A 115,343-nucleotide genomic window follows, 5' to 3' on the forward strand; every position below is an offset into this window, starting at 1 on the left:
ATACATAATGAGTAGGAGCAACATCGTTAGACCAAACAATGCCATAAATGCATGATTGATGACTGTCTCCATCGCTTGGTTAGAGCTGATGCGGGGAGCCAAAATGAGCGTAAGTTGCCCTTCGTCGTTATTCACTGCCTTCAAGATAGTTGCATCAACGCGTTGATAAGCAACTTCAGCCTGCATTTGGATTAACCTATTCAATGTCTCTATTTTAACATCGTCATGGACAGGATCTGGATTTGCTCTCATTATGGCTATTTCTTGCAAATCAGCACTCGTTGGACCCATCCACTGAATAGAAAGAATGTTTTGCTTTGGGGTTGGTAACTTCAATGAAGCATGATTGTTTCGCCATATTGTACTTCTCAGGTTATGTAATTTACCTTGATAATTTTTAAGGCTATCACTATTTTTAAGTAACTTTTCATTCGCAAACTCGCCACCTTGTAATGCTTCGTCCCAACAGTTGTCGCTACAGTGGCTTTTTGTTGCCTCTCGCCATAATACTGAAAACTCTTGTTTGAACGCTGAACAATCTGCAGCCAATGAATCTGTACTTCTAGTTGAGCTTCCTGTAGCTAATGTATTATCCGTTTTAACACCCTCACTCTTTGCATCAGTTGGGCAGTATTTCGCTAAATGATTAGCGATTTCCATTAAGCTCTTTACAGTAAATATCGCTAACTCACTTCGCCTATACATGACTAAATTATCGACTGAATACGACTTTTTTACTTCAAAAGCCAGCATCATCAACATGTAGTCTCCTTCTGAAACGTCGGGGGTATAATCTGGCTCATTGCTGATAAAATCTTTATACTCTTCGACCAACTCAGTATTAGGAACCACTTGAAAGTCTTCATCCGTCAACGCATATTTAAATACGTTGCAATAGAGAAGCGCATTATCTTTTGAAAAGCTATCTAAACACAAACGGGGGCGATTGATTAATAAATGATCGCCAACTTTTAAATCGCTCGATGCCCAATCTTGAAAGGTGTTAATTTGATAGGATGCGCTATTTTTAAGCATGGTAAAAGCGGCATCGCGCCATTCCAATTTTGTGTTGAAAGCGATGATTAAACTAGCGCAGAGTAATCCCACCGCAGCAGTAAGATATTGTGGTTTTCTTTTCGCAAAATCGCGTTCTGAAATTTCGTTTAAACCTATTCGCACAACGGTCGATTGATTCTGTTCAATTTCAAAGTATACATTTTTATTAATACTCACCGTATTTTGCCAATGGCTTGGCATCCAAGCCTTTTTTGTTTTCCCGTTTGGTTCAGTGAATGTCAGCCAAGTTTTTCGATCAGAGCTATCTAAAGACTCTATTTTGCCGAAATATCGCGTTATCACTATATTGCTAGGTTCATATTTTGGCTTTGTCTTTAAAAAAAGTATCAGTAGTGCAATAACAGTTACCGTAAGCAGAACTACTGGAGCAAGCCATACAGGTTCAATGGCAATATCAATCTTGCTGATGTACGCAAAAATACTCGTAGCCACTACTATAATTAGCGGTACGGAAAAATTGTAAAAGGGAGGTGATAGATACAAAACTTCTGTTTGGGTGGCGGGTCGTTCAGACTTTAACACGGTTTGAGGGACAGTGTGCGTTGCTGGCCCCATACATTGCTCTACAGGTTGTGTTGTGCTTGGCGCATATGCTTCCGCTCCCTTAGAGAAGAGTGATGGCGCACTTGCAAGAGTATTATTGATTTCATCGACAATATAGTAATCGTTAAGACGAAGGACTAGAATTGTCTCGGCAACCACAACGACTTCAGCAAGTTGATCCTCAGTATCAAGGAAGTATATCGCTTTATCGGATATTGCTACCGGATAATCAGCCAAAGCGAGGAATTTCGTTTTTCCCTCATCATCTGGAATTACATGCACCTCAAAAGGTTCAGTGATGTAATAAACCTCAGAATATCCGACATCAAAACCATATAACTCTGAGAGGGCGGAACGCTCTTCTTCAGAAAGGTTTGCATCACGCTTCACACTTAGCAACTTAGTCCGACGCTCTTTTAAGGCTGCTTCTTTATCACTACTACTATTGAATAGTGTATTGATTAAACTAAAAACAAGAAATATTTTTATTATGATGGCAAGTTCATACATGTAAATATAAAGTCCTTTTTATGTTGATCATTTGTTGTCTTTACAGTTTTCAACCAATGATAGAAGCAAATATGCAATTTCCGTGTTAATCAACATCCATAAAATTACCCAAGATATCTCAATCCTAATAGAAAAGTGATCACATCTACCTTTCATATAGCTCATGATAGGATGTAAATAATTCCACCAATAAATATAACCGTAGCGTTTTAACTCACGTTATAAAACATATTAGTCATCATTTGTAATTGATGAATTTGTTAATTTGGTTGGATGTGAAATTCTTCTGTTCGACATTATCAGAGCAAAATCAACGAAAGGCCATATAAAAAATGTCGCAATTAAGAGACGGATTGCGTAAAGTTTCATATCCTTTAATTGGTGCTTACTGCGGCTTTGTTTCTAAGTTCGAGTTCAATTAAAAACGCGCCTAGCATGGCTAATTGTAAGGTGATTAGCTTCGTTTCAGATATACCTAGCCTCGTAAGCCCATCCAATGTTTTGAGCATGGAGTAATTCTAGCCAACGTGGCCGTTGTCATTTCTTAATCTGGCAGAACATCACCGTCTCTGAAAGCGAACGGCTATGGTGGCCATACTTATTTTTCCTATAATTATTTGCACCATATAGCTGCTGGTGATCGACAGGTAAATTGCGAGGATGACCATGTTCCATAGAGTTGTCACTTGTCTCGCTGGAATTCACTGTTTGGCTCGTTTAATGAGAATCGCTTCGGAGCACAACTTAGTGTCATACACACTATCATCAGATATCTCTACGATTCTTTGTCGCGCCTGTTTGAACAAATTGGGGAGCACTTCACCGGGCTGACATTTGGGGCAATGACTTCAGACGCTCCGAGCTTCCCACCTAAATCTGGCCCTTTGTTACGAATGGGGTGCTGTTGCAAATATTAGACAAATTTCAAGTTTGTGCATTCCTTATTTAAGTTTTTTCTAAAAAGCATCATATGCAACTGTGTTTTCTTCGCTTTTATTAGAAATGCCTACGCAAATAGGGTTAATTACCGGCAGTTAACCGATATAAGGAATGAGAAGTGACTAGCATGGTGAGGAATTACAAGCAAATGGCTGTGTCATATTGCTTTATTACGCTTTGTATCTTGGCAATGAGCACTGGAGTTGGTGCTCAAGAACTAGAAGCAAAACAGGTATTAGCGGGTAAGTTGGTTATTCAGGTGCCAGCAGAGTTGCAAACAATGCCCAAAGAGTTGATTGAAATTAAGTTTCCAAATTCCAACCGACCCACTGATGTGTTGAGTGATTCGACAGGTGGTGTGACTCTTGCGTTTAATCATACTCAAAATGTTCTTTCGCCTAATCAAATCAGAGAAGCACATGGTGTCATCTCGAATATGTTTAAGAATAGGTATCCCTCAGCGACTTGGTTCAGAGATGAAGTCAGTCCCCTAAACGGTCAAGAGTTTATCATCATGGAGTTGATCACTCCGGCCATAGATACTCAAATTCACAACATCATTTATGCAACATCCATAGACAATAGGCTTTTGTTTGTCGCGTTTAATACAACGGTAGAGCAGTCTGAACAATGGTTACCGGTTGGCAAACAAATCATGGCCTCAATACAAGTGGCTAAGTCGTCATTGTTAGTGGAGTAGGGAAAGCATGGATGCAGCATTTAATGAGAAAACACCTAAAAGCGCATTTATTCTAAAGGTCGTTGTGTTGATATTTTGTGTAGTGGTTATCGGTCAGACGAGCGCAATCTACCTCCCCGCAATAAATGGAAAATTACCAAACTTATCTTCGCTCTTAGGAATAGTGGCTTGCTATATTGCACTGTTTAGTACGGGGGCTATGTTAATAAAGAGAAGTAAAGTTTGGTTCGGACTGCTTGGAATAATCGTTGGGGCTGTGGTTTTCTTTGGTGCTAGTTTTTTGGCAAGTTACGTTACCGCAAAAGATCGTGCTATCGATAGATCGGTGGTGGAAAGAAACAAAACTTTGCCAATGATGCTGGACGAATACACTCAACTGGATAAGATCTCGGTGAATCATGAGAGCAAAGGGTACAATTTGCACTTATCGCTGATTGAACACTCAAAACTGGACATTGATGTCGAGGTTTTGAATGAATTCTTTGACGTAGACATCAAACCCACTACCTGTTCAAATGAACAGTTAAGAATGCTTTTTGAGCTGGGCTATAGTATTAACTATCTCTATTTGGACAAAAACCAAGAACGTATTAACGACTATAATATTAGGCCAGAAGACTGTGGCATTTAAGAGTCTAAAATCTTGGGATTAAAAAGCGCGATAGAATAGAAAAGTCGCGCTTTATTTCGTTGGTTTATTCAATCTTGTCGACTGAAAGCGAGGGCTAGTAATTATCTCGCTTCATAATTCAACTGGATTTCATCATTTTGGCGGTGAAGCCAGTGTAGACGAACCCCCAACATAGCGGCCGCAGAAGATAAGCCGACGATGAATCCTATCCAGAAGCCTTGTGCCCCCATTGGTTCAACAATCCAATCGGTAAGACCAAGAACATAACCAGTAGGTAGACCAAGTAACCAATAGGCGATAAATGTTCGGTTGAAGATCGCTCGCATGTCTTTATAACCACGTAGCGCACCAGCGGCGATAACTTGTATCGCATCGGTACATTGATAAATAGCGGTAAAGATCAACAACTGCATCGCTAAGGTGATAACCACTCGGTTATCGGTATAGAGGAGAGCGATTTGCTCTCTCAGAATAACCGTCAGTAAAGCGGTAAACACTGCAGTTGAAAGACCAACTAAGATACCGACATGAGAAGCAATGCGAGCGCCTTCTGTCGATTTTTCACCAAGCATATGCCCAACACGGATACTGGTTGCTGCGCCAATACTCATAGGTAACATGAACACCAATGAAGAAAAGTTAATGGCAACTTGGTGTGCTGCAACGACAGTAGAACCCAATGGCGCAACCAACAAAGCGACGACCGCAAACAGAGTCACCTCGAAGAAAAGTGCGGCAGCGACCGGAAAGCCAAGTTTAAATAGCTTAACTTGCGCATTTAGCTGTGGTGGATGAAACGTAGTAAACAATTGAACCTGCCTTAGTCTATGTGACGTTGTCACATAAAACAGTAGCAACAAAAACATGATCCAATACACTATGGCTGTGGCGACGCCACAACCTACACCACCAAGGGCTGGCGCACCCAATTTACCGTAAACGAACATCCAGTTCAGTGGAATATTCAATAGTAAGCCAATGAAACCGATCACCATGGCAGGTTTTGTTAAAGACAAACCATCAGTCAAACTGCGCAGTGTTTGAAACAATAGAAAAGCAGGTACGGCAAACATCACAGCGTGTATATAACCAATGGTTTTGGTCGCCATTACCGCATCGACATTCATGTAACCGAGTATCCACTGAGTTTGAAACAATACGCCAATGATCGGGATACTGATCAATAGGGCCATAACCGCGCCTTGTTGAATTTCAAAAGGGACTTGCTCTCTTTTGCCTGCACCATTGAGCTGAGCGACAACAGGGACCAGTGCCATCAATAGCCCAATACCAAACAAAATAGAAGGCAGCCAGATACTTGCTGCGACAGAAACTGCAGCCATGTCCGTTGCACTGACGCCACCCGCCATCACGGTGTCCACAAAACCCATACCGGTTTGAGCAACAGATGCAATCAAAACTGGTGTGGCGAGCTTAATCAAATTAGAAGCTTCTTTTTTATAGCGATGCACGTTAACTCCAATGTTTAAGAAAAAGATAAATATGCTAAGCGTGCGAGGCACGTTGGGACGTTTTCGATCGGCAAAGACCACAAAAGTGGTTTATGAGGCGCTAAAAAACAGTAGTTGCACAACCTAAACTAAGGGGGCAGTATGGAAATCCGACGGTGCTTGGCGCTTAAGGCATATTCCACCGTGATAATAATGGAATCTCATATTTCAGGCTACAGAAAAGAAGGTAACTTAGATGTTTACAGGCATAGTACAAGGTACGGCAGAGGTTGTTATCATTGAGGCAAAAGAGTCATTTCAAACTCATACCATTCGCTTATGTGGTGAGATGCTTAGTGGCTTGGCCATTGGTGCTTCAGTGGCACACAATGGATGTTGTCTGACGGTGACAAAGATAGCAGATGATCTTGTCAGCTTTGATTTAATGCAAGCAACACTCAAGTTAACCAACTTAGGAACGCTTCGTGTTGGCGATCGAGTCAACATTGAGAGAGCGGCAAAGTTTGGGGATGAAATTGGTGGTCACTCAATGTCGGGCCACATCAGTACCACGGCAACGATCGATCAAATCATCGACACACCAAATAACCGCACCATTTGGTTCAAACTGCCTTACGATGATGCGATGAAATACATATTGGCGAAAGGCTACATAGGCGTAGATGGTTGCTCGTTAACGATTGGGGAAGTCGAAGCAGAGCGTTTTAGTGTGCATCTCATTCCAGAAACATTAAATCGAACTCTGTTTGGTCAGCGTAACGTTGGGGAAAGCGTGAATATCGAGTTTGATCCGCAAACCCAAGCGATTGTTGACACGGTTGAACGTGTACTTATGTCTAAAGGTGTCGTTGCTTAAGCGACACCAATCCACCAGCCAATATAACTAGAAGACTTGTTCGTCGTCGGCATCGACGATGAGATTAATGGTGTCGTGCAGTTCATCCACCATCATGTTTAAATGAATGGCATGACAACATGCAGGGCAATCATCATAAAACTCCTGGTCGCCATTGCTGGCGTCTAGAGTAATTCCGATTTTGTGGCCGCAGTGTGGGCACGCAAATTTCTTCTCAGTGTAGTTACGCATACATCTTATTCCTTACGTCTAACCTGTCTAACTTAGGGAGCTACGCTTTGGGTTTAGTGCTTCCTATACCACGACATACCAAGCTTGGGTGTTCGTTTTCATAGTAGGCAGAGAAGTTGCTATTTGGGCCGAATTAAGTACGAAACTTGACTATTAACTCAATATTGAAACGCTTTCTTAGAGTTGATAGTGATGTGCGTCGAAAATTGCATGGCGCACATCTGAAAACAACGTTAGTAGGAAAGGATTTTGTCGATCGATTTTTGTGCCTGCTCTAAATAGTGGCCGCCAAATTGGTTACAGTGATTGAGAATATGATAAAGATTGTAGATCTCTTTGCGCTGAGTATAACCGAAAGGAAGTGGTGCAATATCTTCGTAGCCACGATAAAACTCAGCGTTAAATCCACCAAAAAGTTCCGTCATCGCAATATCACATTCGCGGTCTCCCCAGTAACAGGCTGGGTCATAACAAATAGGCCCAAAGGCAGACAAAGCCACATTACCATGCCACAAATCGCCGTGAATGAGAGAGGGGCGGGGATTGTGGTTAAGTAACTGCCGAGCAACAACTTCAACAATCTCATCAATCACTCCGAATGTGACCCCTTTTTCTTTCAGCAGTTGCAATTGCCAGCCTATTCGTTGCTCTGAGAAAAAGGTAGACCACTTCTTATGCCACGCATTGGGTTGCAAAGTCGCACCTAAGTAGTTGTCTTGATCGCAGCCATACTCTTTCTGTTCTCCCCAAAGATGAAGATAAGCCAATTGTTGACCAAATTTATAGCTGTTCTCGGTATCTTCAAGGGGCTTTGTCGGGAGGAAATTAAGGATGATAAATGCGTTGGATTTGGTATTACCAATCAAAACCAACTCAGGTAGGGTGACGCTGTCGGTTTGGCGAAGCAAACGCAGGTTTTCGGCTTCAACTTGGAACTTGCTTAAAAAGTCTTTTGAGTTGATCTTAACGAAATAGCGCTGCTCACCATCGCTGATCATATAGCATTCATTGATGTCGCCACCAGACAAATGCACTTTTTCAACGATATCGTAGGAAAACATTAAGGTTTCAGAAAGCTGTTGAGAAATGGCCTGCCACATAGTCGTCCTCTCTTTTTGATAACCGCACATCTAATAGTTTAATTCATAACTCAATTTCGGATTTGGTTAACTGACAAACTTTTCAAACATTGTGATTATTTTGAATCGCGAATTAACACAACTGTGAATCGAGTCGCTTAGTCATCGCTAATTTAGTGGCTTCGGCACTAGAGCATTTATTATTCGACAAGTATCATTCAGTTTTTGATGTTGGTTCCAATAGTGGTATGAAAATCCTAATCTGTGACGATTCGGCAGTAGCCAGAAAATCAATCAGTCGTTCCATTGTGTGCGACAGAGCGATTCATCTAATCGAAGCTCGAGATGGCTACGAAGCTTTGCAGATCATGATGGAACAAAATATTGATCTTTTGTTTCTTGATCTGACGATGCCAATCATGGATGGATTCGAGTTACTCGCTTCACTTCCTGTCAGCCAACATCACACTGATGTCATTGTCATTTCAGGAGATGTTCAAGCCGAAGCGAAACAACGCTGTCTTGAGTTAGGTGCGTTCGCGTTTGTATCTAAACCGTTTTCTAAAAGAGAAATTGAACCGTTCTTTAGCCAATTCGGTTTGCAATACGCCGACCCACATTCAAAACCAGAACTTTCCGCTGATCCTAAACTCACATCATTTTCGAAATTCAAAGAGCTCACCAACATTGCACTTGGCAAAGGGGCCGCCATTATGGCAGATCACCTTAACGAGTTTATTCAACTGCCAGTACCGAATGTTGGTCCGCTGACCTATGGTGAACTCTATATGACCATGGTGGACGTGATTAAACGAGAGGGTGCCGTCGCGGTTTCACAACGTTTTGTCGGTGGTGGTATCCATGGCGAGGCGCTGGTTTGTTTATGGGGACGCGATATTGATGTGATTGGCCAAAAGTTGGGTTATCACCAAGACTTTACCACTCACAACGAGATCATCCTTAACGTCTCCAACTTGCTCGTTTCGTCTTTTTTGACCTCACTTGGTAGCCAACTCGACAAGCAATTTTCGTTACGACAGCCGGCCATTATCGATAGTTTTTCAGCCATAGGAGACAGCGAAAAAGAGTCTCAAGAGCTTTTTACTGTCGAATACACCTATTTTGCTGAATCACTGGATTTCGAATGTGAGGTTTTATTTCTCATTGATAAACCTTCCGTTGGTATTATCTACGAAATTATGGAGTCACTATGAACTCTGATCTCACGTTAAATATCGCCGATTTTCACTGGGTGACGCAGATACTCGATACTATGGACTCTGGACTGGTGGTGATTGACCGCTCTTACAACGTCTGTGTTTGGAACAGCTTCATGCAATCCTATAGTGGCGTTATGTCTCAGACAATCTTGGGTAAGAATCTCTTTGAGTTTTTTTCTGATTTACCTCGTACTTGGTTAGAAACTAAGGTCAATACCGCCGCAATATTGGAAACTCGCTCTTTCTCGAGTTGGGAAAACCGTCCTTATCTTTTCAAGTTTCATAACTTTTCACCTGTTTCCAATGGCAGTACCTACATGTATCAGGATATTGTCATTACACCATTGCGCTCACTGTGTGGTGACGTTAGCCATGTCGCCATTCAAATTAATGACGTTTCTGAAATTGCACGCAGTAAAACGCATTTGAAAGAAACCAACCACCATCTATCAGAAATCAGCCGTCGCGATGGCTTAACGGGCCTGTTTAACCGCGCCTTTTGGGAGCAGTCGCTCAAAGAAGAGTTTTCTCGGATGCAGTTTTTGGACACGCCGAGCTCTTTGGTCATTTTTGATATTGACCACTTTAAAAAAGTCAACGATACCTATGGGCATCACGCAGGTGATGAGGTAATACGTAGGACCGCATCTTTACTGAAGAAAACCGCGAGAAACAGTGATCTGTGTGGTCGATTTGGTGGCGAAGAGTTTACGGTTATGCTGCCTCATACCAGCGCTGATCAGGCGCGTTATTTTTCAGAGCGGTTACGAAAACGTATTGAGCAAGAAATTGTTTGCGTGGAAAAATTTGCGATTAATTACACCATCAGTTTGGGTGTCTGTGAATTTGATGCAAAATTCACCTCTCATACTGAGTGGCTAAAAGCGGCAGACAGTGCGTTATATCACTCAAAAGAAGGGGGCAGGAACCAAACGACCGTTCATGAAGAGTGATCTTTGTTCGCTTTTGGTGCAAAGTCCGCCATATAGTCAAATTCTGGCAATTATAATTGATTAAATGGATGAAATTTTCTCGACATGGCTTAGTATTAACAGAGAGAAAAAAGATGTAAGCTTACACAGTAAGTAAGCATTCAGACGGAGAAAAAGAGTGGTTGTTGAAACCGATGGATACTTAGCTCTTATTGAGCACCTTGCCTTAAATCTTGATGTATTCGCGTCTGACGTTGGCGATACGGGCACAGAAACCATTGAAGATGTGGTGACAGACATGATCGCCTCAAACATCATGGCGATTTTTGAACAGAACCCAGAGCTGCATTCTAGCGTTCGCTTTAAACTGTTAAAAGAAGCGGATTCAGTCGCAGAAGATCTAGGAGAAGTTCTGGCAGGGGTATGGCTCAAAAAAGCCACTAATGAACAGATCAACTTTTTAGATGAGTATATTGCTTTAGTAAAAAATCTGTTCGATACCGCTGTAGCAAAATACGACTAAGCCGTAATATTCGCTGATTTGTTTTTAGTCCGCACTATTCATAAGAAGGGTTACATTGTAACCCTTCTTATTTGCCAAAACTTACTCGCCCAATATGGATTATCCGTTCTCGAAATGATGACCCCTTTTGAAGTGGACGCGTGCATGAACTGCTGGTGGTTGAGATAGATCCCCACGTGATAATCGGATTTCGTTGTTTTGAAGAATAGTAGATCGCCTTGTTGCCTCTCTTCCCAACGTATCGGTTGGGAAGCATTAAACTGTGCCAAGGTCGTTCTTGGTAGCGCTCGTTGATAGGCGTAGAGAAACGCTTGTTGTACAAAAGCAGAGCAATCAATCCCTTCTTTAGTATTCCCACCAAACTGATAGGGCGTGCCATACCATTCGCCATAAAACGTTTTTAGCTCTCGGTTTTGTTCCCAAAGTGCTGCTGATGTCTCTGGCGCTTTCGGGCTTTGGCTACAACCACTTAGCAACACAAAAATGGATATGATAATGAATCGGTTAAATTGAGCCACTTGTCATCTCGCTGTCTTATATTTGTCACGTAAGCGTCACAGCCATCTCATAGACTCACCCCCAATCACATACTGATTTCTGTGAATGGATTTACTGGTTTGTCTATGTCTTTCAATAAACGCTACTCTTTGTCGCTGATCCAAATGATCAGTGGTTTATTCATTACTTTCCTTCTGTTTGTTGTTGCATTGTCGTCATCGAGTTACCGTGGTGTCAATCAAATCGGTGTACAGTTTGACACCTTATCAGAGCAAGCTCTCCCTTTAGCACTCAATAACGCCAAACTTACCCAAAGTATTCTCGAGCAAATAAAGTTACTCAATTACAGCTCAACGTTGGAAAGCGCAACAGAACTAGACGCGACGCGAGCTAGGATTGAACAGCTTAACGACACCATCGCTTTGTTGATCGCTCAAGTGACGGAAATGGGTGAGCGATTTGAACATGTTGTCACTAAAGACGAAAAAAAAAGCTTGCTTGAGAATGCCAGTCGCCTTCAACAACTGAGTTATCGAGTCATTGAGTCTCAAGTGCAGACGATCAGTGAGCAAGAGGATCTTGATAAAAGCATCTCCACCTTTCGCTATGGGCTAAGTTCAATTGGCCCTGAAATGACACGTATCAGCTCTTTTCTCGCCATCGACAATCCTGAGTCACAGGATGCCTCTAACCGCTTTAGTGCGGGTGCAAGTTCAATGGAAAGTACGTTCTTGATGTTGCTGATGCAACGTGATCTGGCGGGTGCAGAGAAAGAGTACCAAGAAATGAAAAACCGCATCGCCGGTATAGAATTAGCGTTTGACGACTTTAAAGATTGGCACCCAGATGTCATGGAGTTTACAAGTCTCACTGCGCCATACAACATCGTGCTGGATGGCTTCAGAGCGAATGGCTTACTTTCTTTAGTGATGGCCAGGGTAGAGCGCCAACAAGCTCAGCAGTTCGATATCCAACAAGCGACCATGTTGTCCAATAACACGCTTAATTTGCTCAATGACATCTCCACCTCTTCGATGGCACTTATCGACGATAGTGAACAGATTGTCCACCAAACGATCGAACGACTGGTCTCACTGCTTTTGATTGGCAGCGCGGTCGTTGCTATCGTCATTGTTATCGCTGGGATTCGTTTTCAAGCATGGGTCAACAGTGGCTTACGCAATACACTCGCTGGTTTGTCCGCAATGGCCGATAACGACTACCGAAATGACATTGTGTCAGCTGGGCCAAGAGAGCTGAAAGAAATCAGCATGAAACTTAATCAAGTGATCGCCTCGACACGATCATCGCTGAGTATCGTTACCAACAATTGTGAATCACTCTATCAAAGTGCAGAGACCAGCCATTACGCGGCTGAACACTCGAGTGCAAGTTTGGCCAATCAAAACGACTCCCTCGCCACCATTGCGACTACCGTCGCGCAGTTGGAAGCATCCATCGACAGCATTGCGCAAATGACGTCGGCATCAAGCAATGATGCAAACGAGGCGGCGCAAAGCACAACGCATGGTGTCGATGTGGTCGAAGAGAGTTTAGCACGATTGGAATCACTGCAATTGACGCTCAATGTTAACGAAGAAGCGATGAGTGAGCTTGATCTGCGTGTAGATGCGATACGCGAGATGGTCGACATGATCAGTGGTATTGCAGCCAATACTAACCTCCTTGCTCTGAATGCGGCGATTGAAGCTGCGAGAGCGGGCGAGCAGGGCAGAGGCTTTGCCGTAGTTGCCGATGAAGTCCGAAAACTTGCCAGTGATACTTCAAAGCAAACCAGTAATATTAGCGAAATGATCAGTGAACTGACGTTAGCGGCGGATAAGAGTCGCCATGCGGTTGAAGATTCGCGTAAAGGAATGTCACAAGCGCTGCTTTCAAGCGGTGAGGTTCGGTCTGCATTCTCTGATATCGCACGGGTAGTACAACAGATCCGAGCGAGAGTTGAACAAATTACCCATGCCACTCAAGAGCAGCAGAGAGCAACCGTCGATGTGACTCGTGCCATTGTCCATATCTCTGATCAAGGTGAGCAAACCCGCACACAATTGGAAGCGATGGTGGAGAGTTCGCACCAAGTATCGAGCATTGCCGCCAAACAACAAGAGATGCTGCATAGCTACCAACTTGCGTGACGTTCCACCGTACTCTAGTGGATTCAGAAATGGTTTCTAAACGGCTGGGTGAGCATCTTATCGAGCCGTTGTTCATTAGGATTGCGAATCTCTGGAATGCCAATAACAACGCCTTCATGACCCGCTTTAGGTTGTTCACGATACGTATGGAAACAGCGGTCCCAAATAGACAGGAAGAAGCCAAAATTGGAATGGGTTTCCTTCACTTCAATGGAGTGATGCACTCTGTGCATATCTGGAGTCACGATCCACTTTCTTAACCAATGATCAACGGTTAAAGGCAGCTTGGCGTTACTGTGGTTAAACATCGCACTTACATTGAGGATGATTTCAAACACCACCACCGCGAGAGGTGATACGCCAAGTAAGCTGACAAACGTTATTTTGATCACCATAGAGAGCAAGATCTCTATTGGATGAAAACGAGTTCCTGTCGTGACATCAATATCCAAATCAGCGTGGTGCATTCGATGTAATCGCCACAGCGGTTTTATGCGATGGAACAGCAAATGCTGGCAATAGATAATGAAATCCAACAGCAATACCGACAATAGGATATTGACGATGTCGCTCAAACCGAGCAGATGGAAAAGGCCGAATTGATGCTGCCGGGCCAAGATTGCCGCTTGGAAAGCGACAATAGGAAGCAGTAACGCAACTAAAACACTATTAAGCAGCACAAGCGAGAGATTGTTCAGCCAGCGAAACGAGCGTGAAACTGTCCATGGTTTACGCGGCCGTTTATTCTCCCACAATAAACACAGCAGCAAGGTTCCAACAAAAAATCCCATGCGGATAAGAGACGGATCGGTCATGGCGGTTTGGTTCATGGAATTTCCCTACCTGGTTATTGATACGGGTGACGGACACGACAAGCCAGTGAGAGCTTGTCGTGTGAGAGAACTGCCGATAAAATCGTGCACCCATTTCTATAATTGATACACTTCATGCGCATTCACGCTTTTCATCGGTTATATCAATACCGTCAGTCGATCTCAACAAAACCTTTTCACGCTCGTGGCTGCAACATCAAGCGGTGTGTCTATTGCCAAGTGGTTGAAACGCACTGCCTGTGCAAGTTCCAACCAAATATAGAGACCGATGTAGCCTGCATGTTGATTGTGTCGGACAACGAAGTGTTTAAACCGAGCAATACTGGGCGTCTGATTGCTGACACGGTAAAAGAAACCTATGTCTATCAATGGAATCGAACCGAGCCAGATCCCCATATGCTGGCACTCCTCAATGATGCCAATTATCGACCAGTGATAGTCTTTCCCGCAGACTATGTCGACGATGCTTCACGTCTGATTGATATTGCAAAAGTTAGTCAGCAAACCCAAGCGAATGGCGACAAAGTGAAATGGCTGTTTGTGTTTCTCGATGGCAGTTGGCGTGAAGCGAGAAAAATCTTCCGACGTTCTGAATTTTTACAGTCTCTTCCCGTACTGTCTGTTTCCCCTGAGCGTGTCTCGGAATATCTGATGCGCCGCTCAGAGAATGAACAGCATCTATCGACAGTGGAAGTGGCATCATTGGTGTTGCAGCAAGCTGGGCAGCAAGAGGCCGCAGATTGCCTACAAGCGTGGTTTCAAACATTCAGAGAAAGTTATCTGCTCAGCAAAAGTCGTGGAAAAGGTGATGTCTCTCGCCCGGCCTTGCAACATTTCATCACCCATTACAAAAGCGAGAGTTCACTCTAAGCTTTGCAATTCGGTTGCTGGCAACTTGCGCAAACAGAAGTCATGAAAAGATAAATCCTGCCTGTGTCACGGTTTGCAGGCGTAGAGATATGGATAATGGCGCTAGTTTTTATAATTTACGCTTATTTTAGGGGCTCATTTTTGGCTCCATGCAGCAATTTCAGGAGAGAAATTCATGTATTACGGCTTTGATGTTGGTGGCACTAAAATCGAATTTGGTGCGTTTAACGAAAAACTAGAGCGCGTGGCAACAGAGCGTGTTCCGACACCAACCGACGATTATCCGTTATTGTTAGAAACCATCGCAGGTCTTGTCGCAAAATATGACCAAGAGTTCGCTTGTGAAGGCAAAATTGGCCTTGGTTTACCAGGCATGGAAGACGCTGACGATGCAACGGTACTGACGGTTAACGTACCTGCGGCAAAAGGCAAGCCGTTACGTGCGGATCTGGAAGCCAAAATTGGTCGTAGCGTAAAAATTGAAAACGATGCGAACTGTTTTGCACTCTCTGAAGCATGGGATGAAGAATTGCAAGACGCGCCATCAGTGATGGGGTTGATCTTAGGTACGGGCTTTGGTGGCGGTTTGATCTACGAAGGCAAAGTCTTCTCAGGTCGCAATAACGTTGCTGGTGAGCTTGGTCACATGCGCTTGCCATTGGATGCATGGTTCCATTTAGGCGACAACGCGCCGCTGCTAGGTTGTGGCTGTGGTAAAAAAGGCTGTTTAGACAGTTACCTTTCTGGCCGTGGTTTTGAATTACTTTACGCGCATTACTACGGTGAAGAGAAGAAAGCCATCGACATCATCAAGGCCAACGCAGCAGGCGATGAGAAAGCTGCTGAGCATGTCGAACGTTTTATGGAACTTCTTGCGATCTGTTTTGGTAACATCTTCACCGCGAATGACCCACACGTTGTTGCTCTCGGTGGTGGCTTGTCGAACTTTGAACTGATTTATGAAGAGATGCCAAAGCGTGTGCCTAAGTATCTGCTTTCTGTCGCTAAGTGTCCTAAGATCATCAAAGCAAAACACGGCGATTCAGGCGGTGTACGTGGTGCAGCGTTCTTGAACATCAAAGGCTAATGCGCTGCAAAAAACCTTGATGAAAAAGGCTTGCATCATGCAAGCCTTTTCTTTTAGACCCATTCCATCACGGGAAATACGCAAGCAAAGCGAACTACTTATTCTTCTTACCTACGCCTAGGTTCTCTTTCTGTTTCATCGTGATCACGCCAAAGCCAAGCTTTTTAAAGTGATTGTCACGGTAGTTGCGCACGGCTTTCGTATCAGAAATCGCTTCAATTTGCTGTTCCATTTTCAGATAGTCGCGAATATCAATTCCTTCCGCTTCTGCAACCGCTTCATGAATATTACGGTGTTTTTCGTAAGAAAATGGCAAAGTTTTTTCAACACCTTTATAGGTGTAAATAATGGTACGAATCATGAAATCTCTCAAAATAAAAGGCCAGACGCGCTGACCTTGTATCTGTTTCTAACAACAACAGGGCTAGATTCTGCCTTGAAGTGGAATAATTGTCACGCTTTCTCCCGTTTTTACGCTATCCACCGCGGGAGAAATTTCAATCAAGCAGTTGGCTTCACTCATCGAACGCAAAATGCCAGAGCCTTGTTTCCCAGTCGTGCGAACGGTTAGGCGGCCAGTTTCATCCAATTCATAGACACCACGGCTAAACTCCGTGCGGCCTTGGCGAGAACGCAAATCTTCTTTGGCAATCGCACTGACTTTCAATGGCTTCCAGCCTAGCTCGCCTTGCATTTTACGTACCGCAGGCTCAACAAAGTTGATGAATGATACCATCACGGCAACAGGGTTGCCCGGCAGGCCAAAAAACGGTTTTTCATTGATCTGACCAAATGCTAATGGGCGCCCAGGACGCATATTGATGCGCCAGAAATCAATTTGTCCGAGCTTGTCGAGAGCCAGTTTGATGTAGTCGGCATCGCCAACGGACACGCCACCCGAAGTAATGACCACATCCGCTTGCTGCGCTGCGCTTTCTAGTGCGTCGATCATCGATTGCTCGTTGTCTTCTAGAATGCCGAAGTCCAAGATGTCACAGCCGAGCTTCTCAAGCATGCCCATAATGGTAAAACGGTTTGAATCGTAGATAGAGTTCGCTTTCTGTTCTGTACCAGGCGCTTGAACTTCGTCGCCGGTGGAGAAGACTGCCACTTTCAACTTACGTAATACATTGGCTTGTGCAAAACCAAGAGAAGCCATCATGCCCATTTCAGGTGAGGCGAGGCGAGTCCCTGCGGTAAACACGCTACTGCCGATGGTTAAGTCTTCACCCGCTTGGCGTACGTTTTGTCCGGCTTTGATGTTGGCACCATTGAAAGTGACCTTGTCACCGTCTTGATGCGCTTGCTCACGCATGACCACCGTATCTCCGTTGATGGGCGTTGGCGCACCGGTCATGATTTTGACCGCTTGCCCCAATTCTAACAGGTGTTCGTAGTGGTAACCGGCCAGCACTTCAGCCACGATCTGGTAACTTTCTCGCTGTAAGTCATCACTTCGAATGGCGTATCCATCCATCGCTGAGTTGGTGTATTGCGGTACATTCACCGGAGAAATCACGTCGTGAGCCAGCACGCGCCCATAGGTGTGTTGTATCGGGCACGATTCAATATCACCCACAGTAGAGACGAGGGAGAGAATTTTCTCTTGCCCTTGGGCAACAGAAAGAAACGCCGGAGAAAGCGTATCGCAACATGCGGCAGGTGCATTTTGCGTGGCCACTTGCTGATGTTGGTGAACATAATCGAGGACAAATTGGCAAATCGCATCCAGATCATTGATGTTGAGTTGGGGCAGTGCGCTTTCTAACGGGCCACTGTCTGAAGCGATGGCAATAATGTTCTCATCATTAGGGTACAACCACGGTTTTCCGACTTCTTCACGATGCAATTCGATTTTGGGAAACGCAATGTTCTTGCAGCCTTCGACCAAAATGACGTCAATCGTTTGCTGATCAAAGCGGCTAAGCAGGTAATCAAATTCCGATTCAGCCTCAGGGGTTTCTGTCATCAAGGCAAAACGATTTCTCGAAGCAATCAGCATTTGTGAGGCACCCGCTTTGCGTAAGCGGTAGCTGTCTTTACCTGGTTTATCGACGTCAAAATCATGATGAGCGTGTTTCAGTAACCCAATTCGCAGACCTGCTGCGGTCAATTTTGGCAACAAGGCTTCCAGTAGGGTGGTTTTTCCTGTGCCTGAATAAGCAGCAAAGCCAAGTAAAGGCAAAGTGATGGTGTTTCTCATGATTCTAGTTGTCCAAATTGGGTGAGTTCTTCAGGCGTGTTGAGGTTGACGAAACAGTCTGGAGAATCACTAAAATCCACATACTGTGTGTGACACTCTTTGTAGAGTAAGATGATTTTACGGTCACCGCGTTCTAAAAACGCCGTCAGTTTAGGCAAAACACGTTTGTGATACAGGGTAAAAACAGGTTGCTGATGATTGCCATCATGGGCAACCAAAATGTCGGTTTCATCCGTCACAGCACGACAAAAGCGCTCCACCAAGTCTTCATTGATACGGGGGCAGTCACAAGGAACAAAACCAACCCAATCGGTACTCGCGTGCAGTAATCCGGCATGAATGCCGCCCATAGGACCAGGGAAATTTTGAAAATGATCGCCAAACACGGGACCATATTGTTGGTAATCATCCTGATTGCGGTTGGCATTGATCAGAATGTTTGAAGTTTGCGGCGTTAGCCGGTCAATGACGTACTCAATCAACGGCTTATTATTTAAGGCGATTAAGCCTTTGTCTTTACCGCCCATTCGGCTAGCTTGGCCGCCAGCTAAAATAACCCAACTAGTGAGTGTTGGTTGTAGCATAGGTATTCTCTTGGGATAACTCTTTTGTAATGACATACAAGAGTGGCGACTCTACCAGAGTATTGTTTTTGATCCACCACTGTTTTTTACACAAATCGGTAAGCGCGTTGGTTTGATGGCTCGTGACCACAATGCTGGAACCTCTCGCTAATAAATCTTGCGCTAACACCACTAAACGCTCGATCGACTCTTGATCAACCGACGCGCTGGGTTCATCCATCAGCAAGATTGAAGGTTTTAGGATCCAAGCCCTGGCCATCGCAACCCGTTGACGCTCACCACCAGACAGCACAGACACATGCTCATCGGCTAAGGTTTCTAAGCCTACCATACGCAGCGCGTGAATCACTTCGGCTCGTTTCTCCTTTGTGCTGCCACCATCATATTTGATGCCGTAAAGGACATTTTCATAGACGGAACCATCAAAAAGATAAGGGGACTGATGAAGATAAACAACATCACGACGGCCCAATGAAGGAAACCAGTGGCGAAGCCAGCCATTATTTTGCGCACACACTTTACCGCTCGTCGGATGCACCAAACCAGCCAAGATCTTCAACAAGGTCGTTTTGCCTACACCATTGTCCCCCTTGAGGTAAATGGCATCGTTAGGGCCGATTTGAAGTTGAGGAATGTGAAACAGCACTCGCTCTTTAAAGCGCATGGAAAGATCTCGAGCGGTAATTTTAATCGTCATATCACTTCCTAAGTTCGCAAATAGCCTTTGCCACGCATACTCGACAGCAAAAAATTCAACACGAGTGCCAAGGTGAGCAGCACAATACCAAGCGCAACACCTTGAGCAAAGGCGCCCTTGTGGCTCTCCATTGAAATCGCGGTGGGGATGTTTCGCGTCAAACCCATAATGTTCCCACCAACCATCATTGAACAACCCACTTCGGTCACAATTCGAGAAAAACCGGTAATGGTGGCCGCCATAAGAGGAAAACGGGTTTCCCAAATCATCGTCCCACTTAATCTTGGCAGAGACACACCAAGGGTTAATGCGGTTTCTAACGCGCGGCGATCGCTCGATTGCAACGCGCCATACATCATCGAAACCAACACAGGAAAACAAATCAGCATTTGCCCGAGGATCATCGCTTTTTGGGTGAACAGCATCTGCCAGTCACCGAGCGGACCTGATCGCGAGAGGAACATGTAAAGCAGCAAACCAATCACCACCGTGGGTACCGATTGCAACGTGTTCACAAATGAAACCAACAGCCACTTGCCGCGAAAATTGGTGTAGGCGAGGAGAAAAGACAAAAAAGTCGCAGGCAACAGCACCAACAATATGGCAGTAAGAGAAACGCTAAAGGAGACCGCAACGATCTCCCATAGTTCTTTGTCTAAGCTAAACAGTAAGGCAAAAGCCTCTTGTGTTGTTTGCCAAAGGCTCATTGATGACTACTTCTGATCTGCATTTGCCACAAACAGTTGCTTGCCATTTAAGCGGAAGCTGTTGATCAGCTCTTGACCACGAGGATTGACCAACCAGTCACTGAATGCTTTGGCGCCCTGATAATTGATGCTCGGGTAGCGCTCTGGATTGACCAAAATCACTTGGTACGGGTTGAAGAGTTTTTGATCACCTTCGAACAGTACCGCAAGATCCAACTTGTTGTTGTAAGCCAGCCAAGTGCCACGGTCTGTTAACGTGTAACCTTGCATTTCTGACGCCATGTTCAGCGTTGGCCCCATACCTTGACCCACTGAGCGATAGCCGCCGAAGTTGGGTTCCATCTTGGTTTGAGCCCAAATACCCAGTTCTTTCTTGTGCGTACCCGAATCATCGCCACGTGAGATAAAGGTGACATTGTTGTCCGCGATGGCTTTAAACACCTCAAGTACGCTGTTGTCTTGAGCAACTTTCGCTGGATCTGCTTTTGGTCCCACGACGATAAAGTCGTTGTACATTAGCTTGCGAGGTAACACTCCGTAGCCTTTTTCGACAAAGGTCGCTTCGGCTTTCGGAGCATGCGTCATCACCAAATCCACATCGCCATTTTCACCCATTTTCAGTGATTTACCTGTCCCTGCGGCCAGCACATCCACTTTATAACCGGTGTCTTTTTCGAATTCAGGCAGTAGGTAATCAAGCAGGCCAGAGTGATAAGTACTGGTCGTGGTTGCCAAACGCACACGGTGAACATCATCGGCAGAGAAAGAGGAGAAACTCACCAGCGTAATCGACGTTGCCGCCAAAGTAAGAGCTACTTTGTTCATTGTATTTTTATTCCTTCAAATCATTCTTGGGCAAATAGGCCGTTGCAGTTAAGCACACTGACACACAAACCGCGTCACCACTCGGTCAAACCTCATCGGCTAGCGCTGTTGGATATCAGTTTGCAATTGCATATAGTCCTATTGCAAACAAGATGCCAACAAAACACCAGCACTAAATTGAGAAAATAAGCTTTATATCATGCAGTTAAACAGTCAATAGTTTGATGTGAGACAAAATGTCGCACATTTTATAAGGAGATTTAATGATTCATTGGTACACTATGTCCTATACGTCATTCTGTCTCGAGGAAAGTATGTCTATTCAATTGGATCCCAACTCCGTATCTCAATACCAAGCGTTTTCCGTGTTAGTCGTCGATGATGAAGTCGGCATGCAGGCCATTTTGAAAAAAGCGCTGGGTAAATGGTTTTCAAAAGTGGATGCGGTAGGCAGTATCGAACAGGCTGAAAAGCTCAGAGTGACCAACCATTACGACCTAATTGTTCTCGACATCAATTTGCCCGGGCGTTCGGGCATCGAATGGGAAGAAGCCTTCAATGATCCCGAGCGAAAAGCCGATGTCATCTTTATGACCGGATATGCCGATCTCGAAACCGCCATTACAGCGCTGAAACTGGGCGCGACGGATTTTATTCTTAAGCCGTTTAATCTCGATCAGATGCTGCAAGCGGTAAAACGCTGTATGGATCGTCGCCTTAATGCACGCATGCAATATGCGCTCAAACGAGATTATCAACGCAATCATATTTCTGAAATGGTTGGGAACTCCGACAAAACCCGCCAGCTAAAGCACATGGTTACACAGTTTGCCCCGTCAAAAGCGTGTGTGCTGATTGAAGGGGAGTCTGGCACTGGTAAAGAACTGGTGGCTCGTGGTGTTCATCTGGCCAGCGGTAGAACCGGTCCTTTTGTGCCATTAAACTGTGGCGCGATTGCTCCTGAACTGTTGGAAAGTGAGCTGTTTGGTCATACTTCCGGCGCGTTTACGGGGGCGAAAAAAGCACGTGAAGGGCTTTTCCGCGTTGCCATCGGCGGCACATTATTCCTCGATGAGATTGGTGAGATGCCACTGGCGATGCAATCGTCTTTGTTGCGAGTGCTAGAGCAACGCAGTATTCGCCCTGTTGGTAGTGAAAAAGAAATTCCAGTCGATGTACGCGTGGTCGCGGCAACCAATCGCGATTTACAGCAAGAAGTCGAAAAAGGGCGCTTTCGTAAAGATCTCTATTACCGACTCAACGTGCTGAAAATTGAAGTACCGCCGCTGCGAGAAAGAAAGGCCGATTTGCAAGAGTTGGTGCCATTCTTCACTAAACAGCTCTCAAGCGAGCTTGCTATGTCTGCCCCGCAATGGGCGCATGAAGACATCGAAGCCATGCATGATTACAGCTGGCCAGGTAACGTACGTGAGCTACGCAATCTGATTGAACGTTGTATTCTCCTTGGCAAACCACCAGCGCATTACTGGCGTGAACTGAATGGATCTATGAACCTGCCAAACGTTTCAATCACCGTTTCTCACAGTGCTGAAGTGCCAACTTTTAAAGAAGGGAAGAAAGAATTCACCGGTGTTGGCTACCCCAATGATTGGACATTAAAAGAGGTGGAAAAGGCCCATATCCAACAAGTGGTGCACTATTACGATGGCAATAAATCGGCGGCATCGCGTGATCTTGGCGTGGCACGCAAAACGTTGGAGCGCAAATACAAAGAGTGGGAAACCGAGGAAGCGGATTATGCAGAGTGATCAAACACTTTGGTCAACTTGGCGCTATCGCTTTAAAAGTATGGTGCGCTATCGGTTGCTGTTTCTAACCTCAGCGCCGATTTTCCTCACCTTGATTGCACTGATTGGCATCTCTGTCTATTGGTCGATCCATTACACTTGGAGCAGTGCACTGATTGATGTTTCTGAACGCCTTGGGGTTGCCAATAACAGCATTACGCTATTGCAACAGAAGCAGGCTAATTACGTTAAAGCCTTTGCTGAAAGCTATCAGTTTCGCACTCGTATCAATCAGCCAATGGATCAAGACGATCTTCAGCAATGGGTACATAAACAGAAAAAGCAATATCAGCTCGATTTTCTCGCTTTTCATCGTGTCGACACCATAGAGCAAAAATTTCGTTTTCTCGATTTAACCAAACGAGAATCCTTTTTTGATGTGTTGAGCGAAACGGAGTTACAACGTCTTGATCCAGACTTGGCCAAGCGCGCCGAAGTGCCGATTTTAAAAACGGGCAAAATTGAAACGCGTGGCCTCATCAGCCGCACTGTGATTCCAGTGTTTAACCAAAGTAATGATCTGATTGGTTTTCTAGATGGCGGGTTACTACTTAACAACAGCACCGTGCTCGTCGACCAAATCCGCGACTTGATTTACATCGGAGATGAGGATTCTCTCAGGCCGATCGGTACCGTGACGCTGTTTATGGAAGATCTCCGCGTCAGCACCAATGTACCACTAGACAGCGAAGATCAGATTGGCCGTGCGATCGGTACTCGGGTTTCTGGTGAAGTGCATAAATCGGTATTGCAGCAAGGAGAGCGTTGGGTTAATCGCGCCTTTGTGTATGACGCTTGGTATATCACCGCCTATCAACCCATTCGCGACCAATACAACAACACCATCGGCATGCTCTACACCGGCTATTTGATGTGGCCATTTGTTAAAGCGTATCTTACCAACATAGTGGAAATCAGCGTTATTACCTTAACCTTGCTGGTGGTCTCTGGGCTTTTGGTTTATAGAGGCTCGCGGGATCTTTTCCGTCCTATTGAACGCATTCATAAAGTGGTGAAATTGGTGCAACTGGGCAAAGACAAGCGGATTGGTGCGTTAGGGCTAGATGAAAACCACGAGCTGGCGCAATTGGCCAAACAGTTTGACAACATGCTCGATCTGCTCAAAACGCGTGAAGAGCAAATCAAACAAGCGGCCAATGAACTGGAGCAAAAAGTGTTGGATCGCACAGCCAGCCTCAATGAAAAAACCGAGCAGCTTGAGCACCACATTCGATTACTCAATCAAACTCGCGACAAACTGGTCGTCAATGAAAAGCTGGCGGCCTTGGGCGAGTTAACCGCGGGTATCGCCCATGAGATTAACAACCCAACCGCCGTGATACTGGGTAACGTCGAGTTGATTCGTTTTGAGCTCGGTGAAGATGCCGCGCGCGTAGAGGAAGAGATAGAAACGGTGATGGCGCAGATCGACCGAATTCGTAACATCACGCGAAGTTTGCTGCAATACAGCCGACAGGGCGGGGTGCAAGATGAGATCATTTGGCAGCATGTCAATCCTATCATCGAAGAGAGCATTACCTTGGTCAAAACTGGCTCTAAAAAACGCACCATCGAATTCGTTACTGAGCTCAATGCGCATACGTCCGTTGAAGTGAATCGCCATCAACTGTTACAGATTTTGGTTAACTTACAAATGAACGCCATCCATGCAATGAACGGTGAAGGGCGATTGAGCATCACCAGTGAAGATTGGTTGGAAGAAGGGGAAAGCGTGGGTGCGGTCATCCACATTGAAGATCAAGGTTGCGGCATTAAGCCCGAAAAACTGAGCCGAATATTTGACCCGTTTTACACCACCAAGCGTGATGGAACCGGCCTTGGTCTTTCTGTTAGCCAGAGTTTGCTTAGCCAATCAGGCGGGGAGATCAAAGTGCGTTCACAACTGGGGATTGGCAGCACGTTTAGCGTCTATCTCCCAAGAAAGAACGAAGCCAAACTGCGTGATACCTTGCTGATTCAATAATTGTGTGGATGAGCATAAAGAAAAAGCTCTGTCGTATCGACAGAGCTTTTTGCTTGAGGGGTTTTTGATGCTTGTTGAACACAGCTTATTGACCGCTGAATGCAATTCTCGGTGGTTTGATGCCGTGTTTCTTAAACTCTTTCATTACACGCAAAGTAATGTCGGATTCAAACAGTTTTTCATAAGCAGTATCCACCACGTAGGCTTTGCAGGTTAACTGGATAGCCAAATAGTTGTCCGTGATCGTCTGTTTCACCAGTACCACCACCGGTTTCGGCAGGTGGATGTAACGGCTAGACGAAGCCGCTTCCTGAATCAACTCACGCGCGAGCACAATATCTTCATCCATACCGACATAGAAGGGGATCACCACCTGCATGTCGAGTGCGCCATAGTTTCCACTGACCGTCACTTCATTGAGAAACTTGTTGTTCGGAATGGTAATGATGTCATCGGTCAGTGTTCTCATTCGCACAGAACGAAGGCCAATCGCGATGATGTCACCATAGTTGCCTTCGAACGTGACGCGGTCACCCACCTGAAACGGGCGATCAATCATCACCGTCAATCCGGCAATAAAAGACGCGGCCAAGTCTTTCAACGCAAAACCAACCGACACCGCCAACGTACCACCAATTAAGGCTAAGATATGGTCGTTGATGCGAAAGCTCATCATAAACACCACAAGGCCAGCGGTTAAGTAGATGAAGAACTGTAAGAACGATTGGGTTTTCTGCAACAGCATTCGATACTGCGCAAACTGGCCGCCAATGCTCTCTACCATTGAATTCATGAACTTCAACAGTAGCCAAGTAATGGCGATGATGATGACAGAGAAGAACACACCGCTCCAGCGGATCAAGCTGGCAAATTGCTGAATGTTTTCCATATTGGCGATTTCTTCCGTCGCGAAGGCCGGTGCCGAGATCAAAGCCGCGGCGAATAGCGCGTAGAGTTTCTTATTCATATTACTTCACCAGCAAATGTTGACGATCGAGAACGTTGGTAATGTAGCGGAACCAATGGTCCGAGACGCGAGCTTTATCCTCATTCCAAGCAATAAAGCCACGGCTTTCAAAGAAACGAAGTGTACCAATCACTTCAGCGATGCTGAGCTGAGTACACTCGGAGAGCTCTTCGGGAGAGGCCACTTCAAGCTGTACAATTGAACGTAACACCGCCAGCATCGGTTTAGGCATCTGCTCCAACTCTTTGGATTCCGGCGCATGGAACAAGCGCACCACGACACTATCAGACTCTTTATTGCGTCTTAACGACAAGCGGAAGAATCGCAGCGCCACTGTTGGGTTACCATCGGAGTAGTGCCACAAAATTCGGTAGAAGCCTTGTTTGGCTCGTTCTTCCTCAGAAGTCTCTTCTTGATCCCACTGCTTAGGCACCACAAGGCCATCAAAGCTCAGCGGATTTTCAATATCCTGATTTACGCGGCTATCGAGTAAGGCAGAGATCTGTTTTTCATTCCAACGAGGCAAAAAGGAGACCCAATCAAACAGCAGTCGCTCGCCACGAGCGCGATCGACAAAACGCCAGCTTGCTTTCTCAATCGCCATCACAACGCGGTGATTTTGTTTAGATCGGCGCAGCAGGTTCGTCAGCTTCATCAGTCCGGCTAAACCACCAACCATGGGCTTCACCAAACGTTGTGCGTTATCAACTGCGATGAGATACGGCGTTTCACTTTTACGCAAGAACGCTAAAATTTGCACTTCTGTCGACTCTTCTGCCAACCCTAATCCTGTCGCCAACTGTTTCAACAGCTCTGGGTAACCATCGTAAGGGCAGTTAAGGTAAAGCGGCGTGGCGTTTTTCACTTTGCCAAGTATTTTCTTCAATACCGATGTGGTACCCACACCACGCTCACCTGACAACACACAAATCGCGGGGCTATCGGTCAACAAATAGCGAGAGAGGTTTTGAATTTCGTCACTGGCGTAGTCAATCCACTCGCTGTCTTGCTGCGGAGGCAACACATATTGAAATGCCGCATCACCACGAATGCGCACCAGTGAGTCGTTGCCGTCTCGGTTGCTGGTTTGCTTAGCCACTTCGATACGGAAGAGGTAAGCCAGTGCCTGACTGAACATGGTGTAGTTTGAGAGAGTCGCAATAATGCGATGTTTAAAGTGATGGCTAATCAGCCATACCGCCGAGATTGCGGTTGCTGGAATATTGAGAATAAAGCTATCTTGGCGTTTGATTGCCCACTGTACCCAGACTGGACGCTCCGTGATGCGATCAACCACTTCAAACACTTTTTTACGCCACAGACGCAAAACGGATACAGTGACCAGAACGAACCAGAAGTACAGTGCGCTGTAGATCCAATAGTAAATGGTCCCTTTACCAAGAGTACGAACGGAGATTTGTAAAATCACGCCAGCAACAATCGCACTCCACACATAACGTCGAATCGTGGCAAGGCGAAGCGCCACCACGTCTTTACTGGAACTGCGGCTATTGCGATAAGCAAATTCAAGAATAAAGCTAATGGCGATGGAACCGCCTAAGATCCACCAAGTGAAGATCTCTAGATACACCAGATGTTGCAAACTCGGCAACTCGGCCAAAATACGCAAAGAAAGCGTAATCGCCACTAACCAAGCAATAGCGCGGTTTGCGCGGCTGAAGTACCAAATCAAACGCACCCAAAGAGTCGGCGCGTTGTTGTTATCAAGCTGGCTTTCACGAAACAACGTGATGATGCGTTTGCTGTTCGCCATCCACCACACCAACAGCAAGTACACGGCAAACACTTTCAACCCGGTCCAAATAACAGGCACTGGGGAAATAAAGGTATTTTTAATCAGAGCGCGAAAGCTTCTTATCTGAAAATGGACCAAATACTCGAGATTCAACTTCGTCAGTATCAGCTCTTGGCGAAACTGCGTCACGCCATAAGGGCCAAACCCCGTCAACTGCTCTTTGGTCGCGCTATCTGTCAATTGCAACAGCTTGGCCTTGCTACTGCCTAAGCTATTGAGGGTGAGGTATTGATTCTCTACCGTTTGCCAATGCTCAGCTGTCGGCGTTTGGCGATATTGCTCGAGCAAACGTTTGAAGGCGTCACCTTCAGACTTTTGCATGGCGATAACAGCGGTGAGCATTTGATTCACCTTCACCTGATCTTTGGCGCTCATAAAGAGCGGGTCAGGCAATCGGGCTAAATCAGACTCAACGCTGAGTGCTTGGGCGTTGATCTGAGGTGGTGTCTGTGCAGCATATTGCCATTGGGCAAAGGATGCAGGCGCAAACAGCAGGGTAAAACAAACGAATAGACGTAATATTTTTGGCATAAGTTGATCGTAATCTTTAGACATAACGAAGAGATTGTAGTCTCAAAAACTGTTCATAATTCAGACAAATAGAAATTTGCTGTGAAACTTTATCCATATTCACGTTTCAAATGTCAATGTTTTGTGATTTCAGTCATAAAAATCAAAGCTTGCACTCTGGGGCGTGAACAAGTAACGTTGCGCAGTTTTTTCTATTTGTTACTGACTCACTAAGGTAAAAGCTTTGATTTCTACAGCGAATATCACTCAACAATTTGGCGCTAAGCCACTGTTTGAAAACATCTCAGTTAAATTTGGCGAAGGCAATCGCTATGGTCTAATTGGGGCAAATGGTTGTGGTAAATCAACCTTTATGAAAATCCTCAGTGGTGAGCTTGAACCAACGAGTGGTAACGTCAGCTATGACCCAAATGAACGTGTTGCAAAACTGAATCAGGATCAGTTTGCTTACGAAGAGTTCACGGTTATCGACACCGTTATAATGGGTCACAAAGAACTGTGGAAAGTGAAGCAAGAGCGTGATCGTATTTACTCGCTGCCAGAAATGAGCGAAGAGGACGGCATGCGTGTTGCGGATCTTGAAGTCGAGTTCGCGGAAATGGATGGCTACATGGCAGAAGCGAAAGCGGGTGAGCTTCTTCTTGCTGTAGGTATTCCAATGGAACAGCATTACGGCCTAATGAGCAGCGTGGCGCCAGGTTGGAAACTGCGTGTGCTTCTAGCTCAGATTCTATTCGCCGACCCAGACATCATGCTGCTTGACGAACCAACCAACAACTTGGATATGGATACAATCCGTTGGTTGGAAGACACGCTAAACGCGCGTAACTGCACCATGATCATCATCTCGCACGACCGTCACTTCCTAAACTCTGTGTGTACCCACATGGCGGACTTGGATTACGGTGAGCTGCGTGTTTACCCAGGTAACTACGACGAGTACATGACCGCGGCGTCACAAGCTCGTGAGCGTCTACTCAGCGATAATGCGAAGAAGAAAGCGCAGATTGCTGAGCTACAAACCTTCGTAGCGCGTTTCTCTGCCAACGCATCAAAAGCAAAACAAGCGACCTCTCGTGCGAAGCAAATCGACAAGATCAAACTGGATGAAGTCAAAGCATCTAGCCGTCAAAACCCATTCATTCGTTTCGAACAGTCAAAAGAGCTGTTCCGTAACGCTTTGATTGTTGAAAACCTAAGCCAAGGTTTTGAAGATGACTTGTTCTCAGACTTCAACGCGATTTTTGAAGTGGGTGAGCGTGTTGCGATCATCGGTGAGAACGGTGTGGGTAAAACAACTCTTCTAAACACGCTGGCGGGTGTACTCGAGCCACGCACTGGTGAATTCAAATGGTCTGAGAACGCCAACATCGGCTACTACGCGCAAGACCACGCACATGAGTTTGCAGAAGACCTAAACCTAATGGAGTGGATGGGCCAATGGCGTCAAGAGGGCGACGACGAGCAAGTGGTTCGTGGTTTCCTAGGGCGTATGCTGTTTGGTCAAGACGACATCAAGAAGTCGGTAAAAGTCCTATCTGGTGGTGAGCAAGGTCGTATGCTGCTTGGTAAGCTTATGATGCACAAACCAAACATGCTGCTCATGGATGAACCAACCAACCACATGGACATGGAATCGATCGAATCGTTAAACAACGCGCTTGAGCAATACAAAGGCACATTGTTCTTCGTCTCGCACGATCGCGTATTCGTAGACTCACTGGCAACTCGCATCATTGAAATCCGTGATGGCAAAATCACCGACTTCAAAGGCACTTACTCTGAGTACCTAAAATCACGCGGTGTAGAAAGCTAATTTCGCGTTGCGTGCTTAAAAAGATCAAACAAAGAGCCTCACTGAGGCTCTTTTGCTTTTTCCACTACCTATCGTCACTCAGTCGATGACGGCAAGTAGGTTAGGGCGCTCAATACTTAAATTGGGCAACGATCTTTTCCAGCTTGTGGCTAACATCCGACACTTGTTCGCTGCATCGTACAGAGCCAGAGACGATCTCGTAGGTATCCCCCGCAAGCTGCGCAATTTGCGTAATATTGCGGTCAATTTCTGCTGATACCATTGATTGCTCTTCTGACGCGGTCGCAATCTGCGTGTTCATATCAAACATCTCGGTGATTTGAGTGCTGATGCCTTCAATCGCTTCGATCACATGGCGCGTATCCACATTCGTCGTCCGAGCTTGATCGACACTCTCTGCCATTTTGTTGACTGTTTGAGTGATGCCTTTCGTCAGTGCTTGTACGGTGGATTCAATTTGCAAGGTGGAATCATTGGTTAGGCGAGAGAGCTGACGAACTTCATCAGCGACCACAGCAAACCCTCGGCCACTTTCTCCAGCGCGCGCCGCTTCTATGGCGGCATTTAATGCCAACAGGTTGGTTTGCTCTGCAATGCCTTGAATGGCAGAGACAACGGCATTGATTTCGCGGCTTTGTGCTTCAAGTGCTTGGATCTGCGCTTGCGACTCTTCAATACTGATGGCTAACGTATCAATTCGCTTACCTGTCGCGTGGGTGAGTTGCAGTGCTTTATCGGCTTCGGTATTCACTCGTTGCGCATTTTGCGCAGCCGATTCAATATTGGCGGTGATCTCATTGGTCGTCATCACCAGTTCATTCACCGCTGTTGCAACAGACTCGGACTCTAACTTCTGCTGCTGCGCGTTTTGCATACTTTTCTGCGCTGCTTGCTCTGAGCTGCATGAATTCTCGCCAAGAACGCTCATCACGGACGCCAGCTGTTTGATGTTGTCATGTAGGTGGCTTATAAAGAGGTCAAATGAACGCGATAACTGCGCAAGCTCATCACTGCCTTTTGCATTCATTCGTACCGTCAAATCTCCGCTACCATTTGCGATGTCGTCCATCAAGAGGTTAATGGCTTTGATTCTCGAAAGAATACTACGGCCAATGACGTAGAGCAGTGACGACAACAGCGCAACGATCGCCACACCCATCCACTGTAAGTAGCTTCGAATATCCGCTGCAGTTTGCTCAACGCTTTGCTTAATGGTGGTTTGCAGATCGGTAATCGCCTGTTCGGTTTTGTGCACATTGCTACGCAACGCGCCTCTTAGACCTTCGTTTGCAGTTAAGCCAAGCGTTTCGATCGCGCTGACGTATCGAGATAAGGTGTTGGAATAATCGGTAAAAGCGGGAGACAAATCGGTTTCAAACTTGGCAAACTGGCGAAGCCCTTCGAGCAGCGCAACCTTGTATTCTTGCGTTGGTTCGGTGACAAAAGTGAAGTCGTGGTCAAGCAACTGCAAAAACTGCGCGGTAAGCTCTCCATCATTAGCACTGAGTACATTGGTTTTGAGCACGCTGCGTGCAGCAAATAGCTCACTTTGCAACGCGTCAATGCTTGCTAGCTGAGCGGCCAATTGATGAAACTGAGTTTGATACTGAGATAGAGTGGTTACAATTTGCTGACGTTGATCGTCAATAGCAATCGACTCACTGGCAAGAACGTCTGATAAGTGGTCAATGCGCTGTTGCAGTTGAGAATAGGTATTATCGAAACTCGTCAGGTATTTTTCGCTGCGACGAGCCAAATAATCTTTCTCGTGTCGGCGAAGCATCAACAGATCAATGGAACTGCTTAAGTTTTCTGTTGAGGCGTGCTCCAAAGAGGACAAATGCTTTGCGCTGTTGTTCTCATAAATCGCGTAGGCGGCAACGCCTAACAGCAAAGTCACATTGATGAGCAGCAGTTTGGCTCGGATAGAGAATGAAAAGAAAAAACGTTTTTGAACAGGTGATCCGGACATGGATACCTCCCATTTAGCCAGTGACGTAGTTAACCCATCTCCGCTTTTGTTTCATTTATGTTTCAAATTTATTGCAGAGAATACTCAACTAATAGCGCATGGGAGGCGTTTTGCAAGTAAGGCGATTTAACTCTCTTTACCTTTGACATCAAAAATGATGTTTTCACCACCAGTAAAGACTTGAAAGCGCAAGCCTTTTGCTCGTGCGATGGTGGTAATACCAAATTGACGTGCTAAATCTAAACCCATCTGCGTGACACCAGAGCGAGAGAGCAAAACAGGGATGCCCATTTGAGCCACTTTGATCACCATTTCTGAAGTGAGACGGCCTGTGGTATAGAAAATCTTATCCGCGCCCGATTCTTGGTTTAACCACATTTCACCGGCAAGCGTATCCACTGCGTTGTGACGGCCAACATCTTCGACAAACGAGCGAACTTCATCGCCTTTGCACACCGCACATCCGTGTACTGCACCTGCTTTTTTGTAGGTATCGTTGTAGTGGGTGAGCGCTTCTAAGGTCTTGTAAATATCCGACTGTTTAAGTGTCACTTGGGGCACTTGATAGTGCTCTAGTTGTTTCATCACGTTGCCATACATAGTGCCTTGCCCACACCCTGAGGTAACAGTTTTCTTTTTTAAAGCCTGTTCAATGTGTTCTACATTCTCTTTTGTCACTACCGCTGCGCTGTTGGTTTCCCAATCGATGATCACCGATTCAAGAGAATCAACTTCCGACAAGAAGCTTTGGTTCTTGAGATAGCCCAAAACGAGTGCTTCAGGTCTCGAGCCCAGTGTCATTAGCGTCACCACTTCTTTCCAGTTCAGAAGAACGGTTAAAGGGCGCTCACAAGCAATTTGCTTAATTAACTTCTCTCCATATTCATCGAATACTTCCACTTCAATGGTTTGCAAAGGGTTTTCACTGGTTTTAATAATGTTGGGTTTGACCACTTCTTTTTCCTGCTTGAATGGGTGATATCAAGAATCACCGAAGAAACACGTTTGCCAAAGGCGGGGGAACAAAATCAATTCAATAGCAATTACCGTTCCAATGTCATCTACCGTACGGCGTCTCACATCTAACACATGTTACATATGGAAACATTCGCTTTATAACCTTGGCTTAGAATTTGCTATTAAACGGCACAAAGCGACGCAACAAGTATGCACCAAGGCCTCGAATAGGACTAATGTATGTTTAAAGGCAAACGCATAGCAACATGATGGGTGGACCATGTCAAATTCAATAGACGCACAAAGTAATATAGAAAAAAATGAATACCTTTGGCCTATAGGCTGCAACCTCGTTGCCCATGAAATTGCCACTGGTATTTGGGTGACCACACAGTGGCAGTTAACGGGTTTTGAGTTAAAGCCAGAAAGCCACCATAGCCATGTCGTCACGCTTCAGTTGTTCCGTGACGAGCGAACCGACTACCGTTTTAACTTGAGTTCTCAAAACCCGAAACTCTTCGTTGTGCTTGAGAACGTAGAGGAAACGCCAAAGATCACAACCATCTCGGCATCACAATCGGTGGCTGGCCAGTATATGGATGGCGACTATTTAGTGCTTTCTTGTGAGATGCCATTGCCAATTCAGGCATGGATGGAAGCGTTTATCGGCCGTCATGGCGAGTTATTAGAAGAGCGCCGCAAGAAACGCAAAGGCGCGGGGCGGGCAAGTGGCAACTGATTTTTTCTCTCGCTGGTCCTCTCGTAAGTTAGCGGGAGATAGGCAAAAGCAGCCAAAACAAAGCGATGAAGATATCGCAGCGCACTCGTCGCTCACCGATGAGCAGAAAAACGCTGTCGAAGAAGACCGCGCATTACTCTCGAACCAGACAAGTGGCAAAAAAGAGGGTGCTGATGAGCAGACGGAGCAAGAACCTACTATTTCAGCGCTGTTGGCCAGTGAAGCGACGCAAGAAGTAAAAAAAGCGGCACTGCGTAAGCTTTTCCACAGTGAAGAGTTTAACGTGGTTGATAGGCTCAATGATTACGATCACGACTATAAGTCTTCTATTGGTGCTCTCGCACCCAATGTGGCGCAGACGTTAAGAGAATGGATGAAGCCAGTAGAGAAAGCGTTGACTGAGGCCGAGCCAGAAAGTGCACCTTGCACATTGGATGGTTCAGTAGCCGTTGATAACGATGAAAGTATTGAGGCGAACAGTGACACGCTAACGCAATCTGAGACTCAAGCCCTGACTTTATCTCAATCCGATCTTCCTGCAAATGAAACGCTAGATGAGACAAAATATCCCACATAAAAAATAGGTACATTTTGACGCGGGATGGGAAAATTCAATTGGGACAAAATGTCCCAATTGAATTTCTCGTCATCGATAGTGCCGTAAAACCCAACAAATCCTACGCTAACCGACTGAATAATAAGCGTATAAAAGTTGGTATAGCACTTGCTAATGCTCCACAACAATAACTGAATTATCAGTATGACCTGCCAATCCTTCGCAGTGTTGGCCAGTGTGGAACAGAGCAATGATAAAACAACTATTACAGCAATCGACTTCAACCAATGGCAAAGCGCGACTCTATGCGTTTGAAAACACCGTTGAGTTGGGGAATCTGATACCGCCTACCGTGAGCTATGAAAGCGGTGGTAATACACTCATCGTCGGCCCTAGTGCCATTATTCAAAGTGCAGCCGCACAATTGAGTCAAATGACTTCGCTAACTTTGCTTTCAACCGATGGCGAGAAAGGCGATGCACAAATCTATTACGCTGATTCCGTTCAGTTGAGTGGTTTTTTGGGCACCTTTACGGTGCTGGTTGAAAACCAAGGCCAACGTTTGAATCTGGCGAAGGTGGCCATCAATCACGATGTTTTTGATGTGGTTCTGGATTTATCACTTAACGGCCTCATGTCGGAAGAGGTGCCGGTCCCTGGCTATTATCCTGTTGGGCGTGGCTATCCAAAACTAACGGATGCCCTGCAAGAAATTCCAACCCTAATGGGCACGTTCGATAAGCCAAAATATTTCCGCTTAGATACCGATCTGTGTGCGCACAGTTCCCGTGGCGTTAAAGGTTGTGAGCGTTGTGTTGATGCTTGTCCGGCTGGTGCGTTAAGCAGCCAAGGTTCCGAAAAAACAGGGCATCGAATTGAGATCAATCCGTATCTCTGCCAAGGGGTGGGGACATGTGCCACCAGTTGTCCGACAGAAGCCATTCATTACGCATTACCTAATCCGCAAGAGACACAAAAGTTCATTGAAAGAACGCTGGCGAACTATGAAAGCGTTGGTGGTGTGAATCCCATTATCCTGATTTGCAGCGAACGTCATGAAATGTACAACGTCATGGCACTCAAGGCGCTACCCGACAATGTGATTCCGATTGTGGTGGAAGATCTGCCCTCTGTCGGCATCGATAGTTGGTTTGCTGCGCTCGTTAATGGTGCAACGCAAGTCTTGTTTGCTGCAAGTCGCCGCATGCCCGCAACGATTCAGCGCGTATTGAATAGCGAAGTCGCGATCGCACAAGAGCTACTTGGTCAATTAGGCATTGCGAAAGAGTGTATCGATATTCTCTATCTCGAATCATTGATGGAAGGTGCACCAGTCCTCTGTACTGAACATTTCGACCTTGCTCTTGGCGATTTGCAAGGCAACAAACGTCAACGATTATTTACTGCACTCGATGCGCTTGCAACCTCGCGTGTACCAGTAGAAAACATCGTCGCTCTTTCCAGTCATGCTCCCTATGGCGCCGTGTCTTGTGCAACAACGGGCTGTACCTTGTGCATGAGTTGTGTGGCGGTTTGTCCGACTCGCGCTTTGCACACCGATGGAGAAAGCCCTTCGCTTCAATTTGTCGAGCAAGATTGCGTGCAATGCGGTTTGTGCACCAAAGCCTGTCCTGAGCAAGTGCTGACACTAACTCCTCGTATGAATTGGGATAAAGAGAGCCGTCAAGCGGCGGTGGTGATCCATCAAGAAAAAGCCGCGGAATGCTTGCGTTGTCATAAGCCTTTCGCGCCTCAGTCCATGATCACTATGCTACAAGATAAGTTACGTGGTCACTCTCACTTTGCGAATGATGCAGCGCTTAATCGCATTGCAATGTGTGAAGACTGCCGTGTCATCGATGTTTTTGAATCGATGGCGGTAAACCCAGAAAACCAACTGAATTACTAGGGCACACGAATGGATATCCAACCAGAATCGTCATTAAGAGCCGATATTTATTTGCTGCTATCGACGCTATTTCGCCAAGCTCCATCTCCAGCATTGCTTGAGCTATTGACGTTGTTAGACACCGTAGCGGATGGCAGTGAAATGCAAAATGCGTGGTTGCAATTGAAAGCGGCCTCGAACCGTTATTCCGACGCAGAGCTTGAAGAAGAGTACCAACAACTTTTTATCGGAATTGGTCGTGGGGAAGTGGTGCCATTTGCCTCTTGGCACCTCACGGGTTCTTTGATGGAAAAACCACTGGCCGAGATCCGTACCGATCTTGCTCGCCTTGGCTTTGAACGCCAGGAGCATGTCAAAGAGCCGGAAGATCATATTTCAGCCTTATGTGAAGTGATGGCGGCGCTGATGGAACAGACCGATGCGCAGCAACAGGCGTTTTTCAACCGCCACCTTGCGACTTGGTATGTTTCCCTCACCAAGCAAATCGATCAAGCCGAACACGCCGGATTTTACTTAGCGGTTAGCCAATTGCTCGGCGCATTTTTCAATCTGGAAAAAGTGCGTTTAACGAAAATCACGCCGGACAACAAAACCAAATTAAAAATTGAGATTAAAAACTTGGCGGATTAGCCAAGCGATCTCTTTTAGAGAGGCTTAAGCCTCCAAAAATCTACCTGACAGGTAAGGAAGCAATGATGAAAGAAAAAAATGAGATTAACGAAAGCCGTCGTGACCTTTTGAAAGGTATCGCCACGGCAGCAGTAGCAGGCGCCGTCGTTGCTGGCACCACACAAGTGGCCTCAGCCTCAGAAGTTACTCCTGTAGAAAAACAGGCGAAGAAAAAGGGATATCACGAAACTCAGCATATCCGCGACTATTACGAAACTCTGTAGGAGCCATCGTCAATGAAACTAATCAAACGCTCAGACAGCGTCACGAAAGAGCAAAAACAGCTTGGCATTAGCCGTCGTGTATTTATGCGCAATAGTTCACTCGCTGCTGGTGGCGCGATTGCTGGAGCAAGCTTGTTTGCGCCAGGAATGATCCGTAAAGCGGAAGCGAAAAGTGTCGATGCGAGCGCACCTATCGAAGTAAAACGCACCATCTGTTCTCACTGCTCTGTAGGCTGTGGTATTTATGCAGAAGTGCAAAACGGTGTTTGGACGGGTCAAGAGCCAGCTTTTGATCACCCATTTAACGCTGGTGGTCACTGTGCCAAAGGCGCGGCATTACGCGAACACGGCCATGGTGAGCGTCGCTTAAAGTACCCAATGAAATTGGAAAACGGTAAGTGGAAAAAACTTTCGTGGGATCAAGCGATCGAAGAGATCGGCAACAAAGTATTGGAAATTCGTGAGCAATCCGGCCCGGATTCTGTCTACTGGCTGGGCAGTGCCAAGCACAACAACGAGCAAGCGTACACCTTCCGTAAAATGGCATCGATGTGGGGCACCAACAACGTCGATCACCAAGCGCGTATCTGTCACTCCACCACGGTTGCTGGGGTAGCGAACACTTGGGGTTACGGCGCGATGACCAACTCCTTCAACGACATGCACAACTGTAAGTCGATGTTGTTCATTGGTTCAAACCCTGCCGAAGCCCACCCAGTCGCCATGCAGCACATCCTCATCGCCAAAGAGAAAAACAGCTGTAAGATCGTCGTTGCGGATCCTCGTCGCACACGCACCGCAGCAAAAGCGGATCACTATGTTTCTCTGCGCCCAGGTACCGATGTCGCGTTTATTTGGGGCGTGTTGTGGCATGTATTCAATAACAAATGGGAAGACAAAGAGTTCATTCGCCAACGCGTATTTGGTATGGACGAGATTCGCGCTGAAGTGGCGAAATGGAACCCGAAAGAAGTTGAGCGTGTTACCGGTGTAAGCGAAGAAGACGTTTACCAAACAGCGAAACTGCTTTCTGAACATCGTCCGGGTTGTATCGTTTGGTGTATGGGCGGCACTCAGCACACGACGGGTAACAACAACACGCGTGCCTACTGCGTGCTTGAACTGGCGCTGGGCAACTTAGGTAAGTCCGGTGGCGGTGCGAACATTTTCCGTGGTCACGATAACGTGCAAGGCGCAACAGACCTTGGTGTGTTGTCACACACGCTTCCGGGCTACTACGGCTTGGCAGAAGGCTCATGGAAACATTGGGCGAAAGTGTGGGGCATCGATTTCGACTGGTTGAAAAACCGCTTTGACCAGAACAAGTACAACGGCAAACAGCCGATGTTCAACATGGGTATTCCGGTGTCTCGTTGGATCGATGGTGTGCTGGAAAACAAAGACAGTATCGAACAAAACGACAACATTCGCGCCATGTTCTATTGGGGCCACGCGGTTAACTCGCAAACCCGCGGCGTAGAAATGAAGAAGGCGATGGAAAAACTCGACATGATGGTGATTGTCGACCCATATCCAACCGTCGCAGCCGTCATGAACGATCGCACCGATGGTGTCTATTTGCTTCCTGCAACAACTCAGTTTGAAACGCATGGCAGTGTGACGGCGTCAAACCGTTCCATCCAGTGGCGTGATCAAGTGATCGAACCGCTGTTTGAATCAAAACCCGATCATGAAATCATGTATCTATTGACCAAAAAGCTGGGTTTTGCCGATCAACTGTTTAAAAACGTTCGCGTTGTTAACAATCAACCCGTGATTGAAGACATCACTCGTGAGTTCAACAAAGGGATGTGGACCATTGGTTACACTGGCCAAAGCCCTGAACGCTTAAAAGCACACCAACAAAATTGGCACACCTTCCACAAAACTACGTTGGAAGCAGAAGGCGGACCGGCGAATGGTGAAACCTACGGTTTACCGTGGCCATGCTGGGGCACTCCAGAAATGAAGCACCCGGGAACCCACATTCTTTACGATACATCGAAACCTGTTGCACAGGGTGGTGGTACCTTCCGTACACGTTTCGGCGTTGAGTTTGAAGGCAAGAGTCTGCTGGCCGATGGCAGCTACTCGAAAGACAGTGACATTCAAGATGGCTACCCAGAGTTCAGTGACAAACTGCTAAAACAACTGGGTTGGTGGGACGATCTGACTGCAGAAGAGAAAGTGCTCGCGGAAGGCAAAAACTGGAAAACCGACCTTTCAGGGGGTATCCAGCGTGTTGCCATCAAGCATGGCTGTATTCCTTTTGGTAACGGTAAAGCACGGACTATCGTGTGGGAGTTCCCAGATCGTGTGCCTCTGCATCGTGAGCCTCTTTACACGCCACGTCGTGATTTGATTGCCGATTACCCAACATGGGATGACGCAGCTTCAATCTACCGTCTGCCAACGCTGTATAAGTCGATTCAAGACCAAGATAAGTCGCAAGAGTATCCGATCATCCTCACTTCTGGCCGCTTGGTGGAATACGAAGGGGGCGGTGAAGAAACCCGTTCGAACCCTTGGTTGGCAGAACTGCAGCAAGAAATGTTCGTGGAAGTAAACCCGAAAGACGCCAACGATTTGGGCTTCAAAGATGGCGACATGGTTTGGGTTGAAGGGGCAGAGAAAGGCCGTATTCATGTTAAAGCCATGGTGACACGCCGTGTTAGACCAGGAATGGCATTCATTCCATTCCACTTTGGCGGCAAGTTCCAAGGTGAAGACTTACGCAACAAGTACCCAGAAGGTACGGATCCGTACGTGATTGGTGAATCAGCAAACATCGCCACCACCTACGGTTACGATCCTGTCACTCAGATGCAGGAAACCAAAGTCACCCTCTGTAACATTCGTAAAGCGTAAGGAGTCTTGAAATGGCTAGAATGAAATTCCTCTGCGACACCAAACGCTGCATCGAATGCAACGGTTGTGTGACCGCTTGTAAAAATGAAAACGACGACGCATTAGAGTGGGGCATTCAGCGCCGCCGCGTTGTTACCTTGAACGATGGTGAACCGGGCGAAAACTCCATCTCAGTGGCCTGTATGCACTGTACCGATGCCCCTTGTATGGCGGTTTGTCCTGCAGACTGTTTTGAACATACCGAAGATGGCATTGTGCTCCACAACAAAGATCTGTGTATTGGTTGTGGTTACTGCCTGTTTGCTTGCCCATTTGGTGCGCCTCAGTTCCCGAAACAAGCCTCATTTGGCGAGCGTGGCAAAATGGACAAATGCACCTTCTGCGCCGGTGGTCCAAACACCGAACCGGGCTCAGAAGAAGAGCGTCTGAAGTATGGTGCCAACCGTATCGCAGAAGGCAAACTGCCAATGTGTGCTTCGCTGTGTTCAACTAAGGCCCTCTTGGCAGGTGATGCAGAGAAAATCTCCGACATCTTCCGTCAACGTGTCGTGGAACGTGGTGCAAAAGAGGCCGGTTGGACCAACGGTGAAGATCTATCCTACGATGCAACTCGCAGCTAAGTTTGGAGAGAGTCATGTTACAAGCGCTTAAACGTGGTTCTCTTGCAGTACTGTCTTTTTGGACAGTACTGCTGTTGACCTTAAGCTTTACCACGGTGGCACAAGAAAAAGAGAACTCTGTCGATCAAACGGAAATGACGCAATTAGCCGGGGCCGATTTTTGGCGTCAAGTTAGGGCAGGTGAGGCGGGTTACACCACGTCGACCTTTCCTGAGCACGGCGTGCTTATCAGTACCCCAGGTCAAACTTGGTATCTGTTAAAAGAAAAATGGATGTCGCCTGCCGGAGCAATCGCCATTTTTGGCAGCATTGCGATGGTGATCATGGCGTATGTGTTTGTTGGCCCTTTGATGCTCAGCAAACCTCGCACAGGGAAAAAGATCAAACGCTGGTCACGATGGGATCGCGCGCTTCACTGGAGCATGGCGTTTACCTTTCTCACCCTTGCGTTTAGCGGTTTGATGTTGGTGTATGGTAAGCACTTCTTAAAACCTTACGTTCCTTCTGAAATTTGGGGTTTTGTTATTCTGCTTGCCAAGCAATACCACAACTACATGGGGCCATTGTTCTTCATTTTGCTGACCTTTATCTTGCTGAAATGGTGGCGTAAATCCATTCCAACAATGACGGATGTACGTTGGTTTATGAAGCTCGGTGGCATGGTAGGCAAACACAAAGGCACCCATCCATCGGCAGGTTTTTCTAACGGTGGTGAGAAAGCGATCTACTGGTTATTGATTTTCTTTGGTGTGTTTGTCGCGGCCAGTGGCCTGATCCTAGATTTCCCAATCTTTGGTCAAACACGCCGTGATATGGAGCTTTCTAACCTTGTGCACATGATTTCGGCTTTGATCCTTATCTGCGGATTTATCTTCCATATCTACATTGGCTTGTTTGGCATGGAAGGGGCACTCGAAGGCATGGTGACTGGTGAAGTGGATGAAACATGGGCTAAAGAACATCATGATTTGTGGTATGCAGAAATGATGGAGAAAGAGCAGCAGAGCGGCTCTCAACCCTCTAGCACCAACGAGCAAGCGAAGGTAGGAGGTCATCGTGAACAAACCTCATAAGGGTATTTGGATTGCTTACATCCTCAGCTGTTTAACACCATTTACTTTCTTACTCTCTGGTGTTATCGCGATTGTTTATGCAGGGTATCGATTGGATAAAAACCAAGATGGTGACGTTGTTAATTCACACTACTATGGATTAATTCGAACCTTCTTCCTTTATCTCACGTTTTTCGTTGTCTTGATCGTCACCGTAGCAACCTCGAACGGTGTACTGGTCGGCGTCAGTGAATACTGGGTCAACAGTACGGTTTTGGACAATGTACTCAACAGCGTTGCCTACGCGATTCCCTACGTGGGTATGCTGTTTGCAGCGCTAGCGATATTGGTTTGGTTCTTGCGCATGTACCAAGGCATGGTTCAGCTAAGCAACAATCAACCGCATAGACCATCGACAGGTCCAAACTTATAGAAAAGAGCAAACCGAGAAATAGCAAAATCCCCTCAACTGAGGGGATTTTTTCAATGTCCTCCGCAATGATGCCAGATTTTTTGTGCACTCAACTCATACGTACCAGTAAGCTGTTCGGTCTTAAGGTACCGTTTTTCATCATCGCTATACCCAGATTGTATCGCTACCAGTTCACTGAAAGACCCGGTACCAGCACACTTAAGGTACCCACCTTCTATGTGCGGGCTGACATCTCTGTCATCAATATCATACTCTCGTCCAAATCGATCGGTAACCACGAGTTTAGCGGTAAGATCGAAGGGCGCTTCAAGATCGTAAATGCCTGCAATTTCACCCAACAGAAAAGATCCCGCTGGCGGAATAGCAAGGCATTCTTGCACTTGAAGGTGATACGGCTGTTGGCCATCAGGTATGGTGAGCGGAATAAGTACAGGGTTCTTCTTGGAGACAACAAGTTCTCTCTCACTAGTGATATAAGGACTACCAGCATCTTCAACCGCTCGATAGTAGTTACCACATGCACCATAGAAATCGAAAAAATAATCTACGTTCGATAAGCCACAATAGTCCCTGCTTTCTAAACTGTCGACAAAGGCAATTTTCGGTGGGCGATGCGCTTTCAAGTAGTTTTCTGAGTATTCGAAGCGAATATCAAATAAGTAATCTTCCATTGCTGGAGATTTGACGCTATCCAGCGCTTTGTCTACCGCGTCTTTGATCATCTGTTTGGTTTGTTGATTGGTAAGATATATTTCCACCAATCCATGTCCCAAACTATCTTTATCGCTTGTCGGGATACTTATGTTTGGAAACGGTACTGAACCAATTCCAGTAAAGTTCAATCCGTTTATGACATGATCTTTGTCCGATAGAATGTAGTCGCCGTTAAGCGTCGGAGAAGCGGGGGCAATATGGATAACTTTAATATTCGTTTCATCATAGCCCAAACGCTGATTGACATAATGGAATGACTCATTTACCCAAAGGTTGCCCTGTGAATGGGCCAAATAAATCAGTTTTTTACCTTGCCAAGTCTGTGAGTCATTACGAAGACGATGTTTCATTCGAACCTCGTCAGTGTTGATATCACTCCCCGCCAAAGACGCCAAACCTTCCAAAAACTCATGAATAATCTCGTTGATACCTCGGCTTAAGGTATCATTCACGAAGGCAAGGAAACCTTTTACTAGTGAGTCAATTTTTTTAATGATTGGGCTGTTATTTCTACCGCTTACGACATCCCAAAAAGCTTCCCATCGCTCAAACTGCTTTTGCTCCAGCTCGTTAGTTCGTTGATCGAAGGTCTCAGCAAAGTCGGCTAGTACATCAATCCCCCTTTCTTTGTAATTGGAGTCGTTGTAGAACAGAGCGTATTCAACCGGTTGACCTCGATATTGTTGGATGGCAAGAGTACTTTTTATCTCTTTCAATCCCAAAGATGCTTCTTTTCGTGAGGTTGCAACTCCGTTAAAAAAAGCGATAGTGTAACCTTGAATTTGGCAAGAACTTGCTATTACTTCAGTCGACAGAAGAGATAGCAGTAATGGAGATAAAGCAAAATATTTACTCACAATATTTGGCCTCCGGATTCAGCAGTGTTCCCCCAGAGCCATTGAGTAATCGATTATAGGCAAGAAAAGCAAGTGTGCGTTCCTTAGTATTGTAGGTTAAGGCAGTGATCGTCCTAGACGTTTGAGTAATATCCCTTACTTGAACTCCAACAAATTCATAACACGCGATAACTTTAAAATCTTCTTTTGCTATTTCAAGCGCTTTGTGTTCATTTTCCTCTGTGTTATCACTAAAGTCATAGTGGAGATTTTCTTGAGTGCTTCTTGCGTCCTTTTTGAGAGCCTTACGAACAGGCTCTGTTACTTCTAACACATCAATAAACGCTTCGATATCATCTCGAATGCCATCTTGGTTAGTATCTGGTCCTGTCAACGAGTCAGAGCGATCTAACAAAGGCTCATAGCGTTCATAAATCACCGTTAGCTGGTCGTTAATGGTTTTCTGACTCTTTAGTGTTGCAATAAGCTCATCTGTTTTTTCAATTTGAATGGATGGCGTTGCCGTAGCTGGGGAAGGTGATGTAGAGCGGCTTTCGCCGGATGAGTTACAACCAGCAACGCTGGCTACAACTAGCATTGTAATTAGAGTACGTGTCATTGTTATGCCTCAAGTAAACTAAGAAGCATGTAGTGTAAGTAGATGATTTTAATAATGATAATTATGATTTTCTATAAGGAAATTAGAATTCGTTATTAACTAATTGAAGGCACAGTTGGTGCCAACTTCTCACTCACAATATTTTTCCTCTGGAGAAAGCAGCGTAGAGCCAGTGCCGCTCAACAATCTGTTATATGCTAAGTAAGCTAAAGTTCTTGCCTTTGTGTTATACGTTAACGCTCTAACTGTTCGAGAAATTTGCGTACTATCCTCAACGGGAACTTTTAAATAGTCATAGCAAGCAAGAACCTTGTTATACTTCTCGGATATCTTATAAGAAAGCCTTTCATTTTCATCAGTGGCACTTTCAAAGTCGTGGCTGATAGCTTCTTGGCTATACCGAGCTTTTTGCTTAAGTACATTACGAACAGGCTCTGCTACTTCTAACGCATCAATAAACGCTTCGACGTCATCTCGAATGCCATCTTGGTTAGTATCTGGTCCTGTCAAGGAGTCAGAGCGATCTAACAAGGGCTCATAGCGCTCATAAATCACCATTAGCTGGTCGTTAATGGTTTTCTGACTCTTTAGTGTTGCAATCAGCTCATCTGTTTTTTCAATTTGAATGGATGGCGTTGCCGAAGCTGGGGAAGGGGATGTAGAACGGCTATCGTCGGATGAGTTGCAACCAGCAATGCTGGCTACAACTAGCATTGTCATTAGAGTGCGTGTCATTGTTATGCCTCAAGTAAACTAAGAAGCATGCAGTGTAAGTAGATGATTTTAATAATGATAATTATGATTTTCTATACCGTTATTAGTAGGTGTTATCGTGTTTGTATCAAAGCCGAATGATGGCATTTAACGTGAACCGATTGTTGTTGCACGCAGAAGGTGCGCTTTCTTTTGGTGCAACTGAACTAATAAAGTGCACATTTACTTCAATTCAAGTTCTATCCCGAGCTAAGTATCGCTCTGCTAGTGAAATAAATTACGTATATTCAATTGGATAGAATTTATTTATCAAATTGATAATAATTGGAATGCTCCTTGCTCTATCTCACATTCGACGTATTTTCTCACCAACATGGTGATATCAAACTTTACTGATGCACAGGATAAGTGCACTACAAAAATAACGGAGAGATCGAATAATGAGCGATACTGCCAGTCAGGTTCACGGAGCCGTTCAAACCCTGACACAAAGTTCAGACACCTTATTTTTATTGCTTGGCGCTATCATGGTGTTCCTTATGCACGCCGGATTCGCTTTCTTAGAAGTTGGAACGGTGAGACATAAAAACCAAGTTAATGCCCTGGTTAAAATCTTAGCGGATTTTGGCATTTCCACTTTGGCGTACTTCTTTATCGGCTATTGGGTCGCCTATGGGGCGCATTTTTTTGCCGATGCGGAAACGTTAGCTCAAGGTAACGGCTATGAGTTGGTGAAGTTCTTTTTCTTGCTGACCTTTGCTGCAGCCATTCCTGCCATTGTTTCGGGGGGTATTGCCGAGCGAGCGCGTTTTTATCCCGTTTTGATTGCGACATTCTTCACCGTGGGGATTGTCTATCCTCTGTTTGAGGGCATTATTTGGAACGGAAATTTCGGTATTCAAGCTTGGTTTGAAGCCACCTTTGGTGTCGGTTTCCATGATTTCGCAGGATCTGTGGTTGTGCATGGTGTCGGAGGATGGATTGCACTGGTTGCGGTGATTTTCTTAGGCATGCGCCGAGGACGTGTGCGTGCAGGGAAACACACTAACTTTGCCCCTTCAAATATTCCTTTTCTCGCCTTAGGAGCGTGGATCCTGTGCGTCGGTTGGTTTGGGTTTAACGTGATGTCTGCACAAACACTGAATGGCATCAGTGGTTTGGTTGCAATGAACTCACTGATGGCGATGGCGGGCGGGATTGTCGCCGCGCTCATCGCTGGCAAAAATGACCCGGGCTTTATTCACAACGGACCACTTGCAGGATTGGTCGCTGTGTGTGCAGGATCGGATCTCATGCATCCTCTTGGCGCTTTGGTGACGGGTTCGGTCGCCGGTGTTCTGTTTGTTTACTTGTTTACCTACTTGCAAAACAAAACCAAAATTGATGATGTGTTGGGTGTTTGGCCACTTCATGGTGTCTGTGGCGCTTGGGGCGGTATTGCAGCTGGCATCTTTGGCCAATCCTCACTCGGTGGGCTAGGGGGCGTCAGTTTCACCGTTCAGCTCTTGGGTACGCTTTTGGGCATTTCGGTTGCTCTGATTGGCGCTGGTATTGTCTATGGTGCGATTAACCGCCTCAGCGGCTTGCGACTCTCTCAAGAAGATGAATTTAATGGCGCAGACTTAGCTATTCATAAGATCTCTTCCGTTAACGCTGAGTAGAATCAAACTTCTTATAAGGGCGGCGGCATTGCGTCGCTCTTTTCTCTCCATTTTTGCCTTATCTCTCAAAACCGTATCTTACTCCGAATATTTAAGACTATGGTCTAATCCTCATAACTACTGTTGTTTTTCGTTCAGTGGTAAGCTGTGACAAAAGAACTACAAGGATAGGTTATGAACTTCCCATATCGAAATATCGTCGTATTGACCGGAGCTGGAATTTCCGCAGAGTCAGGTATTCAAACCTTTCGAGCACAAGATGGACTGTGGGAAAACCATCGTATTGAAGATGTCGCAACTCCGGAAGGTTTCGCCAGAGACCCCGATTTAGTCCAAGACTTCTACAATCAACGTCGTAAAAAACTGCAAGACCCTAATATAGAACCGAATGCCGCACACCTCGCACTTGGCCGACTCGAAGCGGAGCTCGACGGTCAGGTAACGATCGTGACTCAGAACATCGATAATTTGCACGAACGTGGTGGTAACAAGAATATTATTCATATGCATGGTGAGTTGCTCAAATCTCGCTGCAGTGTCTCAAACCAAGTGATTGAGGAAACGGGGGATATTCTGACAGGGGATCTTTGTCATTGTTGCCAGATGCCATCGCAGATGCGTCCTCATGTTGTTTGGTTTGGTGAAATGCCTCTGAGAATGGGGGAGATATACTCAGCGTTAGAAACCGCCGACCTGTTTATCTCAATTGGCACGTCCGGGGTGGTTTATCCCGCCGCCGGATTTGTCCATGACGCCAAAATGCACGGCGCACACACGATTGAAATTAACCTTGAACCCAGTGCGATCGAAAGTGAGTTTGTGGAAAAACGCTACGGTAAGGCGAGTGTTGAAGTGCCTAAGTTGGTCGAGGAGCTGCTTGCGCATTTAGAGAGTAACGTTGAAAGCGCATAATGCCCGTTGAAAGAAGGATCAAAAAAAGCGGCCACAGCCGCTTTTTCTTTTTAACCAATAAAATTAGTTATTTACTTTGAGTTTTTGGAAGTACTCATCGTAAAGTACACTGGCTTCACCGACTTCGTCTTGCCACACACCATTATCCATCACAGATTGTGGAGGGAAGATGTTTTGATCTTCGGCAAACTCTTTAGGGAGCAGTTTGTAAGCGGTTTTCACAGGGGTTGGATAACCGATTTCCATCGCAATTTTTGCCGCATTTTCTGGGCGTAGAAGGAAGTCGATCATCTTGTGTGCGGCTTCAGTATTTTTCGCACCCGCTGGAATGGCTAAGCTATCCATCCAGAAAATTGCACCTTTCTCAGGCCAGATGATGTCAATTTTTGCACCTTCTTGACGGGCCATGTACGCAGAGCCATTCCAAAGCATACCCAGTGAAACTTCACCCGCTAGATAGGGATTGGCAGGGAAATCTGAGTTGAACACCAATACATTCGGGATCAGTTTTTTCAGCTCTTCATACGCGGCTTTGATCTCGTCAGGGTTGGTTGTGTTTGGCGAGTAACCCAGCTTTGAAAGCGCGATGTGGAACACTTCACGTGCATCGTCCATCAACATCAATTGACCAGCCCACTGAGTATCCCAAAGATCTCCCCAGTTTTTTACTGAGCTCTTGTCCAGCATGTCAACATTGATACCAATACCAGTCGCCCCCCAAATGTATGGAATAGAGTAGTCATTACCTGGGTCAAATGGCTTGTCTAGATAGTTCGCGTCTAGTTCGGCAAAGTGAGACAGCTTGGCTTTATCCACTTTTTGTAGCATTCCTTCTTTACGCATCTTAGAAACAAAATAAGTAGAAGGAACGACCAGATCATAGCCACTGCCTTGAGTCTTTAACTTTGCGTACATGCTCTCGTTAGACTCGTAGGTTGAATAGATGACTTTGATACCCGTTTCTTTAGTGAAATCTTCTAACACTTCACTTGGGATATACTCAGACCAGTTGTAGAAATACAGTTCTTGATCTGCTGCAAATGAAGAAGTTGAAAAAAAAGTAGCAGCACACAATGCGCCGGTATACAGTGCTTTTTTCATTACTGTTCCGCTCATATCAGCGTGCCCTAAAGGGCAGGTGGTTATATAAAAACTGACGATGAGGTATCGCCAGAAAAAACAGCCTCGGATTATATCAGCTAAGTAAAAAAATAGGCAGCTTTCCGCTGCCTATATGATGAGTAATGAAGCAATTGTGCTGATTATTGGCCAGCTTTAAGCTTCATGAAGTAGTCTTCGTACTTCACTGTTTTGTCACCAACGGCGTCTTGCCACTCTACGCGGTCAAGATCTTCTTGTGACGGGAACAGTGGCGCAACATCTTTGAACTTCGCGTTTGACTCAGCAACAGCGGTCAAGTAACCCGTGTCGTTAGAGATTTGCTCTGCAATTTCTGGACGAAGTAGGAAATCGATCATCTTGTGCGCCGCATCCACGTTTTTCGCACCAGAACTAATTGCAAAGTTATCTACCCAACCAATGCCGCCTTCTTTAGGGAAAACAAGCGTTAGAGGTAAACCTTCTTTTTGTGCTGCCGCCGCACTGCCGTTCCAAAGCATGCCAACGCCAACTTCGCCAGACATGTATGGTGCGCCTGGGTTGTCAGAGTTGAATACCAATACGTTTGGCATTAACTTTTGCAGTTCTGCGTACGCTTCATCGATTTGTTTTTCATCGGTGGTGTTACCCGAATAACCCAATTTGCGTAGCGCGATATGGAACACTTCACGAGTGTCGTCCATCAACATGACTTGGCCCTTAAGCTCAGGTTTCCATAGGTCTGCCCAGCTTTGGAAGTCATTTGGATCGTACATATCGGTGTTCACAGCAAGACCCGTGATCGCAACAACGTGTGGGATAGAGTAGTCGTTGTTTGGATCGTAAGGTTTATCTAGATAGTTCTTATCTAAGTTTTTGAAGTTTGTTAGCTTCGATTTATCAATCTTCTGCAACATACCTTCATCACGCATCTTAGATACGAAGTAGGTAGAAGGTACTACCAGATCATAGCCTTGGTTGTGCGTTTTCAACTTGGCGTACAAGGTTTCGTTCGACTCGTAAGTCGAGTAAATCACCTTGATACCTGTTTCTTTCGTAAATTGCTCTAGGATATTACTGTTGATGTAAGGACCCCAGTTCATAAATACCAATTCTTTATCTTCCGCTGCAACCGAACCAGAAAACAGTGAAAGCGCACATGCACTACCAGCTAATAAAGTAGCCCATTTTTTCATTTACGTTAGCTCCAAACCAAACGTTGCCCGAAGGCATTCCGATAAAAAAACAGAATGGTGAATCACCATTCTGCTTCGCGTTTAAACACAACCAGAAGGCGGTTTATTTAACTTTTTCTCTCGCAAGGATTTGCGAGGTAATCACCAATACGAGTGACACGACCAGCATGACGGTTGCCAATGCGTTGACTTCTGGAGAGATACCCACTTTAACCATTGAGTAGATTTTCAGTGATAGAATCTCATAAGTCGGGCCCGTTACAAACGAGCTGATGATAACGTCATCTAAAGATAGGGTAAAACTCAGCAACCAACCAGCTGCAACCGCAGGTTTCGCCAATGGCAGAATAATTTGCTTTAGAATCACCCATTCGCTTGCACCAAGGTCTTTTGCTGCTTCAAGCATTTTCACATCAAAACCGTTTAAGCGGCTATAAACCGTGACCACAACAAATGGCAAACAGAAGGTGATGTGCGCAACCAAAAGCGTAAAGAAACCCAATTGCGCACCCAGCACAAGAAACAGCGCCAATAGCGAAATAGCCATCACAATATCTGGAGACATCATTACGACAAACAGCATACCGTTGACTGCACTTTTGCCTTTGAACTGGTAGCGGAATAGGGCAACCGCCGTCAAACTGCCGATAATCGTTGCTGCAGTTGCTGAAAAAATCGCAACGTTAAACGAGTGCCATGCAGCTTGCATCAAGCTGTCGTTATTCACTAGCGCGTGATACCACTTGGTGGTGAATCCGCCCCATTTCATACCAAACTTGTTTTCGTTAAACGAGTTGGCGATCAATACGATGATTGGTAAATACAGAAACGCATAAACCAACGTCATAAAGCTAAATCTAACTGTACGCCCCATTAGTCCAGCTCCACTTTCTTATTCAACAATTTACCCGCGCGATAGTAGGCATAAAGCATAATCGCCATTGCGATGGTCAGCGCGATACTGGTCGCAGCCCCAAATGGCCAATCACGTGCATTGAGCACTTGGCTCTTAATGACGTTACCAATCAGCAAGTTTTTCGCACCGCCAAGCAAGTCTGAAATGTAGAACATGCCCAGAGCAGGGAGGAGAACTAACAAACAACCGCCGATAATGCCAGGCATTGTCAATGGCAGAATGACCTTTGTTAGCGTCTGGAACTTATTTGCACCTAGGTCTTTTGCCGCTTCGATATACGTGTCGTCCAGCTTTTCAATGGCTGAGTACAACGGCAAAATCATGAATGGCAGCAAAATGTACACTAAACCAATCATAACTGCGGTTTCGGTAAACATAATGCGCATAGGCGTATCAATAAGACCAATGCTCAATAGCGCTTTATTGAGAATGCCTTGCGTACCCAACACGATTTTTAGGCCGTAGGTACGGATCAGGGAGTTGGTCCAGAAAGGCACAATCACCAAAAACAGCATAAATGGACGCCATTTGTGTGGCATTTTCGCCACAATGTAAGCAAATGGGTAGCCCACAACCAAACAGATAAGGGTTGCCACAATCGCCATGTAGAAGGAGTGCAGCAACACTTTCACGTACAAAGGATCGAGCAAACGCGCGTAGTTATCCAATGTAAACGTCATTTCAATGAGGTTGGCTTCATCACGCGTCAGAAAACTGGTGCCAATGATCATCAGGTTTGGAATAAGAACAAAAAGAACCAACCAACCAACAATCAGCGTGATAATGGCGTTTTGAAGACTAAATTTCTTGCTCATCGCTTAGCACCACTTCCCAGCTTTCAACCCAAGTAATGGCGACTTTTTGTCCTAAAGAGTGGTCCACATCAGGATCATCTTCGTTAAAGAACTCGCTTACCATTACACGCATGCCAGATTCCGTTTCAATAACAGAATCAAGAGTCATCCCTTTGTAAGTACGCTCGGTAACATGACCGACAATACCTTTCTCTTCGGATTCTTTGATCTCTTCAATACGTAAGTCTTCTGGACGAAGTAGCACTTGCAGTTTCTGACCTTCCGTTACCGGTTGATCGAAGTAAACCACTGAGTCGACGCCTTCAATCTCAGCACGAATACGGTTTTCATCAAGGCGTTCTTTGGCCGTTGCTTCAAACACGTTGATTTCGCCGATAAAGCGCGCAACAAATAAGTTTTTCGGATCTTCGTAGATTTCACGAGGAGAGCCATCTTGCTCGATAACGCCTGAGCGCATGACGATAATGCGGTCTGACATCGATAGTGCTTCTTCCTGATCGTGCGTCACGAAAATAAAGGTGATGCCAAGCTGTCGCTGTAGCTGCTTAAGCTCAATCTGCATTTGCTTACGTAATTTGTAATCAAGCGCTGATAGGGATTCATCAAGTAATAGTACTTTTGGTTTGTTCACCACAGCACGCGCAATTGCAATACGCTGCTGTTGACCACCAGAAAGCTGATGAGGTTTACGCTGAGCCATGCTCTCTAGACGAACCATTTTAAGCGCGTCCATTACGCGAGGTTCGATTTCAGCAGCAGGGACCTTCTGCATGCGTAAGCCAAACGCAACATTATCAAACACAGTCATATGTGGGAACAATGCGTAACTTTGGAATACCGTGTTGACATGCCTTTGTTCTGCAGGAACGTTAGTGACATCCTGATTGTCGATCGTAATTTGGCCATTATCTGCAGTTTCAAAACCTGCGATCATGCGTAAAACGGTTGTTTTACCACAGCCAGAAGGACCTAGAATCGTTAAAAATTCACCGTGATTAACGTCCAGGTTTAAATTACCGATGATTTCCTTACCATCGAAACTCTTACTGATACCAGATAAACGGATTACTGGTTGTCCTGCATTTTGTTTAGCGTTCAACGTCTGTATTTCTCCCACATTGGCCAACTAACAAGTATGACCTGTAGTAATTCACAATAAGGCGCGCATGATAATCACCAAAAGTGTGAATTCAAAGTATTTTCTCATCCCGAAACAGAAAAAGTTTTGTAGGTAAAAATGACGATTACTTACCATACTGTTATTAGGATTATTCGGCTTTCACAAGTAATTGAATGGAGACCAAAATATCCCGTTACAAACTAATCTGTCGCCTATAGATTTCAAGTGGTTAATTATCAATCAAAATGCGAATAAAGCAAGATATACATAGAGAAACAGAGTTTAGCTAAAGAGAGATTTCAGTATAATGAACGTCCTTCTATTAATGCAGATTTTACAGAGGATAAGTAAGTCAGCTTAGGATAACTATGAAAAACGAATTCGAAAAAGAGATTAACATTGGCGGTACTATTGAAAGTGCGCTCTCTGGTCAATATGAGCTGAGTGCTGGAGCCGTTTTTAGTGAAGCTTGGAAGAAAACGATGTCGCATTTCTTCAGCTTTTCTCCAGCTATCGTGCTGTTACTCGCGCTACAGTTGCTGATTTTCTATATCGCACTTCAACTGCAACTTGGTGAGCCGAGTGTGATCCTTGATGCCATCGTCAATCCCGATTTACTGACTGAACAAATTGTTTCGGCTATTTATGTAGCAAACTTCAGCTACGAAGTGATTAGCGCGCCGATTTTTGCCGGTGTCAGCTTGATGGCGATGAGCCATGCCGCAGGTTTACAGACGAAAACTCGCCACATCAGCAAAGGGCTTCAATACACGATTCCCGTTATTCTTGCCACCTTGTTCAGCTTGATGCTTCAAGGCTTACTGGGCATGATTTTTCCTTTGCTTTCACTTTATCTTTCAATGGCGTTTAGTCACTCGATTCTGCTTATCTGCGAAAAGAATGTTCCACCAATGCAATCTCTGCTGCTTTCTTTACGTGCGATCAACCGTAAAATTCTAGTCGTATCAGGTTTGTACCTGCTGGTGATGGTGATGTTTGCGGTAGCAACGATCTTTTATGGCATCGGGTTGATTTTTGTTTTGCCATTTTTCTTCCATCTCAAAGGTATTCTCTACCGCGAGATGTTTGGTATCCGTTTGAAAATAGTGGCTACCTCCGGTTCCGACGACAATAACGATAACAATTCACAGGTATTTAATGCTTAACCCATCACAATCTACATTTTTAAAAGTGACCGCTGTTGCGGCTTTTGTTGCTTTCTCTGCTGTCGGTCCTTATGTGTTCTATCGAGACCATCAACCTAAAGAACAAGTGCAAGCTATTGAGTCTTTACCTGACTTCGCTGCGATTCAAAGTGTCGCCGAGAAAAAAAGGGCCTTTTTCGACTATCTAAGACCTATGGTGGCACTGGAAAACCAACGCGTGCTTGAAGAGCGTTCTTTTCTAGAATCTTTGGATATAGCCAACTTATCGGAAAAGCAGAACGCTCGACTCGACAAGTTAGCCTCTCGTTACAATGTCACACTTTCAGCGGAAGAAGCTAATGAAGACTCTTTGAATGAATTGATGTTAAGAGTCAATGTGTTGCCAGAAGCGCTCGTCATGATTCAAGCCGCCAACGAGTCCGCTTGGGGAACTTCGCGCTTTGCTCGTCAAGCAAACAATCTCTTTGGCCAGTGGTGCTATACCCCAGGATGTGGTGTGGTTCCACTTGAACGTAATCAAGGTGCTTTCCACGAAGTGGCGAAGTTTTCTTCGGTTCAAGATTCGGTTCATGGCTATTTTATGAACGTTAATCGTAATCGTGCATACAGAGAGCTGCGTGAGATTCGCGCCACTCTTGATATGCAAGGTCGCGATCTACAAAGCGTCTCCGTGGCGACAGAACTGACGAATGGCCTGCTTTCCTATTCAGAGAGAGGGCAGGATTATGTTGATGATCTGCAAGCGATGATCCGCCACAATGCAGAATTTTGGACAAACTAAAACAATAAGAGAAATAGAATGAGAAAGATTGGCCTCACCTTACTCTGTACTGCCTTATCCTCTTTCGTGGTGACACCCGTCGCTGCGCAAGAATACATGTTTACCTACTCAAAGCTCTTCTCTCAATTAAAAAACAATACCAAAGAGGGGCATGAAGACGTTAAGGTCGGCATTTTTTTCGTTAATCCTCAAACCAAACAGCTTTGTGATATTGAAAAAGCGTGGATGGAAAAGGAGGAGCATTACGAAGAATTTATGATTCCCGCATCAAAAGAGTTACCGCTGCCAATAGACAACAACCTCAAGTCAGCAAATCCACTGGTTTTTGTTCAGACACCGCAAGATATGCGCTGTGACTACTCGCTCGTTGTAATGACCAAGCAGCCATTACAAGGAAAAGTGACGTATGCGCAGCTAGAGCCACTCATGCCACAGATGAAAACCATGTTGGATGATTTAGGCGGCATGTTTTCTAGCTGGTTTACGCCTGATGTAGAAGGGGTGACAATGGAGTTCGCCGATCAATTAAACGACATGATTACCTTCTCCAATGGGCAGAAAAAAGCGATCATCAACGGTAAGGTACAAGTGGCACTTAGTGAGATAGGCGAAGCGGGCTATATGGTGTTACCACAGCCCACTATGCGCGTTTTGCCTTACTTACCTGCGGCAAAGAAATAATGAGTTGAACACTCAAGTGATAAAATAAAGGCTACCAACATGGTAGCCTTTATTGTGTTTGTAAGCTGATTAAATATTGGTCACATCTAGCTTTAAGCTTGGATCAAACTCTTGCACCATATCTTCATCCTCGACGGTTGCAACAGGCATTTCTTCTTTGTCGAAACCGATATCACCACCGTTAATCACGCCTGAATCTTTGTTGATCGATTTAAAATCAAACAACTCAAAATCCGCTAAATGGCTTGGCACCACATTCTGCATTGCACGGAACATTGTCTCAATACGACCTGGGAAACGCTTATCCCAGTCATTCAGCATCTGTTTGATATTTTGACGCTGCAAGTTTGGCTGAGAGCCACATAGGTTACATGGAATGATAGGGTAGCCAGCCATATCTGAATATTTGATGATGTCTTTCTCACGGCAGTATGCCAGTGGACGAATCACAACGTGTTCGCCATTATCTGAAACCAACTTAGGTGGCATGCCTTTCATTTTTCCACCGTAGAACATGTTTAGAAATAAGGTTTCCAAAATGTCGTCGCGATGATGGCCTAGCGCAATTTTTGTTGCACCGAGTTCTTTGGCTGTGCGGTACAAAATACCACGACGTAGTCGAGAGCAAAGTGAACAGGTCGTTTTACCTTCAGGGATCTTATCTTGAACAATCGAGTAAGTATCTTCTTCTACGATCTTATATTCCACACCTAAGCTTTCTAGGTATTCAGGCAGTACATGCGCTGGAAAGCCCGGCTGCTTTTGGTCTAGGTTAACAGCGACAAGAGAAAAGGAGATTGGGGCACTTTTTTGTAAGCTAATCAGGATGTCCAACATGGTAAAGCTGTCTTTACCACCAGACAAACACACCATAATACGGTCACCGTCTTCGATCATGTTGAAGTCAGCAATCGCTTGGCCTGTATTACGACGAATACGCTTTTGTAACTTGTTGAAGTTATATTGTTGAGCTTTAGTGCGCTCTTGAATTTGCTCTGTCATCGGCTGTTAGTCTTAAAACACATCAAAATAAATGAAGTGCGTATGATACGGATAAATTTCCAAGATGCCAGTACCGGACAAAAAAATCCCGGGCTAATTACCCGGGAGTTTGAGTTATGAAGCCGTCGTTGGATCTAATGGACTCACGTAGCCTTTTGGTTTCAGCGCTAAAACGTCACAGTTGATTTTATCGATCACATGCTCGGCGGTGTTACCGATGAAGACGGCAGAAAGGCCAGTACGCCCCGTGGTTCCAAGAATCACCATTGCTGCATTCAGCTTTTCGGCGGCAGAAGGAATGACATCCTCTGGTAAGCCTTGTTCTACAATAGTGTGTTCTTCATCAATACCATGCTGCTGTCTCAGTGCTTTCATGGCTGTTAGATGATGCCCACGAACAGCATCTGTATAGGTTGTCGGATCAAACTCTGGTAGCTCAATAGTAATATTGGCTGGCGTCACTGGGTACGCATTGACAAGGTACGCTTCCGCATCCAAACGGTTCGTGATCTCTTTTAGTCTTTCAACCATACTATTGTTCAATTCAAGGTGAGTTTCGTTTTCAGAACCAACGTGGACTGAAGCAAGAATATTGGCATGCTCAGGCCAATCCGCATTTTTGATCAGCAACACAGGGATAGGGCACTTGCGTAATAAATGCCAATCAGTAGGTGTAAAGATAACCGACTCAAGAACGTCGTGTTTACGAGTTCCTTTAATCAAAATGTCGTGGCCGCTGGCAAAGACCTCAGCAATGATTGCTTCATACGGACGATTATGCCAAATCACTTTAATTTCGAATTCTACGGAGTCATCGAGATAGGGCTCTGCAATTTTCTTCAACCACTGCTCACGTTGGTAAATCACACCCCGTCTCATCGCGTCACGCTCATCAATGGATAACATTGATGTCATGTCGTACGAGAAATCATAAATCGATAGAAAGAAGGTTATGTGACTTTTTGAAACGCTCTTCCTAGCAAGTTGAACTGCTCTTGCTAACGCAGGTTGCTCATCTTTATTGATGTCTGCAACAACGAGGATTTTACTGTAAATACTCATATCTCAGCCCACTTATGTTGTAGAACCATATGAATACTTTAGCGTAGAAAAGAGAGAAATATTAGGACATTAGGAAGATAATGAAGAAAAACATGACGTAGCTCAGGGTTGAGCTACGTCGCAGTAGAGATTTACTCTTTTGATACGCCAGCAAGTTCCATCAGTGCATCGTGGTCAAGAATCGTAATGTACTTACCTTTTACACTAAGAATCTCTGACTTCTGGAAACGGCCAAGAAGGCGGCTGATCGTTTCGACAGTAAGACCTAGGTAATTACCAATATCACCACGAGTCATGGTCAAACGAAACTCACGCGGACTAAAGCCACGTTGCGAGAAACGGGTAGATAGATTGTACAAAAATGCGGCTAAACGCTCTTCTGCATTCTTCTTCGAAAGTAACAAAATCATTTCTTGGTCACCTTTGATTTCATTACTCATCAGGCGCATGATTTGTTGACGAAGCTTAGGCATCTTTCCTGAAAGGTCATCAAGAATTTCGTAAGGAATCTCACAAACCATTGAAGTTTCTAGTGCCTGAGCAAAACTAGGGTGGCTATCACCTGTAATTGCATCAAAACCAACTAAATCTCCAGCCAAGTGGAAAGCCGTAATCTGCTCATCACCCTGCTCGGTAATTGTGTAGCTTTTAATCGTACCAGAACGAATTGCGTAAAGAGATTTTAGATCATCACCGGCTTTGAATAACTCTTGGCCTTTTTGGATCGGCTTTTTACGTTCGATAATTTGATCGAGTTGATCCAATTCAGCTTCGTTTAATGTAAACGGAATACACAGTTGGCTGATACTACAATCTTGACAATGAATCGCACAACCACCTGATTGGATGCGCTTTGTCGCAGGTTTTTCAGAAATCATAACAACCTTTCACTATTTGATATACGTCAATATTTTAGCACTGGTTAATACTAAAGGATAGTAAAAAAAAGTGCGTCATCTTCAGGTTAGTTGATCAAGTGTAACAATTTTAGTGCGTCGTAAGCGGTGTAAAGACCATAGATCATGAGCATTAACGCAGTGATATGTCGAAATGTTAACGATGACTGAAGCTTTGCAATAAATCGCGCACCGACGCCAACAAGTAACATAGCTGGCAGAGTTCCAAATCCAAAAGCCAGCATGATAATCGCACCATTGTAATAACTACCAGATACCGCCGACCACGTCAGTGCAGAATAGACTAAACCACATGGTAACCATCCCCAAACAAAGCCATAAGGGAATGCTTGTAAGGGATGTTGAATAGGTAGGAGGCGAGCGGTTATTGGTTTGATCCATCCCCATATAGATTGCCCAGCTTTTTCGACGAACAAGAGTGCATTCCATATCTTGGAGATATACAGAGCAACGAGAATCATGAAAAATGCCGCAATCAACCTTAGCCAAGCTAAAGACTGATTTAAGCCACTGAGCTCAGCTAATGATGAGACAGCTCCACCAATCAATGCACCAAATAATGCATAGCTAGTGAGGCGTCCAAGATTATAAAGAAGGGTGTTGCGAATAGGAGAGGCTTGTTGCTGTCCTAGATTAAGTAAAGAAGCGATACCGCCGCACATTCCAATGCAATGACCGGCCCCGGCAAGGCCGATCATAAAGGCTCCAATAACATCTGGTGCCATCAAGATTTCTCTTTTTCCGTCGGCTTGACATGCTCTTCATCGAACAAAATGTTACTGCCTTGCCTTTCGAGATCTTCAAACTGCTCGCTTTTTACCGCCCAAAGAAATATCGCTACAGCAACACAAACCAACACAATTGCAATTGGGATAAGAAGATACAAACTTTCCATTGTTTACTTTCCACGCTCTTTGAGCAGTCTTAAGGAGTTAGAGACCACTATTATAGAGCTACCAGACATTCCTACAACCGCAATATAAGGCGCAACCAAACCAGCGACAGCCAAAGGTAGAATCAATAGGTTATAACCCAATGACCAAGCGAGATTTTCCTTTATGATTCGTCGAGCTCTTAACGCCAACTCTCGAGCCTCTAGGAGCTTATCTAAACGATCCCCAAGCAGCGTCATATCAGCAGACGCCTTAGCGACATCAGTACCACTGCCCATTGCTACAGATAAATGCGCACCAGCTAGTGTTGGAGCATCGTTGATGCCGTCACCAACCATCATCGTGATATCGTTCTCTTCCAATCCTTTGAGATACGCTAGTTTATCCTCCGGTTTCGCTGACGCGATAACGTGCTCAATTCCAACGGCCTTTGCGACACCCTCAGCATTGGCAGCCGAGTCTCCCGTTAACAAAGTGGTTTTGATACCTGCTTGGGCAAACTTTTCAATGAGCTTGTGGCTCTCTTTCCGAACTGGATCATGGTAATAGAATGTTGCCACATGCTTACCATCAATGGACATATAAACCGCATTTTTTTCTAATGCGGCTCTACCTAGAACGAACGCCGCGCTGCCAATGTTTATCGCCTTATTATCCCAAGTTCCGGAAATGCCGGAGCCAATGATGTTGACCACATCACTAACCTGGAAATCTGTATCAAAATAAGGTTTGAAAGCACGGGCAATAGGGTGATTGGCATGGCTTTCTAAGCTAGCTGCTAACGCAAGACACGTTCCTTTATTGAACTCATCGAAGGTTTTTGTATCTTCGATTTCAATGTCGCCTTTGGTCAGCGTGCCTGTTTTATCGATCACTAAATGGTTAACTTTACACAAGGTTTCAAATACATGTCCTTTTCGCAATAGGATACCAAAGTTACCCATTCGAGACGTGGCGCACGTTAGTGCCGTTGGTGTTGCAAGAGAAAGCGCGCATGGGCAAGTCGCCACAAGAACAGACAGCATAATCCAAAATGCGTCCTCAGGTTTTGTTTGGTGCCAATAGAACCAAGTGGCTGCGGAAATAAGCAAAATAGCACCAACAAAATAACGCGCCACTACGTCTGCCACTTCGGCAATTTTGGGCTTAGAGTGCTGCGCTTCATCTTGAAGCCGAACGATATTAGAAATCACCGAATCCGCTTTCGAGCTCGTTACCTGCAAAACAAACGACTCATCGCCATTGAGGGTACCAGCAAAAACAGCGTCATCAGCGCGCTTGACGACATGCACTGATTCTCCAGTTAGCATTGATTCGTCAATATGGATTCGTCCTTCAACGACAAAACCATCGGCGGGTATATGCTCACCGGGTAAAACTCGGACTTGATCACCAATTTTTAAGCTCTTTACCGGCACTTGCTTGCCATCCAACGTTGTGGCGATAGCAGGAATCAGTTTAAGCAAATTACCACTTGCAGCCGCCGCTTTTCGACGAGCTCGCATTTCTAAAAAGCGCCCAACTAACAAGAAAAAAGTGAACATTGAGATGGACTCAAAAAACACTTCCCCTTGTTCTGTGACGGTTGCCACTAAGCTCGCACAATATGCAAAAATCAAGGCAATGGATACAGGCACATCCATCCCCAAGGTTCTTCCTTTAATACTGCGCCAAGCATTTAGGTAAAATGGTAGGGCAGAGTAAAGCAACACTGGTGTTGCAAAAATCAAACTCACCCAACGAAAGTAATTCTTAAACTCTGGTTCAAGATCGCCAAAAACTTCCAAATACAATGCAACGGCCAGCATCATCACTTGCATTGTCGCCAGTCCCGCTATGCCGAGTCGATAAAGATACTGCTTCATCGTCGCATGATATGAGGCCTCTTGTTTATCCGCTTCAAAAGGGGCGGCTTTGTAGCCTAGAGCATGAATGCCGGAAAGAAGCTCACTCAGTTTTGTTTTGGATTTATCCCAAGAGAGCAGTGCTCGATTCGTGGTGGTATTTACCTTAATTGACACCACACCCGTTTGACCATTCACTTGTTTTTCAATTAACCACGCGCACGCCGCACAAGAAACGCCTTCTAAAGAAAGCATCACTTCACAATAATTGTCGTTGCTGCGCACAAACTCGGCTTGAACTTCCTCGTTGTCGTAATGAATGAGGGCCTTGAGTTGCTCAGGCACCAACTCCACTTTTTCTGCTGGCGCGGTTCGATATTGGTAATAAGAAACGAGGCCATTATCCACGATTGTTTGCGCCACGGTCTCACAACCTGGGCAACACATTTCGCGAGTTTCACCTAAGATTTCAACTTTAAAATCCGTGTTGACCGGTACATCTTCACCACAGTGATAACAGGATTGTGTCATAGTCTTAGTTCATCAAAACAGTTGCGGAAGAAGGGAAAGTAACGCGACCTTGAACTAACCACTTTTGGTCATGTGGTTGAAGCTCAATAAACCAAGGCCCTTCCATTTTGTGATCCAGCGATAAGCGATAGACACCTTTGGCATCCGCCGTGAGCAATTGTGTGAAATCTCGGTCGGGTAGAGTGCGATGTGTAAATGTTGCGGTCAACGCAGGAAAATGAGGAAGATCACCTTTGCTGAATTCGATAACAATGACATTGTTATCTGAAGAAACGGTGGCATTCAACCCCAGTTCTTTCGCGACATTCAGTTTACTAATGTCTATATTGATCCCTTTACCTTTTTTATAGTAATCCTCCGCGACAAGAGAGACTGAGTTTTGTGAAAAAATTACCACTGTCACGATCGTCCACACTACCACTGTCAGTGGCAAAATGATCAGAAACCACGGCCAAAACTGTTTATACCAAGGCTTTACCATAAAAAAGTTCTCAACAACTAAATGAAAGATAAGGGCTTTAATTTAAAGGAAAGACAGCCCCTTAAAAAGGGGCTGTTATTGAAATGTTACTTATTATTTTCGCCGTTGCTTAGGCTCCAAACATACGCTGAAACAAGCTGAACTTTGTCCTCGCCTAGAATGTCTTTCCAGGCTGGCATGACACCAGAACGTCCGTTCATAACGGTTTCAGTAATGTCTGCGCGAGAATCACCAAACAACCAATCTTTGTCTGTTAGATCAGGCGCACCTACTGCTGGGTTACCTTTACCATCAGTACCGTGACACGCTGCACAGACAACGAAACGAGCTTTACCTGCTTCGGCTTCTCGCGCATTCACTTTACGACCAGACAAACTCAAAACGTAGCTCACAACTTCTTCTACGCCTTGCTCACCAAGTGCATCTTTCCACGCTGGCATTTGGCCAATACGACCATGCATGATTGTTGTTACGATAGCTTGAGGTTCACCACCGTACAACCAAGCATTGTCTGTAAGGTTAGGGAAACCTTTCTGACCGCGCGCATCGGAACCATGACACTGAGAACAGTTTTGTAGGAATAGGCGTTGGCCTACCTTTAACGCCTCATCATCACCTGCAATAGCTGGGATAGGGCGTAAGCCGTTGTCATCAAACGCCAAGCGACGGAATGCTTCACCAAAGTATGCATCAGCATCATCCAACTCTTTTGCGTATTGGTTCAGTTGTTTGTTTGATTGAGCGTTGGCGATGGCTTGCTTAGACTCTTCAACCGTTCGAACTGTCTGAGCAGAACTTTGCCAACCCAAAACACCTTTAAAATTACCCAAGCCTGGGAACAGGGTTAGGTAAACCGCTGCAAAAATAAATGTACCTACGAACAAGTAAGTCCACCATTTTGGCAGTGGGTTATTTAGCTCGCGAATACCGTCGTACTCGTGGCCCATATCTGCACCTTCTTCCACGCCCATTTTATCTTTAGCGCACCAGTAAAGAAGTACAGCACAGCCAACAAGCGTACCGACAGTAATCACGATAATCCAGAGACTCCAGAATGTAGTCATTACTTCGTCACTCCTTGTTTAGTTGGGCTAGATTTCTCTTCATCAGCAAAAACAAGGTTGGCGGCCTCATCAAAACTCGCTTTACGCTTTTTGCTGTATGCCCAAGCAACAATGCCAATAAAACTAACGAAAAGTACAACGGTATAAATACTGTGAATTGTACCGAAATCCATGATATGCCCCCTTATTTCATCGCATGACCAAGAGACTGAAGGTAAGCGATGATGGCATCCATCTCCGTTTTTCCTTCAACATCTTTGGATGCGTTTGCAATCTGCTCATCAGTGTATGGAACACCAAACTGATTACGGAACACTTCCAATTTTTTCTGGGTCAATTTGCCATCTAGTACGTTCTCAGCTAGCCATGGGAAACCAGGCATGTTTGATTCAGGTACTAGCTCACGAGGGTCTAACAAGTGAACGCGATGCCACTCATCTGAGTAACGACCACCAACACGTGCCAAATCAGGGCCTGTACGCTTAGAACCCCAAAGGAAAGGGTGCTCCCAAACGCTTTCACCAGCGACTGAGTAATGACCGTATCGTTCTGTTTCTGAACGGAAAGGACGAATCATTTGACTATGGCAAACGTTACAGCCTTCACGGATGTAAATATCGCGACCTTCCATCTCTAGAGCAGAATAAGCACGTAGATTTTCTACAGGCTCAGTTGTTTGTTTTTGGAAAATCAACGGTGTGATCTCAACAAGAGCACCCCAACTGATTGCAAAAACGATAAAGATAGCCAACAAACCGACATTACGTTCAATGATCTCGTGGCGATTATTAGAATTAGAACTCATTCTTCAATCTCCTTATGCCGGCTGTGCAACTGCTTTTAAGCTTTGCTTAGGTGCAGTCACTGTTTTGTACGTGTTGTATGCCATTAGGAACATACCCGATAGGAAGATGAAACCACCTAAGAAACGTACGAAGTAGAATGGGTAAGAAGCCTCAACAGATTCCACGAAGCTGTAAGTCAACGTACCGTCAGAGTTGACTGCACGCCACATCAGACCCTGCATAACACCAGAGATCCACATTGCAACGATGTACAGTACTGTACCGATAGTCGCCAACCAGAAGTGAACATTGATTAGGCTTACTGAGTACATGCGCTCTTGGTTAAATAGGCGAGGGATCAAGTGGTAAACCGAACCGATTGATACCATTGCAACCCAACCCAACGCACCTGAGTGAACGTGACCAACAGTCCAGTCGGTGTAGTGTGACAATGCGTTCACCGTCTTAATTGACATCATAGGACCTTCGAAAGTCGACATGCCATAGAAAGAAAGTGAAACGATCAAGAAACGCAAAATTGGGTCGTAACGTAGCTTATGCCACGCACCAGACAGGGTCATAATACCGTTGATCATACCACCCCAAGATGGAGCGAATAGAACCAAAGACATAACCATACCTAGAGACTGAGTCCAGTCAGGTAGTGCTGTGTAATGTAAGTGGTGAGGACCAGCCCAGATATACAAAGAAACAAGAGCCCAGAAGTGGACAATTGACAAACGGTATGAGTAAACAGGACGCTCAGCTTGCTTTGGTACAAAGTAGTACATCATACCAAGGAAACCCGCTGTAAGAAGGAAACCTACCGCATTGTGACCGTACCACCATTGAACCATCGCATCTACTGCACCTGAGTAAATCGAGTAAGATTTACCAAGTGAAACAGGGATTGCCATGCTGTTCACAATGTGAAGCACTGCCACGGTAATGATAAAGGCACCAAAGAACCAGTTTGCTACGTAAATGTGAGAAGTATTACGTTTCACTAAGGTTCCAAAGAAAACAACCGCGTATGAAACCCATACGACTGCGATTGCAATATCAATTGGCCATTCAAGTTCTGCATATTCTTTACCGGAGGTTAAACCCAGTGGCAAAGTGATTGCAGCGGCAAGAATAATAGCCTGCCAACCCCAGAAGGTGAAGGCGACGAGAGGACCACCAAATAGACGAGTTTGACAGGTGCGCTGTACAACATAGTATGACGTTGCGAACAAGGCACTTGTACCAAACGCGAAAATGACCGCGTTAGTATGCAGGGGACGTAAACGACTGTACGTCAACCACGGCGTATCAAAGTTGAGCTGTGGCCATACTAATTGAGCGGCAATCAAAACACCAACAGCCATGCCAACAATACCCCATAAAATGGTCACAAGGGTAAATTGACGAACGACTGTATAGTTGTAGTTTTGTTCAAGCTGCTTTTCTTGGCTCATTTGCATGCTTCCAATTTCTAATTAACTACACTTTACTTCCAACACGACTTGCGTCGTAACACCACCCAAATCAACTCAAGAAATACTGCGTTATCATCACTTTATTCCTCTTGCCGACTTTAAGAAAAAGTGGCATTTTCAGTGGCACACTATACTTGAATTAACAATTCAATGACAGAGTAGTAACCTTACTGACGCTCTGGAAATCATCTTTTATTTAAAAACTTTGAAGTTTGTAACAAGGAAAACTGAAAAAATGCCGGCACAAAAGTTAACAAAGGCAAGGCTTGCACAAATATTAATCATGCTCACGATATTAGTGGTGGCGTTTATATGGAGGTCGTTGAGTTATCAACCGCTGGAAGAGATTGATTGTTCACAAAAAGAACGATGCGAGTTAACACTTGATAACAGTAAAATGATTATTTATCGCGCTAGCCACCAAATTAAGATCCAAACAGATAAAAACAATAATTTAAAAATTGATTTAGATCAAAATAAAGCATCAAATATACCATTCAGCGATAACATCATTTTATTAGATGCAAGCACTGCTACATCAATAAAAATACGTAATAAAGACAATACGACCATTGCGGTTATTGTTCTATAAATCAGACTTGGCACGCGTTGTTATAGACTGGTTCAGTACTTCTCATTCAAATTAATAGAAGTGGAGTACTAGATTGGTATAAAGTAAGGGGAGTTTTAGAAATCGTTACTACGTGATGCTTTGCCAATCTGTTATTAGTCATTTGACCAACGAAGAACACGCTGTCGCTGCAATCAAAGAGCAGATCGCTCATGATCACTTAGCGATGCTCATTTGCTACTATACCGAAGAGTATTCTAGCCATAAACTTCAACATTCTTTCCGACAACATTTTCCTGCGATTCCTGTACATGGTGCAAGTTCATGTCGCGCGATCATGACCGATAAGGGATTTCACCCAGGGCCTGTTGTTGGTGTTTTTGCTATCTATGACAGTGGTAGCAACGCTTATGGCACTGGGATATCAGACATCGACGAAAGCAGTGACAGCGTCACGGAAATTGTATTTAAAACGTTGGATATGGCACTTCACAATGCAGACCGAGTTGGGGAAGTACCTAGTCTGATCTTACTTCATGCGACTCCAGGGAATGAGGAGTCAATCATCGAAGCTATTGACCAAAAGTTTGGAACTTTAGTACCTATTATCGGCGGAAGCGCAGCCGACAATCAGGTCAAAGGAAACTGGTCTATTTTCACAACGCAGGGAACAAGCATAAAAGGCATTAGCCTCACGGTATTTTTCTCTTCACAATCTATCTTCACTGCGTTTAGTGCAGGCCACACGCCAACAGAATTATCGGGGCTCGTTACGAAAGTCAGCGATAGAGTTCTACTGGAGATTGATGGTAAACCCGCAAGTTCCGTGTACAAAGATTGGACCAAAATTCATCTTGATGAGTACAACCAAGAACAATTGATCTTTGATATTGCAACTGCGTATCCGTTAGGGCGAGTTGCAGGGCAGCTCTACGATTATCCTTACTTTAAGCTTTCACACCCAGTCAGAGAAACGACTGAAAATGGTATTGAACTCTTTTCTACCGTCGATCTGGGAGAGCGCATCTACCTCATGCAGGGATGTAAAGATCAGCTTATCAGCCGAGCAGCACGAGTTATCAATGCGGCATTTTGGCAAAAACTAGAAGACTCTCGAAAAATAGGTGTTATTAACATTTTTTGTGCAGGCCCTATGATTCACTTAAAACACGATATCGACAGTGTTTTGAAACAACTTCTAGATGAATTAGATGATAAACCTTTTATTTGCCCGTTTACTTTCGGCGAGCAGGGGCGCTTCGTTGGCGGTGAAAACGGGCACGGTAACTTAATGATTTCTTCAGCTATTTTCCATTCACCGGATGAAAGTAAATAACATGACAACGTTTGAAAAAGAAGCCCTTCACGACGCATTAGTTGAGCTTAAAAAGAGTAGGGAACTCGAAAAACGACTAGCTGAAGAAAACAAAGCCATCCTCAGCGCAATCTCTGCAATGAGTGAAGCAAAAAATCGTCACGAAATCTTCTTAGGCCTCAATAATGTATTGAAGAAATACATCAACTTTGATGATTTTGTGGTCCTTACCCGGCACTGCGATAAAGAGAGTTTCGCAACGTTGCTCACGACAAACCAAGTGTTCAATAATACAACTTGGTGTGATGGAAAAAAATTTAGCCGAGTGCTCAATGGCGAATGCATCATTCTATTCGAACCCACCGAGTTGTCAGAGTTTAAACAGCTCAACAGCTTTATCAAAAGCCACATTAACTCTGTTTTATTAACGGGTATTGATGCTCAGGTCACACAATCCGTTATTCTCCTGATCGGTAATACAAAAGGGCAGTTCAGTATTGAAGCGAAAGAAACTCTCAAGCGCTTTTTGCCTTTGATAGAACGAGCTGTTATTGATATCGAAAACAAAGAGAAGTTACAACGTATCGTTGAATTAAGGACCCGAGAATTGGCATTGGCCAGGGAAGAGTCTGAACGAGCCAACCGAGCAAAATCCGAGTTTCTAGCCATGATGAGCCATGAGTTAAGAACACCATTGAACTCTGTTTTGGGAATGCTGGATGTTCTCAAACAGTCCGACATGTCAGCAGGTCACATCAACTTGCTCTCCCATATGGAAAGTTCGGCAGGGCTTTTACTGGCAATCATCAGCGACATACTTGACCTATCCAAAATTGAATCTGGCGAATTTTCCCTTTCACCTCAATGGATTAACATAAATGACACTGTCACTTTTGTGGTATCGCAACAGCAATTAGTCGCGGCGACAAAAGGGCTCAATATTGAACTCAGCATCGAACTTGACGACAAGCGTCACTATTGGCTTGATCCCAGCCGATTGTCTCAAGTGTTATTTAATCTCATTGGTAACGCGGTGAAGTTTACTCAGCAAGGCCAGATTGATATTCGTGTGAACCTAGAGAATGATGAGTTATCTATCTCTGTCATAGACACCGGGATTGGCATTGAGAAAGACAAAATTAGCTCTTTGTTCACTGCGTTTAAACAAGCAGATAGTTCAATCACCAGAAAATTTGGAGGAACGGGTCTAGGGCTTGCTATTACAAAACATTTGGTTGAACTCATGTCAGGAACGGTTCGTGTTTCTAGTCAGTTTGGCAAGGGCTCGACATTCGTTGTGAAAATTCCGGTTAAAAGCCGCAAGCTAATTCGTTTGAGCCAAGACGGCACGACTAACAAACGCGACAGAGCATTGAATGTTTTAGTCGTAGAAGATACACATTCCAATCAAATGGTTATCCAACTGCTTTTAAACAAACTTGGCCACAACGTGTTTATTGCCAACAATGGCAGCGAAGCGATAGAGTTCATCGAGTCCAACACTGAGTCACTGGATGTGGTGTTTATGGATGTGTCAATGCCAGTCATGGATGGACTCACAGCAACTAAAATTCTACGAGCAAAGGGATTTGAAGTGCCAATTATCGCTTTAACAGCCCATGCCTTAGCCAGCGATAAACAAAATTGCCTAGACGTTGGCATGGACAGTTTCGTTGCCAAGCCTGTACGAAAACAAGAACTTGCCAACGCAATCGAAGCCTTAATCGTATAACCAATATAGAACCTTAAATCTTTGATTAATAAGGTTCTATATTAGGTATTTTATGGTAAATACGAATTATGTTTAATCATGAATAAGCGCAACAATATCAATAAAGGGTGGTAGAGGTTCAAACATTTCACGTAGCGTTATATTTAATTTAACATAATATACATAATGCGCACTTAGCTAACGCTTCCGTAGGGCTACCAATCCACATAGCCAAGCCACCGCAAACCATTGAAATTGCGTACAAATCACATAGACAATGTTAAGCGTCCGGGCATTCTTGCTTGAATATCTTTAAGCGATGTTCCTGGCATTTGTACTTGAGCAAACCAATATGGTTTGTGTTTTTCTACGAATGCATTGCTGTGCTGTAATCCATCATAGATTGAGAATGCCCGACTTTGTGCTAATGCAGCTCCTGCAATACTTCTTTCTTCAACAGGCACATTGTCTATATCTTCAATCACAGCATTTTTGATAAACATTGCATTTGCTGGCCAATCCATGGACTCCAAGACTCGTTTGGCTAGTTGTCCCTCAAGTTCGAAAATAATTTTGGGTAAAAAAGACATATTGGCGACGACCTCTGCACAAGCGTAATACTCTTCACGCATATCTTGCTCACGGTATTTGAGCATCATCTCAACTAAAGCATCTTCAAATGTATGTGTAAAATGGTTTGATGCGAGAAACTGACCAACCGTTCTCAACACACCAATCAAGATGCCTGCATCGGGCTCTTTGAAATTTGCATCTTGTAAGCGCATTCTAGTGACATTCGCGGTGACTATCATGTGTTGCCACATTTTAGGAGCAATCAACTTGGTATTCGCATCGGACCATTTGAGCATCGGCCTAGCCATCAGAACAGGGAAAAGTAAACGGCAATTTTCTATGCCCATCTGCCCTATTGCTATTTTCGCATCAGTCGCACTTTTTGATGATTTCCCTATGCGTTCGCAGAATTTGGGGTTTGTAACGAGATCTAAAACGCTTGAACTAAGCTGATGACTCAAGGTTGTCAAAGTACTCAACTTGGAGAAACTCAAGGATGGTGAGTAAGCAAACGAAGCAAGATGATCAAAGTTGGGTATACCATTGAACAATTTATCTATAGGCGTATTGAGTAGTTTCTCAATCATCATGTGCTCAGCATGGCGGGTAACATCCACAACGACACGTTTATGGGTATTTTGTCTTGCTTTTACCTGTTCACGCCGCTCAACCACTTTTGCCTGCTCACATTCTAATAAAATGCGTTGATTGCGAGTGATACGCTCATCTTCAGAAAAAATAACGTCTTCGCAATAGCGACCTTGTAAACTAAGTAGGTTATCAACGTTAGACTGATCGAGAATGTATTTCATACTCACTAACCACTTGGCATGTCTAACATTAACCTCATTTGCCACTTGTTCCGCTGTTTCAATCGCTTCTTGTGTATACCGTCTGTTGGCGAGTAGCAAATCTGTATCCCTTTAAAGATTTATCACTAGTTTTAGTTTATTCCATAGAGACCAAAAATGAGAAACCAAAGTGATATTGCTTCCATTATTTAATCTTGAAATTGCCTACTCTGTCACTATAAGTCACTGACGACAATCGTTCTTGAACATCACATTGAGTAGTAAACGTTCACAACACACCATGTTTTCAATCAATTATTAATTAGCTCGAGATGTGAATGACAATCATTCGTTCCGGTACCTTATAGCGAAATTTACTGCCGACTTTGATTGTTTGCTTCGCAAAGCGACATATTTTGGCATCCCCCGTCCCATTGACCTTCTCAACCACCGCATGCTTGTCAGTGTGATTAAAATAAACGACAACGTCGCAATAGCCCGAATAGTGGACAAATTCTTTGTCGATTTTCTTTTGTACTGACTTTTTTAGCTTTAACGCTATTGGGTTACGAGTGGAATCATCGGCATGAATTGCACTTGGATAGAAAAGTAAAAGAGATGAAATAAGAAAAGTGACACTGTATCGCATATTTTTTCCAAATGAAAATACAATACAGTGCTCAGACTGGATGATATACGTCGATTCTATTCAATTGCGTGGAGGATTAGTGGTTGTTGCAATTGATATGTTTGTTAGGCGTGTTTCTTACCTTTGCTAGACTTAAATCCTTGATGTGGAAATACGTTACGAATTCTTTGTTGGACTTTCTTTGGCACTTGTTTACTGAACACCAACTTTGCACCAGTACGTAAGCTGTAAACTTTCATTTCACCATCAAAAGGCGTCTTCTCACCAATCTCCACTAAATTATGGCGAAAAGACGGTGGCAAGTTCCCTTTGATTGACTGAAGGTGTCCTTCTTTAAAGGAAACTTTCAATACGGGGCGGTCAATGGCCACTAGCCAAAAGATAACGATAGCGGCAACGATAATGACATACAACATGTGTGTTCTCCTGCACTAATCGGATAATAACTTGCTTAAGTCTTCTTTCAGAGTCGATACGGCTGCACTCGCTTTTTCGCTACGAGAAGCTTCACTCAGTAAATATTCAATGGCATCAGACAAAGTACAACCCAATTCATTCGCACGTGTCGATAGCTTTTCCCACACACGATAATCTAAATCGATGGATTTTTTCTTTGTATGGATCTGCTCAGCATTGAAATGGCGCTTGCGTTTACCACGAATGGCTTGTTTGAGTTTCTTGTCCAACTCCTCCGCCATGTGCAAATCAATCCACTCGAGGACTTTGGTCGGTTCATGTTCTAACTTTCTTAGTTCAGAAACTGCATGGTCAGCTTCACTCGAATCAATATATTTAGTGATGGTTTCTCCATCTTTCCACTTATTGATCAAATACTGCCATTTCCACCCACATTCCAAGTTTTCGAGTTGTTGATATTTCATTTTTCCATGTCCTAGCGCTACTTAGGGTGACAGCGTAACCCATGTGGGTTTAATTCTCAACAAAACGTGGTCGAAGGATAGAGAGAGATCAACTTTTTCCTCCCTCACCCTCTATTTAGCCGGATTTAACTGCAGATTTTGTTGGTTCTGATATACTCCGCTGCAATTAAAGTTTATGAAGAAAGTCAATGAACCAAATTAACTGGCAAGCCGTTACGCCACAATTCGATCAATTTGAATCGTCTTTTGCTAATCTTCACTCTATTGAGTTAACCCATTATTTTGAGCTACAAGAGCGTGCATTAGCAACATTCCGTCACTTTACCCTTCTTTCTGGAATGGCTCGTTTCTTGGTAATTAATTGTTGTGATAACCCTATCTATCGTGGTTTGGTTGAAGAAGGATTGAACTCTATTGATCCTGAACTAGTGGTCCTAAAAACAGAGACGCTCTCTCCTTCTCATCTCTTTGACCGCTATAAGCTTAATGCTAATGGTGACGTCGAAATCATTACAGGACTGTTCTCTAAAGCTCGTGGTGGCATTGTCACTGTCTCTGCGAATTTGCTGCTTGCAAATCCGGGCTCTTGGCCAGCGATTAAGGCGGCAGTGCTTGGCGAATCCCTACTCATTTCTCCATTAAAACCCGAGTGGCAATCATCACACCTGGAACCGACTTGCTACGACATAAAATTGGTTATTACTGGTGATCGTGGGCAATTAGCAGATCTTGAGTATCTTGATCCTGATCTCTTCTCTCCAATGACTTTATTCACTGAACTCGAAGAAGATTTTCACTTAGGTGAAGAGAATTTAGATGCCTATGTTGGATACATTAAATGGATATGTGATCGTTACCATCTGCCCAGTTTTGATAAGGACGCCCTACAACGTTTGTTGATTGCCGGTGTTCGTGAAACAGAGGACCAACATTATCTGCCTCTCTCACCAATTTGGCTTCATCAATGGTTATCTCTGGCCGCCATTGAATCGCAAGGTTATCAGATCAACGGCGAGCACATGGATGCGGCCATTGAGAAAAAATATTTCCGAGAGTCTTATCTCCCCCAACGCGCTATCGACGATATCCTAGATGGCCAAGTGATCATTGAAACCACCGGCGAACAAATCGGTCAGATTAACGGCCTAACCGTTATTGATGTCGCAGGTCACCCGGTTTCTTATGGTGAGCCAGCGCGAATTTCTTGTGTTATCCATTTTGGTGACGGTGATATTTCTGACGTTGAACGTAAAGCCGAGCTCGGCGGAAATCTTCATGCAAAGGGTATGATGATCATGCAAGCATTTGTCAGCAGTGCGCTTCAGCTAGATGCGCCACTGCCTTATTCTGCTTCTATCGTATTTGAGCAATCTTACAGTGAAGTCGATGGAGATAGTGCGTCACTTGCTGAACTTTGCTGCCTAGTCAGCGCCCTATCTGAGTACCCCATCAATCAGCAAATCGCAGTAACGGGTGCAGTGGACCAATTTGGCCGTGTACAAGCCGTAGGAGGCCTAAATGAAAAAATTGAAGGCTTCTATCAGGTTTGTAAACATCAAGGTTTCACTGGCGAACAAGGGGTTATTTTGCCAGAAACGAACTTAAAACATCTGGCACTTCATAAAGAAGTGGTCGAAAGTATTAAGCTCGGTGAGTTTCATATTTGGGCGGTATCCGATGTTGAAGACGTGATCCCTATCATTATGAATAAGCCGTTTTGTGGCGAAGACGAAGATAGCGTGCTCAACAAAATTGCGGAAAGAATCGATAACTTTGCGAAGCATGATCATCCGCAAGGCTTTGTTCAATGGATTAAAAACTGGTTTGTCTAGTACTGATCGGAGTTGTTTAGCGTACACCTGTTCACTAACATGCCTGTGTCTAAAATTGGAGTTTACAAACAATGCAGAATAAACGTGAATCATATACCCGCGAAGATCTTTTAGCCTCTAGTCAAGGTGAACTGTTTGGCCCTGGTTACCCTCAGCTACCAGCACCAAACATGTTAATGATGGACCGAGTAACCAAAATGTCAGAAACTGAAGGCGACTTTGGTAAAGGCCTCATCTTGGCAGAGCTAGATATCAAACCGGATCTATGGTTCTTTGACTGCCATTTCCCTGGCGACCCAGTGATGCCTGGTTGTCTTGGCTTGGATGCGATGTGGCAGTTAGTTGGTTTCTTCCTTGGTTGGGTTGGCGGCAAAGGCAAAGGCCGCGCTTTGGGCGTTGGTGAGGTTAAATTTACTGGTCAAATCCTCCCTACAGCGAAAAAGGTGACCTACGAGATCCACATGAAACGAGTTGTCAATCGTAAGCTTGTTATGGGTCTAGCGGATGGCCGAGTTCTTGTCGACGGTAAAGAGATTTACGTCGCTAAGGATCTAAAAGTGGGTCTTTTCCAAGACACCTCAGCATTCTAAGTTGTTCCACTTTCCAGTGATTTTGATGAAACGGCTCTTTGGGCCGTTTTTTATTGCGCCTTTCATTTTTTATTCCGCCCAATAATAGAAAAGACCCACATCGTGGGCCCTTCTTTAAAATCCTTCTGTGTTGTATGTGGACATCATTTATAGAGACCAGAAAGTTTGTCACTTCTGGCATCACGCCAACCACCTAACCAATACGAACGAGCGTCCATCTGTTGATAAGGACATTCTTCCTGAGATCTACCGTTTAAGCCTGCCTTGTAGCCTTGGGATTGTGCTCGTTCTAGGCGATCACGCTTTTGTCTCTTCATAATTTCTACCTCATACAGGTCCATTAGAACTAACGTACTACTGTGAAACTTTGATGGAGTTTTTGTGACTCCACAATTAAGAATCGATCAAATGAAGGGATTTCTCAAGCGATAAAAAAGGCACAACTTCAAAATTGTGAAGCTGTGCCTAGTTTAAAAAATAGCCTATTTTCTGCGGAAACCAAATAAAACCAGTAATGTCAAAGACAACCAACCAAGTCCTGCACCGCTACGCTCTGCTGAAGCTTTTTCAACTGGACGCGCATTAATATTACTTGCATCCGCATCTGCAATAGGAATTAGCTTAACGGCAACCACTGTTTCCTCTTTGGAACCTTCACCACAATATGAGTTGTGTGCGGTTGTATCGTAGCCACCGTCACACTTGATTGCTGTCGCGGAAATTACACCAGCATCATTGATATCCGTTGCGTCGATAATACGATATTGGTTGTTTTCAACAGGCGCGTTGGAACCATTGGTAAGGTCATCCAAATACCACGCTTTGTTATCAAATATCGATCTTCTACTTTCAACAGAACCATTAGCCTCATAAGGCAGAATGAATCCACGTTTACGACGCGGCTTGCCATCGATCTCTCGGGTATCTTCTGCATCTAACTGACCAACAATTTCATTGTATTTGTTGATGCCACCCATTTTACCGCCTGCACCAGAGAAGAAGATCCCCCCTAACTCAGGTAGAAATGTCGCCGAAACACTTTCGGCTCTAACATCTTTTAACAAGAATAGTCGATTGGCTGCTGAACCTTCAGACGGTTTACCACCAGCGCGCTTTGCTTCGCCTATTGCGACAAAATTACTGTTTACGTTAGTGACAACAGAATTACTGTGAATGATATCACCGCTGATCTTCATCTGCGCGCCACTAACTTGTTTGCTTTGCCAAGTAGAGTCTTTTAATGCACCGCTAGCGTCAAACGTACCAACAAACACGCTGGCATTAATATAGTTGTCATCTGCGTAAGTGTTGTAACCAACGCCGTAAACTTTATTGTTTGTTGTATCGACAACCACATCACGCATACTTCCTTGCGCCAAACGTTCGCCATCTCTATCTACGCCTTGAGGCCAATCCAACTGTTTCACTACGCCAGCATCGTCCCAAATGGCCGCTTTACTCGTATAGTGTGTGCCGTTTTCATTACCTGTTTTAGAGGACACGCTGCCAACAGTGTAAGTACCATCCGTCTTCCAAGCTCGTGATTGATAGAAATCAGTTTCCGTGTCTGTGTCGCTGACCTTTTCATACACAGGCATCACTGGCGCCACGACTTTATTGCGGGTCTGTAACACCCCCTCACCATTGACAATGCTTTGATTCCCAACGGGTGAGCCGCTTTCCGTTAAACTGTTAATGACATTGTTGAATTTATTGGTGTAGGCGCTTTGATTACCTTCCACAAAAGCCAGTGCGTTTGAAGTATAGTCTTTGCTTAGTTCTTTGTACCAAGGAGCCCAGTGAATCGATGCCCACGTTTCACACGTCGAATAACGCAGCTCGTTGTAGCAATAACGCTCAAAGTCATCAAACTCCTGGATATAGCCAAACGTCGCATCCATCGCAAACGGAAGCTCTTCTCGATAGCTCACCCCATCGACACTGACACGAGTCTCAAGTGCGAGTTTGAACTTATCGTCTGTACAATTAGCACCATTTGCGAAACAACCGGTTTCGAAAGCGACATCACCTTGTTGAATTGCAACACCATAAGCATCGTTATAGGTTGATGAGCTTCCATTGAGTGCAGGATCAACTTCAACGACCTTATACAAAGCGGCGTTGGCATTCATGGCGCTACCAACGAGTAGCGCGACTGTGGTTAATTTGAATCTAATACTGCAATTCATCTATTTATTAACTGTCCTGTTGCATAGCTTCGAGCTCTTCCCATCTCTCGAAAGCAATTTCTAATTCCTGCTCCAGTGCGGCAAGTTGCTCTAGCACTGGTTGCGTTGTCTCTACGGGTTGAGCAAAAAACTCTGCGGAGTTTACTTGCTCTTGAAGCGCGTCAATATCCACTTCCAACTGTTCTAACTTGGCAGGTAGTGCTTCAAGTTCTCGTTGGAGCTTATATGATAACTTCTTAGAGGTATTCTTAGCTGGCGCAGTTTTGGGAGTTTCCTCAACGACTTTTGCTTTAGGCGCTGATTTTTCCATCACTTCACGAGCTTCGATCGCTTGTTTGCGCTGCTGTTGAGCATCATGATAACCACCGACAAACTCTTCGATTTTCCCTTCACCTTCAAAGATCCAGCTTGTCGTGACGGTATTATCCACAAACTGTCGGTCGTGGCTGACCAGCAGCAGAGTACCTTGATAATTGGCAAGCAATTCTTCTAAAAGTTCCAATGTTTCGATATCTAAATCGTTAGTTGGTTCGTCGAGAATCAATAAATTGTTCGGTTTTAGGAAGATACGAGCTAGAAGCAGACGGTTTTTTTCACCACCTGAAAGTGCTTTGACGGGTGTACGAGCACGCTTCGGTGAGAAAAGGAAATCCTGAAGATAGCTCAATGCATGGCGTTCTCGCCCACCCACAGTGACCTCTTGTTTACCATCCGCTAGGTTATCAATGACCGTCTTTTCAGGGTCCAAAATTTCTCGATATTGGTCAAAATACGCAACTTCCAGCTTAGTACCACAATGCAAACGGCCAGATTCCGGTTTTAGCTGATCCAGCAGTAACTTAAGGACTGTGCTCTTGCCACAGCCGTTAGGACCAATAAGCGCAATTCGATCGCCACGCATGATATTAAAACTGAAATCATCAACAATTTTCTTTCCATCGAATGAAAACTGCAGTTTTTCTGCTTCAAAGACGATCTTGCCAGAGCGTGCGGCGTCGTCGATTTGGATTTTGGCTTTGCCTTGTACATCAACTCGATTCTGGCGTTCCTCTCGCAGCTTTTTAAGTGCACGAACGCGACCTTCATTACGTGTGCGGCGTGCTTTGATACCTTGACGAATCCACACTTCTTCCTGAGCGAGCTTTTTATCAAACTCTGCGTTTTGCATCTCCTCAACACGAAGCATTTCTTCTTTCTCAACAAGGTAGTTGTCGTAATCACCAGGAAAAGAAGCGAGTTTACCGCGGTCAAGGTCAACGATACGCGTTGCCATCGCTTTGATGAAGGCTCGGTCGTGGGAAATAAAAATGATGGAGCCACGGAAATCTTTGAGGAACGTTTCTAGCCATTCAATGGTCGTAACATCAAGGTGGTTAGTTGGTTCGTCTAACAGCAAGACATCTGGATCGCATACTAGCGCTTTCGCCAGCGCAGCTTTGCGTTGCCAACCACCCGACAGATCGGTGAGCTTCGTTTCAGCATCCAGCTTTAATGCCGCCAACACATGCTTAACTCGGTCTTCAAATCGCCACGCGTTGGCGTGATCAAGCTGTTCTTGCACTCTCGCTAAACGGTTAATGTTCTTTTCCGTTGGCTCTTGAGCAACAAGATCGAGAAGATCATGATAGATCTTTAATTGTTCGCCAATTTCAGCTAGCCCACTTGCGACATAATCGTAAACCGTTCCTGGTTCATTTCGTGGTGGATCTTGTTCTAAGCGCGAGACTACAACATCTTGAGTGATCTGTAGCTTACCATCATCAAGAATCACCTCGCCCGCTAGAACTTTCATTAAGGTCGATTTACCCGCCCCATTGCGTCCTACCAAACAAACTCGCTCATGCTCTTGAAGTACAAAATCAGCTTTATCAAGTAGAGGATTATCGCCAAAGGCGAGTTGACCATTATGAATGGTAAGTAATGCCATTATCGTCCAACCATTGTTTTAATTTTTCTAGATCAAAGGGCCAGCCAAGCTCTGACCCTTGAGAATTTAAGACAGGAATCGTGACCCCGTAACGAGAAAATAACGCATCATCAAACGCGATATCAATCACTTGAACTTGTTCAGCAATGCCTGCTTTTTCCACCAACTCGTAGGCCATCTCACACAGATGGCATCCTTCGGTACTGTATAGGGTGATCACGTTCCTTGTTCCTATTTTTTGTGGGTGACGACCCAACAGTTATGAATATGTTTGTTTCTTGAGAAATCGAGTGGCAGCGTCTGAGAAGAAATGTTCTTCGCGTCTAAACCCAACTCTTCCATTTCCTCCATATCCATTTTGAAATGACGCTTGTTATTAGAGAAAACAATCGTGCCGTTTTCTCTTAGCAAACGCTTTAAGTTTTTCATCAGTTTGATATGGTCGCGCTGAACGTCAAACGAGTCTTCCATGCGCTTTGAGTTTGAAAACGTAGGCGGATCGATAAAGATTAAATCGTACTGCCCCTGCGCTTTCTCTAACCACTGTAAACAATCTGCCTGCTCAAACTTATGTTGACGTCCGACACAACCATTTGCAGACATGTTGTCTTTTGCCCACTCAAGGTAGGTGTTCGACATGTCAACCGTTGTTGTCGAGCTGGCACCACCAAGAGCAGCGTGTACCGTGGCACTCCCTGTATAAGCAAACAGGTTAAGGAAATCGGCTCCTTTTGCCATTTCGCCCAAACGACGGCGCGTGATCTTATGATCCAGGAACAACCCCGTATCCAGATAATCGTACAAATTGACGATCAGCTTTGCACCATACTCGTTGACTTCCATTCGCTCAGAAACTTGACCCAATTTTTGATATTGGTTACGGCCTTTTTGTTTCTCACGAACCTTCAGCACAACTTTGTTGGCTTCTACGCCAGTTACCTGAATCGCAGCACGAATGATATCCGTCAGGCGACGCTTTGCCTTCTCTTCTGGAATGTTTTTCGGCGCGGCGTATTCTTGAATCACCAAGTGATCTTGATAGACGTCTATCGCCACGTTGTATTCTGGCAGGTCGGCATCATAGATGCGGTAACAATCGAGCTGTTCTTTTTGAGCCCATTTGCCAATCTTACCGATATTTTTCTTTAGGCGATTAGCAAAGTCTGGTGCGATAGAAAGCGGGCCATCCGCACCTTCAATCTGCTCTGCACTTCTTTGTGCGATCGTATAGTTTTTTTGGTGACAAGGTAACGCACCGTTATTCAATTTAAACTGTTTTTCCGCACGCATGCGAAGACAGCTCAACAGCTCATCTGAACTGGAGAAAATAGATGCCGTACACCCACCAAACTGGGCTTTTAACTGGCCACCAAACGCTGTGTATAGTGCAATCAATCCTGGCTCTGTGCCAAGTCGCTCACCATAAGGTGGGTTACAAACAATTACACCATTCTCAAATTCTTGAGGACGTGACACTGTAGCGGCGTCACCTAACTTAAACTCGATAAGATCCGCAACCCCTGCTCTGCGAGCGTTATCTTGGGCAATTTTCAGCACTTTTTCATCATTATCAAAGCCATAGAATCTTGCGCCAACTTTTTTGACACCTCTTCGAGCAATGACATTTGCTTCTGATTTTATTTCTGCCCACACTTCTGGCTCGAAATCTTCAAGTGATTCAAAGACCCACTTTTCGCGTTTTACGCCAGGCGCCATGTTTGCTGCCATCATGGCCGCCTCTATCAACAACGTACCTGAACCACACATTGGATCCAAAAGCGGTTGTTCCTCTGTCCAGCCTGAGCGAAGGATGATGGCAGCAGCCAAGGTTTCACGGAGTGGTGCTTTACCAGATGCAGGACGATAGCCACGTTGGTGCAAGCCATTCCCGACCATATCAACACCAAGAATCGCTTTGTCTTTGTGGAGACGAACATGGATACGTACATCCGGACGCTCTTTACTGATATTTGGACGTGGTAGGTTTTTCTTTTCGAAACAATCTACGATGCCATCTTTCACTTTCATCGCACCGTACTGGCTGTTACGAATCTCACGGTTCGTGCCGTTGAAATCAACCACAAACTTCTTAGTGCTGTGGAATTGATTTACCCAATTGATAGAGGACGTTGCCAAATACAAGTCCATATCACTTTGACAGGTAAACTCGGACAACACGCGAACAAAACGCGATGCCAACCTACTCCATAGACAGCAACGATAAACCTGTTCATTAGAGGCTTTAAATCTTACTCCAGCCTGTACTGGCTTAGCGTCTGCAATTCCAAGTTTTGTTAGTTCTTCAGCAAGAAGGTTCTCAAGACCATTTGAGGTAACCGCAAGATATTGGTTCATAGTGTTCTTTAGCTATTAAAAATGGCGTTGATTATACCTGACAAATCTACTCCATGCCTCGCATTTCAAGGACTTTTCTCATCTCCCTATGAGCCAGTGTGTTAATTGGTCGTTTTATCGTCGTGAATTAATAACACCAATTCAGCGGTGACGAACGAAACGTACGCAATCTTAAACGAAAATTCGGTTCAAATTACGATAGTGAATACTTATTCACATATAAATTGGACTATACCAAATGAAATTTATGTTGGTAATTTAATTACAAAACCACTTAAAAGAGGGAATTTTTTACTCTATCGATGACATTTCGCCGGCAAAAGTGGACATTTTACGTGCTAAAAATGTGTAAAAAATGTCTACCTGATTGCACTACAAGCTCTCATAGTCGCAGTATTTAGACGAATTAACACAATGAACAGAGGTAGGAGAAGGCAAAAAAAATCGGCCAAAAGGCCGATGAAAAATTTATAGGAACGAAAATTAGGAAAGGTTATCCGACTAACGCCATAGGCATTAGCGTATTCATTCTTGCAGCAGTAGACATGCGATCGTGCATGACTTTGATGGCTTCACCATAACTTAAGCTCTTTGAACCGCTTAGCATAAAGCCTTCAAGCTCTACACAGCTGACTAAGCTTGCATTGTCCCCTGCTTCCAATACGATAAACAGCCCTTGATTCAAGCCATTTTGCAGCTGTACAAGCTCCCCTTCACTGGGTTGGTAATCCGAACCTGTAGAATGGAAAAACCAACTCTTGGGTTGGACTGGCTTATGAAAGCGCTTAGCAGCAACGCAGTAGAGCGTTAGCTCATCTCTGCGATATTCACTCAAATCAAGCGACGACAGACATTCTTTGAAAGTCTGAAAGGCACTCGCGTCATCAACTGTGAAGTCGTTATAGGAGAAAGCGCAGTCCACCAGCAATTTATCACTAAGATTGGTTTGAAATAGATATCTATCGCCTAAGTCAAGCATTAGACGGCCTGACGGCTTATCAAAATACCAGCTCCATTTATCACTTGGTTTAAGCATCGTTCTATTCTCACACTGACTGATTCACAGAGGTAAACGCTTAATTACCCTCCAACTGTTTTGATTCTACAAACGAATGAATAAAAAAAAAGAGGAAACCAAGTCCTCTTTTTTCTGTTAGAAAAGCTGCTATGTCAGTATGTTAGCGAATCATTCTATAGATTTTTAACAATATCGCGTACTAAGCCAGGGCCGTGATAGATGAAGCCAGAGTAAACTTGTACAAGATCCGCCCCTGCCAACATTTTTTCTTTTGCAGCAACATAAGAATCAACACCACCGACGCCAATAATTGGTATGTTACCTTGTAACTCTTTACGAAGTAATCGCACGACCTCAGTAGAACGAGACTGCAGTGGACGACCACTAAGGCCCCCAGCCTCTTGCGCATGTTTCATGCCTTCAACCATCGTACGATCAAGCGTGGTATTGGTTGCGATCACACCATCGATCTTGTTGTTGATCAACGATTGGCAAATCTGGCTAATCTCATCGTCGGTAAGATCCGGTGCGATCTTTAATGCCAGAGGTACATATTTTCCATGCTTCTCTTCAAGCTCAGCTTGCTTACGTTTTAACTCAACCAGTAATTCATCAAGCGCTTCGCCATATTGAAGTGTTCTTAGCCCAGGCGTGTTTGGAGAAGAAATATTCACGGCAATATATCCCGCATACTCATATACCTTTTCCATACAGATGAGATAATCTTCCGCGCCCTTCTCGATTGGTGTGTCTTTGTTTTTACCAATATTGATGCCTAATACACAGCTGTATTTGGCCTTCTTGACGTTTTCAATGAGATTGTCAACACCTAGGTTATTGAAACCCATACGGTTAATGATCCCTTCCGCCCCTACTAAGCGGAACAAACGTGGTTTATCATTTCCTGATTGTGCTCTAGGTGTAACGGTACCAACTTCAACAAAGCCGAATCCCATTGCGTCAAATGCTTCTATACACTCACCATTTTTATCCAGACCAGCCGCAAGACCAACTGGGTTTCGGAAAGTGAGTCCCATGCATTCTACTGGTCGATTTGGGAGTTGTTGACGATAGAAAAGATCAATTGGTGTGCCGGTAAAGCGTTTGAAGTTTTGGATAGCGAGATCGTGTGCCTTTTCTGCATCCAATTGAAAAAAGCCAGCTCTGGCAAGACGGTAAAGCATTGTGCCTCCGAAAGAAAAAAGCCCCGTGTAAACGGGTTGGTATTATTTACTTAAAAGAACAACTTTTCAAACAAAAACGTCAAAGATATTGCATTCCAAATGCATTAGTAGAATTAAATTGATTTAAAACATAGGGTTAAAGTTTTTATTTGTTGAAAGTTAGCGAAAGGCACGAGTGATTGTAACGATTGCCAACACTCAAAAAGTGACAACGCAACTTATTGTTGATTGTTTTTTGCACTCCGATATAAGAAAAGCCCCATTCAAGGGGCTTTTTTATGTCAGAGACTCAAAACTTTAACTATTTGAGCTGCAATTTAAGTTGAGAAGAACCAGTTCTCTCAACGCGACCGAGAACTTGGCAAACTCATGCACACTACCCACTTTGAACTCGTTGAGGATGCTTTCCCAACGATGTAGTGAGGTTTCATTGCGCTCCATCCATGTTTCCAGCGCTTCCATAACATCTCCCTTGCTCTCTGCCTGCATGCAGTTGAGCACTTGAGCAGTCAGCAAGCGTTGTTGCCAATCGAGATCTTCGCGGAAAGCTGCGCGAGCCAAGGCTTGCCAGTTGTTATCGACTGCCTGACCATTAATTTGCTTCAAGAACCAATGTAGTGATAAACGATCGCCTAAGTTGAAGTACAACTTCGCTGCTTCCTCAACCGTTTTATTGGTTTCACGAGCAACGGAAGAAATGTCTAACGCTGATTGGAGACTGGTTAGACGAGAAACGCGGCTTGCTAGCTTCGCTTCTACCCCACGACAAATCCAGCTTTCTGCCAACTCATCATGCTCTTCCACTTCAGAGACAACCAGCATGTTGTCAAGAGAATGCGTGATCACATCAACGTCAGCTTGGTACTTAGCAATCAGCTCGCTCACCGTGTTCTTACCACTGCGATTTCGCAGTAGCCAGCGTGCAACACGACGAAGCATTCGACGCACATGGAACATGATTTCGTATTGAGCATCTGCGCTAGCGATATTGTCCAGTTCACGTGTTTGAGCCAAAATCTCACCCAAGCCGTAAATCTCGCGTGAAGCACTGTACGCATTGGCGATATCCACCACCGATGCGCCAGTCTCTTGTTGGAGACGAGTGACGAAGTTACACCCCATTTCGTTAACCATTTGGTTCGCAAGTGATGTAGCAATGATTTCCGCACGCAGTGGATGTGAAGACATCTGATTCGCGAATTTGTTTCTCAATTCACTTGGGAAGTATTGGATCAATTGCTGCCCATGGAACTCATCATTCGCAATCTCGTCATTGGCCAGTTGCTCTTTAAGTACCATCTTGCCATAAGCAACCAACACTGCCAGTTCAGGACGAGTTAGGCCTTGGCCCAGCTTCTCACGCTCTAGTAACGTTTCGTCATCAGGGATGTTTTCTAGAACGCGATCCAGATAGCCTGCTTTTTCCATAGTATGAATAAAGCGAATTTGCTCTTTAACGACACTAACACCTTGCTGCTCGGTCACAGAGATGGATTCAGATTGGCGGTAAGCATCATCTAGAACGATATCTCCGACTTCATCTTGCATCGATTCCAAGATCTTATTGCGCTGTTTCACGGTCATGTCGCCATTGGAGACCAAACCATTCAAGAAGATCTTAATGTTGACTTCGTTATCCGAGCAATCCACACCGCCCACGTTATCAACAAAGTCGGTATTAACACGTCCGCCTTTTAGAGCGTACTCGATACGACCTTTTTGCGTCATACCTAAGTTACCGCCCTCACCAACTACTTTGGCGTTGAGATCACGACCGTCGATACGTAACACATCGTTCGCTCGATCGCCTACATCGGTATGTGTCTCACTCGATGCTTTCACATACGTACCAATACCACCATTCCAAAGCAGATCTACGTCCATTTTCAAGATCATTTTGATCAATTCGTTTGGCGCCAAAGAAGTTTTCTTTGTACCCAACATTTTTTGGATCTCTGGTGTTAAGGTAATCGACTTCGCCTTACGTGAGAAGACGCCGCCGCCTTTTGAAATCAGCTTAGGATTATAATCTTCCCAGCTCGAGCGAGGAAGCTGGAACAAACGATCACGCTCTTCCCAACTAGAAGCCGAATCCGGGTTTGGATCAATAAAGATATGAAGATGGTTAAAGGCCGCTTGTAGACGAATGTGCTTTGACAACAGCATACCGTTACCAAATACGTCACCTGCCATATCACCAACACCAATCGCCGTGAAGTCTGTTGTTTGACAGTCAATACCCATTTCACGGAAATGACGCTTCACGGACTCCCAACCACCTTTTGCAGTGATACCCATTGCTTTGTGGTCATAGCCGTTAGAACCACCAGACGCAAATGCATCACCTAACCAGAAGTTGTATTCAGCAGACACAGAGTTCGCTAAATCGGAGAAGGTTGCGGTGCCTTTATCCGCTGCAACGACCAAATACGGGTCATCCTCATCATGTCTTACAACGCTCTTCGGTGGAATCACTTCCCCTTCAATGATGTTGTCAGAGACATCTAATAGCGCACGAATGAAACGTTTATAACAACGCTGGCCTTCTGCAAAAATCTCATCACGGTTGGTCATGGTATGTTGACGTTTACAAACAAAGCCACCTTTAGCTCCAACAGGCACGATAACGGTATTTTTAACCTGTTGCGCTTTCACCAAGCCAAGCACTTCTGTACGGAAGTCTTCTTGGCGATCTGACCAACGCAAACCACCACGAGCCACTTTTCCGCCACGCAAATGAACACCTTCAATGTCGGGAGCATAGACGAAGATTTCAAAGGCTGGCACGGGTTGAGGAATCTCTGGAATATCACGAGGTTTTAGCTTCAATGATAACCAAGGTTTCGGTTGTTTTTGATCATCAAGTTGGAAATAGTTTGTCCGCACGGTTGCAACGATCATTTCCATGTAACGACGAATGATACGATCGTCATCCAAGCTATCCACCGACTCTAGCTGTTCGGTGATCTTGTTGATCAGCTCATGTTGACCTTTTTCGCTTCCTTTGTGTTTAGGATCAAAACGTTTGACAAAGAGATCAACCAACCCTTTGGCCAACTCTGGATAGTGACTCAGGGTGTCTTCGATGTATTGTTGACTGAATGGGAAACCCACTTGGCGCATATAACGAGCATAGGCACGTAAAATTGAAATTTCTCGGCCAGTCAGCGAAGCCCCCAATAGCAGACGGTTGAAACCGTCACTTTCTAATTCCCCTTCCCAAATCGCAGCAAACGCTTGTTGGAAACGATCTCTCGCTTCACTTAAGTCCACTACCTTGTCGCTCTTGTGCAACATCGAGAAATCGAGGATCCAGAATGTTTGACCATTGGTCTTGTGGATCTCGTATGGCGACTCCCCAATCACACGCAGACCCAAGTTTTCGAGCATCGGCATGACGTCAGAAAGGTGAATGGGTTCGTCACGATGGAACAGTTTTAAGCGTACGGCTTTAGAGTCTGCGGACAACTCTTGAGGGCGGTAGAAAAGCATACCCAGTTTGTTGTCATCACTAAGTGCCTCTAAACGATCAATATCATCAACCGCACTGCCCGGCATCATCGCTTCTTTGTACGAGCGTGGAAATGCCTTCATGTATTCTTTTGAAAGTGGCAGTCCTTTACTTTCGCCAAAGTTGGCAATGATAGAATCTTTAAGGCGATCATCCCAAGTTGAAGAGACTTCCATTAGATTTTGCTCGATGTTTTTCACGTCTACGTCGATGTTATTGTTGTCTACACGCACAATATAATGGGTACGTGCTAACGGCCCTTCGGAGAAGTACGTTGTAAACTCAACTTCTTGCTCACTGCCAAAGTACTGTTTCAAAATGCGTTGAGTTTGACGACGCAATTCTGTGTTGTAACGATCTCTTGTTACATACACCATCGCACTAAAGAATCGGCCAAACGGGTCTTTGCGTACAAACAGACGCAGAAGATCGCGATCATGCATTTGCACCACGCCCATGCCGACTTCAAGTAACTCTTCTTCTTTTGCTTGAATCAACTCATCTCGAGGGTAATTTTCTAGAATGTTGTGTAGTGCTTTAAACGCATAGGAACCATCGCGGTATCCGCTAGCATCGAGAATGCGATCCACTTTTTCGCGGATAAGTGGAATGGAAGAAACGGTTTGGTTATACACCGACGAGGTATACAGGCCCGTGAAACGATGCTCACCAACCACTTTTCCTTTGGCATCAAACTTTTTAATGCCGATGTAGTCGTTGTATGCAGGTCTGTGAATACGAGACGCTTTGTTGCCTTTAGTGATAATCAGTGCGCTTGGCTTCTTGGCTTCGAGGCGAGCTGAATCTGAAAGTTGTGATAACTTCACACTGCGAACTCGAGATTCTTCCGCAAAAAGGCCCAAGCCTTTTTCTTTTGTTGGTACGAGCTCAGTTTCGCCATCCACACTCACCAAGTCGTACTCTTTGTATCCCATGAACGTAAAGTTGTGGTCCCCTAACCAACGTAGAAATGCAATGCTTTCATCGAAACGTTCACCATCCATGGAAACCGCTGATTTTTGCGCTTCCAGTTGTGCTGTCACTTGCTCTAGTCGCTCTACCATGAGCAACCAATCGTTCACCACCAAGCGAGTATCGTTGAGCACATCAAGCAGCTCTTGCTTCAACTTGTGCATCTCATCTTTTTTGCTTAGTCGGTCAACTTCGATGTGGAACAGTGACTGTAAGATCCCACCCAGTCCATTGACATCAATCACTTCGCCTTTTTCATTGCGAGTGATTTGCGTCGGGTTGTTGAGCATTAAGTGACAGTTAAGATCCAGTCGGCTTAACGCCATTTTGATGGAATCAACCAAGAACGGACTATCAGGTACCACCACTTCTACGATGGTATGGGTTGATTGCCAACCGTGGCGGCTGACTGTCGGGTTAAATACTCGAACCGAGACGTCGTCTGGTTTCTTCTCTTGAATATGATGCCAAAGACTAATAATCGCACCGTAAAGGTCAGACTCGTTGCGTTGGATTAGGTCGTCCATAGACATGTTACTAAACAGGTGTTGAGCTAATTTAGTAACGAAAGGCTGGTGGGATAGCTCGAGTTTTTCCTGAATCAGTTGGTAAACTTTTTCAAGCAGAACCGGCACTACATTTTCACGCGCGGTCATATTCACACTCCACATTAGAATAGTTTTTTTGTAGGGGACACTTAGCAATAAATCTAGCTAGGAGACTCAATAACTAAGCATAGGTAATGCATGCGCTTATTGTAAAAGCAATATTGAAATTTAGTTAATAAAATTAACGAAGAATAGAGGTGAAATGTTTGATAATGTGATTAAGATTCGTGTTTAACTCACTGTTAAACTAGGTTCTTATAGTGATTCTAACTTAATAAATCGATGATTCTGGTCAGTTGTTAGTCTAAAGCGCCCTTTTAAGCCTAACTGGCTGAGAAACGGCCGAAATTTAACCGCTGGTAATTGAATCCTCAGTCCTTGCTCTGTCACCACTTGAACAGCACTCGCCGCACCAGAATAGTGAGCTAAAAATGCCTGATAGCTAATATTGAGTGTGAAGTAATAGTAATTCATAGTTTGAACAAGATAGCTGGCATTGTGCCAGCTATCTCACGATCACGGTTATTCGCTTTCTAGTGCTTTTGACACTTTTTCAAATAGATCTTTTGCCAAATCCTCTAAACCTTGAAGGGCTTTGAGCTCTTGGCGAATTAACGCCTGGCGATCACTATCGTACTTACCTAACTTGAGCAAAGGATCCACTAAGCGCGATGCCACTTGAGGATTGGTCCTGTTCAACTCGCGTAGGATTTCGCCAGCAAAACGATAACCCGCGCCAGATTTATCATGGAAGTTCACTGGGTTCATACCAAGGAAAGAACCAATCAAGCTGCGTGTACGATTGGGGTTTTTAAGACTAAATGCTTCATGCTTCATCGTCTCTTTAACAACGTCCAGTGCATTGGCAGCAGGGTTGCAGCCTTGTAGGATAAACCACTTATCCATAACGAGACCATCATGCTTCCACTTATCACTGTAATCTTGCATCAGTGCTTCACGGCAAGGCAATTGCGCTTGGTTGGCGGATGCCATCGCTGCAACTGTATCGGTCATGTTGTTCGACTCTTGGTATTGCTTCAATACCAAATCATTACCCTCTTGAGTATATGCCAGATACGCTAGACAGATATTACGTAACGCACGCTGACCAATCGCCGCATGCTCGATGGTATACTCAGCTTGCTTCAAGCTATGATAAAGTGCACTCAACTCATCACATAGCTGTGTCGCAAGAATGACTTTTAACTGTTTGAGGACCTGAGCAATCGCATCAACGTCCACTTGCTTGTACCAACCAGACACTTCATTGTGGTTTGGTAATGACATGACTTCAGCGATAAACGCGGAATCTAATTCTGCATTAAGAAGCACACCACGGAAGGCATCAACAACCGCCTCAGGCAGTTCTACTTCTTTACCCGCCTGAACTCGCTCAACATTTTGACGAATGTATTTTGCCAGTAACATTTGGCTGGCATCCCAACGAGAAAATTCGTTACGAGCATTCACCATAAGGAACATCAGCTCACGGTCTGAATAATCGTACTCAAGCTTAACCGGTGCTGAGAATTCACGTAACAAAGAAGGCACTGGCTTTTCTGCCACATTCTCAAACACGAAGGTTTGTTTGTCGGCTTTCACATCCAGCACGTTTCCAACAGGCTCACCAGCAATGATCATTGGGATCACATCACCATTTGCTGCGTAAAGCTCGATATCGAATGGAATATGCAATGGTTGCTTTTCCGCTTGCTCGTGTGTTGGCTCGGTCGACTGCTCAACCGTTAACGCGTAAGTTTGTTTCTCGGCATCATATTGGCTACTCACACGAAGCGTTGGTGTACCCGACTGGCTGTACCACAAGCGGAACTGTGTTAAATCAACACCCGTTGCATCTTCCATGGCAGAGACAAAATCTTCACAAGTCGCAGCAGTACCGTCGTGACGCTCAAAGTAGAGCTTCATCCCTTTTTGGAAACCTTCTTCACCTAGTAAAGTATGATACATGCGAATAACTTCACTGCCTTTTTCATACACTGTTAGCGTGTAGAAGTTATTCATTTCAATCACTTTATCAGGGCGAATTGGATGAGACATTGGGCTAGCATCCTCCGCAAACTGCGGCCCACGAATGGTACGCACGTTCTGAATGCGATTCACTGCTCTAGAGCCAAGATCAGAAGAGAATTCTTGATCGCGGAAAACGGTTAGACCTTCCTTCAAGCTCAATTGGAACCAATCGCGACAAGTCACGCGGTTTCCTGTCCAGTTGTGGAAATACTCATGACCAATCACGCGCTCAATGCCGAGGTAATCTGCGTCAGTCGCGGTTTGAGAGTTGGCTAAAACAAACTTTGAGTTAAAGATATTGAGACCTTTGTTTTCCATCGCACCCATGTTGAAGAAATCAACGGCGACGATCATGTAGATATCTAGGTCATACTCGAGATCGAAACGTTCTTCATCCCATTTCATCGAATTGATCAGAGAAGTCATCGCATGTGGCGCACGATCTAAGTTTCCTTTGTCGACAAAGATTTCAAGATCTACGCTACGACCAGACTTGGTGACAAACTTATCACGAAGCACATCAAAGTCGCCTGCAACAAGAGCAAACAAGTATGCAGGTTTTGGATGCGGATCTTGCCATTGAACCCAATGACGGCCACCTTCCAGTTCTCCTTCTGCGATGCGGTTACCATTGCTCAGCAAATAAGGATATTGTGCTTTGTCGGCAATCACTTTTGTCTGGTAACGCGCTAAGACATCAGGGCGGTCTAAGTAATATGTGATGCGTCTAAAACCTTCAGCTTCACATTGTGTACAGAAAGCACCACCCGATTTATACAGGCCTTCCAACGCGGTGTTGGCTTCTGGATCGATTTCGGTCACGATGACAAGCTCAAACTCTGCTGGAAGATTCGAGAGAAGCAAGGAACTCTCTTTAACCTCAAACGCCGACCATGCTTCACCATTCACAGCAACAGAAATCAGTTTTAGAGCTTCACCGTCTAACTCAAGGACATCACTCTCACCCTGTTGCTTAACTTGAGAAACCGCCGTGACGACGGTGTTGTGATCGTAAAGATCAAAGGTTAAATCGATGTCGGTTATCGTATGCGAAGGCGCCTTGTAATCTTTACGATATTTAGCCTGTGGGGTTTGAGACATATCTATAAATCCTTGTACAGTGAATCAGAATGTGCCCGTCGTTATTTCATAATTGCTTTAAAGGTTTACGCTAACCGCAACTATCCACTTGTGCATCTGTGTGTCTGTTATTTCGGGCACAGATAAATTACCTCTGTTAGATGCGGTTTGGAAACGAATAAAACAAGGCTTGACGCAAAAAAAGAGAAGACTCGTTGAAAATCCTCTCTTTTCCGATGAAAAATCCATCAATATGTCTCTTTTACTGCCATTTAGACAGCCTCTATTAGGCCACTTGGGTTAACGTACTCGGTTAAGTACTGCGAGCATTTCCCCACTCTCTTCCTGTAACGTTAACTGATCTGTGTCTAAGACATAAGTTGTATCATGCTCACCATTTTCGTATAACAACACCAAATGATTTCCTTCGGTGTAGTAAACCCCTTTCTTGACCGACTCATCACCATCCTCAGATGTCACCCTAAACATGAAGACAAAATCAGGCTGTAAAATTAAGTCCATTTTGTTTATCTGATTCGCGATCATCCCTTCTCCAGATAATTGCGCACTCGACCAAATACCAGCCAGTGCATTGGGTAAACCTTTGGTAAACGTCACGCCGTTGAGATTGAGCATATTGTGATTACTTTCATACTGATAGACTTGAGGCTCATCCGTATTGAGTCCTAATATGATGGTGTCTTCATTTGCGGTGTAGATCCCTTCCCAATGGTCAATGCTGTAGTCGCGTTTTTGGATATCGATTTGGAACTCATACTTAGAGTTTAACGTGAGCTTAATCGCCCTAAAGTCTTCACGACTTTCTTCAACATTCGGATTCACCAAATACCAATCGCCAAGTAATAAAGGGGTGTCAAAGTAGGTTAAATCAGCGGATTTAGTGGACGTATCTTGAGCGTAAACCGAAGATAGCGTTAGCGCAGCGAGCAAAGTTAAGAGCCATTTCATTGTTCATCTCCACACTAGGGCTGTATGCCGTTTTCTTAAAGCTTAGGCATGGAGTCATCATATGGCGAATTTTTTTGACTTAAATCACATTATTGTTCAGAGAAAAATAACTTCATCTATACGTCATCTTTCCTTCACTTTGCTATGGGTTATGAATGAAAAAAGCGAGCTTTAATGCTCGCTTTTTATCATCACACCGTTTTTAGGACGGTTTTTTCAGCATGTCTACCATGATAGCAACAGATTCATCAAGATATGCATCTGGCGTTTCATAGTCTTTGGGTACATCGTCTAAAGTCTTAAACGCTTCTTTACCCGCTAATGCTTGGCGTTGATTGATGCGATCTAGGCGCTGCTTATCAGCCTGTTCAGATTCTTGCTTACGCACTTTTTCATTCAAAGAAAGCGTATTGTCGTCTTTCTCTGCTTTGTACTTAGCAATGTCTTCCGCAATAAACTTAAACTCTAGCTCGTTAGCGATCCGCTCATCATGTTTTACACGCAATTGTTCAATCAAAGAATCATTACGTTGTAACACTTGATAATCCGCTTTCTCAATACTGTCCCAAGGTAGAGCATTATCTTCAACACTCTCACCTGTTTCCTCAGGATCAATCGCGGTAGGGAAAGGAATGTCTGGCACGACACCTTTATTTTGCGTGCTGCCTCCATCAATTCGGTAGAATTTTTGGATGGTGTACTGAACATAACCGATTTCTTTGTCAAACAAATCATAGATATGATTCAGCGAGCGGTGCTGTTGTACGGTTCCTTTACCAAATGAGTTTTCACCAAGGATAATGGCGCGGCCATAGTCTTGTAGTGCAGCGGCGAAAATTTCAGAAGCAGATGCACTATAGCGATTCACCAACACCGTCATCGGGCCTGAATAACTGATTTGTCCATCCGTATCAGCGTTGACTTTCACTCGCCCATAACTGTCACGAACTTGAACCACAGGGCCCTTTTCAATAAACAAACCCGTGAGCGCAGTGGCTTCAGTTAATGCCCCACCACCATTGTTTCTCAAATCAACGATGATCCCGTCAACACCCTTACCTTTGAGATCAGTAAGCAGCTTATCGGTGTCGGCAGAAAGACCCACATAAAAACTCGGTACTTCTAGAACACCGATTTTTTTGCCATCTTTTTCAATCACCTCGGCCTTCACCGCTCGGTCTTCCAAGCGAATTTTGTCACGCACAATGGTGACAACGTAACTCTTAGAGTCTTTACCTTCTGGCAGAACTTGTAGGTGAACTTTGGTTCCTTTAGGACCTTTAATCAACTGGACAACATCATCAAGACGCCAGCCGATCACATCGACGATGTCTTTCTTATCTTGGCCAACACCGATGATTCGGTCCCCCTCGCCTAACTGTTTACTTTTAGACGCAGGGCCACCAGCAACCAAAGAACGGATGACAGTGTAATCATCCGTCATCTGTAAAACAGCACCAATGCCTTCCAGTGACAAGTTCATCTCGGACTGGAATTGTTCAGCGTTTCTTGGTGAAAGATAACTGGTATGAGGATCCACTTCGCGTGCAAACGCGTTCATGTAAAGTTGAAAAACGTCTTCGTTGCGCGTTTGAGTAATTCTCTTCATCGCGTTGTTATAACGTTTTTCTAGAATTTCTTTAATTTCTGGCCAATCTTTGCCAGTCAACTTGAGGTTCAGCGCATCGTATTTTACTCGCTGACGCCACAGTTCATTAAGCTCGGTTTGATCCTTTGGCCAAGCCGCATCAGTGCGATCGAGTTCAATCTCATCATCCGTATCAAAGGTGATTTCTTGATCGAGCAGTTTGAGAGCATAAGAGAATCGCTCAAAACGCTTTTTCATTGAGAGATTGTAAACATCAAACGCGATTTGATTGTTGCCTTCTTTGAGTTGGTCATCCAACTCTGTTGACCACTTTTCAAATGAATCAATGTCTGCTTGGGTGAAGATATTCTTATTGTAATCAAGCATTTCTATATAGCGATTAAACATCGCACGAGAGAAATCATCGTTGAAATTAAAATGCTTGTAATGAGAACGAGTAAAACGGGAAGTGACCCTTTTGCTTGCAGTTTCGTGTTGAACTTCAGGTGCAAGTAAAGGGAGATCTTTTTCTGATAGTTTGGCTTCTAGAGCCTGAGCTGACGCTGCTAGCCAAAGGCTAGCAGCAATCAGAGTCACTTTTGAACGGCATTTCATGCGTAGGAGTGTCTCCTTTATGCGCGAAGGTGCTCCGCTTTCACAACCATTTGAAGGCCGTTAGACAGTTGAACTCGCACATCATCCTTATTAATTTCTACGATAGTCGCAGCCATGTTTCCTTTACCCATGTTTACGTTAACCGCTTTACCAGTGATCAATTCATCTGCGTTTAGCGCACGTGTTTCCACAGGTTGTTTCGCAGGCTTTTGCGCCTGAGGTTTGTTAGCACGACGTTGCTGAGGTGCTTTCTTTGTTTTTGGCTTTGACTTCTCTTCGTCACGAGCTTTTTGAGCTTGTTCTTTACGGCGAGCTTGTACCTTAGCTTTGCTTTCCGCTAGCGTTGCTTTCGCATGTTCAACGTGTTCTTCTTCTAGTACACCACACTCGTTACCATCTAGGTCAACACGAGTTGCGCCTAGTTTAACGCCGTGTAGGTAACGCCAAGAAGAAGTGTATTGTCTTAACGCTGCTCGAAGCTGAGTCTTGCTTACTTTTTCATCTTCACTTAGACGTTCAGCAAGATCTTGAAAAATACCAATTTTAAGAGGTTTCGCTTCACCTTCTAAAGTAAAGCACTTGGGGAAACATTCAGCAATATATGCAATAACTTCTTTGCTGTTTTTTAACTTTTCAGTCATGAGTTGTCCTGGTTTGAGCGGCCTGCCCGCGAGCATTAAGATAAAAATATTCTCGTATTATAGAGAGATGCGGGCGAAAAACCACTCTCGTTACCCAATTTATGCGTTGTTCGCGTGTGAATTAAGCAGCTTTTCTACTTCTGCCATGAAAAATGTTAACCCTTGTTCATCAATTTCACTAAATCTACCTACACTTGGGCTATCAATATCCAGAACGCCAGCCAATTGCCCATTGATTGAGAATGGGATCACAATTTCTGAGTTGCTCGCCGCATCGCAGGCAATATGTCCTTCAAACTCGTGCACATCATGCACTCGTTGAACAGTATAAGTTTGCGCTGCCGTTCCGCATACGCCCTTACCCATAGGAATTCGCACGCACGCTACTTTTCCCTGAAATGGCCCTAAAACCAACTCGTCTTCTTTATATAAGTAAAATCCAACCCAGTTGAGATCGGACATTCCCATGTTCAGCAACGCACTAATGTTGGAAAGATTGGCGATTAAGTCACGCTCTGATTCAATAAGTGCGACTGCTTGTTTGGTGAGTGTTTGGTAATGTTCTATGGTCATATAAAGCTTCCAATTGTTTATTGCACAGCTGAAGCGTGCATTAATAATTTCCTGAATTTACTTTGGAATAGAATCAACAGCCGCTAGAATGCTGACTCTAATATAAATAGGACTTATTCTCATTATAATGTTATCGACATCCGACACTATTAGCCGCTCCTGGCTTTTAACACAAGCAAAAAAACACAAATCTAAGCTTGTGTTTGCGAACCTCATTGCCATTGTTGCCACTTTGGTTAGCGTCCCTATTCCTCTACTCATGCCACTCATGGTTGACGAAGTGTTACTTGATCAACCTGGTAAAGGATTAGCAGCCATGAATACCCTATTGCCTCAAGCCTGGCAAACACCGACAGGGTATATCTTCTTGACTTTGTTACTGGTGATTCTGATGCGTATCACCAGCCAAGCATTAAACATTTTACAGAGCCGCCAGTTCACCTTGGTCTCAAAAACCATTACTTATCAAATGCGCGCTAAGATGATCGATAAACTCGGTCGCATCAGTATTCGTCAATATGAGACTCGAGGTAGCGGAGGCATCAACGCACACCTCATCACAGACATCGAGACCATTGACCAATTCATCGGCAGCACCTTAGCGAAGTTCGTGATTAGCTTGCTTACCGTCATCGGCACTGCAGGTGTTCTCCTATGGCTGGAATGGCGACTTGGCTTGTTTATCCTCTTAGTCAACCCTATCGTTATTTACTTCTCTAGAAAACTAGGCAGCAAAGTTAAACATCTCAAAAAGCGTGAAAACCAAGCATTTGAGCAGTTTCAAAATCGCCTAGTTGAAACCCTTGATGGCATTTATCAATTGAGAGCAGCCAATAAGGAACGAGAGTTTCTCTCTGAGCTCAAACAGCAAGCTGATCAAGTCCGACTCAACGCAGACAAATATGCTTGGCAATCCGAAGCCGCGGGTAGAGTCTCCTTTTTGCTCTTTTTACTTGGTTTTGAGCTGTTTCGTGCCGTTGCGATGCTCATGGTGCTCTTTAGTGATCTCACGATTGGCCAAATTTTTGCTGTTTTTGGTTATCTTTGGTTCATGCTGACTCCGGTTCAAGAACTGCTAGGTATCCAGTTTTCTTGGTATAGCGCGAAAGCGGCGCTTGCTCGCATCAACGCGCTTTTGGAACTGGAGGAAGAGTATAGACCTGAGTCGAAAGTCAATCCTTTCACTGATGGCAAAGAAATTGATGTTTCGGTCGAAAATGTCAGCTTCTCTTACAACAGTGAAACCACTGTATTAAATCAGTTGAATTTACGAATCCCAGCGGGAAAGAAAGTCGCTCTCGTTGGCGCAAGTGGTGGTGGAAAGTCCACATTAATTCAGCTGCTTATTGGTGTCTACCGGCAAGACAGCGGAGTCATTCGTTACAATAATGAGTCCAGCGATGATATTGGTTTTGAGTTAATTCGTGAAAAAATTGCTGTTGTATTACAACAACCTATACTATTTAATGACAGCCTAAGGCATAATCTGACCCTTGGTGGCGACTATGACGAAAGCGCGCTGTGGCAAGCGTTGGAAATCGCTCAACTGCAAGACGTTATTTCGCAGTTAACTGCTGGGTTGGATACGCAAGTGGGCCGAAATGGGATACGTTTATCCGGAGGCCAAAGACAGCGTTTAGCTATTGCTCGCATGGTATTGAGTGATCCTCAATTTGTGATTTTGGATGAAGCAACCTCAGCGTTAGATACCGCAACCGAAGCGGCGCTCCATAGAGCGCTTAATGAATATTTGAAAGGAAAGACAACGCTTATCGTGGCACACCGATTGTCTGCGGTAAAACAAGCGGATTTGATCTATGTATTGGAAGATGGACAAGTTACACAAAGCGGGACACATACTGAGCTGGTTGAGCAAGATGGCTTGTATCAAACACTTTATGGCAGTGTCCAATCGCATGCCAGCTAGTGGCAGCACGTCCTCTATCGCCCATTTTGAGAGGTCGCAATGACCTCTCCTACTACTCATCAGCATCAAACCCAAATTGAAAAAGTCCGTTTGTGCCAAGGGTGCGAACTTCCCGTCGATGTGTTGCATGTTGCCAAAGGCCGCAGCGCATATTGCCCAAGGTGTGGTACCCAGCTCTATCGTGGTGGCAACCCAAGCCTTTCTGGTAACCTCGCCATCGCGATCACCTGCTTGATGCTGTTTATCCCTTCTCACTTTTTTAACTTTATCAGCATTCGACTTTTCGGCGTTATGATCCCTGCAACACTCCCATCCGGTATGTTGACATTAATGGATGAAGGCTTTGTCGCGCTTTCACTGCTGATCATGTTTTGCAGCTCGTTAGCCCCCTTATTAGTGTGCAGTGCCGTAGTAACCGCTCATATGGCGTTGCGTTATCGCTGGTTTCGAGTGCTCAAGTATTCACTGGAAATCGTACAAAATCTTAAACACTGGATGATGCTGGATGTCTTCCTCGTCAGCATCGCCATCTCATGTTTTAAACTGCAAGACTATTCCGATATTTTCGTTGGGCCAGGCTTAATTGGCTTGCTCCTATTGCAACTTTTTAGTGTCTTGCTCATAACTCGCGTCAGTGTCAGGCGATATTGGGAAACATGGCATGCAGAGAGCCACTACTCGCTCGAAGAAAAGCATGTCCACTGCCACAGCTGTCACATGTCTCAACCCGAAGCAGAGCAATGCATTCGCTGCCATAGCCCTCTACACCATCGCAAACCGCACTCGTTACAAAAAACATGGGCCTATTTAATCGCAGCCACTGTCGCGATTTTCCCTGCCAACTTGATCCCTATTTCGATTCTGATCACTAATGGGCAACGGCTAGAAGATACGATTTTTTCGGGTGTTGCATCCTTAATTAAAAACGGCATGCATGGCATCGCCGTGATCATTTTTGTCGCCAGTATTGTGGTGCCCGTCGCTAAGATACTCGGTTTGACTTACATACTTTTGTGCATCCATTTCAAACGTACGATTTACCATCGGCAGAGAATGACCATTTACTTCTTTGTTAAATGGATTGGTAAATGGTCTGTGATGGATCTTTTTGTCATCTCGATCATGATGACCTTAGTCGATCGAGGTCAAATTCTCGATTTTACTCCCGGATATGGAGCGGTCGCATTTGGTATGGTGGTTGTGTTAACCATGTTGGCCGCAGAAAGTATTGATCCCCGATTAATCTGGGACAACTACTCAGATGCAAATAAAGATGAGTCATTGCATGAGCAAACAAAATAGTTCGCAAAAATCTTACACTCCTGATGTGCGAAAGAACAAAGGGATTTCTCCCCTTTGGATTTTGCCTATCTTAACCATGCTGCTTGCGGGATGGTTGGTCGCGAAGGCGATCCACGATGCAGGGCAACGAGTTCAAATTTACTTTTCTGACGCACAAGGATTGGTTGCAGGTCGTACAACGATTCGCTATCAAGGCTTAGAAGTTGGCATGGTGCGAGATATTAACCTCTCCAAAGACCTTTCTAATATCTACGTCGATGCCGATATTTATCCCGAAGCGACTCAGCTCCTCAACAAAAACACCCGTTTTTGGTTGGTAAAACCAACGGCCAGTCTCTCCGGTATTTCTGGTCTTGATGCTTTGGTTTCTGGTAACTACATCGCTATTCAACCCGGCAATGACGACGATGAAGCCGAAACCGTGTTTTATGCTCTTGATAGCGCGCCCACCGATATTCTTGCCGAAAAAGGGCTGACGATCACCTTACGTGCCCGCGATTTGGGTGGCGTCTCGATTGGTTCTAAAATTGTTTACAAGAAGATCCCTATCGGCGAAGTGTACAGTTACCGCTTAGCGGAAAACGGTAAATCGGTGACCATTCTTGCTCGAATTGACGATGAATATCGCCACATCATTAACCAGCAGAGCCGATTTTGGAACGTCAGTGGCATTGGGGCCAGCATTGGCTTTGAAGGTGTGGATGTACGTTTGGAAAGCATGAGCGCCTTATTTGGCGGCGCCATCGCGGTCGATTCGCCAGATGATGGTGAACCCGTGGAGAAAAATGCTCAGTTTCGTTTGTATCGCGACCTCAAAACCGCTGGCCGTGGGATTTCGGTACAAATCACCCTCCCCGATGGTCATAACATTAGCTCTAACGGCGCACCGATTATGTACCGAGGCATTGAAGTAGGTGAAATTACCAATCTTTCGCTTTCAGAAGGGCGTGAGGTGATTATTGCCAATGCCGCTATTCAACCCGCCTTTAGCGACATGCTGACAACAGGCAGTGATTTTGTATTAGAAGAAGCCAAAGTGTCGCTTTCTGGTGTCGAAAACATCAGCAATTTGGTTCGCGGTAACTTCCTTACCATCATTCCCGGTGACGGGGAAAAATCTCGCCGCTTTACTGCGATTAAAAAAGAGGAATATTCACAACAACAAGCTAAGTCCTTGTCTGTACGTCTCTTGTCCGACAGCTCGTACGGTCTCGATGCGGGTGCGAACATCCTTTACAAAGGGATTGTTGTTGGTTCGGTGATCAAAGTCGGCCTGTTGGACGAAAAAACAGCCCGTCAACCTGCCAATGAAGTGTATCTTGATGTCCTCATCGACAAACAATACGCCTATTTAATTCGCGCCAACAACCGCTTTTTCGTAACGGGCAGTGCAACCGCTGAGCTGACTGAATCTGGCCTGAGTGTCACTGTACCGCCCGCTAAACAGCTACTCACAGGCTCGATTAGCTTCGTCAGTGAAGGAAAAAACAACGCAAATCCAACCTATCAGCTGTTCCAAAGTCGCTCACTTGCCGAGTTGGCAAAGTTCAATCAAACAGGCTCGCAAACATTGACCCTGTTTGCTGCAGAATTACCGCCGATTTCAAAAGGAAGCCCCCTTCTCTACCGTAACCTACCCGTCGGTAGCGTCTCGGACTTCTCCTTAGCCAACGGTGGCGTCGAAGTCACTATCAGCATCGAGAATCGTTATAAGCATCTCATCAATGATCAAACGGTGTTTTGGAACCGCTCGGGCGTCGAAGTGGACGCCAGCTTGGCTGGTGTGGCGATCAAAGCCGCTCCGCTTAAAACACTACTACAAGGTGGGATTGCTTTTGACACGGTTGCTGGCATTGAGAACAAAACTGGGCAGCATTGGAAACTCTATCCGGACCAAAACCAAGCGCGTAAATTTGGTCGAATCATTACACTCAGAACCGATGGAGGCCAATCCCTCAGCAAAGGAATGGCGATCCAGTATCAAGGGGTCAAGGTAGGAGAAATCACGCTGGTGGCGCCTGATTTCAACAAAGGCATCGTAGAGGCATCAGCAAGAATTCTGCCAGAATACGTCGCCAATGTTGCTTTGCAAGGTTCGCATTTTTGGTTAGCGGAACCCAAAATTGGCCTAAATGGGGTAAAAAACATCGACGCCCTAATCAGCAAATACATCCAGGTAGAGCCAGGCAAAGGGAAAGCGGCATTCAGTTTTGAATTAGCCAATAAGCCACCTCATCCAACAGGAACTGTGTTTACACTACAAAGTGAGCATCGTGGCTCAGTCAGTGTTGGAACGCCGATTCTTTATCGCGATATGGAAGTGGGCAGCGTGACCGATGTCCAGCTTGGTAAGTTTGCTGATCGTGTTGTCTTTAGTATCGAGATTCAAAACGAATACGCTTATTTGGTCAGACAAAACAGCCTGTTTTGGAATGTGTCTGGCGTAGACGTTTCAATAGGCCTATCCGGTGCCAACATTAAAGCTGGCTCATTTGATAGCTTGGTTCGAGGTGGCATTGCCTTCGCAACTCCACCGCAAAAACAATTAGAGCCTATCGCGCAGCAAGGCCAAGCATTTTTCCTCTACGACAAAGCCGAGGAAGATTGGAAAAAGTGGCGAACGGCCATTCCTAAACCTTAGTGTGACTCTAAATGCAGCTTTCGGGCTGCATTTTTATTTTTGTCTGCTCGCCAATTCGTTTATCATTCCCCTCCCATATTGGCACCTGGAACCCTACTGTGCATTCAAACGTCTATCTGCCAGAAACCTTTCTGGAAAAAATCAAAACCATCCTACCTAGCGCCTTGAACATGGACGACTTTATCGCCTATTGTCAGCAGCCACTGCGTAAAAGTATCCGCGTCAACACGCTCAAGATCTCCGTTGATGCCTTTCTGACCATCGCGCAAGAGAAAGGTTGGACGCTTCACCCTGTTCCTTGGTGTGAAACCGGTTTTTGGATTGAGGCAGATGAAAGCAAAGTGCCGCTTGGCAACACGGCTGAGCATATGTGCGGTTTGTTCTATATTCAAGAAGCCAGCTCAATGATGCCAGTTAGCGCGCTCTTTCTGGGTGAAAACCAATTTGAATCGGTGCTGGATACCGCCGCGGCACCTGGCTCTAAAACCACACAAATCGCAGCATTAATGAACAACCAAGGCATTTTGGTCGCGAACGAGTATGCTGCAAGCCGAGTGAAAGTGCTTCACGCCAACATTGAACGTTGTGGTGTTCGAAATGCAGCATTGAGTAACTTTGATGGCCGCGTGTTTGGTGGTTGGCTACCGGAATCGTTTGACGCCGTGTTGCTTGACGCCCCTTGTTCAGGTGAAGGCACCGTGCGTAAAGACGAAGATGCCATGAAAAACTGGTCCCAAGAATCGGTACTGGAAATTGCCGCGACACAAAAAGATTTGATCGAAAGTGCGTTTCAAGCGCTCAAACCGGGCGGTGTCATGGTTTACTCAACCTGCACATTGAGCGAAGAAGAAAACCAGCAAGTTTGTCACCATCTAAAACACACTTTTGGCGATGCAGTGGCGTTTGAAAGTTTGAGCTCGCTCTTTGATGGCGCAGAGAAAGCGCTAACAGAAGATGGGTTTCTGCATATTTTCCCGCAAGTGTACGACAGTGAAGGTTTCTTCGTCGCGCGTATTCGCAAACTGGCGTCGGTCAACAGTCCAGACGTCAACAAGAAAATGGGTAAGTTTCCATTTCAAAAAGCGAGTAAAAAAGAGAGCGCTTTGATTGAAAAATCCCTCTCTGATTCACTCGATATCAGTTTACCAGCGGACAGCACCATTTGGTTACGAGACAACGATGTTTGGCTCTTCCCTAATGCTTTAGAACCCATGCTGGGTGAACTGCGTTTCTCTCGCATGGGGATCAAGCTGGCTGAAAAGCACAAGAATGGCTATCGTTGGCAGCATCAGATTGCGACAACACTAGCCAGTGGCGATGAGAAAACCGTTGTGGACATTGACACCGATGCCGCACGCGAATGGTTTATGGGCCGCGATATCTACCCAGAAAACAGTGGCAAAGGCGAAGTTTTCGTTCGCTACCAAGGCGCAATTATTGGTTTGGGTAAGTGGGTAAGTAACAAAATTAAGAATGGATTACCGCGAGAATTAGTCAGAGATAAGAATTTGTTCTAAATCTAAGACTGCTTCCAGAATCAGCGCTGCGTGAGTCTGAGAACCAAGCAGCGCAGTAAGCCTGTACTACACTTAGGATCAGTTGGATGTGAAACCCAAGTAAGAATCTCCCCTCCAGTAACATTCTTACCATTCACATAGCAACACCGTTTAGCGCAGGCTCTTAAGAGCCATTTCCCCTAGGCCCACCGACGGAACCGATGGGCCTCTTTTTTTCTGGCAAGAATGACCAGTGATTACTTCACCGCGCGAATACCATCTTTCTCAATGACGATCTTGCCTGCTTTAAACAATCCGCCGATGGTTTTCTTGTATGTCCCTTTGCTAGTGCGAAAAGCCGTAAAAATTGCCTCTGGAGTCGACTTATCGTTGAGTGGCAAAAAGCCCCCTTTCTTTTCAAGTAGCTCGAGGACTTTTTCAGAAAGATCGTCCATTTTGGCAACGCCCACTTTTTGCAATGCAAGGTCAATTTTGCCATCTTCACGAACGTTTTTGATGTATCCCTTCAGTTTCTTGCCAATAAACAGCTTGCCAAAAACATCCGATGGAAAAATCATGCCCCAGTGTGAACCGTTCACAATCGCTTTGAAGCCCAACTGACTGCGCTCAGCAATGATCAGATCCACTTGCTCGTTGCGGATGTAATTCGCTGGCGTTTTATCAAGCAGCTTATTGAATTTGGTGGTGCCGACAATTCGGCCAGAGGCTTTATCGGTGTATACATACACGAGAATCGATTGACCAGCGGTAAAACGACTGCGTTGCTCACTGTATGGCACTAGCAGATCTTTCTCTTTGATGCCCCAGTTAACAAAAGCACCCGTGCTGTTGACCCCCTCAACCTTCATCAAGCCCCATTCGCCCACTTGTGCGATTGGCGTTTCAGTTGTAGCAGCCAATTGATTGTCGGAGTCAAAGTAAATAAAGACATCGATTTGAGCGCCGACGTCACAACCTTCTGGCACATGTTTGTTTGCCAGTAAAATGCTGCCGTAGTCTTTTCCATCTAGGAATACACCAAAATCTGTGCGTTTAGTTACTTCTAAGTTGTTAATTTGACCAACTTTAATCATTGAATATATCTCACTGCAAATTTGCAGAGATTATACGTGATCTCTGCTATTCTTGCGCAAGTCTCAATACAATTATTTATCAAATAGGGTATTTCGTTGATTTCAGTCGATAAACAAGACTCCATCACCCTCAAGATCAGCCATATTATGGGGGCAAGTAAAAAACTCGATCTCGACTTCTACCTATTCGTACCTGGAGAGCTTGGGCTAACGCCTGAAGTGCTCTCTGAATCTGAGTTTTACTATACCTCTGTGGTGCAAAAGCGTTCTTATTACAGTGACAAAACGCTACTTCCGCTGGTACACAGCCGATTAGCGCAGCGGGGGCGTTTATCCAACACTCAGTATCGTGTTAGCTTGAGTTTGTTTGCTTATCAATACGTTATTGCACTCGATAAAGCCGTGGCTAAACTGAATGAGCAATCCAGTGACGGCGTCACCGAAGATCAAGTCGATGAGGTGATTGAGATTTCTCTCGATATCCTCAAACGGCTACGCCGCTCTATCCCGTATGAAGAGATTCTTAAGCGTTATTACGTCAACATCGACAACTATCTTTCTTGGTACACAGAACAAAAATTTCTTGCCTTAGTTGCCCACTTACCACGTGAAGGAGATTACAGCACCATCAAGGATCGCTTAATCACTCTCTGCGAAAAAGAGCAAGCACATCGAAAACTCAATAAGTACAACTCATCCAACGCAGCAGACGATGCAACGCGCATGACCAACAAAATGCGTTTACTGCGCCGCTTGATTGAGCACCCGATTGTGTTGAATGAAAAAACCACCTCACTAGGCAAGAACATCAAACGCATGATCAAAGGCTTGGCAACGGGTCTTGTGATGGTGTTTGTCACAACCACGGTCATTTCTGCGCGAGATTATCTTGGCGAAATTTCTGCGTCATTCATCGTCGCCATGTCGATCATTTATGCTTTACGTGAAATCTTTAAAGATGACTTACGTGACATGATGTGGCGTTGGATCCGCAAAGGTAAGCCGAAGTGGCGTCGTAAATACACCGACCCCACAACAGGGAAAGAGGTCGGCCACAAGTTGGAATGGTTAGATTACACCGTCATCAATAAACTGCCGGATCGCATTCAAGCCATTCGCAAACGACGTGTGGTTCAGCGTGAAGAGCAAATTCTTCACTACCACGCCAAAACGGAAATGTCGACGTCTCGCTTTTTGAGTGGCTATGAGCAAACACGCGAAACGTTCAACATCAGTTTAAGACCATTTACACGTTTGATGGACAAAGGCAGCAACCGTATCTATCGGCTACAAGATGGGCAAGTCAGTCGCGAATCAGTGGAAAAACGCCATCTCTTTAATCTGATTGTGAAAGAAAACACCCACCAAGGTGAGCCCGTTTACTACCGCTGGAAAATTGTCATGAATCGCTCGAAAATTGTTGCCATCGAGAAAATCGAACAACCTGAAACCTAGCGTTACGCCCTAGGCGTCACTTTTTTAATCGATAGGGTTAAATCAAATTCGGCCATCGGCTCATCCCCATGCAAGGTGGGACAAAGCGCGGTAATTCGAACATCTTGATTAACCCTTTCACCTGTTTGCATGGTTTGAGCCAGCATTTGGTCGATCAAAGGGCCATCATGGCAAACAAAATGCACATCCGCCTCTGGCCTTTTTAGAAATTCCGCCTTTACGCCCTTAAACGCCAAGGAAATTTTCTCTCCTTGATTTTTGGCTTTGCTCATCGCCAAAAAACCACCTGCCACATCCGCACCAACGGCTAATGCACCGAAGTACATGCTATTCAGGTGATTCTTTGTTCGTTTTCTAAGGGGGATTTTCACTTCCACCATTTTTTCATCAATGGCAATGATTTTGGGGCGACACAACCAGATCAGTGGGACTTTAGAAAACCCAAACATATTGAGATAAAGATTGGCTTTTTGTAGTGACGTAAGCATAGTGGCGTTTCCTCATAACTAGTCTGACCAGTTTCCTGCGCACAGCGCCAGTTGTCAAAGAATTGTTAACAAAAATCATCAAGTCGCTGAGTCCATCACGAATTTATCCCCGCGATTCATCATCAATTCAGTGGAAAATGTTCATTAACTCCCTTTTCATTAAGGCTTTTATTTATTAACAGTTACTCATACTGTTTCACTTACGCTTATATTCATTTTAATTCACGCCAGCTTTACAGTTTGACACGTAAATAGATGGCTAAGAATCCCGTTAAATGGTTTATTCCTGTGGCTAATTCCGTTATCTTTACCGCTTCGTAATAAAATACAAAGCTATCACATGCCACTAAAAACAGATGAATTGAGAACCCAACCTTTGGGTCCAATGCCAACTCCCGCTGAGTTGAGCCAAGCCCATCCGATTACCGACGATGTGGCCGAGCGAATTGCGAAATCTCGCAGACAAATTGAAGATATTTTAACGGGTAAGGACAACCGCCTTTTGGTGATTGTCGGTCCTTGCTCTGTGCACGATACTGAAGCCGCGATTGATTACGCGACGCGTTTAAGCTCGATTCAAGAGCTGTATCGCGATGAGCTGTTCATCGTTATGCGCACCTACTTTGAAAAACCACGCACTGTGGTGGGCTGGAAAGGCCTCATTACCGACCCAAATCTGGATGGCTCTTACGCACTAGAAGCAGGCCTGCATAAAGCACGTAAGCTATTGCTCGACATCAACAAACTTGGCCTTGCTACCGCAACTGAGTTTCTTGACATGATCACTGGTCAATATATTGCTGATTTGATCACTTGGGGCGCGATTGGTGCTCGAACCACTGAATCGCAAATTCACCGTGAAATGGCATCTGCACTCTCCTGCCCGGTTGGCTTTAAAAACGGCACCAACGGCAACGTGAAAATTGCGATTGACGCAATTCGAGCATCAAAAGCTTCGCATTACTTCTACTCTCCAGATAAAAATGGCCGCATGACCGTTTACCGCACCAGTGGTAACCCATATGGACACATTATTCTGCGTGGTGGTGATACCGGCCCTAACTTTGATGCAAAATCGGTTGAGTCTGCCTGTCAATCACTGGCTGAGTTCGATTTGCCACAGCGTTTGATCGTTGATTTCAGTCACGCGAACTGTGAAAAGCAACATCGTAAACAGCTCGATGTCGCGCAAGACATTTGTAACCAGCTAAAAGCAGGCAGCACTTATATCGCAGGCATCATGGCAGAAAGCTTTATTACCGAAGGCAATCAGCCGATGACTGACCTTGATAACTTGACCTACGGCCAATCGATCACTGACCCTTGCCTAAGCTGGGAACACACAGCGCAAATGCTGGACATGCTTGCGACTGCTGTAAAAGAAAGCCGTTAAGATAATAACTATAGGAACTTAAACCATGCCGTCATTTGACATTGTTTCTGAAATCGATACCGTTGAACTACGCAACGCTGTAGACAACTCAAACCGTGAGCTTTCGACTCGTTTTGATTTTCGTAACGTGCAAGCTAGCTTTGAGCTAGTAGAGCAAACGGTAAAAGTCTCTGCTGAAGGTGACTTCCAGTTAAAGCAAATGCGCGATATTTTACGTGGTCACCTTGCTAAGCGTGGCGTTGACGCAAACTCTATGGATGCGAAAACGGCTGAGCAGACAGGCAAAAATTGGCATCAAGACATTGTTTTCCTGCAAGGCATTGAAACGCCAATGGCGAAAAAAATCGTTAAGCTGATTAAAGATGCCAAACTGAAAGTACAAGCTTCTATCCAAGGCGACAAAGTTCGCGTAACGGGTAAAAAACGCGACGATTTGCAAGAGACTATTGCAGCAATTCGTGCCGCAGAACTTGGCCAACCGTTCCAGTTCAATAACTTCCGTGATTAATCGCGATATCGCGATCATATCCAACGAAAAAAGCCTCTGATGAGGCTTTTTGTTTATCTGCGACATAATAAACACTGCGCAGAAAGGAAAAAAGAAAATGGACTCAGATGACTTTTACGCCATTTCTGCCACCGCGTTTGATGTCATATAACGCTTCATCGGCTTGAAATAAATAGGGTTCCCAATTTTGCTGCAATTCATGAGCCGAAGAGACACAAACCGCACCAATCGAAACCGTAACGGCGACAACCTCATCCGACGCGGCAATTTCAGTGCGCGAAATCGCTTCTTGCAGCCTAGTTAATGTCTGATGGGCCTGTTGGCAAGTTAGATTCAATACCAAAACAAACTCTTCTCCCCCCCATCGAAGCAGTAAGTCGTCACCGCGTGTACAGCAGCTAAGCATGTCGGCCACTTTTGACAGCACATCATCCCCCACTTGATGTCCATAGGTATCATTGATCTGTTTGAAATGATCGATATCAACTACGGCCAAGCATTTCGGCGTGTTCATGGTGTCTGACTTGTTGCTGATGCTTTGCCACCATTTATCCAGATAGCTGCGATTGTTGACCCGCGTGAGAGGATCAATCATAGATTGCGTCTCTAGTTGCACGTTTTGTTGCGTCAATGCTTGTTGTAAACGTTGGCTTGCTTTGAGCTTACGCCAAAGCAGATATGCGAGAAACGAGAATAGAGTTACGGCCAGCATATAGGCCCATTCACGTAATTTTTGCGCTTCCAGTTGGGTCAATTGCAAGGCGTTTTGCGCCTCAAGCAACATCAGCTCTTGCGAAGCGAGTTTTTCATCGAGCCGACCTCTGACAATCGCCACGTCAGAGTTAAACGATTCGGTTAGGTATTTTTGCTCTAACTGCGACGCGGTTTGATAAGTTTGCAGTGCAGACTTGAGATCACCCGATTGCTGTTGAATTCGCGACAATGTTTTTAGCGCTTCGATGATCGCAATGGTCTCTTTATCTTCTTCAAACTGCTTCAATGCCAACTGGATATAGCTGGTGGCAGCTTTGAGTTCATTTTCGACAAGGAACACTTCCGCAAGAATGTCTTGGCAATGAGCAATTTGACTCTCAGTGCCGTTTTGCTGTGAAAATTTGAGACATTCTAAACCTGTTTCCATGGCGAGTTGCGTGTGCTCTTGCCTCAGCAATACTTCCGTCATGTTAACTAGGGTTTTAATTTTTAGATAGCTGGCCCCTGCCACGCCGGCCTTTTCATATGCCAATCTGATGTTTTTTAGCTCAGACTCTTTACGTCCCATGGCTCCATCAATCACACTGGCATTCGTGAGTAAGATGGCTTCAAACAAAGTGTTTTTGAAATGATTGGAGTCATAGAGTCGATTAGACTGACGATTGAACTGCTCCGCACGTTGCCAATCTTTGCTATCCATGTACACAGTGGAGATATTATTGAGCACCATAGAAGCCTGAAGCGGCTCTTCATTCTGTTCAAAAATCTCTAACGCACGATGATACTGATTCAGCGCCACCGTAAAATCGGTAAACTCATAGGCTACATTGCCGAGCCATTTTAGCGCGCGCCCTTCTAAAGACTGGTAGCCAATCGCATTTGCCATCTCTTGCGCTTCAAGAAAATACGCCTCTGCTTGGCGAAACTGATTTTGGGTCATCAGCCCGCGACCTTGCGTTAACTTCGCTTCAGCCTTAATCCATTGCTGATCCGTTTGCTCTGCCAACTCAAGCACTTCGGGTAAGTTGGAGCTTTCTTTTCCTTCGTACTTAAAGAGATTGTTTTTAGCAAACAAATACAAGGCTTTGGCGTTATCACTGCCATTTTCTGGATAAACGAACGCTTTATTTGCCGTGATTTGTGGGTAGCGTAGCGAATCCACGTAGTACTGAAGGTAAATGTGATCTTGCTCGGAGATGAACTCATCTAAGTAGAGATCGCAAGGTAAAGCATGAGGCTCGGCAAAAACCACAGTTGGAATGAGAGCAGAAAAAAGTGATATGAATAACGGTTTAGCTTTTGATGACATTCGGCATTACTGACTCAGATTCGCTCTTCCTTGAATATGGGGTTATCGCAGTGCCACGTTATCAAAGTAACGCTGACGACAGAGCAAAACGATAAAGCGGAACTATGAAAACCATCATTTCATAGCGCACACGGATAATAAACACACAAAAAACATGGTGATTGCGTTATATATAATTTCCAACTCTATAACGCAAGACATTCGTCACACAACCAATGCATTTCAGTTAAAAGTTCTGCTAATAAAGCCCTTTATTCTGGAAGACGCTCTCGCAGATATCGGGCAAATTTGGGTTTGCCGCTGTTAGTGAAACCATTGTGTCGATAAGTAACAGTCGCACCAATAGCAGGGGGATTTTTGCGTTGTTCGTCGGTGAAACCACTACCGATATAGAACTCGGTACCATCATCGAGCCGCACCAACAATGCGCCTAGCATACCCATTAAACGGCCACTCCCTGGCTTATAACCAATGACCGTCGCTTCTGCATCACTGTACTTCTTCAGTTTCAGTAGATCATTGCCCCGCCCCGCTTGGTAGCGGCTGGTGATATTCCTAAGCATCACCCCTTCACCACTGATGCCCGTAATGGCATCCAGTTTTTCAAAAAGCTGTGCTTCGCTGACGATCGGTTTGTGCTCAACAAATTTGATGTGCCTCGCGTCGATGTTTTTCACTAAATCGATCAGGGTATAGTAGCGCTTTTGGTAATCACCCGCTGACTCTGGCAGGTCAAAAACCATAAAGTCAATCTGCTTCCAAGCATGCTCATCGGGCGTGGCGTCCAGCACTGTCTGCTGCACAATGTGAAAATTACCTCGTCCGGCCCATAACTCACCATCGAGCGCCATCGGTGGTAATGCTTCAATAAACCACGTCGGAGCATAAATTCGATTGCCATTGCGAGTAAGCAATTGAGTGCCAGTCCAATACGCCCGAATACCATCCAATTTTTCGCTATACCAATAATCGTTGATCTTCACTCCATGCCCATAAGTTTGTGCAAGCATCACCTCTGGTATTGGCAATGGCTCTTCCTCAGCCATCACAGGGATGGCGACGAGAATCGCCATCGATAATATAGTCAAACGCATCCTGCTTCCCCTAATCCTTTCCTTTCTAGCGTTTTTTATCGCATTTCCCCGCCATGTTCACGTCCAGTATCAAGGTTCATAAATGATGTGCGACAGCACTCAGTAAAAATCGAAAAAGGGTTCTATTAATTACAATTTTTCCATGCTCTCAGACGTGTTTTCCTGATTCTCAAATTGAGAAAAAATCATTTCGATTTGAGAAGCCTAAAACACTCCAATCTATCCAATTGATTTTTATAGTGTAATTTTTGGCATACAACCTGCTCTTTGTTGAAGACACCCAACAGGAGAACGTCACATGGAACTCAGCACACTCGACCTCAATCAACAAACACTCACACTGTCTATCGTTGGTAATTTTGATGCCCACGGTAGCCGCCAAGCCCAAATTCACATTGATGAGTTGATCAACAATGATCGCCATACCGATATCGAAGTCGATATGAGTGGTGTTGAGTTTCTCGATTCATCAGGTATTGGGGCGATCGTTTATCTCTATAAAAGATTGGTTGAACGTGAACGCACCATGCGCATTGAAAACGTACGCGGCCAGCCACTCGAAATCATCAGCTTACTGCGTATTGACCACGCGATTCCCGTTAACTCCAAGCAGTTTTAGCCATAACAATAAAAATTCGTCGGAGGTTGGCATGCAAAAACACTTACTGTTTACAACGCTCTATTTCACCCTGCTCATCTCAGGTTGTGCAAGCTACCCTGAGCATGGCAGCGGTGGATTGGCAGAGAGTTATCAAAATATCAGTTATGAAAACGCCGACTTTTCTCCGGTCATGCCTGATGAACCTCTCGGTCCTGAACATGGCATGCGCTTCGATTGGCAACTGGCGAAATTGCACTTAGATTCGTTGATCCGCGAAGGCGCTAAATGGTGCTTTCCTGCCTCTGTGGTACAAGCCTTAGAGCTGCAAAATCGCATCGCTCGTGAATTGCAAGGCGGATTGCTGCTCGATGCGGCGAACGATTTGGTCATTCAACGTAAACGTCTGCATCAACTAGAACAGCAGCTCGACTACGTACTTTCACACACTCGATGCGTTCCCCCACGTGATGAAGACGCCTTCCGTTTTCAGTTGGATATCGTTAACGAGCTCTATGACATCCTCAATATTGACAATCAATTCGCGGTGAATTCCGCGGAAATTAATCCCAAATACATGGGCCACCTTGCCAAAGCGGCCAATATATTGCGCGAGCACACCGCGTTAACCCTCACCGTGACGGGCCACGCGGATGCCACCGGTAACGAGGCATACAACGAAAAACTAGCGATGGACAGAGCCGAGCAAGTCAAACGTTACTTAGCCATTTTCGGTTTGGATCCCAACCGCATCACCACCTATTCACTGGGAGAAAAACTGCCCTTGTTTGATGGTGAAAGTGCCGCCGTGCGCCTGACCAATCGCCGTGTGAGCATCGAAATTCAATCGCCAGCGAATACGGAACCATCTCCCTATGCAGGAGGCGTACAATGAACATCGCAAAAAGCTATCTCGCTCTCATTCTTTTGCTGTTAATGATTGCGCCAATCCTAAGCCATGCTGCCGATGAGCGCGTACAGGTGGGCGATCTGATCCAAATTAACCTACCAGGTGAAGAGAGCCTCAATCGCGGATTCCAAGTCGATAAACGTGGCCGAATCACTCTGCCAGAGATTGGCCCGATTTATGTCGCAGGTTATCAATCGGCACAATTGGAAAACGCGGTCAAACAGTCATTAGCCACCGTTTTTCGTGATGTGAGTAACCTCAGCGTGTTTGTCAAACAACAGCAGATGCTGATTTCCGTACAAGGCTATGTCTCACAGCCGGGTGAATACACTTTGCCGCAAGGCGCAAGCGTTGAGATGGCTTTCCATGCCGCGGGGGGATTACGCTCTGGCGCTCAACTCGACAAAATGCAGTTAAAACGGGGCAGTGACCGTCGCGAGTTTAACTACAAACAATTTCTCGACTCTGGCAACGATGAGTTGTTACCACAGTTGATGTCGCTTGACGTGCTTTTCGTTCCCGCCTCTCCTTTGGTAGGCAACATTGAGCAGACGTTTGATCCTGCAAAACTGGCAGACAGTGGTGACAGCGCAGATTCTGCCAAAGGCATCAAAGTGTTCGGTGAAGTGAACTCGCCGGGCTCGTTCAGTTACAAACCAGACACCAACTTGGTTGATATTTTGATGCGCTCAGGTGGGGTTACACGTTACGCTGGCGTAGAACAGATCCGAGTGATTTCCAACAATGAGCCCAAAGTATTCAATCTAAAAAAATACCTCGATAGCGGCGATTCTTCTCTTTTACCCGATATCGCCCCCGGCTCCACTGTGTTCGTTCCTCGTCAAGAAGAGGAGATCAAGTCCAGCTCCAACACCGTGTATATCATGGGCGAAGTGGCTCACCCCGGCGCGTATGAAGGCAAACCTGGGGCCACCTTTATGGACATTCTTGCCAATGCCGGCGGCCCCACCCGATTTGCTGAGTCTCGTCAAATTCGTGTGCTTAAAGCGGATGGACGCGTGATCCGATTTGATTTGACCGCACACACCGAAGGATTGGGCAAAACCAAGGTGCCACAAATCCAGCCCGGTGACGCCATTTTTGTCCCAGAAAAAACCGACATGAACGAGAAGTCCTGGCTTAAAGTGGCCCCCGATCGCGCCGTTGCTGTCATGGGCGAAGTGGTTCGTCCGGGTCGCATCGAGTGGTCCGACGAAATGGATTTGATGGATCTGCTGGCGCATGTCGGTGGCCCAACATTACGGGCTGACACAACGAAGATCGAAGTTGTCAACGGCGGCAAAATGCAAGTGTTTGACCTCGATGCTTTTATTCGCCAAGGTGCGCCAACGAAAGCCCTGCCTCGCATTGATGCAGGCGCGATCATTCGTGTGCACGATTTACCACAAGACCCATCCGACAACAAATCACAGTGGGTGAGACAAAGCTCAGATGCCTCGATTTATGTCTTTGGTCAAGTCAATGCGCCAGGGCGCTATCGCTTTACCAATGAAATGCACTTTCTTGACATTTTGTCTGCCGCTGACGGGCCAACCAAAGATGCTGATATTCACAATATCCGCGTCACGCACCGAGATAAAAGCTACTCGCTGGTCAGCAAACTCAATCTCTCACTCTATTTTGAAACCGGAGATGAATCTCTTCTTCCTCACGTCAAGCCCGGAGACACCATCTACATTCCAGAGAAGGAGAAAAACTGGCTCGATACCAGCAAAGAATCAACCGTTCGAGTGCTAGGAGCTGTGAACAAACCGGGACGCTACGCCTTTAACGACAACATGACGATCCTCGATTTACTCGCGGAGGCTGGTGGACCAAGCTCAAGCGCTTATTTAGAGAAAATCAGCGTGGTTAATATGTCTTGCTGCCAAGGGCAGGCGCGCACCTTCGATCTCGTGAGTTTCAGCAAAACCGCGAATATTTACCACCTTCCCGTGATCCGTGCAGGCGACACGATTTATATTCCGAGCCGCGATGAAAGCTTGATTGAAAAAGCACGCGCAGGTTTGCGCGATGTGCTGCAAATCACCACCACCTTGGTATTAATAGGAGCATTATGATGATGATTCCCGCGACTCACGCCGAAATTGAACAGCTCTATCTCAAAGCAGAGCTTGAACAGATTCGCTCCATTTGTCTCACGGGCTGCAGCTCTGGTGACGGCGTCACCTCAATTGCGACTGCGCTGGCTGAACGATTCATTCTTGCGGGCCATCATACCTTGTATGTCGACCTCAATCTGTTTAAGCCCGCTTTTCACGATGTGCATAGCTTCGAGCACGAAGCGCAGCCAGGAATGCTCATCGAACACAATGAAACCCATCAAGTATTGGTCGGCGTGCCAGCGCCCACCCAGACGGCCGTTCAGCTTTCCTACAAAGATCCGGCCAACTTGTGCTCAGCCGTCAATAAATGGCAAAGCCACTATGAGCGCATCATTATTGATACCTCGCCGCTACTTAATCTCAATAAAGGAAATGTGCCAGCACAAAGCGTCGCCAGTGCGTGTGATGCCACCATTCTTGTCGCTTGCTATGGCAGTACAACAGAAAACCAAATTTTGCAGGCACAAAGTCTGCTCGATGCCCGATCCATTCATCTACTTGGCACCATTTTGAACATGAAAGATTCGCCAAGTTTTTCAGAAGAATTGGTCAGACAATTGAATAAATTCAAATTTCTTCCACTACGCTTAAGAAAGCGCTTAGAAAACTGGTTGTATAAAAACGAATTTTTGAATCTGCCCTATTGATTGGAGACTTGACGATGAAGCAATGGATACTGACCGCACTGCTCCTCTTTGCACCCTCAGTTGGTGTAAACCGCTGGTTTTTGGTGT

Annotated in this window: 101 protein-coding genes (2 of these 101 cut by a window edge); 43 read left to right on the top strand and 58 right to left on the bottom strand. The window is 45.1% G+C overall.

Annotated features, from left to right (window positions below; translation table 11 throughout):
* Window positions 1-2,130 carry the 5' portion of a hypothetical protein gene (locus VV1_RS12195; protein WP_011080406.1) on the bottom strand. The gene continues 63 nt to the left of window position 1, outside the view, so the window shows 2,130 of its 2,193 coding nt (coding positions 1-2,130); it begins with the start codon at window positions 2,128-2,130; its stop codon lies beyond the left edge, outside the window.
* A gap of 1,066 nt (window positions 2,131-3,196) precedes the next feature.
* On the opposite strand from VV1_RS12195, the gene VV1_RS12200 reads away from it, so the two are divergent.
* Window positions 3,197-3,769, top strand: coding sequence for a hypothetical protein (locus tag VV1_RS12200; RefSeq protein ID WP_243357159.1), 573 nt, complete (start codon window positions 3,197-3,199; stop codon window positions 3,767-3,769).
* A gap of 7 nt (window positions 3,770-3,776) precedes the next feature.
* The gene (locus VV1_RS12205; RefSeq protein ID WP_011080408.1) at window positions 3,777-4,400 is read left to right on the top strand and encodes a TrbC/VirB2 family protein; all 624 of its coding nucleotides are present in this window, start codon (window positions 3,777-3,779) and stop codon (window positions 4,398-4,400) included.
* A 101-nt stretch (window positions 4,401-4,501) separates the two neighbouring features.
* Here the strand turns inward: VV1_RS12205 and VV1_RS12210 are convergent, their stop codons facing one another.
* Window positions 4,502-5,872 (bottom strand): MATE family efflux transporter, encoded by a 1,371-nt coding sequence (locus VV1_RS12210; protein ID WP_043921033.1) that lies wholly within the window; start codon window positions 5,870-5,872, stop codon window positions 4,502-4,504.
* 235 nt (window positions 5,873-6,107) lie between these two features.
* Between VV1_RS12210 and VV1_RS12215 the strand changes: the two genes are divergently transcribed.
* Window positions 6,108-6,728: a riboflavin synthase gene (locus tag VV1_RS12215; RefSeq protein WP_011080410.1), complete on the top strand. Its 621-nt coding sequence runs from the start codon at window positions 6,108-6,110 to the stop codon at window positions 6,726-6,728.
* Window positions 6,729-6,755: 27 nt separating this feature from the next.
* Here VV1_RS12215 and VV1_RS12220 read toward each other — a convergent pair whose 3' ends face one another.
* The gene (locus tag VV1_RS12220) at window positions 6,756-6,959 is read right to left on the bottom strand and encodes a CPXCG motif-containing cysteine-rich protein (protein WP_011080411.1); all 204 of its coding nucleotides are present in this window, start codon (window positions 6,957-6,959) and stop codon (window positions 6,756-6,758) included.
* 233 nt (window positions 6,960-7,192) lie between these two features.
* On the bottom strand, window positions 7,193-8,059 hold the full coding sequence (locus VV1_RS12225; protein ID WP_011080412.1) for a fructosamine kinase family protein: 867 nt from the start codon (window positions 8,057-8,059) through the stop codon (window positions 7,193-7,195).
* 227 nt (window positions 8,060-8,286) lie between these two features.
* Between VV1_RS12225 and VV1_RS12230 the strand changes: the two genes are divergently transcribed.
* The 3 genes from VV1_RS12230 (at window position 8,287) to VV1_RS12240 (ending at window position 10,713) form a co-directional block, all read left to right on the top strand.
* Window positions 8,287-9,252: a response regulator gene (locus VV1_RS12230; protein WP_011080413.1), complete on the top strand. Its 966-nt coding sequence runs from the start codon at window positions 8,287-8,289 to the stop codon at window positions 9,250-9,252.
* Window positions 9,249-10,211 carry a diguanylate cyclase gene (locus VV1_RS12235; RefSeq protein WP_011080414.1) on the top strand — a complete coding sequence of 321 codons (963 nt, stop codon included), beginning with the start codon at window positions 9,249-9,251 and terminating at the stop codon, window positions 10,209-10,211. The genes VV1_RS12230 and VV1_RS12235 overlap by 4 nt, the downstream gene beginning before the upstream one ends.
* 157 nt (window positions 10,212-10,368) lie before the next feature.
* Window positions 10,369-10,713, top strand: coding sequence for a DUF3802 family protein (locus VV1_RS12240; protein WP_011080415.1), 345 nt, complete (start codon window positions 10,369-10,371; stop codon window positions 10,711-10,713).
* A 50-nt stretch (window positions 10,714-10,763) separates the two neighbouring features.
* Here the strand turns inward: VV1_RS12240 and VV1_RS12245 are convergent, their stop codons facing one another.
* Window positions 10,764-11,231, bottom strand: coding sequence for a C40 family peptidase (locus tag VV1_RS12245; RefSeq protein WP_043921034.1), 468 nt, complete (start codon window positions 11,229-11,231; stop codon window positions 10,764-10,766).
* Window positions 11,232-11,336: 105 nt separating this feature from the next.
* Here VV1_RS12245 and VV1_RS12250 point away from each other — a divergent pair, with 105 nt between their 5' ends.
* The gene (locus VV1_RS12250; protein ID WP_011080417.1) at window positions 11,337-13,364 is read left to right on the top strand and encodes a methyl-accepting chemotaxis protein; all 2,028 of its coding nucleotides are present in this window, start codon (window positions 11,337-11,339) and stop codon (window positions 13,362-13,364) included.
* 23 nt (window positions 13,365-13,387) lie between these two features.
* On the opposite strand, the gene VV1_RS12255 is transcribed toward VV1_RS12250, so the two are convergent.
* Entirely contained in the window at window positions 13,388-14,194 is an 807-nt protein-coding gene (locus tag VV1_RS12255) for a sterol desaturase family protein (protein ID WP_011080418.1), read from the bottom strand.
* 117 nt (window positions 14,195-14,311) lie between these two features.
* Here VV1_RS12255 and VV1_RS12260 point away from each other — a divergent pair, with 117 nt between their 5' ends.
* Both VV1_RS12260 and nagK read left to right on the top strand, forming a co-directional pair.
* A complete protein-coding gene (locus tag VV1_RS12260; protein ID WP_011080419.1) occupies window positions 14,312-15,067 on the top strand; it encodes a tRNA-uridine aminocarboxypropyltransferase in 756 nt (251 codons plus the stop codon).
* A 175-nt stretch (window positions 15,068-15,242) separates the two neighbouring features.
* Window positions 15,243-16,154, top strand: coding sequence for an N-acetylglucosamine kinase (gene nagK / locus VV1_RS12265; protein WP_011080420.1), 912 nt, complete (start codon window positions 15,243-15,245; stop codon window positions 16,152-16,154).
* Window positions 16,155-16,248: 94 nt separating this feature from the next.
* Here the strand turns inward: nagK and VV1_RS12270 are convergent, their stop codons facing one another.
* From VV1_RS12270 to VV1_RS12295, 6 genes are all read right to left on the bottom strand, one after another.
* Window positions 16,249-16,515 (bottom strand): DUF2960 family protein, encoded by a 267-nt coding sequence (locus tag VV1_RS12270; protein WP_011080421.1) that lies wholly within the window; start codon window positions 16,513-16,515, stop codon window positions 16,249-16,251.
* Window positions 16,516-16,578: 63 nt separating this feature from the next.
* Entirely contained in the window at window positions 16,579-18,357 is a 1,779-nt protein-coding gene (locus VV1_RS12275; RefSeq protein ID WP_011080422.1) for a bifunctional molybdopterin-guanine dinucleotide biosynthesis adaptor protein MobB/molybdopterin molybdotransferase MoeA, read from the bottom strand.
* Window positions 18,354-18,941, bottom strand: coding sequence for a molybdenum cofactor guanylyltransferase MobA (mobA, locus tag VV1_RS12280; protein WP_011080423.1), 588 nt, complete (start codon window positions 18,939-18,941; stop codon window positions 18,354-18,356). The genes VV1_RS12275 and mobA overlap by 4 nt, the downstream gene beginning before the upstream one ends.
* On the bottom strand, window positions 18,919-19,638 hold the full coding sequence (locus VV1_RS12285) for an energy-coupling factor ABC transporter ATP-binding protein (protein WP_011080424.1): 720 nt from the start codon (window positions 19,636-19,638) through the stop codon (window positions 18,919-18,921). Before VV1_RS12285 ends, mobA begins: the two co-directional genes overlap by 23 nt.
* Window positions 19,639-19,646: 8 nt before the next feature.
* Entirely contained in the window at window positions 19,647-20,345 is a 699-nt protein-coding gene (locus tag VV1_RS12290; protein ID WP_011080425.1) for an ABC transporter permease, read from the bottom strand.
* 6 nt (window positions 20,346-20,351) lie between these two features.
* On the bottom strand, window positions 20,352-21,170 hold the full coding sequence (locus tag VV1_RS12295) for an ABC transporter substrate-binding protein (protein WP_011080426.1): 819 nt from the start codon (window positions 21,168-21,170) through the stop codon (window positions 20,352-20,354).
* Window positions 21,171-21,484: 314 nt separating this feature from the next.
* Here VV1_RS12295 and VV1_RS12300 point away from each other — a divergent pair, with 314 nt between their 5' ends.
* Together VV1_RS12300 and VV1_RS12305 are read left to right on the top strand one after the other, a co-directional pair.
* Complete coding sequence (locus VV1_RS12300; RefSeq protein ID WP_011080427.1) at window positions 21,485-22,939, top strand: sigma-54-dependent transcriptional regulator; 1,455 nt, start codon at window positions 21,485-21,487, stop codon at window positions 22,937-22,939.
* Window positions 22,929-24,962, top strand: coding sequence for a sensor histidine kinase (locus VV1_RS12305; RefSeq protein ID WP_039553740.1), 2,034 nt, complete (start codon window positions 22,929-22,931; stop codon window positions 24,960-24,962). Before VV1_RS12300 ends, VV1_RS12305 begins: the two co-directional genes overlap by 11 nt.
* Window positions 24,963-25,047: 85 nt before the next feature.
* Here the strand turns inward: VV1_RS12305 and VV1_RS12310 are convergent, their stop codons facing one another.
* Together VV1_RS12310 and VV1_RS12315 are read right to left on the bottom strand one after the other, a co-directional pair.
* Entirely contained in the window at window positions 25,048-25,929 is an 882-nt protein-coding gene (locus VV1_RS12310; protein ID WP_011080429.1) for a mechanosensitive ion channel family protein, read from the bottom strand.
* A 1-nt stretch (window position 25,930) separates the two neighbouring features.
* Window positions 25,931-28,276, bottom strand: a complete 2,346-nt coding sequence (locus VV1_RS12315) for an ATP-binding protein (RefSeq protein ID WP_039555168.1) — start codon at window positions 28,274-28,276, stop codon at window positions 25,931-25,933.
* Between the two features lie 223 nt (window positions 28,277-28,499).
* Here VV1_RS12315 and VV1_RS12320 point away from each other — a divergent pair, with 223 nt between their 5' ends.
* Entirely contained in the window at window positions 28,500-30,092 is a 1,593-nt protein-coding gene (locus tag VV1_RS12320) for an ABC-F family ATPase (RefSeq protein WP_011080431.1), read from the top strand.
* 109 nt (window positions 30,093-30,201) lie between these two features.
* Here VV1_RS12320 and VV1_RS12325 read toward each other — a convergent pair whose 3' ends face one another.
* On the bottom strand, window positions 30,202-32,064 hold the full coding sequence (locus VV1_RS12325; RefSeq protein ID WP_011080432.1) for a methyl-accepting chemotaxis protein: 1,863 nt from the start codon (window positions 32,062-32,064) through the stop codon (window positions 30,202-30,204).
* A 126-nt stretch (window positions 32,065-32,190) separates the two neighbouring features.
* Window positions 32,191-33,018: a formate dehydrogenase accessory sulfurtransferase FdhD gene (locus tag VV1_RS12330; protein WP_011080433.1), complete on the bottom strand. Its 828-nt coding sequence runs from the start codon at window positions 33,016-33,018 to the stop codon at window positions 32,191-32,193.
* A 283-nt stretch (window positions 33,019-33,301) separates the two neighbouring features.
* Here VV1_RS12330 and VV1_RS12335 point away from each other — a divergent pair, with 283 nt between their 5' ends.
* The 9 genes from VV1_RS12335 to VV1_RS12375 all read left to right on the top strand — a co-directional run bounded on the left by VV1_RS12335 (window position 33,302) and on the right by VV1_RS12375 (window position 42,091).
* Window positions 33,302-33,760 (top strand): DUF3305 domain-containing protein, encoded by a 459-nt coding sequence (locus tag VV1_RS12335; RefSeq protein ID WP_011080434.1) that lies wholly within the window; start codon window positions 33,302-33,304, stop codon window positions 33,758-33,760.
* Window positions 33,750-34,337 carry a DUF3306 domain-containing protein gene (locus tag VV1_RS12340; protein ID WP_011080435.1) on the top strand — a complete coding sequence of 196 codons (588 nt, stop codon included), beginning with the start codon at window positions 33,750-33,752 and terminating at the stop codon, window positions 34,335-34,337. The genes VV1_RS12335 and VV1_RS12340 overlap by 11 nt, the downstream gene beginning before the upstream one ends.
* Before the next feature lie 229 nt (window positions 34,338-34,566).
* Entirely contained in the window at window positions 34,567-36,225 is a 1,659-nt protein-coding gene (locus tag VV1_RS12345; protein WP_011080436.1) for a 4Fe-4S dicluster domain-containing protein, read from the top strand.
* A 9-nt stretch (window positions 36,226-36,234) separates the two neighbouring features.
* A complete protein-coding gene (locus VV1_RS12350; RefSeq protein ID WP_011080437.1) occupies window positions 36,235-36,855 on the top strand; it encodes a TorD/DmsD family molecular chaperone in 621 nt (206 codons plus the stop codon).
* A gap of 62 nt (window positions 36,856-36,917) precedes the next feature.
* A complete protein-coding gene (locus VV1_RS12355; protein ID WP_011080438.1) occupies window positions 36,918-37,118 on the top strand; it encodes a twin-arginine translocation signal domain-containing protein in 201 nt (66 codons plus the stop codon).
* A 12-nt stretch (window positions 37,119-37,130) separates the two neighbouring features.
* Window positions 37,131-39,986: a formate dehydrogenase subunit alpha gene (locus VV1_RS12360; RefSeq protein ID WP_011080439.1), complete on the top strand. Its 2,856-nt coding sequence runs from the start codon at window positions 37,131-37,133 to the stop codon at window positions 39,984-39,986.
* An 11-nt stretch (window positions 39,987-39,997) separates the two neighbouring features.
* Window positions 39,998-40,606, top strand: coding sequence for a formate dehydrogenase FDH3 subunit beta (fdh3B, locus tag VV1_RS12365; protein ID WP_011080440.1), 609 nt, complete (start codon window positions 39,998-40,000; stop codon window positions 40,604-40,606).
* A 14-nt stretch (window positions 40,607-40,620) separates the two neighbouring features.
* Entirely contained in the window at window positions 40,621-41,679 is a 1,059-nt protein-coding gene (locus VV1_RS12370) for a formate dehydrogenase subunit gamma (RefSeq protein WP_011080441.1), read from the top strand.
* On the top strand, window positions 41,663-42,091 hold the full coding sequence (locus VV1_RS12375; RefSeq protein ID WP_011080442.1) for a membrane protein: 429 nt from the start codon (window positions 41,663-41,665) through the stop codon (window positions 42,089-42,091). The genes VV1_RS12370 and VV1_RS12375 overlap by 17 nt, the downstream gene beginning before the upstream one ends.
* 50 nt (window positions 42,092-42,141) lie before the next feature.
* Here the strand turns inward: VV1_RS12375 and VV1_RS12380 are convergent, their stop codons facing one another.
* The 3 genes from VV1_RS12380 to VV1_RS12390 form a co-directional block, all read right to left on the bottom strand.
* Entirely contained in the window at window positions 42,142-43,662 is a 1,521-nt protein-coding gene (locus tag VV1_RS12380) for a hypothetical protein (RefSeq protein WP_011080443.1), read from the bottom strand.
* A complete protein-coding gene (locus VV1_RS12385; RefSeq protein ID WP_043921035.1) occupies window positions 43,655-44,260 on the bottom strand; it encodes a hypothetical protein in 606 nt (201 codons plus the stop codon). The genes VV1_RS12380 and VV1_RS12385 overlap by 8 nt, the downstream gene beginning before the upstream one ends.
* 129 nt (window positions 44,261-44,389) lie before the next feature.
* Complete coding sequence (locus tag VV1_RS12390) at window positions 44,390-44,995, bottom strand: hypothetical protein (protein ID WP_043921036.1); 606 nt, start codon at window positions 44,993-44,995, stop codon at window positions 44,390-44,392.
* Between the two features lie 419 nt (window positions 44,996-45,414).
* Between VV1_RS12390 and VV1_RS12395 the strand changes: the two genes are divergently transcribed.
* Both VV1_RS12395 and cobB read left to right on the top strand, forming a co-directional pair.
* Window positions 45,415-46,635, top strand: coding sequence for an ammonium transporter (locus VV1_RS12395; RefSeq protein ID WP_011080446.1), 1,221 nt, complete (start codon window positions 45,415-45,417; stop codon window positions 46,633-46,635).
* A gap of 174 nt (window positions 46,636-46,809) precedes the next feature.
* Entirely contained in the window at window positions 46,810-47,547 is a 738-nt protein-coding gene (gene cobB, locus VV1_RS12400; protein WP_011080447.1) for a Sir2 family NAD+-dependent deacetylase, read from the top strand.
* A 63-nt stretch (window positions 47,548-47,610) separates the two neighbouring features.
* Here the strand turns inward: cobB and VV1_RS12405 are convergent, their stop codons facing one another.
* The 5 genes from VV1_RS12405 to potA form a co-directional block, all read right to left on the bottom strand.
* Window positions 47,611-48,648 carry an extracellular solute-binding protein gene (locus tag VV1_RS12405; protein ID WP_011080448.1) on the bottom strand — a complete coding sequence of 346 codons (1,038 nt, stop codon included), beginning with the start codon at window positions 48,646-48,648 and terminating at the stop codon, window positions 47,611-47,613.
* Window positions 48,649-48,809: 161 nt separating this feature from the next.
* Window positions 48,810-49,841, bottom strand: coding sequence for an extracellular solute-binding protein (locus tag VV1_RS12410; protein ID WP_011080449.1), 1,032 nt, complete (start codon window positions 49,839-49,841; stop codon window positions 48,810-48,812).
* 103 nt (window positions 49,842-49,944) lie between these two features.
* Entirely contained in the window at window positions 49,945-50,715 is a 771-nt protein-coding gene (gene potC / locus VV1_RS12415; RefSeq protein ID WP_011080450.1) for a spermidine/putrescine ABC transporter permease PotC, read from the bottom strand.
* Window positions 50,715-51,572 (bottom strand): spermidine/putrescine ABC transporter permease PotB, encoded by an 858-nt coding sequence (gene potB / locus VV1_RS12420; protein ID WP_011080451.1) that lies wholly within the window; start codon window positions 51,570-51,572, stop codon window positions 50,715-50,717. Before potB ends, potC begins: the two co-directional genes overlap by 1 nt.
* On the bottom strand, window positions 51,556-52,689 hold the full coding sequence (potA, locus tag VV1_RS12425; protein WP_011080452.1) for a spermidine/putrescine ABC transporter ATP-binding protein PotA: 1,134 nt from the start codon (window positions 52,687-52,689) through the stop codon (window positions 51,556-51,558). Before potA ends, potB begins: the two co-directional genes overlap by 17 nt.
* A 371-nt stretch (window positions 52,690-53,060) precedes the next feature.
* On the opposite strand from potA, the gene VV1_RS12430 reads away from it, so the two are divergent.
* The 3 genes from VV1_RS12430 to VV1_RS12440 are packed head-to-tail and all read left to right on the top strand — an operon-like array spanning window position 53,061 to window position 55,320.
* Window positions 53,061-53,858, top strand: coding sequence for a DUF2189 domain-containing protein (locus tag VV1_RS12430; protein ID WP_011080453.1), 798 nt, complete (start codon window positions 53,061-53,063; stop codon window positions 53,856-53,858).
* Window positions 53,851-54,639, top strand: coding sequence for a glucosaminidase domain-containing protein (locus VV1_RS12435; RefSeq protein ID WP_011080454.1), 789 nt, complete (start codon window positions 53,851-53,853; stop codon window positions 54,637-54,639). The genes VV1_RS12430 and VV1_RS12435 overlap by 8 nt, the downstream gene beginning before the upstream one ends.
* An 18-nt stretch (window positions 54,640-54,657) precedes the next feature.
* Window positions 54,658-55,320: a DUF2987 domain-containing protein gene (locus VV1_RS12440; protein ID WP_011080455.1), complete on the top strand. Its 663-nt coding sequence runs from the start codon at window positions 54,658-54,660 to the stop codon at window positions 55,318-55,320.
* A 69-nt stretch (window positions 55,321-55,389) separates the two neighbouring features.
* Here VV1_RS12440 and ttcA read toward each other — a convergent pair whose 3' ends face one another.
* From ttcA to ccoN, 11 genes are all read right to left on the bottom strand, one after another.
* Complete coding sequence (gene ttcA, locus VV1_RS12445) at window positions 55,390-56,322, bottom strand: tRNA 2-thiocytidine(32) synthetase TtcA (RefSeq protein ID WP_011080456.1); 933 nt, start codon at window positions 56,320-56,322, stop codon at window positions 55,390-55,392.
* A 114-nt stretch (window positions 56,323-56,436) separates the two neighbouring features.
* Entirely contained in the window at window positions 56,437-57,384 is a 948-nt protein-coding gene (gene uspE / locus VV1_RS12450; protein ID WP_011080457.1) for a universal stress protein UspE, read from the bottom strand.
* Window positions 57,385-57,515: 131 nt separating this feature from the next.
* Window positions 57,516-58,262: a fumarate/nitrate reduction transcriptional regulator Fnr gene (gene fnr / locus VV1_RS12455; protein WP_011080458.1), complete on the bottom strand. Its 747-nt coding sequence runs from the start codon at window positions 58,260-58,262 to the stop codon at window positions 57,516-57,518.
* A gap of 86 nt (window positions 58,263-58,348) precedes the next feature.
* Window positions 58,349-59,026 (bottom strand): sulfite exporter TauE/SafE family protein, encoded by a 678-nt coding sequence (locus VV1_RS12460; RefSeq protein WP_011080459.1) that lies wholly within the window; start codon window positions 59,024-59,026, stop codon window positions 58,349-58,351.
* Window positions 59,026-59,196, bottom strand: a complete 171-nt coding sequence (gene ccoS, locus VV1_RS12465; protein ID WP_011080460.1) for a cbb3-type cytochrome oxidase assembly protein CcoS — start codon at window positions 59,194-59,196, stop codon at window positions 59,026-59,028. Before ccoS ends, VV1_RS12460 begins: the two co-directional genes overlap by 1 nt.
* A gap of 3 nt (window positions 59,197-59,199) precedes the next feature.
* Window positions 59,200-61,569 carry a heavy metal translocating P-type ATPase gene (locus tag VV1_RS12470; RefSeq protein WP_011080461.1) on the bottom strand — a complete coding sequence of 790 codons (2,370 nt, stop codon included), beginning with the start codon at window positions 61,567-61,569 and terminating at the stop codon, window positions 59,200-59,202.
* Window positions 61,570-61,573: 4 nt separating this feature from the next.
* Entirely contained in the window at window positions 61,574-62,050 is a 477-nt protein-coding gene (locus VV1_RS12475; protein WP_011080462.1) for a FixH family protein, read from the bottom strand.
* Between the two features lie 86 nt (window positions 62,051-62,136).
* Complete coding sequence (gene ccoP, locus VV1_RS12480) at window positions 62,137-63,114, bottom strand: cytochrome-c oxidase, cbb3-type subunit III (RefSeq protein ID WP_011080463.1); 978 nt, start codon at window positions 63,112-63,114, stop codon at window positions 62,137-62,139.
* Window positions 63,114-63,287, bottom strand: a complete 174-nt coding sequence (locus tag VV1_RS12485) for a cbb3-type cytochrome oxidase subunit 3 (RefSeq protein WP_011080464.1) — start codon at window positions 63,285-63,287, stop codon at window positions 63,114-63,116. Before VV1_RS12485 ends, ccoP begins: the two co-directional genes overlap by 1 nt.
* Window positions 63,288-63,298: 11 nt before the next feature.
* A complete protein-coding gene (ccoO, locus tag VV1_RS12490) occupies window positions 63,299-63,919 on the bottom strand; it encodes a cytochrome-c oxidase, cbb3-type subunit II (RefSeq protein ID WP_011080465.1) in 621 nt (206 codons plus the stop codon).
* A 12-nt stretch (window positions 63,920-63,931) separates the two neighbouring features.
* Window positions 63,932-65,365: a cytochrome-c oxidase, cbb3-type subunit I gene (ccoN, locus tag VV1_RS12495; RefSeq protein ID WP_011080466.1), complete on the bottom strand. Its 1,434-nt coding sequence runs from the start codon at window positions 65,363-65,365 to the stop codon at window positions 63,932-63,934.
* A 250-nt stretch (window positions 65,366-65,615) separates the two neighbouring features.
* Here ccoN and VV1_RS12500 point away from each other — a divergent pair, with 250 nt between their 5' ends.
* From VV1_RS12500 to VV1_RS12510, 3 genes are all read left to right on the top strand, one after another.
* Window positions 65,616-65,972, top strand: a complete 357-nt coding sequence (locus VV1_RS12500) for a hypothetical protein (protein ID WP_043877168.1) — start codon at window positions 65,616-65,618, stop codon at window positions 65,970-65,972.
* 115 nt (window positions 65,973-66,087) lie between these two features.
* Window positions 66,088-67,287: an FIST signal transduction protein gene (locus VV1_RS12505; protein ID WP_011080467.1), complete on the top strand. Its 1,200-nt coding sequence runs from the start codon at window positions 66,088-66,090 to the stop codon at window positions 67,285-67,287.
* Window positions 67,274-68,998: an ATP-binding protein gene (locus tag VV1_RS12510; RefSeq protein ID WP_011080468.1), complete on the top strand. Its 1,725-nt coding sequence runs from the start codon at window positions 67,274-67,276 to the stop codon at window positions 68,996-68,998. Before VV1_RS12505 ends, VV1_RS12510 begins: the two co-directional genes overlap by 14 nt.
* Window positions 68,999-69,146: 148 nt before the next feature.
* Here the strand turns inward: VV1_RS12510 and VV1_RS23960 are convergent, their stop codons facing one another.
* The 5 genes from VV1_RS23960 to matP all read right to left on the bottom strand — a co-directional run bounded on the left by VV1_RS23960 (window position 69,147) and on the right by matP (window position 71,871).
* Window positions 69,147-69,227, bottom strand: coding sequence for a DUF3693 domain-containing protein (locus VV1_RS23960; protein ID WP_080505642.1), 81 nt, complete (start codon window positions 69,225-69,227; stop codon window positions 69,147-69,149).
* Between the two features lie 16 nt (window positions 69,228-69,243).
* The gene (locus VV1_RS12515) at window positions 69,244-70,461 is read right to left on the bottom strand and encodes an HDOD domain-containing protein (RefSeq protein ID WP_011080469.1); all 1,218 of its coding nucleotides are present in this window, start codon (window positions 70,459-70,461) and stop codon (window positions 69,244-69,246) included.
* 202 nt (window positions 70,462-70,663) lie between these two features.
* Window positions 70,664-70,990, bottom strand: coding sequence for a hypothetical protein (locus VV1_RS12520; RefSeq protein ID WP_011080470.1), 327 nt, complete (start codon window positions 70,988-70,990; stop codon window positions 70,664-70,666).
* Window positions 70,991-71,094: 104 nt separating this feature from the next.
* Window positions 71,095-71,406, bottom strand: a complete 312-nt coding sequence (locus VV1_RS12525; RefSeq protein ID WP_011080471.1) for a DUF3634 family protein — start codon at window positions 71,404-71,406, stop codon at window positions 71,095-71,097.
* Between the two features lie 15 nt (window positions 71,407-71,421).
* Window positions 71,422-71,871, bottom strand: coding sequence for a macrodomain Ter protein MatP (gene matP, locus VV1_RS12530; RefSeq protein ID WP_011080472.1), 450 nt, complete (start codon window positions 71,869-71,871; stop codon window positions 71,422-71,424).
* Window positions 71,872-72,059: 188 nt separating this feature from the next.
* Between matP and VV1_RS12535 the strand changes: the two genes are divergently transcribed.
* Both VV1_RS12535 and fabA read left to right on the top strand, forming a co-directional pair.
* Window positions 72,060-73,703 carry a S16 family serine protease gene (locus VV1_RS12535; protein ID WP_011080473.1) on the top strand — a complete coding sequence of 548 codons (1,644 nt, stop codon included), beginning with the start codon at window positions 72,060-72,062 and terminating at the stop codon, window positions 73,701-73,703.
* 71 nt (window positions 73,704-73,774) lie between these two features.
* Entirely contained in the window at window positions 73,775-74,293 is a 519-nt protein-coding gene (gene fabA, locus VV1_RS12540; protein WP_011080474.1) for a bifunctional 3-hydroxydecanoyl-ACP dehydratase/trans-2-decenoyl-ACP isomerase, read from the top strand.
* 143 nt (window positions 74,294-74,436) lie between these two features.
* Here fabA and rmf read toward each other — a convergent pair whose 3' ends face one another.
* The 14 genes from rmf to VV1_RS12605 all read right to left on the bottom strand — a co-directional run bounded on the left by rmf (window position 74,437) and on the right by VV1_RS12605 (window position 95,554).
* On the bottom strand, window positions 74,437-74,610 hold the full coding sequence (gene rmf, locus VV1_RS12545; protein ID WP_011080475.1) for a ribosome modulation factor: 174 nt from the start codon (window positions 74,608-74,610) through the stop codon (window positions 74,437-74,439).
* A gap of 165 nt (window positions 74,611-74,775) precedes the next feature.
* Window positions 74,776-76,482 (bottom strand): DUF3466 family protein, encoded by a 1,707-nt coding sequence (locus VV1_RS12550; protein WP_011080476.1) that lies wholly within the window; start codon window positions 76,480-76,482, stop codon window positions 74,776-74,778.
* Window positions 76,483-76,489: 7 nt separating this feature from the next.
* Window positions 76,490-78,409: an ABC transporter ATP-binding protein gene (locus tag VV1_RS12555; protein ID WP_011080477.1), complete on the bottom strand. Its 1,920-nt coding sequence runs from the start codon at window positions 78,407-78,409 to the stop codon at window positions 76,490-76,492.
* Window positions 78,387-78,629, bottom strand: coding sequence for a glutaredoxin family protein (locus tag VV1_RS12560; RefSeq protein ID WP_072610610.1), 243 nt, complete (start codon window positions 78,627-78,629; stop codon window positions 78,387-78,389). The genes VV1_RS12555 and VV1_RS12560 overlap by 23 nt, the downstream gene beginning before the upstream one ends.
* An 11-nt stretch (window positions 78,630-78,640) precedes the next feature.
* The gene (gene rlmKL, locus VV1_RS12565) at window positions 78,641-80,764 is read right to left on the bottom strand and encodes a bifunctional 23S rRNA (guanine(2069)-N(7))-methyltransferase RlmK/23S rRNA (guanine(2445)-N(2))-methyltransferase RlmL (RefSeq protein WP_011080479.1); all 2,124 of its coding nucleotides are present in this window, start codon (window positions 80,762-80,764) and stop codon (window positions 78,641-78,643) included.
* A 493-nt stretch (window positions 80,765-81,257) separates the two neighbouring features.
* Entirely contained in the window at window positions 81,258-81,800 is a 543-nt protein-coding gene (locus VV1_RS12570; RefSeq protein WP_011080480.1) for a cell division protein ZapC, read from the bottom strand.
* Between the two features lie 155 nt (window positions 81,801-81,955).
* The gene (pyrD, locus tag VV1_RS12575) at window positions 81,956-82,966 is read right to left on the bottom strand and encodes a quinone-dependent dihydroorotate dehydrogenase (protein WP_011080481.1); all 1,011 of its coding nucleotides are present in this window, start codon (window positions 82,964-82,966) and stop codon (window positions 81,956-81,958) included.
* Between the two features lie 297 nt (window positions 82,967-83,263).
* Window positions 83,264-88,105 (bottom strand): NAD-glutamate dehydrogenase, encoded by a 4,842-nt coding sequence (locus VV1_RS12580; RefSeq protein WP_011080482.1) that lies wholly within the window; start codon window positions 88,103-88,105, stop codon window positions 83,264-83,266.
* 207 nt (window positions 88,106-88,312) lie between these two features.
* A complete protein-coding gene (locus tag VV1_RS23965; protein WP_011080483.1) occupies window positions 88,313-88,531 on the bottom strand; it encodes a DUF2835 domain-containing protein in 219 nt (72 codons plus the stop codon).
* 48 nt (window positions 88,532-88,579) lie between these two features.
* The gene (gene pepN, locus VV1_RS12585; RefSeq protein ID WP_011080484.1) at window positions 88,580-91,189 is read right to left on the bottom strand and encodes an aminopeptidase N; all 2,610 of its coding nucleotides are present in this window, start codon (window positions 91,187-91,189) and stop codon (window positions 88,580-88,582) included.
* Window positions 91,190-91,468: 279 nt separating this feature from the next.
* Window positions 91,469-92,137 carry a hypothetical protein gene (locus VV1_RS12590; RefSeq protein WP_011080485.1) on the bottom strand — a complete coding sequence of 223 codons (669 nt, stop codon included), beginning with the start codon at window positions 92,135-92,137 and terminating at the stop codon, window positions 91,469-91,471.
* Between the two features lie 202 nt (window positions 92,138-92,339).
* The gene (prc, locus tag VV1_RS12595; protein ID WP_011080486.1) at window positions 92,340-94,340 is read right to left on the bottom strand and encodes a carboxy terminal-processing peptidase; all 2,001 of its coding nucleotides are present in this window, start codon (window positions 94,338-94,340) and stop codon (window positions 92,340-92,342) included.
* 17 nt (window positions 94,341-94,357) lie between these two features.
* Entirely contained in the window at window positions 94,358-94,981 is a 624-nt protein-coding gene (proQ, locus tag VV1_RS12600; protein ID WP_011080487.1) for an RNA chaperone ProQ, read from the bottom strand.
* A 99-nt stretch (window positions 94,982-95,080) separates the two neighbouring features.
* Window positions 95,081-95,554, bottom strand: a complete 474-nt coding sequence (locus tag VV1_RS12605; RefSeq protein ID WP_011080488.1) for a GAF domain-containing protein — start codon at window positions 95,552-95,554, stop codon at window positions 95,081-95,083.
* 127 nt (window positions 95,555-95,681) lie between these two features.
* Here VV1_RS12605 and VV1_RS12610 point away from each other — a divergent pair, with 127 nt between their 5' ends.
* The 4 genes from VV1_RS12610 (at window position 95,682) to rsmF (ending at window position 102,941) form a co-directional block, all read left to right on the top strand.
* Window positions 95,682-97,481 (top strand): ABC transporter ATP-binding protein, encoded by a 1,800-nt coding sequence (locus VV1_RS12610; protein ID WP_011080489.1) that lies wholly within the window; start codon window positions 95,682-95,684, stop codon window positions 97,479-97,481.
* Between the two features lie 39 nt (window positions 97,482-97,520).
* Complete coding sequence (locus VV1_RS12615) at window positions 97,521-98,783, top strand: paraquat-inducible protein A (protein ID WP_011080490.1); 1,263 nt, start codon at window positions 97,521-97,523, stop codon at window positions 98,781-98,783.
* On the top strand, window positions 98,767-101,424 hold the full coding sequence (locus VV1_RS12620; RefSeq protein ID WP_011080491.1) for an MlaD family protein: 2,658 nt from the start codon (window positions 98,767-98,769) through the stop codon (window positions 101,422-101,424). The genes VV1_RS12615 and VV1_RS12620 overlap by 17 nt, the downstream gene beginning before the upstream one ends.
* A 98-nt stretch (window positions 101,425-101,522) precedes the next feature.
* Window positions 101,523-102,941, top strand: a complete 1,419-nt coding sequence (rsmF, locus tag VV1_RS12625) for a 16S rRNA (cytosine(1407)-C(5))-methyltransferase RsmF (RefSeq protein ID WP_011080492.1) — start codon at window positions 101,523-101,525, stop codon at window positions 102,939-102,941.
* A gap of 236 nt (window positions 102,942-103,177) precedes the next feature.
* On the opposite strand, the gene VV1_RS12630 is transcribed toward rsmF, so the two are convergent.
* Window positions 103,178-104,014: a CvfB family protein gene (locus VV1_RS12630; protein WP_011080493.1), complete on the bottom strand. Its 837-nt coding sequence runs from the start codon at window positions 104,012-104,014 to the stop codon at window positions 103,178-103,180.
* A gap of 96 nt (window positions 104,015-104,110) precedes the next feature.
* On the opposite strand from VV1_RS12630, the gene VV1_RS12635 reads away from it, so the two are divergent.
* On the top strand, window positions 104,111-105,469 hold the full coding sequence (locus tag VV1_RS12635; RefSeq protein ID WP_011080494.1) for a hypothetical protein: 1,359 nt from the start codon (window positions 104,111-104,113) through the stop codon (window positions 105,467-105,469).
* A gap of 2 nt (window positions 105,470-105,471) precedes the next feature.
* Here VV1_RS12635 and VV1_RS12640 read toward each other — a convergent pair whose 3' ends face one another.
* Entirely contained in the window at window positions 105,472-105,957 is a 486-nt protein-coding gene (locus VV1_RS12640) for a PaaI family thioesterase (protein WP_011080495.1), read from the bottom strand.
* Window positions 105,958-106,297: 340 nt separating this feature from the next.
* Here VV1_RS12640 and VV1_RS12645 point away from each other — a divergent pair, with 340 nt between their 5' ends.
* Window positions 106,298-107,350: a 3-deoxy-7-phosphoheptulonate synthase gene (locus tag VV1_RS12645; RefSeq protein ID WP_011080496.1), complete on the top strand. Its 1,053-nt coding sequence runs from the start codon at window positions 106,298-106,300 to the stop codon at window positions 107,348-107,350.
* Window positions 107,351-107,375: 25 nt separating this feature from the next.
* The gene (locus VV1_RS12650; protein WP_011080497.1) at window positions 107,376-107,858 is read left to right on the top strand and encodes a YajQ family cyclic di-GMP-binding protein; all 483 of its coding nucleotides are present in this window, start codon (window positions 107,376-107,378) and stop codon (window positions 107,856-107,858) included.
* Window positions 107,859-107,961: 103 nt separating this feature from the next.
* On the opposite strand, the gene VV1_RS12655 is transcribed toward VV1_RS12650, so the two are convergent.
* Both VV1_RS12655 and VV1_RS12660 read right to left on the bottom strand, forming a co-directional pair.
* On the bottom strand, window positions 107,962-109,881 hold the full coding sequence (locus tag VV1_RS12655; RefSeq protein WP_011080498.1) for a tetratricopeptide repeat-containing diguanylate cyclase: 1,920 nt from the start codon (window positions 109,879-109,881) through the stop codon (window positions 107,962-107,964).
* Window positions 109,882-110,132: 251 nt separating this feature from the next.
* A complete protein-coding gene (locus VV1_RS12660; RefSeq protein WP_011080499.1) occupies window positions 110,133-110,975 on the bottom strand; it encodes a DNA ligase in 843 nt (280 codons plus the stop codon).
* A 298-nt stretch (window positions 110,976-111,273) separates the two neighbouring features.
* On the opposite strand from VV1_RS12660, the gene VV1_RS12665 reads away from it, so the two are divergent.
* The 5 genes in view from VV1_RS12665 to VV1_RS12685 are tightly spaced (at most 31 nt apart) and all read left to right on the top strand, a layout consistent with a single transcriptional unit that may run on beyond the window.
* On the top strand, window positions 111,274-111,594 hold the full coding sequence (locus VV1_RS12665) for an STAS domain-containing protein (protein ID WP_011080500.1): 321 nt from the start codon (window positions 111,274-111,276) through the stop codon (window positions 111,592-111,594).
* 31 nt (window positions 111,595-111,625) lie between these two features.
* A complete protein-coding gene (locus tag VV1_RS12670; RefSeq protein ID WP_011080501.1) occupies window positions 111,626-112,468 on the top strand; it encodes an OmpA family protein in 843 nt (280 codons plus the stop codon).
* Complete coding sequence (locus VV1_RS12675; protein ID WP_011080502.1) at window positions 112,465-114,564, top strand: SLBB domain-containing protein; 2,100 nt, start codon at window positions 112,465-112,467, stop codon at window positions 114,562-114,564. Before VV1_RS12670 ends, VV1_RS12675 begins: the two co-directional genes overlap by 4 nt.
* A complete protein-coding gene (locus tag VV1_RS12680) occupies window positions 114,564-115,256 on the top strand; it encodes a P-loop NTPase family protein (RefSeq protein ID WP_043877164.1) in 693 nt (230 codons plus the stop codon). The genes VV1_RS12675 and VV1_RS12680 overlap by 1 nt, the downstream gene beginning before the upstream one ends.
* Window positions 115,257-115,278: 22 nt before the next feature.
* Window positions 115,279-115,343 carry the start of a phosphate/phosphite/phosphonate ABC transporter substrate-binding protein gene (locus VV1_RS12685; RefSeq protein ID WP_011080504.1) on the top strand. It continues 727 nt past the right edge of the window, so the window shows 65 of its 792 coding nt (coding positions 1-65); the start codon lies at window positions 115,279-115,281; its stop codon lies beyond the right edge, outside the window.

This window comes from Vibrio vulnificus CMCP6, assembly GCF_000039765.1.
Classification (GTDB): domain Bacteria; phylum Pseudomonadota; class Gammaproteobacteria; order Enterobacterales; family Vibrionaceae; genus Vibrio; species Vibrio vulnificus_B.

Coding starts and splice junctions, on each gene's coding strand:
- VV1_RS12505 (WP_011080467.1), top strand. CDS start 66,088: ATGCTTTGCCAATCTGTTATTAGTCATTTGACCAACGAAGAACACGCT.
- VV1_RS12590 (WP_011080485.1), bottom strand. CDS start 92,137: ATGAAATGGCTCTTAACTTTGCTCGCTGCGCTAACGCTATCTTCGGTT.
- VV1_RS12410 (WP_011080449.1), bottom strand. CDS start 49,841: ATGAAAAAATGGGCTACTTTATTAGCTGGTAGTGCATGTGCGCTTTCA.
- VV1_RS12440 (WP_011080455.1), top strand. CDS start 54,658: ATGAGAAAGATTGGCCTCACCTTACTCTGTACTGCCTTATCCTCTTTC.
- VV1_RS12615 (WP_011080490.1), top strand. CDS start 97,521: ATGACCTCTCCTACTACTCATCAGCATCAAACCCAAATTGAAAAAGTC.
- VV1_RS12290 (WP_011080425.1), bottom strand. CDS start 20,345: ATGAGCCTTTGGCAAACAACACAAGAGGCTTTTGCCTTACTGTTTAGC.
- VV1_RS12205 (WP_011080408.1), top strand. CDS start 3,777: ATGGATGCAGCATTTAATGAGAAAACACCTAAAAGCGCATTTATTCTA.
- VV1_RS12405 (WP_011080448.1), bottom strand. CDS start 48,648: ATGAAAAAAGCACTGTATACCGGCGCATTGTGTGCTGCTACTTTTTTT.
- VV1_RS12470 (WP_011080461.1), bottom strand. CDS start 61,569: ATGACACAATCCTGTTATCACTGTGGTGAAGATGTACCGGTCAACACG.
- VV1_RS12325 (WP_011080432.1), bottom strand. CDS start 32,064: ATGTCCGGATCACCTGTTCAAAAACGTTTTTTCTTTTCATTCTCTATC.
- VV1_RS12220 (WP_011080411.1), bottom strand. CDS start 6,959: ATGCGTAACTACACTGAGAAGAAATTTGCGTGCCCACACTGCGGCCAC.
- VV1_RS12460 (WP_011080459.1), bottom strand. CDS start 59,026: ATGGCACCAGATGTTATTGGAGCCTTTATGATCGGCCTTGCCGGGGCC.
- VV1_RS12235 (WP_011080414.1), top strand. CDS start 9,249: ATGAACTCTGATCTCACGTTAAATATCGCCGATTTTCACTGGGTGACG.
- fabA (WP_011080474.1), top strand. CDS start 73,775: ATGCAGAATAAACGTGAATCATATACCCGCGAAGATCTTTTAGCCTCT.
- VV1_RS12675 (WP_011080502.1), top strand. CDS start 112,465: ATGAACATCGCAAAAAGCTATCTCGCTCTCATTCTTTTGCTGTTAATG.
- VV1_RS12395 (WP_011080446.1), top strand. CDS start 45,415: ATGAGCGATACTGCCAGTCAGGTTCACGGAGCCGTTCAAACCCTGACA.
- rlmKL (WP_011080479.1), bottom strand. CDS start 80,764: ATGAACCAATATCTTGCGGTTACCTCAAATGGTCTTGAGAACCTTCTT.
- VV1_RS12555 (WP_011080477.1), bottom strand. CDS start 78,409: ATGGCATTACTTACCATTCATAATGGTCAACTCGCCTTTGGCGATAAT.
- VV1_RS23960 (WP_080505642.1), bottom strand. CDS start 69,227: ATGGTTTGCGGTGGCTTGGCTATGTGGATTGGTAGCCCTACGGAAGCG.
- VV1_RS12665 (WP_011080500.1), top strand. CDS start 111,274: ATGGAACTCAGCACACTCGACCTCAATCAACAAACACTCACACTGTCT.
- ccoS (WP_011080460.1), bottom strand. CDS start 59,196: ATGGAAAGTTTGTATCTTCTTATCCCAATTGCAATTGTGTTGGTTTGT.
- ccoN (WP_011080466.1), bottom strand. CDS start 65,365: ATGCAAATGAGCCAAGAAAAGCAGCTTGAACAAAACTACAACTATACA.
- VV1_RS12300 (WP_011080427.1), top strand. CDS start 21,485: ATGTCTATTCAATTGGATCCCAACTCCGTATCTCAATACCAAGCGTTT.
- matP (WP_011080472.1), bottom strand. CDS start 71,871: ATGAAATATCAACAACTCGAAAACTTGGAATGTGGGTGGAAATGGCAG.
- VV1_RS12550 (WP_011080476.1), bottom strand. CDS start 76,482: ATGAATTGCAGTATTAGATTCAAATTAACCACAGTCGCGCTACTCGTT.
- VV1_RS12345 (WP_011080436.1), top strand. CDS start 34,567: ATGATAAAACAACTATTACAGCAATCGACTTCAACCAATGGCAAAGCG.
- VV1_RS12350 (WP_011080437.1), top strand. CDS start 36,235: ATGGATATCCAACCAGAATCGTCATTAAGAGCCGATATTTATTTGCTG.
- VV1_RS12485 (WP_011080464.1), bottom strand. CDS start 63,287: ATGGATTTCGGTACAATTCACAGTATTTATACCGTTGTACTTTTCGTT.
- VV1_RS12250 (WP_011080417.1), top strand. CDS start 11,337: ATGTCTTTCAATAAACGCTACTCTTTGTCGCTGATCCAAATGATCAGT.
- VV1_RS12355 (WP_011080438.1), top strand. CDS start 36,918: ATGATGAAAGAAAAAAATGAGATTAACGAAAGCCGTCGTGACCTTTTG.
- VV1_RS12255 (WP_011080418.1), bottom strand. CDS start 14,194: ATGAACCAAACCGCCATGACCGATCCGTCTCTTATCCGCATGGGATTT.
- VV1_RS12200 (WP_243357159.1), top strand. CDS start 3,197: ATGGTGAGGAATTACAAGCAAATGGCTGTGTCATATTGCTTTATTACG.
- VV1_RS12435 (WP_011080454.1), top strand. CDS start 53,851: ATGCTTAACCCATCACAATCTACATTTTTAAAAGTGACCGCTGTTGCG.
- VV1_RS12580 (WP_011080482.1), bottom strand. CDS start 88,105: ATGACCGCGCGTGAAAATGTAGTGCCGGTTCTGCTTGAAAAAGTTTAC.
- mobA (WP_011080423.1), bottom strand. CDS start 18,941: ATGCTACAACCAACACTCACTAGTTGGGTTATTTTAGCTGGCGGCCAA.
- VV1_RS12285 (WP_011080424.1), bottom strand. CDS start 19,638: ATGACGATTAAAATTACCGCTCGAGATCTTTCCATGCGCTTTAAAGAG.
- VV1_RS12260 (WP_011080419.1), top strand. CDS start 14,312: ATGCGCATTCACGCTTTTCATCGGTTATATCAATACCGTCAGTCGATC.
- VV1_RS12335 (WP_011080434.1), top strand. CDS start 33,302: ATGTCAAATTCAATAGACGCACAAAGTAATATAGAAAAAAATGAATAC.
- VV1_RS12475 (WP_011080462.1), bottom strand. CDS start 62,050: ATGGTAAAGCCTTGGTATAAACAGTTTTGGCCGTGGTTTCTGATCATT.
- VV1_RS12610 (WP_011080489.1), top strand. CDS start 95,682: ATGTTATCGACATCCGACACTATTAGCCGCTCCTGGCTTTTAACACAA.
- potB (WP_011080451.1), bottom strand. CDS start 51,572: ATGAGCAAGAAATTTAGTCTTCAAAACGCCATTATCACGCTGATTGTT.
- VV1_RS12670 (WP_011080501.1), top strand. CDS start 111,626: ATGCAAAAACACTTACTGTTTACAACGCTCTATTTCACCCTGCTCATC.
- VV1_RS12295 (WP_011080426.1), bottom strand. CDS start 21,170: ATGAACAAAGTAGCTCTTACTTTGGCGGCAACGTCGATTACGCTGGTG.
- VV1_RS12680 (WP_043877164.1), top strand. CDS start 114,564: ATGATGATTCCCGCGACTCACGCCGAAATTGAACAGCTCTATCTCAAA.
- VV1_RS12230 (WP_011080413.1), top strand. CDS start 8,287: ATGAAAATCCTAATCTGTGACGATTCGGCAGTAGCCAGAAAATCAATC.
- VV1_RS12605 (WP_011080488.1), bottom strand. CDS start 95,554: ATGACCATAGAACATTACCAAACACTCACCAAACAAGCAGTCGCACTT.
- VV1_RS12370 (WP_011080441.1), top strand. CDS start 40,621: ATGTTACAAGCGCTTAAACGTGGTTCTCTTGCAGTACTGTCTTTTTGG.
- pepN (WP_011080484.1), bottom strand. CDS start 91,189: ATGTCTCAAACCCCACAGGCTAAATATCGTAAAGATTACAAGGCGCCT.
- ttcA (WP_011080456.1), bottom strand. CDS start 56,322: ATGACAGAGCAAATTCAAGAGCGCACTAAAGCTCAACAATATAACTTC.
- ccoO (WP_011080465.1), bottom strand. CDS start 63,919: ATGAGTTCTAATTCTAATAATCGCCACGAGATCATTGAACGTAATGTC.
- VV1_RS12620 (WP_011080491.1), top strand. CDS start 98,767: ATGAGCAAACAAAATAGTTCGCAAAAATCTTACACTCCTGATGTGCGA.
- cobB (WP_011080447.1), top strand. CDS start 46,810: ATGAACTTCCCATATCGAAATATCGTCGTATTGACCGGAGCTGGAATT.
- VV1_RS12570 (WP_011080480.1), bottom strand. CDS start 81,800: ATGCTTAAACCAAGTGATAAATGGAGCTGGTATTTTGATAAGCCGTCA.
- VV1_RS12215 (WP_011080410.1), top strand. CDS start 6,108: ATGTTTACAGGCATAGTACAAGGTACGGCAGAGGTTGTTATCATTGAG.
- fnr (WP_011080458.1), bottom strand. CDS start 58,262: ATGATTTCTGAAAAACCTGCGACAAAGCGCATCCAATCAGGTGGTTGT.
- VV1_RS12315 (WP_039555168.1), bottom strand. CDS start 28,276: ATGCCAAAAATATTACGTCTATTCGTTTGTTTTACCCTGCTGTTTGCG.
- VV1_RS12535 (WP_011080473.1), top strand. CDS start 72,060: ATGAACCAAATTAACTGGCAAGCCGTTACGCCACAATTCGATCAATTT.
- VV1_RS12270 (WP_011080421.1), bottom strand. CDS start 16,515: ATGATTCGTACCATTATTTACACCTATAAAGGTGTTGAAAAAACTTTG.
- pyrD (WP_011080481.1), bottom strand. CDS start 82,966: ATGCTTTACCGTCTTGCCAGAGCTGGCTTTTTTCAATTGGATGCAGAA.
- VV1_RS12650 (WP_011080497.1), top strand. CDS start 107,376: ATGCCGTCATTTGACATTGTTTCTGAAATCGATACCGTTGAACTACGC.
- VV1_RS12660 (WP_011080499.1), bottom strand. CDS start 110,975: ATGCGTTTGACTATATTATCGATGGCGATTCTCGTCGCCATCCCTGTG.
- VV1_RS12645 (WP_011080496.1), top strand. CDS start 106,298: ATGCCACTAAAAACAGATGAATTGAGAACCCAACCTTTGGGTCCAATG.
- potC (WP_011080450.1), bottom strand. CDS start 50,715: ATGGGGCGTACAGTTAGATTTAGCTTTATGACGTTGGTTTATGCGTTT.
- rmf (WP_011080475.1), bottom strand. CDS start 74,610: ATGAAGAGACAAAAGCGTGATCGCCTAGAACGAGCACAATCCCAAGGC.
- VV1_RS12525 (WP_011080471.1), bottom strand. CDS start 71,406: ATGTTGTATGTCATTATCGTTGCCGCTATCGTTATCTTTTGGCTAGTG.
- VV1_RS12520 (WP_011080470.1), bottom strand. CDS start 70,990: ATGCGATACAGTGTCACTTTTCTTATTTCATCTCTTTTACTTTTCTAT.
- VV1_RS12500 (WP_043877168.1), top strand. CDS start 65,616: ATGCCGGCACAAAAGTTAACAAAGGCAAGGCTTGCACAAATATTAATC.
- uspE (WP_011080457.1), bottom strand. CDS start 57,384: ATGAGTATTTACAGTAAAATCCTCGTTGTTGCAGACATCAATAAAGAT.
- VV1_RS23965 (WP_011080483.1), bottom strand. CDS start 88,531: ATGAATTACTATTACTTCACACTCAATATTAGCTATCAGGCATTTTTA.
- VV1_RS12510 (WP_011080468.1), top strand. CDS start 67,274: ATGAAAGTAAATAACATGACAACGTTTGAAAAAGAAGCCCTTCACGAC.
- VV1_RS12360 (WP_011080439.1), top strand. CDS start 37,131: ATGAAACTAATCAAACGCTCAGACAGCGTCACGAAAGAGCAAAAACAG.
- ccoP (WP_011080463.1), bottom strand. CDS start 63,114: ATGACTACATTCTGGAGTCTCTGGATTATCGTGATTACTGTCGGTACG.
- VV1_RS12655 (WP_011080498.1), bottom strand. CDS start 109,881: ATGTCATCAAAAGCTAAACCGTTATTCATATCACTTTTTTCTGCTCTC.
- VV1_RS12275 (WP_011080422.1), bottom strand. CDS start 18,357: ATGAGAAACACCATCACTTTGCCTTTACTTGGCTTTGCTGCTTATTCA.
- VV1_RS12430 (WP_011080453.1), top strand. CDS start 53,061: ATGAAAAACGAATTCGAAAAAGAGATTAACATTGGCGGTACTATTGAA.
- VV1_RS12225 (WP_011080412.1), bottom strand. CDS start 8,059: ATGTGGCAGGCCATTTCTCAACAGCTTTCTGAAACCTTAATGTTTTCC.
- prc (WP_011080486.1), bottom strand. CDS start 94,340: ATGAAATGCCGTTCAAAAGTGACTCTGATTGCTGCTAGCCTTTGGCTA.
- VV1_RS12640 (WP_011080495.1), bottom strand. CDS start 105,957: ATGCTTACGTCACTACAAAAAGCCAATCTTTATCTCAATATGTTTGGG.
- VV1_RS12630 (WP_011080493.1), bottom strand. CDS start 104,014: ATGATTAAAGTTGGTCAAATTAACAACTTAGAAGTAACTAAACGCACA.
- nagK (WP_011080420.1), top strand. CDS start 15,243: ATGTATTACGGCTTTGATGTTGGTGGCACTAAAATCGAATTTGGTGCG.
- VV1_RS12385 (WP_043921035.1), bottom strand. CDS start 44,260: ATGACACGTACTCTAATTACAATGCTAGTTGTAGCCAGCGTTGCTGGT.
- fdh3B (WP_011080440.1), top strand. CDS start 39,998: ATGGCTAGAATGAAATTCCTCTGCGACACCAAACGCTGCATCGAATGC.
- VV1_RS12305 (WP_039553740.1), top strand. CDS start 22,929: ATGCAGAGTGATCAAACACTTTGGTCAACTTGGCGCTATCGCTTTAAA.
- proQ (WP_011080487.1), bottom strand. CDS start 94,981: ATGACTGAAAAGTTAAAAAACAGCAAAGAAGTTATTGCATATATTGCT.
- VV1_RS12390 (WP_043921036.1), bottom strand. CDS start 44,995: ATGACACGCACTCTAATGACAATGCTAGTTGTAGCCAGCATTGCTGGT.
- VV1_RS12310 (WP_011080429.1), bottom strand. CDS start 25,929: ATGAATAAGAAACTCTACGCGCTATTCGCCGCGGCTTTGATCTCGGCA.